The organism is Stenotrophomonas sp. yr243 (assembly GCF_900184195.1).
Classification (GTDB): Bacteria; Pseudomonadota; Gammaproteobacteria; order Xanthomonadales; family Xanthomonadaceae; genus Stenotrophomonas; species Stenotrophomonas lactitubi.
Window position 1 is genome coordinate 686,308 of record NZ_FXWT01000002.1, and the last position, 111,892, is coordinate 798,199.

The 111,892-nt window shown below is 65.1% G+C and carries 110 protein-coding genes and 1 tRNA gene (1 of these 111 cut by a window edge); 35 read left to right on the forward strand and 76 right to left on the reverse strand.

Annotation, left to right across the window (positions count from 1 at the left end):
* Nucleotides 1-24: the final stretch of an efflux transporter SmeDEF transcriptional repressor SmeT gene (gene smeT, locus QOL57_RS09780; protein ID WP_089236970.1), read on the forward strand. 636 nt of this gene lie to the left of the window's left edge; only the last 24 of its 660 coding nucleotides appear in the window; the start codon falls outside the window, past its left edge; its stop codon occupies nt 22-24.
* Nucleotides 25-171: 147 nt separating this feature from the next.
* Here smeT and QOL57_RS09785 read toward each other — a convergent pair whose 3' ends face one another.
* Nucleotides 172-1,101 carry a LysR family transcriptional regulator gene (locus QOL57_RS09785; protein WP_089236972.1) on the reverse strand — a complete coding sequence of 310 codons (930 nt, stop codon included), beginning with the start codon at nt 1,099-1,101 and terminating at the stop codon, nt 172-174.
* A gap of 116 nt (nt 1,102-1,217) precedes the next feature.
* Between QOL57_RS09785 and QOL57_RS09790 the strand changes: the two genes are divergently transcribed.
* Nucleotides 1,218-2,252: an alcohol dehydrogenase catalytic domain-containing protein gene (locus QOL57_RS09790; RefSeq protein ID WP_176429835.1), complete on the forward strand. Its 1,035-nt coding sequence runs from the start codon at nt 1,218-1,220 to the stop codon at nt 2,250-2,252.
* Between the two features lie 139 nt (nt 2,253-2,391).
* On the opposite strand, the gene hslU is transcribed toward QOL57_RS09790, so the two are convergent.
* From hslU to QOL57_RS09835, 9 genes are all read right to left on the reverse strand, one after another.
* Nucleotides 2,392-3,771, reverse strand: coding sequence for an ATP-dependent protease ATPase subunit HslU (gene hslU, locus QOL57_RS09795; protein WP_089236974.1), 1,380 nt, complete (start codon nt 3,769-3,771; stop codon nt 2,392-2,394).
* 76 nt (nt 3,772-3,847) lie between these two features.
* Entirely contained in the window at nt 3,848-4,399 is a 552-nt protein-coding gene (gene hslV / locus QOL57_RS09800) for an ATP-dependent protease subunit HslV (RefSeq protein ID WP_025877284.1), read from the reverse strand.
* A 74-nt stretch (nt 4,400-4,473) separates the two neighbouring features.
* A complete protein-coding gene (locus tag QOL57_RS09805) occupies nt 4,474-4,743 on the reverse strand; it encodes a DUF3079 domain-containing protein (RefSeq protein ID WP_244900667.1) in 270 nt (89 codons plus the stop codon).
* Nucleotides 4,744-4,849: 106 nt separating this feature from the next.
* On the reverse strand, nt 4,850-5,743 hold the full coding sequence (gene xerC / locus QOL57_RS09810) for a tyrosine recombinase XerC (protein WP_089236976.1): 894 nt from the start codon (nt 5,741-5,743) through the stop codon (nt 4,850-4,852).
* 16 nt (nt 5,744-5,759) lie between these two features.
* A complete protein-coding gene (locus QOL57_RS09815; protein WP_025877290.1) occupies nt 5,760-6,434 on the reverse strand; it encodes a DUF484 family protein in 675 nt (224 codons plus the stop codon).
* On the reverse strand, nt 6,431-7,282 hold the full coding sequence (gene dapF / locus QOL57_RS09820; protein WP_089236978.1) for a diaminopimelate epimerase: 852 nt from the start codon (nt 7,280-7,282) through the stop codon (nt 6,431-6,433). Before dapF ends, QOL57_RS09815 begins: the two co-directional genes overlap by 4 nt.
* Nucleotides 7,275-7,514: a lipoprotein gene (locus tag QOL57_RS09825; protein ID WP_089238116.1), complete on the reverse strand. Its 240-nt coding sequence runs from the start codon at nt 7,512-7,514 to the stop codon at nt 7,275-7,277. The genes dapF and QOL57_RS09825 overlap by 8 nt, the downstream gene beginning before the upstream one ends.
* Nucleotides 7,515-7,598: 84 nt before the next feature.
* The gene (locus QOL57_RS09830; protein ID WP_089236979.1) at nt 7,599-8,021 is read right to left on the reverse strand and encodes a YbaN family protein; all 423 of its coding nucleotides are present in this window, start codon (nt 8,019-8,021) and stop codon (nt 7,599-7,601) included.
* Between the two features lie 56 nt (nt 8,022-8,077).
* The gene (locus QOL57_RS09835; RefSeq protein ID WP_089236981.1) at nt 8,078-10,210 is read right to left on the reverse strand and encodes a S9 family peptidase; all 2,133 of its coding nucleotides are present in this window, start codon (nt 10,208-10,210) and stop codon (nt 8,078-8,080) included.
* A gap of 223 nt (nt 10,211-10,433) precedes the next feature.
* On the opposite strand from QOL57_RS09835, the gene QOL57_RS09840 reads away from it, so the two are divergent.
* Nucleotides 10,434-11,627, forward strand: coding sequence for a pyridoxal phosphate-dependent aminotransferase (locus QOL57_RS09840; RefSeq protein WP_089236983.1), 1,194 nt, complete (start codon nt 10,434-10,436; stop codon nt 11,625-11,627).
* A 72-nt stretch (nt 11,628-11,699) separates the two neighbouring features.
* Here the strand turns inward: QOL57_RS09840 and QOL57_RS09845 are convergent, their stop codons facing one another.
* Nucleotides 11,700-13,796: a prolyl oligopeptidase family serine peptidase gene (locus QOL57_RS09845; protein WP_089236985.1), complete on the reverse strand. Its 2,097-nt coding sequence runs from the start codon at nt 13,794-13,796 to the stop codon at nt 11,700-11,702.
* Nucleotides 13,797-13,865: 69 nt separating this feature from the next.
* Nucleotides 13,866-14,183: a hypothetical protein gene (locus QOL57_RS09850; protein WP_089236986.1), complete on the reverse strand. Its 318-nt coding sequence runs from the start codon at nt 14,181-14,183 to the stop codon at nt 13,866-13,868.
* A gap of 126 nt (nt 14,184-14,309) precedes the next feature.
* On the opposite strand from QOL57_RS09850, the gene QOL57_RS09855 reads away from it, so the two are divergent.
* Nucleotides 14,310-14,909 (forward strand): lipocalin family protein, encoded by a 600-nt coding sequence (locus QOL57_RS09855; RefSeq protein ID WP_089236988.1) that lies wholly within the window; start codon nt 14,310-14,312, stop codon nt 14,907-14,909.
* A 79-nt stretch (nt 14,910-14,988) separates the two neighbouring features.
* Here the strand turns inward: QOL57_RS09855 and QOL57_RS09860 are convergent, their stop codons facing one another.
* From QOL57_RS09860 to QOL57_RS09870, 3 genes are all read right to left on the reverse strand, one after another.
* Entirely contained in the window at nt 14,989-15,678 is a 690-nt protein-coding gene (locus tag QOL57_RS09860) for a methionine ABC transporter permease (RefSeq protein ID WP_025877307.1), read from the reverse strand.
* On the reverse strand, nt 15,675-16,682 hold the full coding sequence (locus QOL57_RS09865; RefSeq protein WP_089236990.1) for a methionine ABC transporter ATP-binding protein: 1,008 nt from the start codon (nt 16,680-16,682) through the stop codon (nt 15,675-15,677). Before QOL57_RS09865 ends, QOL57_RS09860 begins: the two co-directional genes overlap by 4 nt.
* Before the next feature lie 179 nt (nt 16,683-16,861).
* Nucleotides 16,862-17,758, reverse strand: coding sequence for a DMT family transporter (locus tag QOL57_RS09870; protein WP_089236991.1), 897 nt, complete (start codon nt 17,756-17,758; stop codon nt 16,862-16,864).
* A gap of 188 nt (nt 17,759-17,946) precedes the next feature.
* Between QOL57_RS09870 and QOL57_RS09875 the strand changes: the two genes are divergently transcribed.
* Entirely contained in the window at nt 17,947-18,429 is a 483-nt protein-coding gene (locus tag QOL57_RS09875; RefSeq protein ID WP_089236993.1) for a YajQ family cyclic di-GMP-binding protein, read from the forward strand.
* Between the two features lie 38 nt (nt 18,430-18,467).
* On the opposite strand, the gene QOL57_RS09880 is transcribed toward QOL57_RS09875, so the two are convergent.
* From QOL57_RS09880 to QOL57_RS09890, 3 genes are all read right to left on the reverse strand, one after another.
* Nucleotides 18,468-19,559 carry a helix-turn-helix domain-containing protein gene (locus QOL57_RS09880; protein ID WP_244900670.1) on the reverse strand — a complete coding sequence of 364 codons (1,092 nt, stop codon included), beginning with the start codon at nt 19,557-19,559 and terminating at the stop codon, nt 18,468-18,470.
* Nucleotides 19,560-19,981: 422 nt separating this feature from the next.
* Entirely contained in the window at nt 19,982-21,109 is a 1,128-nt protein-coding gene (locus QOL57_RS09885; protein WP_089236997.1) for an NAD(P)-dependent alcohol dehydrogenase, read from the reverse strand.
* Between the two features lie 17 nt (nt 21,110-21,126).
* Nucleotides 21,127-22,593 (reverse strand): benzaldehyde dehydrogenase, encoded by a 1,467-nt coding sequence (locus QOL57_RS09890; RefSeq protein ID WP_089236998.1) that lies wholly within the window; start codon nt 22,591-22,593, stop codon nt 21,127-21,129.
* 195 nt (nt 22,594-22,788) lie between these two features.
* Between QOL57_RS09890 and QOL57_RS09895 the strand changes: the two genes are divergently transcribed.
* Together QOL57_RS09895 and QOL57_RS09900 are read left to right on the forward strand one after the other, a co-directional pair.
* On the forward strand, nt 22,789-23,355 hold the full coding sequence (locus tag QOL57_RS09895) for a DUF1415 domain-containing protein (RefSeq protein ID WP_089237000.1): 567 nt from the start codon (nt 22,789-22,791) through the stop codon (nt 23,353-23,355).
* A complete protein-coding gene (locus QOL57_RS09900; protein WP_089237001.1) occupies nt 23,352-24,155 on the forward strand; it encodes an SDR family oxidoreductase in 804 nt (267 codons plus the stop codon). Before QOL57_RS09895 ends, QOL57_RS09900 begins: the two co-directional genes overlap by 4 nt.
* 272 nt (nt 24,156-24,427) lie before the next feature.
* Here the strand turns inward: QOL57_RS09900 and QOL57_RS09905 are convergent, their stop codons facing one another.
* A complete protein-coding gene (locus QOL57_RS09905) occupies nt 24,428-26,458 on the reverse strand; it encodes a M3 family metallopeptidase (RefSeq protein WP_089237003.1) in 2,031 nt (676 codons plus the stop codon).
* 170 nt (nt 26,459-26,628) lie between these two features.
* Between QOL57_RS09905 and QOL57_RS09910 the strand changes: the two genes are divergently transcribed.
* Nucleotides 26,629-27,033 carry a hypothetical protein gene (locus QOL57_RS09910; protein ID WP_089237005.1) on the forward strand — a complete coding sequence of 135 codons (405 nt, stop codon included), beginning with the start codon at nt 26,629-26,631 and terminating at the stop codon, nt 27,031-27,033.
* Nucleotides 27,034-27,091: 58 nt separating this feature from the next.
* On the opposite strand, the gene QOL57_RS09915 is transcribed toward QOL57_RS09910, so the two are convergent.
* Nucleotides 27,092-28,204 carry a PLP-dependent cysteine synthase family protein gene (locus QOL57_RS09915; protein ID WP_089237007.1) on the reverse strand — a complete coding sequence of 371 codons (1,113 nt, stop codon included), beginning with the start codon at nt 28,202-28,204 and terminating at the stop codon, nt 27,092-27,094.
* Between the two features lie 126 nt (nt 28,205-28,330).
* On the opposite strand from QOL57_RS09915, the gene gloA reads away from it, so the two are divergent.
* Both gloA and QOL57_RS09925 read left to right on the forward strand, forming a co-directional pair.
* Nucleotides 28,331-28,849, forward strand: coding sequence for a lactoylglutathione lyase (gene gloA / locus QOL57_RS09920; protein ID WP_089237009.1), 519 nt, complete (start codon nt 28,331-28,333; stop codon nt 28,847-28,849).
* 126 nt (nt 28,850-28,975) lie between these two features.
* Nucleotides 28,976-29,404: a VOC family protein gene (locus QOL57_RS09925; RefSeq protein WP_089237011.1), complete on the forward strand. Its 429-nt coding sequence runs from the start codon at nt 28,976-28,978 to the stop codon at nt 29,402-29,404.
* A 92-nt stretch (nt 29,405-29,496) separates the two neighbouring features.
* Here QOL57_RS09925 and QOL57_RS09930 read toward each other — a convergent pair whose 3' ends face one another.
* The 4 genes from QOL57_RS09930 to QOL57_RS09945 form a co-directional block, all read right to left on the reverse strand.
* Nucleotides 29,497-29,928, reverse strand: coding sequence for a CBS domain-containing protein (locus QOL57_RS09930; protein WP_089237013.1), 432 nt, complete (start codon nt 29,926-29,928; stop codon nt 29,497-29,499).
* Nucleotides 29,929-30,274: 346 nt separating this feature from the next.
* Nucleotides 30,275-31,864, reverse strand: a complete 1,590-nt coding sequence (locus QOL57_RS09935) for a DHA2 family efflux MFS transporter permease subunit (protein ID WP_089237015.1) — start codon at nt 31,862-31,864, stop codon at nt 30,275-30,277.
* Nucleotides 31,861-32,922: an HlyD family secretion protein gene (locus tag QOL57_RS09940; RefSeq protein WP_198512167.1), complete on the reverse strand. Its 1,062-nt coding sequence runs from the start codon at nt 32,920-32,922 to the stop codon at nt 31,861-31,863. Before QOL57_RS09940 ends, QOL57_RS09935 begins: the two co-directional genes overlap by 4 nt.
* Before the next feature lie 111 nt (nt 32,923-33,033).
* The gene (locus QOL57_RS09945) at nt 33,034-34,500 is read right to left on the reverse strand and encodes a TolC family protein (protein WP_089237019.1); all 1,467 of its coding nucleotides are present in this window, start codon (nt 34,498-34,500) and stop codon (nt 33,034-33,036) included.
* 95 nt (nt 34,501-34,595) lie between these two features.
* On the opposite strand from QOL57_RS09945, the gene QOL57_RS09950 reads away from it, so the two are divergent.
* Nucleotides 34,596-35,372: a helix-turn-helix transcriptional regulator gene (locus tag QOL57_RS09950; protein WP_089237021.1), complete on the forward strand. Its 777-nt coding sequence runs from the start codon at nt 34,596-34,598 to the stop codon at nt 35,370-35,372.
* A 313-nt stretch (nt 35,373-35,685) separates the two neighbouring features.
* Here QOL57_RS09950 and glmS read toward each other — a convergent pair whose 3' ends face one another.
* Nucleotides 35,686-37,524, reverse strand: a complete 1,839-nt coding sequence (gene glmS, locus QOL57_RS09955) for a glutamine--fructose-6-phosphate transaminase (isomerizing) (RefSeq protein WP_089237023.1) — start codon at nt 37,522-37,524, stop codon at nt 35,686-35,688.
* A 214-nt stretch (nt 37,525-37,738) separates the two neighbouring features.
* On the opposite strand from glmS, the gene QOL57_RS09960 reads away from it, so the two are divergent.
* The 7 genes from QOL57_RS09960 to QOL57_RS09990 all read left to right on the forward strand — a co-directional run bounded on the left by QOL57_RS09960 (nt 37,739) and on the right by QOL57_RS09990 (nt 45,556).
* Nucleotides 37,739-39,016: an efflux RND transporter periplasmic adaptor subunit gene (locus tag QOL57_RS09960; protein ID WP_089237025.1), complete on the forward strand. Its 1,278-nt coding sequence runs from the start codon at nt 37,739-37,741 to the stop codon at nt 39,014-39,016.
* Nucleotides 39,017-39,047: 31 nt separating this feature from the next.
* Entirely contained in the window at nt 39,048-39,770 is a 723-nt protein-coding gene (locus tag QOL57_RS09965) for an ABC transporter ATP-binding protein (protein ID WP_032976565.1), read from the forward strand.
* Nucleotides 39,771-39,780: 10 nt separating this feature from the next.
* Entirely contained in the window at nt 39,781-41,085 is a 1,305-nt protein-coding gene (locus QOL57_RS09970) for an ABC transporter permease (RefSeq protein ID WP_089237027.1), read from the forward strand.
* A 21-nt stretch (nt 41,086-41,106) separates the two neighbouring features.
* Nucleotides 41,107-42,321 (forward strand): FtsX-like permease family protein, encoded by a 1,215-nt coding sequence (locus QOL57_RS09975; protein WP_089237029.1) that lies wholly within the window; start codon nt 41,107-41,109, stop codon nt 42,319-42,321.
* Between the two features lies 1 nt (nt 42,322).
* Nucleotides 42,323-42,715: a PDZ domain-containing protein gene (locus tag QOL57_RS09980; protein WP_089237031.1), complete on the forward strand. Its 393-nt coding sequence runs from the start codon at nt 42,323-42,325 to the stop codon at nt 42,713-42,715.
* A 136-nt stretch (nt 42,716-42,851) separates the two neighbouring features.
* Nucleotides 42,852-44,198, forward strand: a complete 1,347-nt coding sequence (locus QOL57_RS09985; RefSeq protein ID WP_089237033.1) for a sigma-54 dependent transcriptional regulator — start codon at nt 42,852-42,854, stop codon at nt 44,196-44,198.
* Nucleotides 44,195-45,556 (forward strand): HAMP domain-containing sensor histidine kinase, encoded by a 1,362-nt coding sequence (locus tag QOL57_RS09990; RefSeq protein WP_089237035.1) that lies wholly within the window; start codon nt 44,195-44,197, stop codon nt 45,554-45,556. The genes QOL57_RS09985 and QOL57_RS09990 overlap by 4 nt, the downstream gene beginning before the upstream one ends.
* A gap of 96 nt (nt 45,557-45,652) precedes the next feature.
* Here QOL57_RS09990 and QOL57_RS09995 read toward each other — a convergent pair whose 3' ends face one another.
* The gene (locus QOL57_RS09995) at nt 45,653-46,195 is read right to left on the reverse strand and encodes a GNAT family N-acetyltransferase (protein WP_089237037.1); all 543 of its coding nucleotides are present in this window, start codon (nt 46,193-46,195) and stop codon (nt 45,653-45,655) included.
* Nucleotides 46,164-47,531: a bifunctional UDP-N-acetylglucosamine diphosphorylase/glucosamine-1-phosphate N-acetyltransferase GlmU gene (glmU, locus tag QOL57_RS10000; protein ID WP_089237039.1), complete on the reverse strand. Its 1,368-nt coding sequence runs from the start codon at nt 47,529-47,531 to the stop codon at nt 46,164-46,166. The genes QOL57_RS09995 and glmU overlap by 32 nt, the downstream gene beginning before the upstream one ends.
* Nucleotides 47,532-47,695: 164 nt before the next feature.
* Between glmU and QOL57_RS10005 the strand changes: the two genes are divergently transcribed.
* Complete coding sequence (locus tag QOL57_RS10005) at nt 47,696-48,079, forward strand: GtrA family protein (RefSeq protein ID WP_089237041.1); 384 nt, start codon at nt 47,696-47,698, stop codon at nt 48,077-48,079.
* Nucleotides 48,080-48,085: 6 nt separating this feature from the next.
* Here the strand turns inward: QOL57_RS10005 and QOL57_RS10010 are convergent, their stop codons facing one another.
* The 10 genes from QOL57_RS10010 to QOL57_RS10055 all read right to left on the reverse strand — a co-directional run bounded on the left by QOL57_RS10010 (nt 48,086) and on the right by QOL57_RS10055 (nt 57,570).
* Nucleotides 48,086-50,305, reverse strand: a complete 2,220-nt coding sequence (locus QOL57_RS10010) for a hypothetical protein (RefSeq protein ID WP_089237043.1) — start codon at nt 50,303-50,305, stop codon at nt 48,086-48,088.
* 99 nt (nt 50,306-50,404) lie between these two features.
* Nucleotides 50,405-50,827, reverse strand: coding sequence for a F0F1 ATP synthase subunit epsilon (locus QOL57_RS10015; RefSeq protein ID WP_025877355.1), 423 nt, complete (start codon nt 50,825-50,827; stop codon nt 50,405-50,407).
* 112 nt (nt 50,828-50,939) lie between these two features.
* Nucleotides 50,940-52,346, reverse strand: coding sequence for a F0F1 ATP synthase subunit beta (gene atpD / locus QOL57_RS10020; protein ID WP_089237045.1), 1,407 nt, complete (start codon nt 52,344-52,346; stop codon nt 50,940-50,942).
* Between the two features lie 38 nt (nt 52,347-52,384).
* On the reverse strand, nt 52,385-53,248 hold the full coding sequence (gene atpG, locus QOL57_RS10025) for a F0F1 ATP synthase subunit gamma (RefSeq protein ID WP_089237047.1): 864 nt from the start codon (nt 53,246-53,248) through the stop codon (nt 52,385-52,387).
* Between the two features lie 95 nt (nt 53,249-53,343).
* Nucleotides 53,344-54,891: a F0F1 ATP synthase subunit alpha gene (gene atpA / locus QOL57_RS10030; protein WP_089237049.1), complete on the reverse strand. Its 1,548-nt coding sequence runs from the start codon at nt 54,889-54,891 to the stop codon at nt 53,344-53,346.
* A 44-nt stretch (nt 54,892-54,935) separates the two neighbouring features.
* Nucleotides 54,936-55,463, reverse strand: coding sequence for a F0F1 ATP synthase subunit delta (locus QOL57_RS10035; protein WP_089237051.1), 528 nt, complete (start codon nt 55,461-55,463; stop codon nt 54,936-54,938).
* Between the two features lie 2 nt (nt 55,464-55,465).
* Nucleotides 55,466-55,936 (reverse strand): F0F1 ATP synthase subunit B, encoded by a 471-nt coding sequence (locus QOL57_RS10040; RefSeq protein ID WP_025877365.1) that lies wholly within the window; start codon nt 55,934-55,936, stop codon nt 55,466-55,468.
* A 114-nt stretch (nt 55,937-56,050) separates the two neighbouring features.
* Complete coding sequence (gene atpE, locus QOL57_RS10045) at nt 56,051-56,353, reverse strand: F0F1 ATP synthase subunit C (RefSeq protein WP_089237053.1); 303 nt, start codon at nt 56,351-56,353, stop codon at nt 56,051-56,053.
* 64 nt (nt 56,354-56,417) lie between these two features.
* Entirely contained in the window at nt 56,418-57,206 is a 789-nt protein-coding gene (gene atpB, locus QOL57_RS10050; RefSeq protein WP_089237055.1) for a F0F1 ATP synthase subunit A, read from the reverse strand.
* 31 nt (nt 57,207-57,237) lie between these two features.
* Nucleotides 57,238-57,570 (reverse strand): hypothetical protein, encoded by a 333-nt coding sequence (locus tag QOL57_RS10055; RefSeq protein WP_032952006.1) that lies wholly within the window; start codon nt 57,568-57,570, stop codon nt 57,238-57,240.
* 497 nt (nt 57,571-58,067) lie between these two features.
* Between QOL57_RS10055 and QOL57_RS10060 the strand changes: the two genes are divergently transcribed.
* Nucleotides 58,068-58,886, forward strand: coding sequence for a hypothetical protein (locus QOL57_RS10060; RefSeq protein WP_089237057.1), 819 nt, complete (start codon nt 58,068-58,070; stop codon nt 58,884-58,886).
* A gap of 459 nt (nt 58,887-59,345) precedes the next feature.
* On the opposite strand, the gene lpdA is transcribed toward QOL57_RS10060, so the two are convergent.
* The 3 genes from lpdA to QOL57_RS10075 all read right to left on the reverse strand — a co-directional run bounded on the left by lpdA (nt 59,346) and on the right by QOL57_RS10075 (nt 63,675).
* Nucleotides 59,346-61,154 carry a dihydrolipoyl dehydrogenase gene (lpdA, locus tag QOL57_RS10065; RefSeq protein WP_089237059.1) on the reverse strand — a complete coding sequence of 603 codons (1,809 nt, stop codon included), beginning with the start codon at nt 61,152-61,154 and terminating at the stop codon, nt 59,346-59,348.
* Nucleotides 61,155-61,261: 107 nt separating this feature from the next.
* Nucleotides 61,262-62,992 carry a dihydrolipoyllysine-residue acetyltransferase gene (gene aceF / locus QOL57_RS10070; protein ID WP_089237061.1) on the reverse strand — a complete coding sequence of 577 codons (1,731 nt, stop codon included), beginning with the start codon at nt 62,990-62,992 and terminating at the stop codon, nt 61,262-61,264.
* A 113-nt stretch (nt 62,993-63,105) separates the two neighbouring features.
* Nucleotides 63,106-63,675: a DNA-deoxyinosine glycosylase gene (locus tag QOL57_RS10075; RefSeq protein WP_089237063.1), complete on the reverse strand. Its 570-nt coding sequence runs from the start codon at nt 63,673-63,675 to the stop codon at nt 63,106-63,108.
* A 186-nt stretch (nt 63,676-63,861) separates the two neighbouring features.
* On the opposite strand from QOL57_RS10075, the gene QOL57_RS10080 reads away from it, so the two are divergent.
* From QOL57_RS10080 to glpK, 3 genes are all read left to right on the forward strand, one after another.
* Entirely contained in the window at nt 63,862-64,494 is a 633-nt protein-coding gene (locus tag QOL57_RS10080) for an OmpW family outer membrane protein (RefSeq protein WP_089237065.1), read from the forward strand.
* A gap of 185 nt (nt 64,495-64,679) precedes the next feature.
* Nucleotides 64,680-66,164, forward strand: a complete 1,485-nt coding sequence (gene glpD, locus QOL57_RS10085) for a glycerol-3-phosphate dehydrogenase (protein WP_089237067.1) — start codon at nt 64,680-64,682, stop codon at nt 66,162-66,164.
* A 61-nt stretch (nt 66,165-66,225) separates the two neighbouring features.
* Nucleotides 66,226-67,725 carry a glycerol kinase GlpK gene (gene glpK / locus QOL57_RS10090; protein WP_089237069.1) on the forward strand — a complete coding sequence of 500 codons (1,500 nt, stop codon included), beginning with the start codon at nt 66,226-66,228 and terminating at the stop codon, nt 67,723-67,725.
* A gap of 139 nt (nt 67,726-67,864) precedes the next feature.
* Here glpK and QOL57_RS10095 read toward each other — a convergent pair whose 3' ends face one another.
* The gene (locus tag QOL57_RS10095) at nt 67,865-68,659 is read right to left on the reverse strand and encodes a MetQ/NlpA family ABC transporter substrate-binding protein (protein ID WP_025877387.1); all 795 of its coding nucleotides are present in this window, start codon (nt 68,657-68,659) and stop codon (nt 67,865-67,867) included.
* 26 nt (nt 68,660-68,685) lie between these two features.
* Nucleotides 68,686-69,657: a YafY family protein gene (locus tag QOL57_RS10100; RefSeq protein WP_089237071.1), complete on the reverse strand. Its 972-nt coding sequence runs from the start codon at nt 69,655-69,657 to the stop codon at nt 68,686-68,688.
* 81 nt (nt 69,658-69,738) lie between these two features.
* Between QOL57_RS10100 and QOL57_RS10105 the strand changes: the two genes are divergently transcribed.
* Both QOL57_RS10105 and QOL57_RS10110 read left to right on the forward strand, forming a co-directional pair.
* A complete protein-coding gene (locus QOL57_RS10105) occupies nt 69,739-70,341 on the forward strand; it encodes a hypothetical protein (protein ID WP_089237073.1) in 603 nt (200 codons plus the stop codon).
* Nucleotides 70,342-70,448: 107 nt separating this feature from the next.
* On the forward strand, nt 70,449-71,225 hold the full coding sequence (locus tag QOL57_RS10110) for a DUF481 domain-containing protein (RefSeq protein ID WP_089237075.1): 777 nt from the start codon (nt 70,449-70,451) through the stop codon (nt 71,223-71,225).
* 116 nt (nt 71,226-71,341) lie between these two features.
* Here the strand turns inward: QOL57_RS10110 and hemC are convergent, their stop codons facing one another.
* The 5 genes from hemC to mdoH form a co-directional block, all read right to left on the reverse strand.
* Nucleotides 71,342-72,253 carry a hydroxymethylbilane synthase gene (gene hemC, locus QOL57_RS10115; RefSeq protein WP_089237077.1) on the reverse strand — a complete coding sequence of 304 codons (912 nt, stop codon included), beginning with the start codon at nt 72,251-72,253 and terminating at the stop codon, nt 71,342-71,344.
* A 554-nt stretch (nt 72,254-72,807) separates the two neighbouring features.
* The gene (locus tag QOL57_RS10120) at nt 72,808-73,536 is read right to left on the reverse strand and encodes a LytTR family DNA-binding domain-containing protein (protein WP_025879008.1); all 729 of its coding nucleotides are present in this window, start codon (nt 73,534-73,536) and stop codon (nt 72,808-72,810) included.
* Nucleotides 73,537-73,546: 10 nt separating this feature from the next.
* Complete coding sequence (locus QOL57_RS10125) at nt 73,547-74,590, reverse strand: sensor histidine kinase (RefSeq protein WP_176429837.1); 1,044 nt, start codon at nt 74,588-74,590, stop codon at nt 73,547-73,549.
* 3 nt (nt 74,591-74,593) lie between these two features.
* The gene (locus QOL57_RS10130; RefSeq protein WP_089237079.1) at nt 74,594-75,253 is read right to left on the reverse strand and encodes an alpha/beta hydrolase; all 660 of its coding nucleotides are present in this window, start codon (nt 75,251-75,253) and stop codon (nt 74,594-74,596) included.
* A gap of 50 nt (nt 75,254-75,303) precedes the next feature.
* Complete coding sequence (gene mdoH / locus QOL57_RS10135) at nt 75,304-77,229, reverse strand: glucans biosynthesis glucosyltransferase MdoH (protein WP_089237081.1); 1,926 nt, start codon at nt 77,227-77,229, stop codon at nt 75,304-75,306.
* 494 nt (nt 77,230-77,723) lie between these two features.
* On the opposite strand from mdoH, the gene QOL57_RS10140 reads away from it, so the two are divergent.
* A complete protein-coding gene (locus tag QOL57_RS10140; protein WP_089237083.1) occupies nt 77,724-79,760 on the forward strand; it encodes a TonB-dependent receptor in 2,037 nt (678 codons plus the stop codon).
* A 57-nt stretch (nt 79,761-79,817) separates the two neighbouring features.
* Here QOL57_RS10140 and QOL57_RS10145 read toward each other — a convergent pair whose 3' ends face one another.
* Nucleotides 79,818-79,988, reverse strand: a complete 171-nt coding sequence (locus tag QOL57_RS10145; protein WP_162887695.1) for a hypothetical protein — start codon at nt 79,986-79,988, stop codon at nt 79,818-79,820.
* 218 nt (nt 79,989-80,206) lie between these two features.
* Between QOL57_RS10145 and QOL57_RS10150 the strand changes: the two genes are divergently transcribed.
* A complete protein-coding gene (locus tag QOL57_RS10150; protein ID WP_025879013.1) occupies nt 80,207-80,593 on the forward strand; it encodes a DUF2628 domain-containing protein in 387 nt (128 codons plus the stop codon).
* A 79-nt stretch (nt 80,594-80,672) separates the two neighbouring features.
* On the opposite strand, the gene QOL57_RS10155 is transcribed toward QOL57_RS10150, so the two are convergent.
* From QOL57_RS10155 to QOL57_RS10170, 4 genes are all read right to left on the reverse strand, one after another.
* Nucleotides 80,673-83,207 (reverse strand): methyl-accepting chemotaxis protein, encoded by a 2,535-nt coding sequence (locus QOL57_RS10155; RefSeq protein ID WP_089237085.1) that lies wholly within the window; start codon nt 83,205-83,207, stop codon nt 80,673-80,675.
* 209 nt (nt 83,208-83,416) lie between these two features.
* A complete protein-coding gene (locus tag QOL57_RS10160) occupies nt 83,417-84,310 on the reverse strand; it encodes an NAD(P)-dependent oxidoreductase (RefSeq protein WP_089237087.1) in 894 nt (297 codons plus the stop codon).
* 142 nt (nt 84,311-84,452) lie between these two features.
* Complete coding sequence (locus tag QOL57_RS10165) at nt 84,453-85,226, reverse strand: response regulator (protein WP_089237089.1); 774 nt, start codon at nt 85,224-85,226, stop codon at nt 84,453-84,455.
* A complete protein-coding gene (locus QOL57_RS10170; protein WP_089237091.1) occupies nt 85,223-86,344 on the reverse strand; it encodes a histidine kinase in 1,122 nt (373 codons plus the stop codon). Before QOL57_RS10170 ends, QOL57_RS10165 begins: the two co-directional genes overlap by 4 nt.
* A 177-nt stretch (nt 86,345-86,521) precedes the next feature.
* Between QOL57_RS10170 and QOL57_RS10175 the strand changes: the two genes are divergently transcribed.
* Both QOL57_RS10175 and QOL57_RS10180 read left to right on the forward strand, forming a co-directional pair.
* The gene (locus QOL57_RS10175) at nt 86,522-86,854 is read left to right on the forward strand and encodes a hypothetical protein (RefSeq protein WP_089237093.1); all 333 of its coding nucleotides are present in this window, start codon (nt 86,522-86,524) and stop codon (nt 86,852-86,854) included.
* Between the two features lie 129 nt (nt 86,855-86,983).
* On the forward strand, nt 86,984-87,286 hold the full coding sequence (locus QOL57_RS10180) for a KGG domain-containing protein (RefSeq protein WP_089237095.1): 303 nt from the start codon (nt 86,984-86,986) through the stop codon (nt 87,284-87,286).
* Nucleotides 87,287-87,332: 46 nt separating this feature from the next.
* Here the strand turns inward: QOL57_RS10180 and QOL57_RS10185 are convergent, their stop codons facing one another.
* The 5 genes from QOL57_RS10185 to QOL57_RS10200 all read right to left on the reverse strand — a co-directional run bounded on the left by QOL57_RS10185 (nt 87,333) and on the right by QOL57_RS10200 (nt 91,015).
* Nucleotides 87,333-87,683, reverse strand: coding sequence for a VOC family protein (locus tag QOL57_RS10185; RefSeq protein ID WP_089237097.1), 351 nt, complete (start codon nt 87,681-87,683; stop codon nt 87,333-87,335).
* Between the two features lie 98 nt (nt 87,684-87,781).
* Entirely contained in the window at nt 87,782-87,982 is a 201-nt protein-coding gene (locus QOL57_RS21430; protein ID WP_089237099.1) for a hypothetical protein, read from the reverse strand.
* An 83-nt stretch (nt 87,983-88,065) separates the two neighbouring features.
* Nucleotides 88,066-88,584, reverse strand: a complete 519-nt coding sequence (locus tag QOL57_RS10190) for a Rossmann fold nucleotide-binding protein (protein ID WP_089237101.1) — start codon at nt 88,582-88,584, stop codon at nt 88,066-88,068.
* Between the two features lie 89 nt (nt 88,585-88,673).
* A complete protein-coding gene (gene cml / locus QOL57_RS10195) occupies nt 88,674-89,891 on the reverse strand; it encodes a CmlA/FloR family chloramphenicol efflux MFS transporter (protein ID WP_089237103.1) in 1,218 nt (405 codons plus the stop codon).
* 218 nt (nt 89,892-90,109) lie between these two features.
* Complete coding sequence (locus tag QOL57_RS10200; RefSeq protein ID WP_089237105.1) at nt 90,110-91,015, reverse strand: LysR substrate-binding domain-containing protein; 906 nt, start codon at nt 91,013-91,015, stop codon at nt 90,110-90,112.
* Nucleotides 91,016-91,091: 76 nt separating this feature from the next.
* On the opposite strand from QOL57_RS10200, the gene QOL57_RS10205 reads away from it, so the two are divergent.
* Nucleotides 91,092-92,588, forward strand: a complete 1,497-nt coding sequence (locus tag QOL57_RS10205) for an MFS transporter (protein ID WP_244900672.1) — start codon at nt 91,092-91,094, stop codon at nt 92,586-92,588.
* 83 nt (nt 92,589-92,671) lie between these two features.
* Here the strand turns inward: QOL57_RS10205 and QOL57_RS10210 are convergent, their stop codons facing one another.
* The 6 genes from QOL57_RS10210 to QOL57_RS10235 all read right to left on the reverse strand — a co-directional run bounded on the left by QOL57_RS10210 (nt 92,672) and on the right by QOL57_RS10235 (nt 95,565).
* Complete coding sequence (locus QOL57_RS10210; RefSeq protein ID WP_089237109.1) at nt 92,672-93,124, reverse strand: PA2169 family four-helix-bundle protein; 453 nt, start codon at nt 93,122-93,124, stop codon at nt 92,672-92,674.
* A 177-nt stretch (nt 93,125-93,301) separates the two neighbouring features.
* The gene (locus tag QOL57_RS10215; protein ID WP_089237111.1) at nt 93,302-94,366 is read right to left on the reverse strand and encodes a prolyl oligopeptidase family serine peptidase; all 1,065 of its coding nucleotides are present in this window, start codon (nt 94,364-94,366) and stop codon (nt 93,302-93,304) included.
* Between the two features lie 76 nt (nt 94,367-94,442).
* On the reverse strand, nt 94,443-94,742 hold the full coding sequence (locus tag QOL57_RS10220) for a hypothetical protein (protein WP_025879032.1): 300 nt from the start codon (nt 94,740-94,742) through the stop codon (nt 94,443-94,445).
* Nucleotides 94,730-94,945 (reverse strand): hypothetical protein, encoded by a 216-nt coding sequence (locus QOL57_RS10225; protein ID WP_089238120.1) that lies wholly within the window; start codon nt 94,943-94,945, stop codon nt 94,730-94,732. The genes QOL57_RS10220 and QOL57_RS10225 overlap by 13 nt, the downstream gene beginning before the upstream one ends.
* A 43-nt stretch (nt 94,946-94,988) precedes the next feature.
* Nucleotides 94,989-95,201 (reverse strand): hypothetical protein, encoded by a 213-nt coding sequence (locus tag QOL57_RS10230; RefSeq protein ID WP_244900673.1) that lies wholly within the window; start codon nt 95,199-95,201, stop codon nt 94,989-94,991.
* A 142-nt stretch (nt 95,202-95,343) separates the two neighbouring features.
* Entirely contained in the window at nt 95,344-95,565 is a 222-nt protein-coding gene (locus QOL57_RS10235) for a hypothetical protein (RefSeq protein ID WP_089238122.1), read from the reverse strand.
* A gap of 170 nt (nt 95,566-95,735) precedes the next feature.
* On the opposite strand from QOL57_RS10235, the gene QOL57_RS10240 reads away from it, so the two are divergent.
* Nucleotides 95,736-96,038, forward strand: a complete 303-nt coding sequence (locus QOL57_RS10240) for a hypothetical protein (RefSeq protein WP_089237115.1) — start codon at nt 95,736-95,738, stop codon at nt 96,036-96,038.
* Nucleotides 96,039-96,055: 17 nt separating this feature from the next.
* On the opposite strand, the gene QOL57_RS10245 is transcribed toward QOL57_RS10240, so the two are convergent.
* A complete protein-coding gene (locus tag QOL57_RS10245) occupies nt 96,056-96,337 on the reverse strand; it encodes a hypothetical protein (RefSeq protein ID WP_244900675.1) in 282 nt (93 codons plus the stop codon).
* Nucleotides 96,338-96,571: 234 nt separating this feature from the next.
* Here QOL57_RS10245 and QOL57_RS10250 point away from each other — a divergent pair, with 234 nt between their 5' ends.
* Both QOL57_RS10250 and QOL57_RS10255 read left to right on the forward strand, forming a co-directional pair.
* A complete protein-coding gene (locus QOL57_RS10250) occupies nt 96,572-97,213 on the forward strand; it encodes a glutathione S-transferase family protein (protein ID WP_089238126.1) in 642 nt (213 codons plus the stop codon).
* Nucleotides 97,214-97,382: 169 nt separating this feature from the next.
* Nucleotides 97,383-97,712 carry a hypothetical protein gene (locus QOL57_RS10255; RefSeq protein ID WP_089237117.1) on the forward strand — a complete coding sequence of 110 codons (330 nt, stop codon included), beginning with the start codon at nt 97,383-97,385 and terminating at the stop codon, nt 97,710-97,712.
* Nucleotides 97,713-97,771: 59 nt separating this feature from the next.
* On the opposite strand, the gene QOL57_RS10260 is transcribed toward QOL57_RS10255, so the two are convergent.
* Nucleotides 97,772-98,149: a nuclear transport factor 2 family protein gene (locus QOL57_RS10260; protein ID WP_089237119.1), complete on the reverse strand. Its 378-nt coding sequence runs from the start codon at nt 98,147-98,149 to the stop codon at nt 97,772-97,774.
* 124 nt (nt 98,150-98,273) lie between these two features.
* Between QOL57_RS10260 and QOL57_RS10265 the strand changes: the two genes are divergently transcribed.
* Nucleotides 98,274-99,188, forward strand: coding sequence for a LysR family transcriptional regulator (locus QOL57_RS10265; protein WP_089237121.1), 915 nt, complete (start codon nt 98,274-98,276; stop codon nt 99,186-99,188).
* Nucleotides 99,189-99,436: 248 nt separating this feature from the next.
* Here the strand turns inward: QOL57_RS10265 and QOL57_RS10270 are convergent, their stop codons facing one another.
* Entirely contained in the window at nt 99,437-100,246 is an 810-nt protein-coding gene (locus tag QOL57_RS10270) for a hypothetical protein (protein WP_141134219.1), read from the reverse strand.
* A gap of 213 nt (nt 100,247-100,459) precedes the next feature.
* Here QOL57_RS10270 and QOL57_RS10275 point away from each other — a divergent pair, with 213 nt between their 5' ends.
* Nucleotides 100,460-101,455, forward strand: coding sequence for a tyrosine-type recombinase/integrase (locus QOL57_RS10275; protein WP_244900677.1), 996 nt, complete (start codon nt 100,460-100,462; stop codon nt 101,453-101,455).
* A 1,122-nt stretch (nt 101,456-102,577) separates the two neighbouring features.
* On the opposite strand, the gene QOL57_RS10280 is transcribed toward QOL57_RS10275, so the two are convergent.
* The 10 genes from QOL57_RS10280 to QOL57_RS10325 form a co-directional block, all read right to left on the reverse strand.
* Entirely contained in the window at nt 102,578-103,138 is a 561-nt protein-coding gene (locus tag QOL57_RS10280) for a hypothetical protein (protein ID WP_141134220.1), read from the reverse strand.
* Entirely contained in the window at nt 103,110-103,679 is a 570-nt protein-coding gene (locus tag QOL57_RS10285) for a hypothetical protein (RefSeq protein WP_141134221.1), read from the reverse strand. The genes QOL57_RS10280 and QOL57_RS10285 overlap by 29 nt, the downstream gene beginning before the upstream one ends.
* Nucleotides 103,680-103,872: 193 nt before the next feature.
* Nucleotides 103,873-104,634 carry a hypothetical protein gene (locus QOL57_RS10290; protein ID WP_089237131.1) on the reverse strand — a complete coding sequence of 254 codons (762 nt, stop codon included), beginning with the start codon at nt 104,632-104,634 and terminating at the stop codon, nt 103,873-103,875.
* A 153-nt stretch (nt 104,635-104,787) separates the two neighbouring features.
* A tRNA-Arg gene (locus QOL57_RS10295) sits at nt 104,788-104,865 on the reverse strand.
* A gap of 437 nt (nt 104,866-105,302) precedes the next feature.
* Nucleotides 105,303-105,611 carry a hypothetical protein gene (locus QOL57_RS10300; protein WP_089237135.1) on the reverse strand — a complete coding sequence of 103 codons (309 nt, stop codon included), beginning with the start codon at nt 105,609-105,611 and terminating at the stop codon, nt 105,303-105,305.
* Entirely contained in the window at nt 105,604-105,894 is a 291-nt protein-coding gene (locus tag QOL57_RS10305) for a DUF5681 domain-containing protein (protein ID WP_089238130.1), read from the reverse strand. Before QOL57_RS10305 ends, QOL57_RS10300 begins: the two co-directional genes overlap by 8 nt.
* 366 nt (nt 105,895-106,260) lie before the next feature.
* Nucleotides 106,261-106,929, reverse strand: coding sequence for a hypothetical protein (locus QOL57_RS10310; RefSeq protein ID WP_141134222.1), 669 nt, complete (start codon nt 106,927-106,929; stop codon nt 106,261-106,263).
* 234 nt (nt 106,930-107,163) lie between these two features.
* Entirely contained in the window at nt 107,164-109,566 is a 2,403-nt protein-coding gene (locus tag QOL57_RS10315) for a hypothetical protein (RefSeq protein WP_089237139.1), read from the reverse strand.
* Nucleotides 109,567-109,569: 3 nt separating this feature from the next.
* Nucleotides 109,570-111,219 carry a lytic transglycosylase domain-containing protein gene (locus QOL57_RS10320; RefSeq protein WP_089237141.1) on the reverse strand — a complete coding sequence of 550 codons (1,650 nt, stop codon included), beginning with the start codon at nt 111,217-111,219 and terminating at the stop codon, nt 109,570-109,572.
* Nucleotides 111,220-111,417: 198 nt separating this feature from the next.
* Nucleotides 111,418-111,780, reverse strand: a complete 363-nt coding sequence (locus tag QOL57_RS10325; protein ID WP_141134223.1) for a hypothetical protein — start codon at nt 111,778-111,780, stop codon at nt 111,418-111,420.
* Between the last annotated feature and the right edge of the window lie 112 nt (nt 111,781-111,892).

Here is a 111,892-nt window from a genome sequence, read left to right on the forward strand (position 1 = left end):
CCGGAGCCGCTGCCGGAAGCGTGAGCGCGTTGGACGCCGTCGCCATCGCGGCGTGATGTCGCGCGAGGGTCTGGGCGGCAAGCGCGCTCTGCGCATCTATCCGCCATGGTGCACGCAACCACGCCCTTCTTCTGAGGGCCGTTGCACTCCATCGCACAATGCGGCGGTTGCTCAACCGTCGCGCGCGCCCGGCCCCTTCTGATGAATCAACGCGATCAGTGCACGCAGTGCTGGCGGGACGTGGCGGTGCCCCGGGTAATAGAGCGAGAGTCCCGGAAATTCGGGGCACCAATCGTACAGAAGCCGTTCCAGCCGCCCATCGGCCAGTCCTTCAGCTGCGAGGTGTTCGGGAACGAAAGCGATGCCAATGCCATCGATGGCAGCATCAACCATCAGCGGTTGATCGCTCAGCGTGATCGGTCCATCAACATTGATCCGCTCGCTGACACCGCGCTTCTCGAACTCCCATCGATAGAGGGCACCGCTCTCGAACCGGAACCGGATGCAATCATGCTGATGCAGGTCCAGAGGCAGACGCGGACGCCCGCGTCGCTCCAGATAGGCCGGTGACGCCACAGCAGCAAAGCGCATCGGTGCGGTCACCGTCACTGCGACCATGTCCTTGGGCACCGCTTCGGTGAGCCGGATACCTGCATCAAATCCCTCCGACACGATATCGCCCAATCTCCCGTCGCTGACGATATCAAGGTGGACCTGCGGATACATGCGCAGAAACCGGGCGAGCACGGGCTGCAGCACCAACCGGATCGCGCCGTCGCTGGCGTTGATCCTGATCGTTCCGCGAGGAACCCCGAGATCATCGTCAACGGCCAGGATGGCCTCCTCGATCGACGCCATCGCCGGCCGCAGCTTCCCGGCCAGGCGTTCACCCGCATCGGTCAGGGACACGCTTCGCGTGGTGCGATTGAACAGGCGCGCATTCAATCGCTGTTCCAGGGCCTTGATCGTATGGCTGATCGCAGAAGGCGTGATGTTCAGCTCGGCTGCCGCAGCCCGGAAGCTGCGTTGCCCCGCGACCGCCAGGAATGCGCTCAGCGCAGTGAGATCCACGCCACCCGATTGCTGAAATTTCTTCATCATGGAATCAAAGACTGTCTCGATTGTCTTGATAGTAGCCCCGCTCTACGCTTCCAGCCACCACAACGTCCCCACGCCGCAGCGCGGCCAGACGTCCACCCCAGACAGGATTCAAGACGATGGACACGATGAAAGCTGTTGTGATGACTGGACCGGACAAGCCGTGGGAAGTCCACGACGTTCCTGTGCCCAGAACGGAGCCGGGCCAAGTACTGGTCAAGGTTCATGCCTCGGGCATGTGCTACACCGATGTCTGGGCGACGCAGGGCTACGGGGGGGATATCTACCCCCAGACACCAGGACATGAGGTTGTCGGGGAAATCGTAGAGATCGGCGCCGGCGTACACACGCGTCGGATCGGTGACCGGATAGGCACCACCTGGGTGCAATCGTCCTGCGGCCGCTGCCCCTATTGCCGCGAGAACCGTCCCTTGACCGGCCAGACCGCAATGAACTGCGTCTCGCCGCGCACAACCGGCTTTGCCGCACAGGGTGGCCATGCCCAGTACATCGCCGTCGCGGCGGAGGGTACGGTCCTGCTGCCCGACGGCCTTTCCTACGTGGATGCCGCGCCCATGATGTGCGCGGGCTATACGACGTGGAGTGGCCTGCGGGATGCCGCACCACAGCCGGGCGAGAAGATCGCGGTGCTCGGCATCGGCGGGCTGGGCCACGTTGCGCTGCAGCTGTCCAAAGCCTGCGGCTTTGAGACCATTGCAATTACCCACTCTGCGGACAAGCGCGCGTTGGCCATCCAGTTGGGTGCCGACCATGTGGTCGGTACGGGCAAGGAACTGAAAGAGATCGGCGGTGCCGACGTCCTGCTGGTGACAACGAATGATTTCAATTCGGCCGAAGAGGCCGTGAACGGACTGCGTATCGATGGCCGCATCGTCCTGTGCGGGCTGGATTTCAGCAGGCCGTTCTCGATCTCCTCCGAGGGCGTGCCATTCCACATGATGCGCCAGCGCATCATCGGCTCGACCCATGGCGGACAGCACTACCTTGGCGAAGTGCTGGACCTCGCAGCAAAAGGCAAAGTCAGGCCGCTGGTCGAAACATTCCGCCTCGACCAGGCTACAGAAGCCTATGACCGCCTTGCCTCTGGAAAGATGCGGTTCCGCGGCGTATTCACCCCGTGGGCCATCGCATGAGCATGGTCAGCACAGCCTGTGCGTTCCAACACGATCCCTGAAAGGAGCGTCGATTGCCGGACGCCGACCCTGGCGCCCGCAGGCTTCGCTCATGGCCCACGAAAAAGGCCGCCTTTCGGCGGCCTTTGCGCATTCCCGGTTACAGGATGTAACGGCTCAGGTCCGGATCCTGCACCAGCTCACCCAGGTGCGCATCGACATAGGCACTGTCGATGGCCAGGGTTTCACCATCGCGGTCCGGTGCCTCGTAGCTGAGCGAATCCAGCAGGCGCTCCAGCACCGTGTGCAGACGGCGCGCACCGATGTTCTCCTGGCGCTCGTTCACCTGGAACGCGATCTCGGCCAGGCGGTCGATGGCATCGGTGGTGAAGCTGACCTTGACGCCTTCGGTGGCCAGCAGCGCTTCGTACTGCTTTGTCAGCGCAGCCTTCGGTTCGGTCAGGATGCGCACGAAATCCGCCTTGCTCAGCGCACCCAGCTCCACGCGGATCGGGAAGCGGCCCTGCAGCTCGGGGATCAGGTCACTGGGCTTGGCCAGGTGGAACGCGCCCGATGCGATGAACAGGATATGGTCGGTCTTGATCGTGCCGTACTTGGTGGACACGTTGGAACCTTCCACCAGCGGCAGCAGATCGCGCTGCACGCCTTCGCGCGAGACATCACCGCCAGACGAGCCTGCATCACCCCGCTTGGCGACCTTGTCGATCTCGTCGATGAACACGATGCCGTGCTGCTCGCAGGCTTCGATCGCGGCGGTGCGGATATCGTCCTCGTTGACCAGCTTGCCGGCTTCTTCTTCCTGCAGCAGCGGACGCGCGGCCTTGATGGTCAGCGTGCGCTTGTGCGCCTTGGCGCCACCGCCGAGGTTGGCGAACATCGACTTCAGCTGCTGGCCCATTTCCTCCATGCCCGGCGGGGTCATGATGTCCATGCTGACGTTGGCGGTCAGGTCGAGCTCGATCTCGCGATCATCCAGCTCACCATTGCGCAGCATCTTGCGGAACTTGATGCGGGTCTCGTTGTCCTGCGCCGACGGTTCGTTGCGCGCTGCCTCCGGGTCGAAACCGATGCCACCGCTGCGGCGCGGCAGCAGCGCATCGAGGATGCGGTCTTCGGCGCGCTCTTCGGCCTGCGTGCGCACGCGCACCTTGGCCTGCTCGCGGTACAGCTTGACGGCGGTATCGGCCAGGTCGCGGATGATCTGCTCGACGTCCTTGCCGACGTAGCCGACTTCGGTGAAGCGGGTCGCTTCGACCTTGACGAACGGCGCGTTGGCCAGCGTGGCCAGGCGGCGCGCGATCTCGGTCTTGCCGACGCCGGTCGGGCCGATCATCAGGATGTTCTTGGGCATGACCTCGTTGCGCAGCTCGGGCTGCAGCTGCATGCGGCGCCAGCGGTTGCGCAGGGCGATGGCAACCGCGCGCTTGGCGTCATGCTGCCCGACGATGTGCCGGTCCAGTTCCTGCACGATCTCGCGCGGGGTCATGGTGGCGGAGGAAACTTCGATCTTGTGCGGCATGGGTGTGCTCACGAATTCGTTGTCGGTAGCGCCGGGCCATGCCCGGCGGATCGGGAATGCCTGTGACGGTTCCCCGTCACAGCTCCTCGACCACCACGTTGCGGTTGGTGTAGATGCAGATGTCGCCGGCGATGTTGATCGCTTCACTGGCGATGGTGCGTGCGTCCAGTTCGGTGTGCGCCATCAGCGCGCGTGCAGCGGACAGTGCATACGAACCACCGGAACCGATGGCGATGATGCCGTCCTCCGGCTCGATCACATCGCCGGTGCCGCTGATGATCAGCGAGGTTTCCTTGTCGGCCACCGCCAGCAGGGCTTCAAGCTTGCCGAGGCGACGCTCGGTGCGCCAATCCTTGGCCAGCTCCACCGCAGCACGCTGCAGCTGGCCGTGCTTTTCCAGCTTGGCCTCGAACAGCTCGAACAGGGTGAAGGCATCGGCGGCGGCACCGGCGAAGCCGGCCAGCACCTGGCCATCACGGCCGAGGCGGCGGACCTTGCGTGCGTTGCCCTTCATCACCGTGTGGCCGAGGGTGACCTGGCCGTCGCCGGCAATGGCCACGTGCTCGCCGCGACGAACGCAGACGATGGTGGTGGCGTGGAAAACGGTGGGATTCTGACTGGGGTCCATGCGGCCTCCGATAGCTGTTCACGGGACATGGGGACAGCCGCCGAAGCGATCAAGCCCGTGCCGATAGCTGCCGTTCAGCGCTTGGCATGCGATGGCCGGTCCGGATTGGGTTCAATGCCCCATGCCACGTACCAGTCTTCGCCCTGGGTTTCGATGGGGTGCTGGGTGCGGCCCGAACCGTTGCCACAGGCCAGTGCGTCGGCGGCGCAGTAACGGTCGCAGCCCCAGCAGATGCGCTCGGGGTGCTTGGGACGCAGCGGAATGGGCTTTGCCATGGTCGGCATCTCTTCGTGGCTGCGGCCACGATGCGCCAGCGACCACTGCCCTGCCCTGATCCAGATCAAGCAGCGGCCGTTCCGGTAGCGCCGGGCCATGCCCGGCGGCTGTGCGATCCCTGTGTCGTGCATGCGACGCAGTCCGCGCTGCGCGCTCGCCGGGCATGGCCCGGCGCTACCCCCCCTTGTCGGGCGGGTCTTTGCGGCGTTTCGCGCGCGGGTGCGCCGCATCGTAGACCTTGGCCAGATGCTGGAAATCCAGATGCGTGTAGATCTGCGTGGTGGCGATGTCGGCATGGCCGAGCAGTTCCTGCACACCGCGCAGGTCGCCGGAGGATTCCAGGATGTGGCTGGCGAAACTGTGCCGCAGCATGTGCGGGTGCACGTGCTTGAACAGGCCTTGGCGCTGCGCCAGCTGGCGGATGCGGATCTGCACCGCGCGCTGGCTGATCGGCCCGTTGCGGCCGGGAAAAACCGGTGTGGCGGCACCACCGCCGCTTTCGCTGCGCCAGGTCAGCAGCGCCTCGCGTGCCGGCTTTCCGAAGGGAACGCGACGTTGCCGGTTGCCCTTGCCCATCACGTTGACCAGGCCACTGGCGAAATCCAGATCGCGCCAGGTCAGCGCGCAGACTTCGCTCAAGCGCAGGCCGGAAGAATAGAACAGCTCCAGCAGCGCGCGGTCACGACGACCCAGCTCGCCTTCCGGTTCCAGTTCAACCAGCTGCACGGCTTCGTCGGCATCGAGTACCTGAGGCAATCGTCTCGGTGCGCGCGGCGCCTTCAGCGTGGCTGCCGGGCTGGCCTCGATACGGCCATGCTTGAGCAGCCAGGCGTAGAAGCTGCGGCAGGCCGACAGCCTGCGCTGCAGGCTCTTGGCCGACAGGCCACGGCGGTGTTCGTCGGCAACGAACTGGCGCACCGCGTCGGTATCCAGCGCCTCCACGGCCACGCCTCGGGGCTCGGCCCACACCGACAATGCGTCCAGGTCGCGGCGGTAGGCATCGAGCGTATGCGCCGACATCCGCCGCTCCACCTGCAGGTGCTGCAGGAACGCCTGCACCGCGCTCATCGTCGTCGTTTCCCGCTCAATCCGCGAAGCGCTTGAGCCCGGTCACCAGGGCCTCGCCCATCATCCGCAGGAACAGCGTGCCCATGCCGGGATAGAAACGGTTGGGATCATGGCTGCCCACCGCGATCAGGCCAACGCCCGGCAACGGCAGCAGCGCGGTGGTCTGCACTTCCTCGCTGCGCGCGCCGTACAGCACCGCGTTCTTGTCGCTGTGCAGGCGGCCGCAGATCGGCTCGCCATCCTTCAGGCAGTCGCGGAACGGGCCCAGCTGCGCATCATCGGCAGCCAGCACCTGCAGCCACTCGGCCTGCTCCAGCCCGGCTACCGGCGCATGCACCACCAGCCGCACCAGATCGCCGGCGAAATCTTCCTGCAGCGACGCCGCCATCGCGCGCAGCGTATCGGCGGCGTTGTCCTGCTTCATCAGGGCCAGGGTGAGCTGATGCGTGCGCACCGCCAGCCGCTCGTTGACCTGCGCGGTCGCGCCCAGGTCGGCCAACCGTCGCGCCAGCTCGCGGTTCTTCTCGCGCAGCACTTCCAGCTGGTAGCTGGCCAGCGATGCGGTCGGGCCGTCATCGCGTGGCACCACCAGGGTCAGCGCCAGGTCCGGGAACTGCTTGAGGAAGCCCGGATGACGCCGCAACCAGGCGGCGACTTCATGGGCACCGAGCTTGTCGACGGTCTCAGTCATGCGATCCACTCCCCTTCGAAGACGAATGCGGTCGGGCCCGCCATCACCACCGGCTGGCCATCGCCTGGCCACTGGATGCGCAGGTCGCCACCGGGCAGGCTGATGCGCGCATCGCGCTGCAGGCGGCCGCGATGCATCAGGGTCACGGCGGCGGCGCAGGCGCCACTGCCGCAGGCCAGGGTTTCACCCACGCCGCGCTCGAACACGCGCAGGCGCACATGTTCCGGGCTCATCACCTGCGCGAAGCCCACGTTCACCGACTTCGGGAACGAGGCATGCTGCTGCAGCAGTCCGCCTACGCGCTCAACCGGTGCAGCGTCGACCAGGCCCACTTCAATCACTGCGTGCGGATTGCCCATCGACACCGCCGCGAAGCGCACGGTCTCGCCCTGCAGTGGCAGCAGATATTCCTCGCGCGGGTGGGCGAAGCCGATCAGCGGCACCTGCGCCGGCTCGAACAGCGGCACGCCCATCGCCACCGCGTACTGGTCATCGCCGAGCACATCCACGGCGTGGCTGGCCAGCGGGCTGTCGATCACGAAGCGATCGCCCTGCGCACTACCTTCGCGTACCAGCCAGGCAGCGATGCAGCGCGCGCCGTTGCCGCACTGCTCGGAATTGGAACCATCGGCGTTCCAGATGCGGTATGAGGCGACCGAGCCTTCGGCGCGCGGCGGCTCGATGGTCAGGATCTGGTCGCAGCCGACGCCGGTATGGCGGTCGGCCAGGCGCGCGGCCAGTTCCGGGGTGGGCGGCGGAGTGCCATCGCGCAGGTCGATCACTACGAAATCGTTGCCCGCGCCGTGCATCTTGCTGAAGCGCAGGCCGTTGGAACCGGCCTTACTCATTCCCGTCGTCCACCTTCTTGACCGGGTCCGGGGTTACCGACGGACTGCCGTCACCGGTGCTCTGGGTGGCCGCGGGCGTGGTGTCGGCATCAGCGGCCGGCTCGACGGTTTCTTCCACCGGTACCGGCTTCTGCGGCAACACCAGCGGGCCCTTGTTGCCGCACGCGGCGAGGAACAGCAGCGAGGCCGCTGCCAGCGGAATCAGGATGACATTGCGATGGGGGATGTTCATGCCCCGAGTATAGCCATTGACGGCTGAGCGGTTGGTGCAGGGTGCCGCGCCACGCATCCGCCGGGCATGGCCCGGCGGCAGAGATCAATCGGCCGGTGGCAGCGGCCGGGTCCACAGCCAGATCGCCACCATGGTCATGCTGCCGATGGAGAACCACTTCACCCAGGCCACCGGCACGCACCACAGCATGATGCCGGCGCACACCGCCATGGTGATCGTGGCCATCCATTTGCCGTAGCGGCTGACCGCACCATGTGCCTGCCAGTTGGCGATGGCCGGGCCGAAGCGCGGGTGCTGCAGCAGCCAGCCGTGCAGGCGCTCGGAGCCGCGCGAAGCGGCCCAGGCCGAGATCAGGATGAATACGGTGGTGGGCAGCCCCGGCACGAAGATGCCAACGATGCCGGTGCCCAGGCTGGCATAGGCCAGCAGCCACCACGCCCAACGGAACCGCACCGGCCGGGTGGGCGCTGGCAGGTCCTTGCTGGCGGGCGGTTCGGGCAGGCTCATCGCGCAAGGATACCCAGCGCAGGTGGCGGCGGCGATATCACCGCCGCCACGATGCGTCATTCCGTCGCAGCGCCGGCAGCGGGCGTTTCGATGCCCAGCTGCTGCAGCACGAACGCATACGACTCGGACAGTTCGCGGTAACGCTGGAAGCGCCCGGACTTGCCACCGTGGCCGGCTTCCATGTTGGTGCGGAACAGGATCGGGAAGTGGCCGGTGTTGTCATCACGCAGCTTGGCCACCCACTTGGCCGGCTCCCAGTACTGCACCTGCGAATCCCACAGGCCGGTACCCACGAACAGCGACGGATAGGCCTGCTTTTTCACGTTGTCGTAGGGCGAGTAGGACAGCATGTACTCGTAGTACGGCTTCTGCTCGGGGTTGCCCCACTCGTCGTACTCGTTGGTGGTCAGCGGGATGGTCGGGTCGAGCATGGTGGTGACCACGTCCACGAACGGCACCTGCGCCACCAGCACGCGGTAGTCCTGTGGCGCCTGGTTGGCGATGGCGCCCATCAGCAGGCCACCGGCACTGCCACCAGACGCGGCGACACGATCCTTCGCCGCCCAGCCCTGTGCCACCAGGCCACGGGTGACGTCGATGAAGTCGTTGAAGGTGTTCTGCTTGTGCAGCAGCTTGCCGTTCTCGTACCAGTCGCGGCCCATTTCCTGGCCACCGCGGATGTGGGCGATGGCATACACCACGCCACGGTCGAGCAGGCTCACCGCAGTCTGGTTGAAGTACGGGTCCATCGACATGCCATAGCTGCCGTAGGCGTACTGGAACAGCGCGCCGGTGCCATCCTTCTGGTAGCCCTTGCGGTAGACCAGCGACACCGGCACCTTCACCCCGTCGCGCGCGGTGATCCACACCCGGTCGGTTTCGTACTTCGAGGCGTCATAGCCGATCACCGGCTGCTGCTTCAGCTGGCGACGCTCGCCGTTGGTGGTGTTCAGTTCGTACACCGTGGTCGGCGTGGTCATCGAGGTGTAGACATAGCGCAGCCACGTAGTGTCAGCCTCGGTGTTGTCGCCCAGGCCCATCGAATAGGCCGGTTCGTCAGCCTTCACGTAGTCGTTGCGACCGTCCTTGAACAGCAGGCGGATGCGCTCCAGGCCTTCGGAACGTTCGGCGATGGCGGTGTAGGTATCGAACAGTTCGAAGCCTTCGATGAACACTGCATCGTCATGGGCGATCCAGTCCTTCCACTGCGCACGCGAGGTGGCGTCGGTCGGTGCGGTCACCAGCTTGAAGTTCTTCGCACCATCGTTGGTGCGGATCACCCAGCGGCCATCGTAATGGTCGGCGTCGTACTCCACGTCACGCTGGCGCGGGGCGAGCACGGTGAACGTGGTCGGGTCGCTGGCCGGTGCGTAGCGCTCTTCGGAGGACACGGTGCTGTGCACGCCGATGGTGATGAAGCGATCGTCGCGGGTGCGGCCGATGCCCATGTAGAAGCTGTCGTCCTTTTCTTCGTAGACGACGGTGTCGGCGCTGGCCGGGGTGCCCAGCACGTGCTTCTTCACCCGCACGGTCAGCAGGGTTTCCGGATCGTTCTCGACATACAGCACGGTGCGGTTGTCGTCGGCCCAGACCAGGTCGCCGGAGGTACCGGTGATCGTGTCCGGCAGCACCGCACCGGTGCGCAGGTCCTTGAAGCGGATGACGTACTGGCGGCGACCCACGTCATCGTCGGCCCAGGCCAGCAGCTGATTGTCCTGGCTGACCTCCATCGAGCCGACGCTGAAATAGCCCTTGCCGGCAGCCATCGTGTTGACGTTGAGCAGGACTTCCTCCGGCGCGTCCATGCTGGCCTTGCGGCGGGCATGGATGGGATAGTCCTGACCGGTTTCGTAGCGGCTGTAGTACCAGTAGCCGCGCTCGCGCGCCGGCACACTGGCATCGTCCTGCTTGATGCGGCCGACGATCTCGCCGTACAGCGCATCCTCCAGCGGCTTCAGCGGTGCCAGCAGCTGGTCGGCATAGGCATTCTCGGCCTGCAGGTAGGCCAGCATGGCCTTGTCCTCGCGCTTGTCGTCGCGCAGCCAGTAATAGTCATCGTTGCGGGTCGCGCCGAACGGCGCCTTGACCACGTGCGGACGCTTCTCAACATCCGGCGGAACGGGCGGGGTGGCGGCGGTAGCGGTGCTGGTCATCAGGCTCGCAAGCAACAGGCAGAGAGTGGATTTCATGAAATAAGGCTCCAGGCGCTTCAATGCAATGGTCTTCGACGGGGTCAGATCCCTTTTCCCGAAAAGGGATCTGACCCCAATCGCGGCGAAGCGGCAACCCTGCGGATCGTCACGGTGCGCGCCGGTAGTGCCGGCCGCTGGCCGGCAACCGCAGCAGACTGTTCATCCCGAGGTTGCCGGCCAGCGGCCGGCACTACCTGGACCGGCGGCGTACCATGTGGGCATGAGTACCCTGCCCCACACGCCGGGCTACAGCCGGCGCAGCCACGAAATCGCTCCCTTCCATGTGATGTCCCTGCTGGCCCGCGCGCAGGCGCTGGAACAGGCCGGTCACGATGTGATCCATCTGGAGATCGGCGAACCGGACTTCACCACTGCCGAGCCGGTCGTGCGTGCCGGCCAGGCGGCGCTGGCCGCCGGCCACACCCGCTACACCGCCGCACGCGGGCTACCCGCCCTGCGCCAGGCGATCAGCGGCTTCTATCGCAGCCACTACGGCCTGGATATCGACCCCGAACGCATCCTGGTCACCCCGGGCGGCTCCGGCGCGCTGCTGCTGGCCAGCAGCCTGCTGGTCGACCCGGGCCGCCACTGGCTGCTGGCCGATCCCGGCTATCCGTGCAACCGCCACTTCCTGCGACTGGTGGAAGGTGGCGCGCAGCTGGTGCCGGTGGGACCCGAAACGGCCTATCAGCTGACCCCTTCGCTGGTGCAGCAGCACTGGAACGCCGACAGCGTCGGCGCGCTGGTGGCATCACCGGCAAATCCCACCGGCACCGTGCTGTCAGCCGATGAACTGGCGGCACTGTCGGCGTCGCTGCACGCGCGCGGCGGCCACCTGGTGGTCGACGAGATCTATCACGGCCTGACCTACGGCCTGGATGCAGCGAGCGTGCTGCAGGTCGATGACAGCGCGTTCGTGCTGAACAGCTTCTCCAAGTACTTCGGCATGACCGGCTGGCGACTGGGTTGGCTGGTGGCGCCACCGGCGGCGGTACCCGACCTGGAGAAGCTGGCGCAGAACCTGTACATCAGCGCCTCGAGCATCGCCCAGCATGCGGCCCTTGCCTGTTTCAGCGAAGAGGCGATGGCGATCTTCGAACAGCGCCGCCAGGCCTTCCAGCAGCGCCGCGACTTCCTGCTGCCGGCCCTGCGCGAACTGGGCTTCCGCATCGAAGTGGAGCCGCAGGGTGCGTTCTACCTGTACGCCGACGTCAGCGCGTTCACCGATGACGCGCAGGCGTTCTGTGCGCATTTCCTGGAGACCGAGCACGTGGCATTCACCCCGGGCCTGGATTTCGGTTTCCATCGATCGAACCAGCACGTGCGCCTGGCCTATACCCAGGAAGTGCCGCGGTTGCAGGACGCGGTGGACCGTATCGCGCGTGGGTTGAAAAGCTGGGGCGGGTCGCGCTGACGGCATTGCCGGCCAGCGGCCGGCACTACCCATGAAGAAAAACGCCGCCCGAGGGCGGCGTTTTTCATTTCATCATTTACCGCCCAACCGCTCCCACAGGAAGCTGTAGGCCAGTGCCGACATGTGCGCGGCCTGCGCGTTGTTGGCGGCACCGCCATGACCCCCTTCGATGTTCTCGTAGTAGGTCACGTCCTTGCCGGCATCGATCATCTTCGCGGCCATCTTGCGGGCGTGGCCCGGATGCACGCGGTCATCGCGGGTGGAGGTGGTGAACAGCACCGGCGGGTAGCTCTTCTTCGCGTCGAACAGGTGGTACGGCGAGAAGGTCTTGATGAACTCCCAGTCGCTGGTGTCCGGGTTGCCATACTCGGCCATCCACGACGCGCCGGCCAGCAGGTGGCTGTAGCGCTTCATGTCCAGCAGCGGAACCTGCACCACCACCGCACCGAACAGCTCCGGGTACTGGGTCAGCATGTTGCCGGTGAGCAGGCCACCGTTGCTGCCGCCCTGCACGCCCAGGTGCTTGGCAGACGTGATCTTGCGGGTGACCAGATCCTGGGCAACGGCGGCCATGTCTTCATAGGCCTTGTGACGGTTCTGCTTCAGCGCCGCCTGGTGCCAGCGCGGGCCGTACTCGCCACCGCCACGGATGTTGGCGACCACGTACACGCCGCCCTTCTCCAGCCAGGCGCGGCCCATGCCACCGGAATACGACGGGGTCAGCGAGATCTCGAAGCCACCGTAGCCGTACAGCAGGGTCGGGTTGGACCCATCGAGCTTCATCGCCTTGTCGTGCACCACGAAGTACGGCACGCGGGTGCCGTCCTTGCTGGTGGCGAAGTGCTGTTCGATGACCTTGCCGTCGGCATCGAAGAACGCCGGCATGGTCTTCAGCACTTCCGGCGCCTTGCCGATGTCGGCGATGGCCAGGGTGGTCGGGGTCAGGTAGTCGGTGGCGGTCAGCCACACTGCATCGCTGTCATTGCTGTCGACCGCACTGACGCCGAGGGTGCCGAAGGCCGGCGCGCCGACGAAGCCGCTCTTCTGCCAGCCCTTGGCGGTCGGGGTCAGCACCGACAGGCGGTTCTTGACGTCGTCCAGCACGTTCAGCACCAGGTGGTTCTTGGTCCACGAGGCACTGGCCAGCGAGGTGGTCGCGGTCGGGGTGAACAGCACCTCGAAGTCGCGCTTGCCGGCCAGGAAATCATCAAGCTTGGTCACCAGCAGTGCGCCGGAGGCGTAGGTCTTGCCACCCACGGTCCACGGATCGCGCAGTTCCAGGGTCAGCCACTGCTTGTGCAGGCCCTTCTCGGCCGAGTTCGGCGCATCGATCCTGGTCAACTTGCCATCGTCGCCGCGCAGGTAGATCTCGTTGTTGTAGAAGGCCAGCGTACGGCTGACCAGGTTGCGCTCGAAGCCCGGGGTGTCATCGTGCATCGCCGCGATGTACATGTCTTCCGGCTTGCCTTCATAGACCAGGCTGGCCGTGGACATCGGCGTGCCACGCTTCCACAGCTTGGCCACGCGCGGGTAACCGGAGGTGGTCATCGAGCCGGTACCGAAATCGGTGTAGACGAACACGGTGTCGCGGTCGATCCAGCTCAGGCCGCCCTTCGATTCGGGACGGAAGAAGCCGTCCTTGATCCAGCTCTTGCTGGCCAGGTCGAACTCGCGGGTGACATCGGCGTCGGCACCGCCGCGCGACAGCGCGATCAGGCAGCGGCTGTAGTCCGGACGCAGGCAGTCGGCGCCGTGCCAGACCCAGTTTTCATTCTCGGCCTTGTTCAGCGCATCCAGATCGAGCACGGTCTCCCAGGTCGGCGAGGCCTTGCGGTACTCGGCCAGGGTGGTGCGGCGCCACAGGCCGCGCTCGTGCTGCTTGTCCTTCCAGAAGTTGTAGTAGTAATCACCGATCTTCTGCACGCCGGGAATCTTGGCGTCCGAGTCGAGCACCTCGCGGATGCTGGTCTCCATCTGCTTGAAGGCCGGGGTCTGCGCCAGGCGCGCCTCGGACTTGGCGTTCTGTTCCTTGACCCAGGACAACGGCTTGTCGCCGGTGACGTCCTCCAGCCAGGCGTAACGGTCGGTGTCTTCAGCGGCCACGGCGGTACCCACCGAGGCAGCGGTCATCATGCCGGCCAGCAGGCAGGCGGAAGCGAATCGTGACATTGCAGCTCCAGGCAGTCATTAGCCGTGGAACGCTAGCATGGATCACCGGGGCCGCCCCCGTGTCGAAGGTCAGGCCGTGGCGGTGTGCGCCTTGCGCGTACGTGGCTGGGAGCGGCGCCGGGCCTGCCCCGTGTCGCGCCGCAACCAGCGCAGCGCTGCCCGCGTGGGCAACGGGCAGCGCAGCAAGGCCCACCAGGCCGCCAACGGCATGCCGACCAGCCACAGCGGCAACCAACCCAGCCAGACACTGCTGCCGCGCGCGGCCGGCCACACCAGCACCACGGCCAGCCCGGCCAAGGCGAGCTGCGGCACCACCCGCAGCAGGCGTGGATCGCTGCGTTCGCTGACGCGTTCAGCTGGAAGGTAGTGGCGGGGACGTGTGCGCATGCGGATTCTCCGGTGGTCGATGCAGGCCAGCTTGGCTGCGGGGCTTCTCACCGGCTGCGACACCATTGACGGATGGCGTGCACACAGTGACCATGCGCGGGCAAGCCCACTGGAGCCCGCTCCCGCATGACCTCGATCCGCCCGCTCTGCGCTGTGTTGCTGGCCCTGTCCCTGGGCGGTCCGGCAGTGGCTGCCAATTCCTCACCGCCGTCCCGCAACAGCGCCGCGGAAGCCTCTGCAGACGGGGCGATCGACCTGCAGCGCTTCATGGGGACCTGGTACGTGATCGGCCGCGTGCCGAACTTCATCGAACGCGGCCACGTCGCCAGCGTCAACCAATACGAGCTGCGCGAGGACCACAAGGTCGCCATCACCTATCGCTACCGCGATGGCTTCGGCGAGCCCCTGCAGGAAATCCGCGCGCGTGCCAGTGTCGATCCCGACAGTGGCAACCACGGCTGGCGCACCTGGTTCTACCGGGTCGTGCCGACCCATTCGCGGGTGCTGGAAGTGGCGCCGGATTATTCCTGGGCGCTGATCGGCTACCCGGGGCGCGAGATGGCCTGGATCTTCGCCCGCACGCCTGACATGGACAAGGCCCTGTACAAGGACCTGGCCGAACGCCTGCGCGACGAGTACGGGGTGAACACCGACAAGCTCAAGCGCGTGCCGCAGCACGCCGATCAGGTCGGCAAGCTGGGCTACGAAGTGCCGAACGTGCGTTGAGACGCCGCCGCCGGGCATGGCCCGGCGCTGCCGCGCGAACGTTCCGGTAGCGCCGGGCCATGCCCGGCGGAAGCCCCGGTTATCTGCGGCTGTAATGCGCGACCAGGCGGTCGCCCAGCATCTGCAGCAGCTGCACCAGCACCAGCAGCAGGACCACGGTGACCAGTGCCACGTCGGTATGCGAGCGCTGGTAGCCATCGCGGAACGCCAGGTCACCGAGGCCACCGGAACCGATCGCACCGCCCATCGCCGTGAAACCGATCAGGGCCACGGTGGTCACCGTCGCACCGGCAATCAGGCCCGGCCGTGCTTCGGGCAACAGCACCCGGGTGACCAGCTGCCAGGTGGTGGCGCCCATGGCCTGGGTCGCCTCGATCACCCCGCGATCCACTTCACGCAGCGCGGTTTCCACCAGGCGTGCATAGAACGGTGCAGCGCCGATGACCAGCGGCACGATCGCGCCACGCACACCCAGCGAGGTCCCCATCATGAACAGGGTCACCGGGATCAGCACGATCATCAGGATGATGAAGGGCACCGAGCGCAGCAGGTTCACCACCAGCGCGAGCACGCCGTAGGCGACCGGCCGGCGCTTCAGCTGTGGCGCACCGAACAGGTACAGCAGCACGCCCAGCGGCAGGCCGATGGCCAGGGTCAGTGGCAGCGAACCGGCCAGCATCAGCAGAGTGTCGATGGTGGCCTGGCCGATGTCGGCCCACTTGCCTGCATCCAGGTGGCGGAAGAAGCCGCCGGCAGTGGCGATGATCATCGACGCAGTTCCTCAACGTGCACGCCGGCAGCCACGAACGCGGCCTGCGCGGCGGACTGGTCACCGCCCACCAGGGCGACGATCAGCTGGCCATACGGGGTGTCCTTGATCCGGTCGATACGGCCGGAAAGGATGTTGTAGTCGACCCCGGTCTGCCGCGCGACGCTGCCGAGCAGGGGTTCGTAGGTGTCGGCACCGAGGAAGGTCAGACGTACGACACGGCCACCGACAGCGTCGAAATCGCGGTGCAATGTGCCCTCGTCCACCTGCTCCGATTCGCTGACGAAACGGCGGGTGGTCGGGTGCTGCGGATGCAGGAACACCTTGGTCACCGGGCCGGTCTCGACCAGCTGGCCGGCATCGAGCACAGCCACGCGGTCGCAGACGCGACGGATCACGTCCATCTCGTGGGTGATCAGCACGATGGTCAGGCCCAGTTCGCGGTTGATCTTCGACAGCAGCGCCAGCACCGAGGCGGTGGTCTGCGGATCGAGCGCGCTGGTGGCCTCATCGCACAGCAGGATCTGCGGGCGGGTGGCCAGTGCCCGGGCGATGCCCACACGCTGCTTCTGCCCGCCCGACAGCTGCGCCGGGTACTTGTCCGCATGCGCCTGCAGGCCGACGGTCTGCAGCAGTTCGGCCACGCGCGCATCGATCTCGGCCCTCGGCGTTCCGGCCAGTTCCAGTGGGAAGGCGACGTTGCCGGCCACCGTGCGCGAGGACAGCAGGTTGAAGTGCTGGAAGATCATGCCGATCCGGCGGCGCAGCGCGCGCAGGCCCTCCGGCTCCAGTGCCGTGACATCTTCACCGGCGATCAGCAGACGGCCACCGCTGGGCTCTTCCAGGCGGTTGATCATGCGGATCAGCGTCGATTTGCCCGCTCCGGAATGGCCGATGATGCCGAACACCTCACCGGCCTCGATGGTCAGGTCCAGCGGCTGCAGCGCGCTGACCGCGCGGCCGGCAACGGCATAGGATTTGTGCAGGCGCTGGAACTCGATCACGGGATCAGCTCACCGGGAGGGCGATGGAAGGGGGCGTGCAGCCTACCAGCGCCGGCGCTCGCGCGCCCGCGCCATGGGCCAGAATGTTATTCCTTTTGGTTCTAAGGAGCTCGCAACGGCGTATTGCCCGGGGTCAGAGCCCCTGCGGGGATCTGACCCCATTCCCCGGCCAAACCGGTTCAGGGATGGTCCAACGGTTTCGGCGGTTCCTGCCGGTTCACCCGTTCGCGGTGCAGCAGGTACAGGCCCGAGGCGACGATGATCGCCGCGCCCGCCCAGGTGTAGCCATCCGGCAGCTGCCCCCAGAACGCCAGGTCCCAGCCGATCACCCAGACCAGGCCGCTGTACTCCAGCGGCGCGATCATCGAGGCCTCACCCAGCTGGAAAGCCTTGGTCAGCGCGATCTGGCCCAGCGCTCCGGCCAGGCCCATGCCGGCGATCAACGGCGCATGCGCCATCTGCAGCGGCACCCAGCCCGGGATTGCCAGCAGTCCGGCGCCGATGGCCATGATGACCAGGAACCAGACCACCATCGACTGCGAGGTATCGGTGCGGGTCAGCAGGCTGACGGTGATCGCGGCGATGGCATAGGCGGTGGCAGCGGCCAGCACCATCAGGCCAGGCACCGAGATGAAACCGCCCACGCCCGGCCGCAGCACCACCAGCACACCGACCAGGCCGATACCGATGGCGACCCAGCGCCGCGGGCCGACCCGCTCGCCCAGCAGCGGCACCGACAAGGCAGCAATCAGCAGCGGCGCGACAAAATAGATGGTGTAGGCGGTGGACAGCGGCAGGTCGCGCAGGGCGAACACGAAGCAGCCGATCATCGCCATGCCCAGCCCGCCGCGCAGCAGGTGCAGGCCCCACCGACGCGGGATCAGCGAGCGTGGCCCGGCACTGGCCAGTACCCAGACCAGCACGAAGGGCAGCGACGCCACACCCCGCAGGAAAGTCACCTCCAGCGAGGGATAGCTGGCCGAGAGCTGCTTCATGCCAGCGTCCATCAGCGAGAAACAGGCGACAGCCGCGACCATCCAGGCCACGGCGCGCGAAGGGGAGCGTTGCAGGTTCATGGCCCATTATCGCCGAGCTCGCCGGATTGTAGAGCCGAGCCCATGCTCGGCTGCTCTTCACAACGCAGCCGAGCATGGGCTCGGCTCTACAGAAAAGCGACAGCCACGGCATGGGCCCGGCTACAGAAAGCGGGCACCCAGGCCCACGCGATAGAATGAGCACCACTGATTTCTGCGGAGTAACGCCCATGCCTTCCTTCGACGTTGTGTCCGAAGTCGACACCCACGAACTGACCAATGCACTCGACCAGGCCAACCGCGAGCTTGCCACCCGTTTCGACTTCAAGGGCGTGGACGCCAGGTTCGAGCGCGAGGGTGAAGTGATCACCCAGTCCGCGCCGAGCGAGTTCCAGCTCAAGCAGATGAACGACATCCTGCGCGCACGCCTGGCCGCCCGCAGCATCGACGTGCTCAGCCTGGAATATGGCGACGTGGAAACCAACCTGGCCCAAGCCCGGCAGAAGATCACCGTCAAGCAGGGCATCGAGCAGAAGATCGCCAAGAAGATCGCTGCGGCGCTGAAGGAAGCCAAGCTGAAGGTGGAAACCCAGATCAACGGCGACAAGCTGCGGGTGATGGGCAAGAAGCGCGACGACCTGCAGGACGCCATCGCCGTGCTGAAGGCCGGCAAGTTCGAACTGCCGCTGCAGTTCAACAATTTCCGCGATTGATCGAGGCCGGGGTGTAGCGCCGGCCTCGGTTGCCGGCCTCACTCGCGCAGCAATTTGTACAGCGTTGTCCGCGAGATTCCGAGTTGGCGTGCAGCGAGGCTGAGGTTGCCGTCGGCGGCACGTGCGGCACGCCGCGCTGCATCGCGCTGCTGGTCACGCAGTGGCGCCGCCTGCACAGGCGCCGCGGCCATAGCCGGCGAACGCGATCGTGCGGCGCGCGGTGCCTGCAGATGCTGCAGATGGACCGCACTGCCCTCGCCCAGCCGCACCCGATGCGCAGGACCGGGCTGCAGCAGTCGGCGTCGCTGTGCGGCGCTGGCGCCGGCAAACAGCTTGTCCAGCGAAAGCAGCGGCAGCGGCCCACGCCGTGGCAGTCCGAGCAGACGCCGGGCGACGCGGTTGGCGGCAAGCAACTGGCCGTCTTCCTGCACCGCCAACAGGCCCTGCAGCGGTGATGCCAGCCAGCGCGGATCATGTTGCACCGCCAGCAGGTGCACATCGCTGAGCGTGTGCATCAAGCGGTTCTCGATGGCCAGCGCTGCCTGCCGGAAATAGCCCTGCAGCAATGCCGGATCGCGTTCCCCCAGCCCGGTGATGTCGATCGCACCGCAGACCTGCCCCTGCAGATCATGCAGCGGCTCACTCAGGCAGAACACGGGGGCGAACCGCTGCAGATAGTGTTCGTTGCCGCGTACCAAGGCGGGCAGGTCGTCGGCCAGGCTGACCGCAGGCGCGGTGGTGCCGATCTCGGCCTCGCCCAGCCGCCGTCCCACCTGGATCGGCCGCAGCAGCGGCGCATCTTCCAGGCCATGGGCGCGATGTACGATCACCATGCCCTCGCGGTTGGCGCAGAACATCGTCCATCCCCGTGCACCGAACGCAGACCACAACTGCTCCAGCTCAGGCTGCACGCAACGCGCCAGGCGGCGGTCGTCGCCGGATTCCAGGTGGTGGCCGTTGCCCTGCAATGGCGGGTAATACGGCTCCTGGCCGGGGCGCACACCGGCCGCATGCGAGCGTTGCCAGGACTGCTGAAGGGGCAAGGGCAGCATCGCCAGCGACTGCATGTCGCCCTCGGCAAACGCGGCACGCGCCGCCACCAATTGCTGCTGCCCGACTGTCGTGGCCATCATGCACACAGCGTACACCCACACACGCCACGCCCGCGTTACGTCCCGACAACGGAGCGTTTCCGTTTCCGTCAGGCGTTCATCCACGCATGGCGTGGATCTACTTCCACGACGCGCCGTTCCGTGAAAGTGCGTTTCCGTCTCCGTCAGGCATTCATGTGTCGACCAAGGTCGACACCCACCAAGAGCAGCCCATGCCATTCCGACAGATCGCGGAGATCTGTCGAAGGCGGGGTGGGTCCGGTTGCGGGGGTGTCCGCGGCATGGATGCCGCGGCCAAGCTTACAGGGACGTACTTGCAGCATCCCCCGCAACCGGACCCACCCCGCCATCCCACGGAATACCCGCTTTTGACGTTGCCGTTGACGTTGCCGTTGACGTCGATTCGGCGGGTGCAGGGCGCAGCCCTGCAAACCCTCACCTCACGCCGCGATCCGCAGAATCGGCTTCAGGGTAATGCCCCGCGTACTGTCCTCGGCCGCCTGGTTGATCTGCTCCAGCGGATAGAACTTCACCAGCCTGTCGAACGGGAAGCGCCCCTGCTGGTACAGCGTCACCAGCTGCGGAATGAACACCTGCGGCACGCTGTCGCCCTCGACGATGCCGCGGATGCTGCGACCACCCAGCAGCAGATTGTTCACATCGAAACTGGCGGTGGTACCCAGCTTCGGCGCACCGACCACGCCCATCATGCCCAGCCCGGCCAAGGCTTCGATGCCGGCCGACAGCACCTCCGGACGACCGGTGGATTCCAGCGCGAAATCGGCGCCGCCGCCGGTGATCGCACGCACGGCCTCGATCACATCGGTCTCGCGGCTGTTGACCACGTGGGTGGCACCCAGCTCCATGGCCAGCTGCAACCGCGAGGGCACCACGTCGATGGCGATGATGGTGGTGGCGCCGGCGACCTTGGCCGCCATCACCGCGCTCAGGCCGACCGCTCCAGCACCATAGCTGGCGAAGCTGCTGCCCGATCGCACCTGCAGCGAGTTGAGTACCGCACCGGCACCGGTCTGGATGCCGCAGCCCAGCGGGCCGAGCAGCTCCAGCGGCGCATCGTCAGGTACCTTGATCGCGTTGATCTCGCGCGCCAACGCAAACGTGGCAAACGACGACTGTGCGAAGAAGTGATCGTGCAGCGGTTGGCCCTGTGCATCGGTGATGGCGGTATGGCCGTGGCCATCAACGCCACCGAAGTTCAGCGCGAAGAAATCGCGGCAATACGCACCATGTCCACCACGACAGGGATTGCAGTGGCCGCATTGACCGTAGGTCAGCACGACGTGGTCGCCGGCCTTCAGTTCACGCACGTTGGGGCCGACCGCCTCGACGATGCCAGCGCCCTCATGGCCCAGCACCGCCGGCAGCGGCACCGGATAATACTGGTCACGCACGATCAGGTCGGTATGGCACAGGCCGGTCGCCACGATCTTCACCAGTACCTCGTCGTCCTGCGGGCCGCGCAGGCGCGCCTGTTCGATGACAAAGGGCTGTTCCTTGCCGCGCACCACCGCGGCGGTGATGTCACGCGATCCACTGTTGCTGCTCATCGTTGCGTTCTCCTCGATCAGATGGGATAGGCCGGGGCTTCGCCCTTGACCGTCATCCATTGCCACTGGGTAAATTCCTCCACGTTGGCCGGGCCGCCGATGCTGGTGCCGTTGCCGGACGCTCCTATCCCGCCGAAGGGATTGATGACCTCATCGTTCACGGTCTGGTCGTTGATATGCAGCAGGCCGGTACGCAGGCGCTCGCCCAGCTTCAGCGCGCGGCCGACATTGCTGGAGACGATTGCCATCGACAGGCCGTATTCGCTTTCATTGGCCAGGCGCACGGCTTCGTCGTCGTCATCGAACGGCACCACCACCGCTACCGGTGCGAAGATTTCTTCGTTGAACGCCGGATTGTCCGCGCTGACGTTGCCGAGCACGGTCGGTGCGAAGAACAGGTCCTGGTAGGTGCCGCCGGTTTCGAGGGACGCACCGGCCTTCACTGCGTCGTCGACCACACGCGCCGCATGGTCGCGCTGCGCGGCATTGATCAGTGGCCCCAGCGCCACGTCCTCGCGTGCCGGGTCACCCACCTTCAGCGACTTCGCCTTGGCCACCAGCTTCTGCAGGAACGCCTGATGGATGCTTCGCTGTACCAGCACACGGCCGGTGGCCATGCAGATCTGGCCCTGGTGCAGGTACACGCCCCAAGCAGTGTTGGCCACGGCCAGGTCCAGATCGGCATCGTCAAGGATGATCAGCGCGTTCTTGCCGCCCAGCTCCAGTGACACTTTTTTCAGATGTTTGCCGGCGGCTTCGCCGACCTTGCGCCCGGCAGCAGTGGAACCGGTGAACTGGATCATCGCCACGTGCGGATCACTGGTCAGCGCGGCACCGGCGGCGCCGTCGCCGGGCAACATGTGCAGCACACCCTGCGGAAGACCGGCCTGCTCGAACAGGCGTGCGATCACCGCACCACCGCACACCGCCGTGCGCGGGTCGGGCTTGAGCACCACGGCATTGCCGAGAGCGATGGCCGGGGCCACCGCGCGCATCGCCAGGTACAGCGGGAAATTGAACGGTGAAATCACCCCCACCACGCCGAGGGGACGACGCCGCGCCAGATTCAGCCGCCCGGGCTCGGACGGCAGGATCTCACCCACGCTGCGTGAGGGCAGTGCGGCGGCCTCATGCAGCGCCTTGATGGTCACCTTGGCCTCGAAGCCGGCCTTCAGGCGGGTGGAGCCGCTTTCGCGGACCAGCCAGTCGACCAGCGTGTCGATGTTTTCCTCGGCCAGGCGCGCCGCCTTGCGCAGCACCTCGGCGCGCTGTTCGTACGGCGCCGCCGCCCATGCCTGTTGCGCCTGCGCCGCAGCGGCAGCCGAACGCGCGACCTGCGCCGCGTCGGCCAGGCCGATCTCACCAAGCGACTGCCCGGTGGCGGGCTCGGTCACCGGCTGGCGCTGCGCGGCAGCGCTCCATTGACCATCGAAGAAGGCGCCTGACCAGAGTGTGTCCGGCAGCCATGGGGAAGATGCAGTCATGTGAAGTCCTCCTGTGTCGTGCCGCCATTGCACGCCTGGCCCGCAGCGCCGGCAATCGGCCATTGGCGTGATATCGGCAAGGGATTGAATCGATGGGAATTTCCAGCATCGCCGTTGTCCAGTTCCTGCACAGTGAACGGCACCCCCGCACCGGCACGCCTACAATGGCCACCCACGCCAGCCGATGCGCCCGCCATGACCGACACCACCCTGCCCACCGATGACCCGATCGCCGCCACCCGCCTGTGGCTGGAGCGCATCGTCATCGGCCTGAACCTGTGCCCGTTCGCCAAGGCGGTGTACGTGAAGGACCAGGTCCGCATCGTGCTGAGCGACGCGACCACACCAGAAGCTTTGGTGGAAGAACTGGCCGAAGAACTGGTGCTGCTGCGCGACACACCGGCCGAGCAGATCGATACCACCCTGATCGTGCACCCGCAGGTGCTGACCGACTTCCTCGACTACAACGACTTCCTCGACAACGCCGATGCGGCGATCGAGGCGCTGGACCTGCAGGGCATCCTGCAGGTGGCCAGCTTCCATCCGGACTACCAGTTCGATGGTGTCGCCGCCGATGACGCCAGCAACTACACCAACCGCGCGCCCTACCCCACCCTGCACCTGTTGCGCGAAGACAGCGTGGAACGCGCGGTGGATGTCTACCCGGACCCGGACGTGATCGTCGAGCGCAACATCCAGACCCTGGACCGGATCGGTGTTGAGGGCTGGCACCGTCGCCTGCGCGGTGACGACCTGTCATGAGCACGGTGCCGCCGATTGCTGCCTGGCCGGTTGCGCCGCTGCACGACAGGGTCGTGCTGGTCACCGGTGGCGCCAACGGCATCGGCCGCGGCATCGCCCAGGCGGTGCTTGGGGCCGGCGGCCGCGTGCTGATCGGCGATCTGGATGTGGAAGCGGGCCAGGCCTGCCTCGCCGAATGGCAGCGCGGTGAGGATGCCGCGTTCCAGCGGCTGGACATCACCGACGAAACCAGTGTGCGCGACTTCATCGCGGTGGCCCTGCAACGCTTCGGCCGCATCGACGGGCTGGTCAACAATGCGGGCATCGCCGGGCCGCACGGCACCCTGCTGCAGGACATGGACTGGCAAGAATGGCAGCGCCGGCTTTCGTCGCTGCATGGTGCGTTCCTGTGCAGCAAGCATGCATTGCCGGCGCTGTCGGCCAGTAGCGCCGGCGCGATCATCAACATCGCCTCGACGCGCGCCTGGCAGTCCGAGCCACACAGCGAAGCCTACGCAGCGGCCAAGGGCGGGCTGGTGGCCTTCACCCATGCACTGGCAATCAGTGCCGGACCGGCGGTGCGGGTGAACAGCATCAGCCCCGGCTGGATCAGCACCGATGCCTGGCAGGCGCCGTCGCGGCGGCACGTGCCGCAGTATTCGGCCATCGACCATGCCCAGCATCCGGTGGGCCAGGTCGGGCAACCGGAGGATATCGGCGCGCTGGCGGTATACCTGCTGTCCTCAATGTCCAGCTTCAGCACCGGCCAGGATTTCATCGTCGACGGCGGCATGACCCGGAAGATGATCTACGCCGAATGATCCCGGGCCAGGACACACGGTAGATGCAAACCTTGGTTGGCATGGATCCCGTGCCAACCAAGGTTGGCACCTACCAAAGCAGCTCAGGATTTCATCGTCGACGGCGGCATGACCCGGAAGATGATCTACGCCGAATGATCCCGGGCCAGGACACACGGTAGATGCAAACCTTGGTTGGCATGGATCCTGTGCCAACCAAGGTTGGCACCTACCAGGGCATCAAGCATCGATTTCCAGTAGATCCACGCCATGCGTGGATGGCGGTAGCGTGCTTACGCCATGCCGGAATGGCGCAGCAGCGCGTCGATCTGCGGCGCGCGGCCGCGGAAGGCCTTGAAGTTTTCGGCGGCCGGACGACTGCCGCCGCGTGACAACACCTCGTCGCGGAAACGCGCGCCGGTTGCGGCCAGCGCCTGCGGCGCCTCCTCGAACGCGGCGTACGCATCGGCACTCAGCACTTCGGCCCACTTGTAGCTGTAGTAACCGGCGGCATAGCCACCGGCGAAGATGTGGCTGAACTGGTGCGGGAAGCGATTCCAGCTCGGCGGATGGTTCACCGCCACTTCCGCACGCACGCGCTCAAGCAGTGTCAGCACGCTGTCCTGCGCGGCTTCGAACTCGCTATGCAGCAGCATGTCGAACAGGCCGAATTCGAGCTGGCGCACGGTCGCCATGCCGCTGTGGAAATTGCGTGCGGCCAGCATGCGCTCGTACAGCGCGCGCGGCAACGGCTCGCCGCTGTCCACATGCGCGGTCATGCCCTGCAGGTGCTCCCATTCCCAACAGAAGTTCTCCATGAACTGGCTGGGCAGTTCCACCGCATCCCACTCCACGCCGTTGATGCCGGCCACGCCCAGCTCGCCGATACGGGTCAGCAGCTGATGCAGGCCGTGGCCCATTTCATGGAACAGCGTGGTCACTTCGTTATGGCTGAAGGTCGCCGGCTTACCGTCGGCACCACGGCCGAAGTTGCACACCAGGTACACCAACGGCGTCTGCACGCTGCCATCGGCGCGCTCGCGGCGGTTGCGGCAGTCATCCATCCACGCGCCGCCACGCTTGCCTTCGCGGGCGTACAGGTCCAGGTAGAACTGGCCCACCAGGTTGCCCTGCGCATCCACCAGGCGGAAGAAACGCACGTCCTCATGCCAGACCGGCGCGCTGTCTTCCTGCACGCGCAGGCCATACAGCTGTTCGATCACCGAGAACAGGCCACCCAGCACTTTCGGCTCAGTGAAGTACTGCTTCACTTCCTGCTCGGAGTAGCTGTAACGCGCCTGCTTCAGGCGGTCGGCGGCGAACGCCAGATCCCAGGCCTGCAGGCTGTCGATACCGAGATGCTCGCGGGCGAACTGCTCCAGCTCGGCACGATCGTTGGCCGCGAACGGCTTGGCGCGGGCAGCAAGGTCGCGCAGGAAACCCAGCACTTCGGCGGGGTCCTTGGCCATCTTGGTGGCTACCGAATAGTCGGCGTAGGAATCAAAGCCCAGCAGCGCGGCCAACTCGGCACGCAGTGCAAGGATGCGATCGATATTGCCGCCGTTGTCCAGCGCATCGTCGCCGAACTCGGACGCGCGCTGTGCACTGGCGCGGTACAGGATCTCGCGCAGGTCGCGGTCTTCGCCCCAGGTCTGCACCGGCAGGTAGCACGGCATCTGCAGGGTCAGTTTCCAGCCCGTCGTGCCGTCCTGCTCGGCGGCAGCGTGTGCCGCAGCCTTCACGTCGTCCGGCACGCCGGCCAGGCGCGCCGGGTCTTCGACGATCAGCGACCACGCATCGGTGGCGTCGAGCACGTTCTGCGAGAACTTCGCCGACAGCGCTGACAGTTCTTCCTTGATGGCGGCGAAACGCTGCTGCGCGTCCGCATCCAGCTCGGCACCGCCCAGGCGGAAATCACGCAGGGTGTTTTCCAGCACCTTGCGGCGCGCCTCATCAAAACCGGCCGCTTCGGTGCTGGCAGCCAGCGCTTGGTACTGGCGGTACAAGGCCAGGTTCTGGTCCAGAACACTGGCAAAGCGGGTCACCCGCGGCAGGTTGCTGTTGTACGCCTCGCGCAGCTCGGGCGTGTTGACCACACCCTGCAGATGGCCGACCAGGCCCCAGGCACGCCACAGGCGCTCGGTGGCATCGTCCAGCGGGATAACGAAGGTCTGCCAGGTGACCGGCTGCACCTGCTCGGCAGCGCTGACCGCCGCCTCGGCCTGCGCCAGCAGCACGTCCAGCGCCGGCGCCACATGCTCGGGGCGGATCGCCTCGAAGCGCGGCAGGCCGGAAAAATCGAGCAGGGGGTTGGCAACGGTCACGGCAGGTCTCCAGAGTACGGGCCCGGCAGCGCGGGCAGCCAGATCGATATGGCGCTTGCCGGGCTGGCAGACAAGGGGCGGCGGGCCATTGTTCACGTCGGCCTTACGGCCGTCGGCTGAAGCTTGCGGCGCGGGGGAGACCGCAGCGGAACGTGTCGAGGAGGCCCCACATGGAAGGTCTGGCTCCAGCTCCATCCGCAGTACGTTCACCACCGCTGGCGCTTTCGGCCAGCCCGACCGAACTGGCCTGGATCGCCGCGCTGTGCGATGCAGGCGATGATGCGCCGCGCCACCTGCAGCAGCTGCAGGCACTGCAGCACCAGGGCGGCAGGTTCAGCGACGAGCAGGAATGGTATCCGTTCGAGGTGATCGAACGCGGTGCCAGCCAGGTACGGCTGGGCCACGAGCGCGAGTTCGTCATCTGCGTGCTGCTGTGGCTGCAGGCCCTGGCTCAGGGCCGGGCCAGCAGCCTGGACCCGCGCCTGCACCTGGACGACCGCGCCGTGGAGATCGAGGCTCTGCCCGATGCCCTGCGCGATGTGGTGCTGGATGCGTTCACTGCGGCCGGATATTGATCGGGGTGTGACTCACCGCTGCGCTCGCCGGGCATGGCCCGGCGGAAATGCGGGCCGGCTACAGCGCTTCCAGGCTGCACCACGGCAAGCCAGGCAGGCCCTGCCCGGCCGCTGCCGCTGCTACCTGTGCGTCGGCGGTGTCCACATCGATCCCCTGCCGCACATACCAGGCGGGGTCGTAATAGCTGTGCGCGTAGCGATCGCCGCTGTCGCACAGGATGCTGACGATGCTGCCCTGGCGGCCAGCCTCGCGCATCCACTGCGCGGCCTGCAGCACGCCGATGAAATTGGTACCGGTGGAGCCGCCGACGCGGCGCCCCAGCTGGCGGCTGACGTGGCGCATCGCGGCCAGGCTCAAAGCGTCGGGCACCTTCACCATGGCGTCGACACTGGTCGGGATGAAGCTCGACTCCACCCGCGGCCGGCCAATGCCTTCCACCCGCGAACCGCCGTTGCAGGTCATGCCGCGCCACTCGTTGCCACCGGCCAGGGCGGCCTGGTAGCCGTCGAAGAACACCGACACTTCCGGGTCCGCACACAGGATGCGGGTGTCGTGCCGGCGATAGCTGACGTAGCGCCCGAGCGTTGCGGCCGTACCGCCGGTGCCGGGGCTGCACACGATCCAGTCCGGAATCGGGCTGGGCTCCTCGGCCATCTGCTTGAAGATGGATTCGGCGATGTTGTTGTTGGCACGCCAGTCGGTGGCGCGCTCGGCATAGGTGAACTGGTCCATGAAGTGGCCGCCGGTTTCGCGGGCCAGCTTTTCCGAATCGCAGTTGAGGTCGCAGGCGCGCTCGACCAGATGGCAGCGGCCACCGTGGAACTCGATCGCCGCGATCTTCTCCGGCGACGTCGTGGCCGGCATCACCGCGATGAACGGCAGGCCCAGCAGGCGCGCGAAGTAGGCCTCGGACACGGCGGTGGAGCCGCTGGAAGCCTCGATCACCGGCCGCCCTTCGCGCAGCCAGCCGTTGGCCAGCGCATACAGGAACAGCGAGCGCGCCAGCCGATGCTTGAGGCTGCCGGTGGGATGGCTCGATTCATCCTTCAGGTACACCTCGATGCCATCGAACCCGGGCAAGGCCAGCGGGATCAGGTGGGTATCGGCGGAACGATTGAAATCGGCTTCGATCTTGCGGATGGCGGCGGCCACCCATTCACGCTGCGACATGGCGGGCAATGGTCATCAGGACGGAACGGTGCGATCCGGCCATTGTACGTCGCGGTGCCGTCAGCTGCCGACCCGTAGAATGACGCCCATCCGGCCGGCAACGGCCCTGTCTGAAGGACCTCCCCCATGACCATTCCCGCCCTGCGCGATGTCCCCGGCGTCGCCGCCCAGGCCCCGGCCGAAACCACCGGCTTCGTCTTCAACCACACCATGCTGCGGGTCAAGGACGCCACCGCCTCGCTGGACTTCTACACCCGCGTGCTCGGCTACCAGCTGATCGACAAGCGCGACTTCGCCGAAGCCCAGTTCAGCCTGTACTTCCTGGCCTACGTTCCGGCTGGCACCGTGGTGCCGGAAGATGACGACACCCGCCGCCTGTGGATGGCCGGCCTGCCGGGCGTGCTGGAACTGACCCACAACCACGGCACCGAGACCCAGGATGGCCCGGTCTACCACGACGGCAACAGCGACCCGCGCGGCTTTGGCCACATCTGCGTGTCGGTGCCGGACATCGAAGCGGCCTGCCAGCGCTTCGAAGACCTGGGCGTGACCTTCCAGAAGCGCCTGACCGACGGCCGCATGAAGAACCTTGCCTTCATCAAGGACCCGGACGGCTACTGGGTCGAGATCATCTCCAACGCCTGACCCAGAAAGGGGCACAATTCCGGTAGCGCCGGGCCATGCCCGGCGGCCTTGAGCAGGCCGCGCTGCGCGCTCGCCGGGCACAGCCCGGCGCTACCGACTCCGTCCCCCTTTTTTTGCGAGGTTCGTATGGAAACGATGGAACTGCACCGCGGGCGATTGATCGACCACATCCAGCTGGTCGTACGCGATCTGGCCGCCAGCCGCCGCTTCTATCAGGCGGTGTTCGACACGATCGGCATCCCGGTGGCCGGTGAAGGCGATGACTACTTCTGGGCCGACGAACTGTTCATTTCCAGCGCCAGCAGCGAGGCCGCCGCCGGCCAGTTGACCGGCCGCCACCACCTGGCGTTCCAGGCCCGCGATACCGCCACCGTCGATGCCTTCCACACCGCTGCGCTGGCTGCTGGCGGCAAGGACAACGGCGCGCCCGGCGAGCGCCCTTACCATCCCGGCTACTACGGCGCCTTCGTGCTCGATCCGGATGGCAACAACATCGAGGTCGTCTACCACGGCCCGGCGAACTACAGCGCCGATTCGGTCAAGGTCAGTTTCTGATTCCTGCGCTACGCGCTCGCCGGGCATGGCCCGGCGCTACCAACGAAGAAGCCGGGCAATGCCCGGCTTCGTCTCATCGCACTGCGCAGGCCTCAGTGGGCCGCCATGTAGATGTCCTGCAGCACGGCCTTTTCCAGCTCCAGCTCGCCCAGCAGGTTCTTCACGATGTCACCCAGGCTGAGGATGCCGACCAGCGTGGCACCATCGGTGACCATCAGATGGCGGCGACGCGAGTAGGTCATCAGGGACATGGCCTGCTTCAACGTGGCGTCCGGCGCAATGCCTTCCAGGCCGGTGGACGGCAGGCTGGAAATCACCCGTCGGCCGGCCTGCGGACCATCATCGGCCAGGCTGCGGACGATGTCCTTTTCGGAAATGATGCCGACCGGGGCATCATCCTTCATCACTACCAGTGCAGCGATCCTGTTCGCGCTCATCTTGTGCGCGGCGGCACCGATCGTGTCTTCCGTGTCGATGGTGATGACAGCTTCTTTCTTGGATTGCAGGAGCTCGCGGACGTTCATTCTTGTTTCCTGGTGCAGGTCACTCAAGTCAAAAAAGTGTGCTCTGCCGATTCGCCCCCTCCCCGGGAACAGACCCTTCAGCGCACGTCTGGCGCACTTTGCCGGATCTGGCATTTCGCCAGCAGGCGGGCTAGGTGCTGCAACGCGAACGAGGTGGGTTCAACGACTCAACCCGGATCTCGGTCAACTTGATTCTACGACTGCGTCCATCGGTCACTAGCGGCATCGATGGGACAGATTGTCGTGGGAACCGGCCAACGATCCAGAGAATGGCACCGTGGGTGAAACCGCCGCTGAATGCTGCTTGCAAGGAGCCCTAAAGTTTGCCGATTGCCAACACCGGCCTTCACCCTGGACGGACATGCTTCTTGCCACGAAGCATCAAACTGCCAGCCGCACAGGCAAGCATGGCAATGCCTGCCACAAGGAACGCATCGCTGTAGGCCAACAGCAATGCCTCACGATGAACGATCCTGTCGAGGATCGCGAACGCCTGCTGCCGTTCCAGTGCATGTCCATTGCCGAACAGAGCGGTGGCGCTGTCCATGGGGGCTTTGGCCAGCATCCTGACCAGCTCGACCACGCGCGCCTGGGTCGCTGGCGCGAAGGACGTCACCGATTCCCCGATGTGCAACGCATGCAGTCGCTCCCGGGTCACGATGAACTGACTGGCCACGGCGATGCCGATCGCGCCCCCCACATTGCGCACCATCGAGAACACGCCTGCCGCCGAGCCGAGCTCAGTGCGTTCCAGCCCTTCCACGGCCATCACACTGAGTGCGACCACGATCAGCGATTGGCCGATGCCACGCACGATCAACGACGGCACGATGACGTTGCTTGCCGCGTTGGCATCCAGGTGAATGTTCATCAGGCAGCCCACCGCCATGATGACGAAGCCCAGCACGATGACGGTCCGCACGCTGGTGCGCTTCATCAGCGGCGGCGTGGCGAAAGACATGATGAACTGCACGATGCCGTACGGAATCATGGTCAACCCGATCTGGCGCGCGTTGTAACCATGTACGTCGGCAAAGTAATTGGGAATGAGGAACACCACACCGAACACCACCGCGCCGAAGGTGAACTGCATCAGGCTGGCCAAACCGAAGTTGTAGCGGGAAAGCAGCCGAAGGTTGAGGAACGGCTCGCTGCGGCGCAGCTCGATGATCACGAACGCCACCAGGCCCACTGCAGCAATGAGCGTTGCCTCGATGATGAACGTCGAAGAGAACCAGTCTTTGCGACCGCCCTCCTCCAGCATGATCTGCAGCGCGGACAAGCCCAGGGCCATGGCGATGATGCCGCCCCAGTCGCCGGTCCGGAACCTGTGCAGCGCCATCGGCTGCGGCCGGATCGACCAGCCGATGGCAGCCAGCAGCAGCAGGCCGGGCGGCACCTGCAGATAGAAGATCGCCCGCCACGAATAGACATCGGTCAACCAACCCCCAAGCGATGGCCCCGCCGCCTGCGCCACGTTGTTGGCAATGGCGAACAACGCCATGCCAAACGGGTGTTTTGATGATGGCAGCTCGGTCACGATGAGCTGGAACGAGAGCGGGATCAGCACGCCGCCGAAGGCGCCCTGCAGCGTGCGCGCCAGGATCATCGCGTTGATGTTGGGTGCGATCGAGCAGGCCATCGAGAAGAGCACGAAGCCTGCGGCCCCCACCATCAGCACGCGGCGCACGGTGAAAACCGATGCCAGCCAGGCCGCCAACGGAATGACGATGATCTCCGCGACGAGATAGGCCGTGGTGATCCACGACCCTTCCTCGAAAGTGGCGCCCAACGATCCGCGCACATCCGGCAGCGACGCATTGGTGACGTGCACGTTCATGCCCGCCATGAAGCAGCCAACCACGCCACCGATCACCGCGACCCACGCACGCAGTGATACTGCATCCTCGGCAGGGGTTGCCATGGTGGCGCTCATGGCGCGCGATCCGTGCGCGTGTCGATGGCCGCCACCACTGACATCCCCGGCCGCAGGTACGACAGCTTCGCCTGGCCGGCATCCACGGTGATACGCACCGACATGCGCTGTACGATCTTGGTGAAGTTCCCGGTCGCGTTGTCGGGCGGCAACAGCGCGAACTGTGCGCCGGAGGCAGGGGCGAAGCTTTCCACGCGTCCCTTCAAAGCACGTCCGCCGAGTGCATCGACCTCGATCTCCACAGGCTGACCCGGCGCCACGCGTTCCAGCTGCACCTCTTTGTAGTTCGCGACGATGTAGATCTGGTCCGGCACGATCGCCATCAGCGGTGCGCCGGCACCCACGTAATCCCCCATCCGCAAGCTGCGTTGACCAATCGTTCCGGCCTGCGGTGCACGGATCACCGTGTGTTCCAGGTCAAGGGTGGCAAGGGCCAGACCTGCCTGGGCCTGCACCAATGCTCCCTGCGCCTGGTCAAGTGCTGCGCTCGCGCGCTCACGCTCGGTCACCAGTACCCTGGTGTAAGCCGTGCTCGCAGCCACCGCAGCGCGCGCAGCATCGGTGTTCGCTGCAGTACGCTGTGCGCTGGCATCTGCGGCCTCCAGGTGCTTCGCATCCGATGCCTGCTGGTCGGCAAGCAGCCGTTCCCGGCGGTAGGCCTGGGCGGCCTGACGGAGATCTGCCTGGTGCGCCCGCAGATCTGCGGCAGCGGCGGCAATCACGCTCTGCTGCCGCGTGCTCTGCGCGTCGAGGTTGGCGATGGCAGCCTGCTGCGCCCTTACCTGCGCCGTCGCCACTGCGACCGCGCCTTCGGCCTGGACCAAGCGCGAGCGATAGTCCCGATCGTCCAGCGTGGCCAGAATCTCACCCTCGGCCACGTGCTGGTTGTCGCGTACCCGGACCGTAGCGATGTAGCCAGCGATTCGTGGATTGACCGTTACGATGTCGGCCCTGACGTAGGCGTTGTCGGTGCTGACCTGGAAGCGGCCTACTGTCCACCAGCGCAGGCCGGCACCGCTGCCGGCCAGGACGAGCAGCACGATTGCGCCGATGACCATGGGCCTGCGCTTCATCCGCAGGAGGGAGCGGGGCGAACGAACGGGTGCGCCGCGTGGATTGTCTGTGTCTGTCATGTCGTCTGTCGGGGGAGTGCGGGGGAAAAGGGTGGATCAGCGCGCGGCGTCATCGCTGCGGGTGATGGTGGGGAGATGTACGGCAGGCGCCTGCTCCCAGCCGCCACCAAGCGACCGGAACAACGCAATCTGGTCGGAGGCGATCTCCGCCTCGGCGGAGGCGGCCATGGCCTGTGTCTCGACATCGCGGCGCTCCGTCTCGAGCACGTCCAGCTCGCTCGCCGCACCGGCGCGTCGGCCCACCTGCGCCAGCCGAAGCACCTCACCGCTCTGCACGGCAGCTGTCTTCAGCGCAGCGTGCTGACGCAGTGCCGCCTGGTAGGTCGCCAGCGCCTGTTTCACGTCCTTCAAGGCGGTCAGGATCACCGCATCGAAACGCGCAAGCGCGGCGTGTTCCTGCGCTTCGGCATCGGCGATCTGCGCGCGCGCCGCGCTGCTGTTCGGGAAGCGCCAGGACAAGGCCGGGCCCAGGTTCCAGGCGATCGACCCGTGATCGGTCAACCCGCCGGGCGTCGGCGCCGAACTGGCCACGGTGCCCAGAATGGAAACCGTGGGATACAGGCTCGCGGTAGCCACGCCGATCCGCGCGGTGCTGGCTTCCAGCCGGCGCTGTGCCTCCCGGATGTCCGGCCGTCGCTGCAGCAGCGTGGTGACATCACCGATCGGAAGCGGTGCATCAAGCTGCGGAACCGCGGCGCAGCTGGTTGCGTCTGCGGGCAGGTCGTCCGGCGTCCTCCCGGTAAGCACGGCCAGTGCATACAAGGCATTCTGTCGACCGGCCTCCAGCGCGGGAATGGCAGCGCGGGTCTGCTCGACCAGCGCAGCGGCACGCGCGACATCCAGTGATGTCGCATCCCCCGCATCACGCTGGGCCGTCTTCAGTTCCAGGCTGCGACTGACCAGGGCAAGCGAGCGGTGGGCAATGTCGGCGCGCGAGGCGTAGCCACAACTGTCCACGTAGGCCCGCGTGGTTTCAGCGGCAACGACGACCCGCACGCTGTCTTCGGTGGCCTGGATCGCCTCGGCATCTGCCCGCGCCGCCTGGATGGATCGGGCAATCCGGCCAAACAGATCCAGGCTCCAACCGGTTGCGAATCCCGCGCCGTAACGTTGCCCGGTGCGGACTTCGGTCTGCTCCAGTGCGGCCGCGATCTGGTCGCTCATCGTGCTGCCATAGCCGACATCGCTGGACACCGTAGTGGTCGGCAGCCGATCACCCTGGCGTTCGCGGAGCACCGCGTAGGCAGACTGCAGGTTGGCCGACGCAACCCGCAGATCGCGATTGTTTTCCAGAGCCTGGATGACCAGTGCATCCAGCGTGGCATCGCCATACAGGCGCCACCATCGGGGCACGGCGGGCGCGCCCGTGATCGCGTCGTTGTCGACGACAGTCATCGGCGGCGGGGCAAGGGTGGAACGCGGCGAACTGCCGGGACCGACCGCGCATCCACACAGTGCGGAAGAGACCAGAAAAGACAACAGCAAAGGACGGAAGACAATCATTGACGGGGTACTTGGGGTGGCGTGTGCCCAGGACACACATCACATCACCCACCACGCTGTCCTTCTCCCGCCCGCCGGACTATCATCGTCTAGATATGGACAGAAAACGCACTGTCAGGGCGTGCCACGCAACCGAGCGCCCCGTTGCGGCATTGGCCACCCGGCATCCCCACGGCGAACACATTACCGCGCACCGCCATGCGCGCGCGCAGTTGATCCACGCGCTGTCCGGGGTGTTGACGGTCATCAGCGCGGAGGGAAGCTGGGTCGTGCCATCCGGCAGGGCCGTGTGGATGCCAGAGGACGTGGAGCATCGGATCCGCATTGCCGGAGAGGTCGCGATGCGGACCATCTACGTTGCACCTGGGATACGGCCGGATCTTCCCACCGGCTGCGAGGTCATCGAGGTCTCCGCGCTGCTGCGCGAGGCCATCATCGCCGCTACCGGCATACCGCTGGACTATCGCGATGGTGGGCGGGACCACCGCATCATGGAACTCATCCTGGACGAAATCGAAGTGGCGCCGCGGCTTGGGCTGCACGTTCCACTACCGCGCAACGCACATCTGCTGCGTCTGTGCGAATGGATGATCGCCGAGCCTGCCGAGCCTGTAACGCTGGACGATCTGGCCGCACGGATGCACGTCAGCGGACGGACGGTGGCACGGCTGTTCCACCGCGAGGTCGGGATGAGTTTCGGCGACTGGCGGCGGCGGATGTGCCTCCTGCTCAGCCTGCCCCGCCTGGCCTCGGGGGCATCCATCCTGGAAGTGTCGCTGGAGCACGGCTATCTGAGCCCCAGCGCCTTCTCGGCGATGTTCCGCCGCTCGCTTGGGGTGTCGCCCACCGAGTACCTGGTTTCCAAGGCATGAACCGCGCAGACTGATTCGACGCATTCCCTGCGGTGCGCGCCGCCGAAGCGTCTGCTCTTGCCGGTGGCGTCCAGTCTGGCCGGTGTGGATGATGCGGGCCGCCGCCGTCTGCTCCAGTCGCCAGCGGTCCGGATTGCCAAGGCGATATCGAACCACTGCAGAAATGCAGAAGGGCGAGAGCAACCGCGCCCTCGCCCCTCGTTCTTGATCAGCATGTCCTGGAACACACCGTCGTTCAGGCGGCCTGAAGCTTGCCCACTCCATGGAGCGAACACATGGCGGACAGCACATCACCCGCCAGCCACGTCCGGCCTTATTCCACCGTCACGCTCTTGGCCAGGTTACGCGGTTTGTCCACGTCGGTGCCGCGCGCCAGCGCGGTGTGGTAAGCCAGCAGCTGCACCGGGATGGTGTGCACCACCGGGCTGAGCACGCCGGCATGGCGCGGGGTGCGGATCACGTGCACACCTTCGGACTCGTTGAAGTTGCTGTCCTGGTCGGCGAACACGAACAGCTCACCGCCACGCGCACGCACTTCCTGCATGTTGGATTTGACCTTCTCCAGCAGGCTGTCGTTGGGCGCGATCACCACCACCGGCATGTCCTCGTCCACCAGCGCCAGCGGCCCGTGCTTGAGCTCACCGGCCGGGTAGGCCTCGGCGTGGATGTACGAGATTTCCTTCAGCTTGAGCGCGCCTTCCAGGGCGATCGGATAGTGCAGGCCACGGCCCAGGAACAGCGCACTGCTCTTGCGTGCGAAGCGCTCGGCCCATGCGGCGATCTGCGGTTCCATGTTCAATGCGTGCTGCACGCTGCCCGGCAGGAAACGCAGCTGCTCCAGGTAGTCCGCTTCCTGTGCGGCATCAACGCGGCCATGCAGCTTGCCCAGCACCACGGTCAGCTGGAACAGCGCGGCCAGCTGGGTGGTGAAGGCCTTGGTCGACGCCACGCCGATCTCGGCGCCGGCGCGGGTGTAGCAGACCAGTTCGCTGGCGCGCGGAATCGCGCTTTCCGGCACGTTGCAGATCGACAGCGTGTGCTTGTGGCCCAGCGACTTGGCGTACTTCAGCGCTTCCATCGTATCCAGCGTTTCGCCGGACTGGGAGATGGTCACGATCAGGTGCTTGGGATTGGCATACGCGGCGCGATAGCGGTACTCGCTGGCGATCTCCACGCTGCACGGCAGGCCGGCGATGGCCTCGATCCAGTAGCGCGCGGTCAGGCCCGAGTAGTAACTGGTACCGCAGGCCAGGATCTGCACGCCCTCGATGCCCGACAGCACCGCTTCGGCATTCTTGCCGAACAGTTCAGCCGGGAAGCCACCGGCGTCGATCGCCGCTTCGATGGTATCGCCCAGTGCACGCGGCTGCTCGTGGATTTCCTTCTGCATGAAGTGGCGGTACGGGCCAAGTTCCAGCGAGGCCAGCGAGACATCGGAGAGATGTACATCGCGCTCGATCGGCTGATCATTGCCGTCGAAGATGCTCACCCCATCACGGCGGATCTCGGCGGTGTCGCCCTCTTCCAGGAAGATCACCTTGCGCGTGGCCGACAGTACGGCCGACACATCGGACGCCACGAAGTTCTCGCCCTCGCCCAGACCGACCAGCAGCGGGCAGCCCATGCGGGCGCAGACGAAACGTTCCGGCTCGGCACGGCTGACCACGGCCAGCGCATAGGCACCGGTCAGTTCCTTCACCGTGTGCTGCAGCGCGACCAGCAGGTCATCGCCATTCTTCAGATGGTGGTGGATCAGATGGGCGATCACTTCGGTGTCGGTCTGCGACTCGAAGGTGTAGCCCAGCGCACGCAGCTTCTCGCGCTGTTCTTCATGGTTTTCGATGATGCCGTTGTGCACCAGCGCCACGCCATGGCTGATGTGCGGATGCGCGTTCGCCTCGGTGACACCGCCATGGGTAGCCCAACGCGTGTGGCCGATGCCGAGGCTGGCAGTAAAGCCTTCGGCCTCGGCAGCGGTGGCCATTTCAGAAACGCGGCCGGTGCGGCGCACGCGGCGCACGTCAGCGCGCTCGGCATGGTCGATCACGGCGATACCGGAGGAATCGTAACCACGGTATTCCAGTCGCTTCAGTCCTTCGATCAGGACCGGCACCACATCACGTTGGGCGATCGCACCTACGATTCCACACATGTCACGCATTTCCTTGAAGACGGTCGCCGCATTCTAGCCTGCGTGTCCGCCAACCCCCTCCTGTCCGCTTAATGAAAGTGTCCGGAAAGGTGTCCGCGGACACCCGGACAGCAGAGAAAATTTTACAAGTTATTGATTTTCAAATAAATAAAGTTGGCACACTGTGTGCTTTGCATAGGGCACCACTCTGGCACCACCGACAGGCACGAACCCGATGATCCGCGACACCTCCGCCCAGGACCAGATCGTTTCCTCCGCTTCGGCCAGTGCTCCCAAGGCCGCATGGCACCGCTACCGCTGGCCGGCCCTGGCCGGCATCGCCCTGCTCGCCGGCATCGGCTGGGCCGTGCATGCCTGGTCCAACGCCAGCCGCTCGTTCGACAGCAGCCGGGTGCGCGTGGCCGAAGTGCAGCGCGGCGACCTGGTGCGCGACATCGCCGCCGACGGCCGCGTGATCGCCGCCAACAGCCCGGTGCTGTATGCGATCTCCGCCGGCACCGTCGACCTGAAGGTGGTCGCCGGCGATGTGGTCAAGAAGGGCCAGGAGCTGGCGATCATCGACAGCCCCGAGCTGCGCAGCAAGCTCGCCCAGGAGGAGGCCACCCTGGCCGGCCTGGAAGCCGAGGCCAGCCGCGCCAACCTGGATGCCACCCTGGCCCGGGCCAAGTCGCGCAAGGAAACCGACCAGGCCAGCATCGAGCGGCAGGCCGCCGACCGCGACCTGCAGCGCTACCAGCGCGGCTTCGATGGCGGTGCGGTGCCGCAGATCGATCTGGCCAAGGCCCAGGACACCCTGAAGAAGGCCGACATCAGCCTGGCCAATGCCACCACCGATGCGCGCCTGCAGAGCCAGGGCGCGGATCTGGACGCACGCAACAAGCGCTTGCTGGCCGACCGCCAGAAGGCCGTGGTGGCCGAAGTGCAGCGCCAGGTCGACGCGCTGACCCTGCGCGCACCGTTCGATGGCCAGGTCGGTCAGGTGCAGGCCACCCAGGCCACCAACCTGGCCGCCAACGCGCCGGTGCTGGGCGTGGTCGACCTGTCCAAGTTCGAGGTCGAGATCAAGGTGCCGGAAAGCTTCGCGCGCGATCTGGCGATCGGCATGCCGGCGCAGTTGACCGGTGGCAATGGCCAGCCGTTCCCGGGCGAGATCAGCGCGGTGTCGCCGGAAGTGGTCAATGGCGAGGTCAACGCGCGCGTCCGCTTTGCCGCGGCCCAGCCGGAAGGCCTGCGCCAGAGCCAGCGGATGTCGGTGCGGGTGCTGCTGGATACCCGCAGGAATGTCATGAAGGTCGAGCGTGGCCCGTTCGTGGAACAGGGCAACGGCGTGGCGTACGTGATGGATGGCCGCACCGCGGTGCGCCGTCCGATCGAACTGGGCGTCAGCAGCCTGGGCGAAGTGGAAATCAAGTCGGGTGTGCAGCCGGGGGACCGCATCGTGGTCTCGGGCAGCGACCTGTTCAAGGACGCCGAACGCGTCTCCGTCAACTGACAACTCATACATCCTGGAGAGAGGACACCCCATGTACATGCTCGAAATGCGTTCGGTCGCCAAGGTCTTCCGTACCGAACAGGTGGAAACCCACGCGCTGCGTTCACTGGAACTGCAGGTCAAGGAAGGCGAGTTCGTCGCGGTCACCGGTCCGTCCGGCTCCGGCAAGACCACCTTCCTCAACATCGCCGGCCTGCTGGAAACCTTCACCAGTGGCACCTACATGCTCGATGGCCAGGACGTCAGCAAGCTTGGCGATGATGCGCGCAGCCGCCTGCGCAACCAGAAGATCGGCTTCATCTTCCAGGGCTTCAACCTGATTCCGGACCTCAACCTGTTCGACAACGTGGACGTGCCGCTGCGCTACCGCAAGATGAGCGCCGGCGAGCGCCGCGAGCGCATCGAGAAGGCACTGAGCCAGGTCGGTCTGGGCTCGCGCATGAAGCACTACCCGAACGAACTCTCCGGCGGCCAGCAGCAGCGCGCGGCGATAGCCCGTGCCCTGGCCGGCAGCCCGCGCCTGCTGCTGGCCGACGAACCGACCGGCAACCTGGACACGCAGATGGCGCGCGGGGTGATGGAACTGCTGGAGGAGATCAACGCCGCCGGCACCACCATCGTGATGGTCACCCACGACCCGGAACTGGCCGCACGCGCACAGCGCAACGTACACATCGTCGACGGCCAGGTCACCGACCTGGTGCGCGAGCCGGTGCTGGCCACCCCGCGTCGCATCGTCGCCGTCAACGAGTGAGGGCACGACCATGTTCGCCTACTACGCCCGACTGGCGGTGCGCAGCTTCCGCCGCAACAAGGTACTGACCGCGCTGATGGTGGTGGCCATCGCGCTGGGCATCGGTGCTTCGATGACTACCCTGACCGTGTTCCATGTGCTGTCCGGCGATCCGATCCCCGACAAGAGCGACCGCCTGTTCTACGTGCAGGTCGATCCGCGCCCGCGCTCGGGTTACCTGACCGGCGAAGAGCCGGAGACCCAGATGACCCGTTTCGATGCCGAGACGCTGCTGCGCGAGAAGCGTGGCGAGCGACAGGCGATGATGAGTGCCGGCGCTGTGACCGTCGAGCCGGAAGGCAGCACGTTGAAGCCGTTCAACATCGATACGCGCTGGACCTCGGCCGATTTCTTCCCGATGTTCAACGTGCCGATGCTGTACGGCCGTGCCTGGACGGCCAGCGACGATGACGGCCGTGCCCGCGTGGTGGTGCTGTCCAAGGTGATCAACGACAAGCTGTTCCAGGGTGCCGACAGTGTCGGCCGCCAGGTCCGGGTCGATGGCCATTCGCTGCGGGTGATCGGCGTGATGGACACCTGGAATCCGGAACCTCACTTCTTCGACCTGACCGTGGGCAACTACGGCCGCGAAGAGGATCTGATGATGCCGCTGTCCACCGCGATGGACCTGAAGTTCGGCAGCAACGGCAACATGAACTGCTTCCGCGACGGCGCCCCCGACGACGACAGCAATTCGATCAACGCACCGTGCACCTGGATCCAGTACTGGGTGGAGCTTGACCCGTCCAAGGCCGAAGACTACCGCCGCTACCTGGTCAACTATTCGGACCAGCAGCGGGCTGCCGGTCGTTTCGAGCGTCCGGCCAACGTGCGCCTGCGCACCGTGATGGAATGGCTGACCTTCAACAACGCGGTGCCCAGCGACGTGCGCCTGCAGATGTGGCTGGCGCTGGGTTTCCTCGGTGTGTGCCTGGTCAACACCGTCGGCCTGCTGCTGGCCAAGTTCCTGCGCCGCAGCGGTGAAATCGGTGTTCGTCGCGCACTGGGCGCCAGCCGCGGGCAGATCTTCCTGCAGTGCCTGGTCGAAGCGGGCGCGGTGGGCGTGGTCGGTGGCGTGCTCGGTATCGGGCTGGCGCTGCTGGGCCTGTACGCGGTGCGCCAGCAACCGGTGGACTACGCCAAGCTGGCCCACCTGGACGGCAGCATGCTGCTGCTCTCGCTCGGCCTGACCCTGCTCGCCAGCATCGCTGCCGGTTTCCTGCCCGCCTGGCGCGCGATGCAGGTCACCCCGGCCATCCAGCTCAAGTCGCAGTAAGCACGAGAACGAGGACTTCCCATGGACATCCGCCCCATCCTCAGCACCCTGCGCCGGCACAAGACCGCAGCCGCATTGATCGTGCTGGAAATCGCCCTGACCTGCGCCATCGTCTGCAATGCCCTGTTCCTGGTCACCCAGCGCGTGGAGAAGATCAGCCAGCCCAGCGGCCTGGCCGAGAACGAACTGGTCATGGTCCGGGTCAGCGGCATCGGCAAGCAGACCAACGCCATGGCCCGCACCAACGAAGACCTCGCGTCGCTGCGCGCGATCCCCGGCGTGACCAGCGTGGCCAAGGTCAACCAGCTGCCGTTCCGCCGCAACTCGAGCAACACCAGCATCTCGCGCGAGCGGGAGCAGGAACGCCCGACGGCCTTCGTGTCGCAGTACATGGTGGGTGAGAACGCTCTGTCCACGCTGGGCCTGCAACTGGTCGCCGGGCGAGACTTCCTGCCCAGCGAGTACATCGACCTGGAAGAAGCGCAGAAGAACCCGAAGCCTGACCGCGCCGCGCCGGTAATCATCAACCAGCAGGTCGCTGCAAAGATGTATCCGGACCAGAGCGCGCTGGGCAAGACGTTCTACATGGGCAACCAGGCGCTGCATGTGGTCGGCGTGGTCGCCCACCTGGCCACTCCGACCGACTACAACGACAACAGCACCTTGTCGATGATCCTGCCGGTACGTACCGACTTCACCCGCGGCCCGTACATGCTGCGGACCTCGCCGGAGCGCCGTGATGAAGTGTTGAAGGGCGCGCTGGCCGCGCTGGAGCACAACGACCCCAACCGCCTGGTGCGTGAGAAACTGACCTACCAGGAACAGCGCGCCGACTACTTCAAGAACGACCGCTCCATGGTCGGCCTGCTGGTCACCGTGTGCATCGCGCTGCTGGTGGTCACCGCACTGGGCATCGTCGGCCTGGCCAGCTTCTGGGTGCAGCAGCGCAGCAAGCAGATCGGCATCCGCCGCGCATTGGGCGCCACCCGTGGGCAGATCCTGCGCTACTTCCAGACCGAGAACTTCCTGCTGGCTACGTTGGGCATCGTGCTGGGCATGCTGGCGGCCTACGCCATCAACCTGGCGCTGATGAACATGTACGAGCTGCCGCGCATGCCGCTGCTGTACCTGCCGCTGGGCGCGGTACTGCTGTGGATGCTGGGCCAGATCGCGGTGTTCGGCCCGGCCCGCCGCGCCGCTGCCGTGCCGCCGGCCGTCGCCACGCGGGGGGCGTGAGATGCGCGCCGGCCTGCTGCTGGTGTTGTTGGCCCTGCCGCTGCCGGTACTCGCCGGCAGCAGCAGCGCGCAGACGCTGGAGTGGCGCCAGGACGATGCGCGGCTGGCGCTGCGCTCGACCGAGGGCGTGGTGCGGGTGGATGTGGCCAGCCCGGAAGCCCGCTTCGGTGTGCGCAGCGGCGACCGCATCCTGCGCGTGAACGATTCGCCGGTGCGGCAGATCGAGCAGCTCGCCAATGCCGTGCATGCGGCATCGACAGCCACCGTCTACCTGCTGCTGCGGCGCGATGGGCGGATGCTCACCGTGCCGGTGAGCGCGTCCCAGTGGCGCCCCGCGCTGGCGCCACCACCGCCCCCTCCGGCTCCACCGCCGCCGCCCCTGCCACAACGCTGAGGCCGGGCGGCCCCTGCGCCGCCATCGGTTTGGCTATGCTTGGTGGGTGGCGCCGAAAGCTCCGGCGCCATCCACCCTTTCCCGTGCGCGGCGCCGACGCTTGCCGGCGCTTCCCCGCCCTCCCAGAAGCCGCCGAATGCCTGCGATCCTGATCATCGACGACAACGCCAGCGTGGGAACCGCGCTGGACGTGCTGTTCTCCCTGCACGACATCGACACCCTGCTGGCGCAGAGCCCGGCCGAAGGGCTGGCGCTGCTGGAGTCACAGACGGTCGACCTGGTGATCCAGGACATGAACTTCAGCGAGGACACCACCTCCGGCGAGGAAGGCGAGGCACTGTTCGCGCAGATCCGCGAACGCCACCCCGATCTGCCGGTGATCCTGCTGACTGCCTGGACCCACCTGAGCAGCGCGGTGGACCTGGTCAAGGCCGGTGCCGCCGACTATCTGGCCAAGCCGTGGGATGACCGCAAGCTGCTGACCACGGTCAACAACCTGCTGGAACTGTCCGAAGCGCGGCGCGAACTGGACCAGCGACGCCAGCGCGAGCAACGCCAGCGCCATGCACTGGAAGACAAATACGCATTGTGCGGCGCGGTGTTTGCCGACCCCGCCAGCGAGCGGGTGATCGCCCTGGCCTGCCAGGTCGCGCGCTCGGAACTGCCGGTGCTGATCACCGGCCCCAATGGCGCGGGCAAGGAGAAGATCGCGCAGATCATCCAGGCCAACTCGCTGGTGGCCAAGGGCCCGTTCGTTGCGGTGAACTGCGGCGCCCTGCCCTCCGAACTGATCGAGGCCGAACTGTTCGGTGCCGAGGCCGGCGCCTATACCGGCGCCAACAAGGCGCGCGAAGGCAAGTTCGAGGCGGCCGACGGCGGCACACTGTTCCTGGATGAAATCGGCAACCTGTCGCTGGGCGGGCAGATGAAGCTGCTGCGCGTGCTGGAGACAGGACGTTTCGAACGCCTGGGCTCCAACCGCGAACGCCAGGTCAAGGTGCGCGTGGTCAGTGCGACCAATGCCGATCTGCCGGCGATGATCCGCGAAGGTACGTTCCGCGAAGACCTTTACTACCGGCTCAACACGGTGGAACTGACGCTGCCGCCGCTGGCCGACCGCCCCGGCGACATCGTGCCGTTGGCCGAGCATTTCCTCAGCATCGGCAAGCCGCTGTCCAGCGCGGCGGCCACTGCGCTGCAACGGCACCTGTGGCCGGGCAACGTGCGCGAGCTGCGCAACGTGATCCAGCGTGCCGAACTGCTGGCCACAGGCAACCGCATCGACGTGGCCGATCTCAACCTGCCGCGTGCGCCTGCTGCACCCCGCCCGACGCCGAGCGCCGGCAATGATCCCGACCGCGCACGCATCGAAGAAGTGCTGGCGCGCAATCACGGAGTCATCGCGCAGGCGGCCAACGAGCTTGGACTGAGCCGGCAGGCGCTGTACCGGCGCATGGACCGTCACGGCATCCCGCGCGAATGAAACGACGCTCCTTCACCTTCCGCCTGTTCCTGCGCCTGCTGCCGGTGCTGGCGCTGGCTGCCGCGCTGCCGTGGCTGCTGGCCTACTGGATGGACCATGGCTGGGTGGTGACCACCGTCTCCACGGTCGTCCTGCTGTCATTGATGTGGTGGACGCTTCGCCGCGCCACCGCACCGGTGCGCTCGTTGATGCGCGCACTGTCAGGGACCACCAGCAGTTACCGCGACGGTGAGTACAACTTCGGCATCTACTGGCCCGGCAATGACGAACTGGGTGACCTGGTGCAGGCACACCGCGAACTGGGCGAGGTGCTGCGCGCACAGCGTCAGGGCCTGGTGCAGCGCGAACTGCTGCTGGACACCATGGTGCAGAACACACCAGTGGCGATGCTGCTGATCGCAGCCGGTGGCGATGGCATTTCCCGCGTGGTGTTCTCCAACCTGGCCGCACGCAAGCTGCTGCACGGCGGCTGGAAGCTGGAAGGGCAGCGCATGGAAGACGTGCTCGAGCAGCTGCCGGTGGAACTGCGCGATGCCATCGGCCGCGGCGGCGACAGCCTGTTCGCGGTGAAGTCGGAACACGAAGACGGCGTGGAGGGAGACGAGGACGACGAACAGGTCTATCACCTCTCGCGGCGCGCGTTCCAGCTCAACGGCCGCCCGCACGACCTGCTGCTGGTACGCCAGTTGACGGCTGAACTGCGCCGGCAGGAAGTACAGACCTGGAAGAAGGTGATCCGGGTGATCAGCCACGAGCTCAACAACTCGCTGGCACCCATCGCCTCGCTGGCGCACTCCGGTGGCGAACTGGTCAAGCGCGAACGCTTCGACCGGCTGCCGGAGATCTTCACCACCATTGAAGACCGCGCACGGCATCTGGAAGGCTTCATCCGGGGCTACGCGCGTTTCGCCAAGCTGCCGCAGCCGCAACTGCAGACCGTCCAGTGGGCGCCATTCCTGTCCAGCCTGTGCCAGCAGATTCCGTTCACGATGGAGCGTGAACTCGACGAAGAACTGAGCAGCCGGATCGACATCGCCCAGTTCGGCCAGGCCCTGCTCAACCTTCTGAAGAACGCGCACGAGGCCTGCGCCGAAGCAGATCCGCCGAACGACGACGTGCAGGTGCAGCTGACCCGGCTGCCGCAGTGGTTGCGGCTGGATGTGCTGGACCGGGGCAAGGGCATGAACGAGCAGGTGCTGCAGAATGCGCTGATGCCGTTCTATTCGACCAAGCGCAATGGCACCGGCCTGGGGCTGGCTCTCACCCGCGAGATCGTCGAGGCGCACGGCGGCAGGGTATCGCTGCAGAACCGCACCGACGGCGGGCTGTGTGTGTCGATCCTGTTGCCGGTGGGCTGAGCGTTCCTTCTTCGATTGATTGCTTCAAGGCGGCCCCAAGGTCAAAGGCCAGTAGATCCACGCCATGCGTGGATGCTTTTGCTTTGCTTCCAGAATTCACCCTGAAGAAAGCACTCGCCGCATCGCCACCCGCAGGTGCATCGGAAATCCCAGCGCGGCTTCCTCGACCATCAACACTCTCAGGCCCGCGCCCCACCCTGCCTCCGTCAGCACCTTGAATCCCTCGCTGACGTAGAAGGGCGCGTTCCAAGGCACATCTGACAGCGTGGTCAGCACTGCGGCACCGTAGCCACGCATCTGGGCCTCGGCCAGCGCATGGCGGAGCAGCGCGCGTCCGTAGCCACGCCGCGCGTGGCCGGGATCCACATCCATCTGCAGCACATGGAAATCACCGTCGAGCGCACCGCCCAGCAGGTAGCCGGCGACGCCGCCATCGGCGCCGTCGATGACCCACAACTGGTCACGCTGCAGTCCAGCCTGCAACACGGGGAGGTCCAGTCCATGGCCGGCGAACACCGGGTACGCCTCGTGCCCGCGCAGCAGTTCGCCCGCACGCTGTTCGATGCGGGGCAACGCGTCGAGTTCGCCGACGCGCGGCGGCCTCGGCTCAGCTTTTCCTGATGGGGCGTTGCCAGCCATCGATCGTTTCCTGGCGCGCACGAGCCACGGTCAGCTTGCCGTCCGGCGCGGTGCGGGTGATGACCGAACCTGCAGCAATCGTCGCCCCTTCACCGATCAGCACCGGCGCCACCAGCGAACTGTTGGAGCCGATGAAGGCGTTGTCGCCGATGGTGGTGGTCGACTTGTTCACACCGTCGTAGTTGCAGGTGATGGTGCCCGCACCGATGTTGACCTTGCTGCCGATCACCGCATCACCCAGGTAGGTCAGGTGATTGGCCTTGCTGCCTACCCCCAGGGTGACTTTCTTGGTTTCCACGAAGTTGCCCACGTGCACGCCGTCGGCCAGCACCGTACCCGGGCGCAGGCGCGCGAACGGGCCGATCTGGGCAGCGCCCTCGCTGACGACGCCTTCGACATCGCAGTGCGCGCGCACTTCAGTACCCGCGCCGAGGGTGACGTCCTTCAGCCGGGTGAACGGGCCGATGGTCACGCCATCGCCGAGCACCACCTTGCCTTCCAGGATCACATCGACATCGATCATCACGTCGCTGCCGACGATCACTTCACCACGGATATCGACCCGCGCCGGATCCCGCACGCGCGCGCCCTGGATGCACAGCGCGCGCACTGCGCGGCGTTGCCAGGCGCGTTCCAGCTGCGAGAGCTGCCAGGGATCGTTCGCGCCTTCCGCGTCCTGCGCATCGGCCACCAGGGCCATCTCCGCCGGAGTGAACTCGCGGGCGGCGAAGGCGAACACATCGGTCAGGTAATACTCGCCCTGTGCGTTGCTGTTGGACAGCTGTGACAGCCAACGGCGCAGCGCGGTCGACTCGGCGGTGATGATGCCGGTGTTGATGATGCGCACCCGGCGCTGTTCTTCATCGGCGTCCTTCTGTTCGACGATCGCCCCCACCTTGCCTTCAGCATCGCGCAGCACGCGACCATAGCCGGTGGGATCCTCGACATCGGCCACCAGCACGGCCAGCCGGCCCGGCTGGGCCAGCAGGTCGCGCAGGGTCTGCGCACGGATCAACGGCACATCGCCATACAGCACCAGCACCTGTGCGGCGTCGGGCACCTCCGGCATGGCCTGGGCCACGGCGTGGCCAGTACCCAGCTGCTGCACTTGTTCCGCCCACAACAGGTCCGGCTGGTCAGCGAAGTAGTGCCGCACCTGGTCCCCGCCGTGGCCGTACACCACGTGGATGGCAGCCGGCTGCAGTTCGCGCGCCGTGGCGATCACATGCGCCAGCATCGGCTTGCCGGCGATCGGCTGCAGTACCTTGGGCAGCACCGATTTCATGCGCTTGCCGGCGCCAGCGGCGAGGATGATGACGTGCAGGGGTTGGGTCATGGAGAGAGGGGCCACGCAGCGGCGGCAATCTGAGGACTGACTGATAGGATAGCCGAGCTCTTTACCCGCCTGACGTGAACCGTGCGCTCCCTGAAGGAACGAATCCTCGATCTACTGCCCTGGATGGGCCCGCTGCTGCTCGACGGCATCGGGAAACCACGGCAATGACCCTCGTCCGCCAGGGCAGCTCATACATCGTCATCGGCCTGGTGCAGCTGCTGCTGGACTGGCTGGTGTTCGTGGGCAGCACCGCGCTCGGGCTGCCCGTTGCCCCTGCCAACATCCTCGGCCGTCTGGCCGGCATGCTGCTCGGCTTCTGGCTCAACGGCCGCTATACCTTTGCTGCCGCCGGCCAACAGCGTCTGGGCTGGAAGCGCTTCGCACGCTTCCTCCTGCTTTGGACGCTGCTCACAGCGGCCAGCACGCTGCTGGTGACGGCAGCCGACCATGCGCTGGGGCTGCAGTACGCATGGCTTGCCAAGCCGCTGGTGGAAGGCTGCCTGGCGCTGGTGTCGTTCATTCTGCTGCGGCACGTGGTGTACCGCTGACCGGATTCATTGAAGGCCAGCGTCGCCGGCCAGACGCTTGCTCAATCCCTCGCGCCACAACTGCAACGGGCTGTAGCGCAACTGCACCCGATGGCGGCCTGCCGGCACGCACAGCGTATGGAACAGGCCATTGCCACGCAGCACTGGCAGTACGGTGCCATCTTCCAGGCGGGCCTGCCAGCCACGGGCGGTCACCTCGTTGACCACGACCCACGCGGCGCGGTCGGCGTCCACCATGAGCTCGATCCGGCCAGGCTGATAGTGCTGCACCCGGATGTCGGCCTCACCGGCATCCTGCTCCGGGCATGCGGCGCTGGCCATGGTTGGCAACCAGAACTGCCGGCTGAAATCGGTCTGGTTGAATTCAACCGCCGGGGGCAGACGCGCATCATGGCGTCGAACGTTTCGAGGATTGAGCACGCGCGGCAGCACGCTGTCGCGTCGTGCGAGCTCCACCTGGTCACCCTGCCCGCCGGAACCCGGGAACGGATCCTGAGCCAACAGCCAGCGCACACCCAGCAGATCGTACAAAGGTGCTGTCGTGTCCGGGGCCCAGGCCGTCGGCAGCTTCTGCTGGAACGTGTCCACCGGCTCACCCGGCATGCCGGTCATCTGCAGGTAGTCGTTGGCCAGCAGCGGGTTGTAACCGTTTGCCAATGCGATCGCATGGACCGCAGCCCCGTTGGTGAGTCCACCGATACCGAAGACCACGGCGCGCTCGGGCAATCCGGGTTGCCGCTCGGCCGCGAGCAGCGCGTAAGCGCGCTGCGCAGGTCCAGCACGGTCCGCAGTCAGTACCGACTTGGTGCCGCTGCCAGCGTTGAAGCTGGTTCCCACGTTGAACATCAGCAGGTCGAACAGCACCAACGCGAACAGCCAGCGCACAGGTGCCCGGTAGCGGCGCAGCAGCAGCACCGCCGCGCTCCCCAGCGCCGCGCTGATGCCGAGCCAGGCAAAGGCCAGCAGATGACCGTGTTCGATCGCCATCCATGAACTGGAGGCAGTCAGCAACACGACGGCAGCCACTGACGTCCACGGCAACCGCAACGGGCCTCGCTGCAATGCAACCTGCAAGGCGTTGGCACCCAGCCAAGCTGCTGCGGGAAGGGTGAGGAACAACGCATCTGCAGGCCGCCGGAACAGATCCAGGCCGGGCAGCCAGGTGAACAACCACGCGAACAGTGGCGTCGCCCCACCCAGCGCGATCAGGACTGTCAGGATCACCACTCCCAGCGCGATGCGGGTCGCAGCGGGTTTGCGCCGCAGCACTTCACCGCCCCATCCCAGCCAGAGCGCCATCGGCACCGCGCCCAGATAGAGGTAATCGGCGCTGATGTCACCAAAGGCCCAGCTGTCACCGCGCCCCTGCGAGAACACGTTGCCGGACAGAAGCGTGGCCAGGGTCTGCCAGTGGATGGCCCCCGGCAATGCAGCCTCCAATGACAGACCATCGCGATTGGTCTCGCCCAGCCACGCCAGCGTGGACAACCACTGCGGCGCACTGATCGCGCCCGCGAGCAAGGCGACAAGGCCGAACCGCAGCAGCATTCGCACGTGCTGGCCCTTCGCCAGCACAACCGCACCCACGGCATGGATCGCGCAGGCGAGGATGATGAAATAGGTGACCTGGGTCAGCTGCAGCGCACACAGACCGCCGGCGACGCCCGCCAGCGCGACGTCACGCGCCCGTCCATGGCGGCGGACCTGCTCCATGCCCAGCCAGAGCCATGGCAGCAGGCTGTAACTGACGATCATCGGTGTGTGCTGGAGGCGCGATGCGGCCACCCCTCCGAACATCAACACCAGGGCGAACAGCAGCTGCGCCGGTGGCGGCATCCCCTGCGCGCGCCCCAGCCGCAATGCACCAAAGCCACCTGCCAGCACATGCAGCAGCACGACCACCGTGAACAGGTGCAACGAGGTCGGTGCCAGCAGCATCGGCAGCAGCATGCTCGGCTGCAACGTCATCATCTGCGGATCCGCCAGCTGCGGATAGCCGCCGTACAGATACGGATTCCACCACGGCGCCTGCAGATGACGCAGTTGTTCAGCGCTGAAACTGACCGCGGGGAAGAACTGCTGCACGGCATCGAACGGAATGGTCTTGATGCCCATCAGCCATGGCAGGCAGAGCACGATCCAGGCAGTCAGGAACATGCCTTCCGGTGTGCGCCAGCGGCGTTGCCAGCTGCCCATGTCCTGCGACGCTGTCGATGACTGCTGCATTCCCTGCCTCCGTGGAAAACAAACAAAAACGCCGGCATGGTAGCCGGCGTTCCTGCACTCACCCATGCCTTGCAGGCAGAGGTGTCACCTCGGCACGGTTCAGTGCTTGAGGGTCTTGCGCAGGCGCTCCAGCGCCTGCAGCTGGACAACGGCTTCGGCCAGCTTCTGCTGGGCTTCGGCCACTTCCATCGCTTCGCCGCGGTTGGCCAGGATGCGCTCGGCTTCTTCCTTGGCCTTGCGGACCGAGGCTTCGTCGATGTCCTGTGCGCGGATCGCGGTGTCGGCCAGCACGGTCACCACCTGCGGCTGCACTTCCAGGATGCCGCCGGAAATGGCGAAATCCAGCTGCTCGCCACTCGGCGTGGTCACTACCACCTTGCCCGGCTTCAGGCGGGTGATCAGCGGTGCGTGCTTGGGCGCGATGCCCAGTTCGCCCAGCTCACCGGTGGCCACGACCAGGGTCGCTTCGCCACGGAAGATTTCCTGCTCGGCGCTGACGATGTCGCAACGGATGGTGCTCATGTAACTCTCTTCGCTAGGGGGCGGGTCGAACCCACCGCAGGGATTCCGCAGCGGTGGGCGCAGGCCCACCCCGTGTCACGGTCGGGACGGGCATGTGCCCGTCCCCGCCGCATCAGGCCTTCTCGGCCATCTTCTTGGCCTTCTCGACCGCTTCTTCGATGCTGCCGACCATGTAGAACGCCTGCTCCGGCAGGTGGTCGTACTCGCCATCGACGATGGCCTTGAAGCCACGGATCGTGTCCTTCAGCGACACGTACTTGCCCGGCGAGCCGGTGAACACCTCGGCCACGTGGAACGGCTGGCTGAAGAAGCGCTCGATCTTGCGGGCGCGCGACACGGCCTGCTTGTCTTCTTCGGACAGTTCGTCCATGCCCAGGATGGCGATGATGTCCTTCAGTTCCTTGTACTTCTGCAGGGTCTGCTGGACGCGCTGGGCGGTGTCGTAGTGCTCGTGGCCGATGACCAGCGGGTCCATCTGGCGGCTGGTGGAATCCAGCGGATCGACCGCCGGGTAGATACCCAGCGAAGCGATCGAACGCGACAGGGTCACGGTCGAGTCAAGGTGGGCGAAGGTGGTCGCCGGCGACGGATCGGTCAAGTCATCGGCCGGCACGTAGACGGCCTGGATCGAGGTGATCGAACCATTCTTGGTCGAGGTGATGCGCTCCTGCAGGACGCCCATTTCCTCCGCCAGGGTCGGCTGATAGCCCACTGCCGACGGCATACGACCCAGCAGTGCCGACACTTCGGTACCGGCCAGGGTGTAGCGGTAGATGTTGTCGACGAACAGCAGCACGTCCTTGCCCTTGCCGTTCTCGTCCTTCTCGTCGCGGAAGTACTCGGCCATGGTCAGGCCGGTCAGGGCGACGCGCAGACGGTTGCCCGGCGGCTCGTTCATCTGGCCGTACACCATCGCGACCTTGTCCAGGACGTTGGAGTCCTTCATCTCGTGGTAGAAGTCGTTGCCCTCACGGGTACGCTCACCCACGCCGGCGAACACGGACAGACCGCTGTGCGCCTTGGCGATGTTGTTGATCAGTTCCATCATGTTGACGGTCTTGCCGACGCCGGCGCCGCCGAACAGGCCGACCTTGCCGCCCTTGGCGAACGGGCACATCAGGTCGATGACCTTGATGCCGGTTTCCAGCAGCTCGGTGGCCGGGGACTGGTCTTCGTACGACGGAGCAGCGCGGTGGATTTCCCAGGTGTCGCTGGCGGCGACCGGACCGGCTTCGTCGATCGGACGGCCGAGCACGTCCATGATGCGACCCAGGGTGCCAGCGCCGACCGGCACGGAAATGCCGCGCTCGGTGTTGGTGGCCACCAGGTTGCGCTTCAGGCCATCGGTGGAGCCCAGCGCGATGCAGCGGACCACGCCGTCACCGAGCTGCTGCTGCACTTCCAGGGTGATTTCGGTGTTGTCCACCTTCAGCGCGTGGTACACCTTCGGCACCGACTCGCGGGGGAATTCGACGTCGACGACGGCGCCGATGATCTGAACGATCTTGCCCTGACTCATTGCTGCATCCTCTAAATGTGTGCTTTTAACGAACGCGGTCAGACTGCTGCCGCGCCGCCGACGATTTCGGAGATTTCCTGGGTGATCGCTGCCTGGCGGGCCTTGTTGTAGACCAGCTGCAGGGTTCCGATCAGCTTGTTGGCGTTGTCACTGGCCGACTTCATCGCCACCATGCGCGCGGCATGCTCGGAAGCGACGTTTTCCAGCAGCGCCTGGTACACCAGCGACTCGATGTAACGCGTCATCACGTGCTCAAGCACGGTCGCGGCATCGGGTTCGTACAGGTAGTCCCAGTCGTGGTGCGCAACCTGCTTCTCGGCGGCCGGCAGCGGCAGCAGCTGATCGAAGCTGGCCTTCTGCACCATCGTGTTGACGAAGCGGTTGTAGACCAGATACACGCGGTCGACCTTGCCTTCGGTGAAGGCGTCGAGCATGACCTTGATCACACCGATCAGCGATTCCAGCTTCGGCGTATCGCCGATGTGGGTCACCGTGCCGACCATGTTCACCTTGACCCGGCGGAAGAAGGTCGATGCCTTCTGGCCGATGGTCACCAGGTCCACTTCGGCGCCCTTGTCCTGCCAGGCCTTGGCTTCGCCAAGCATCTTGCGGAACAGGTTGTTGTTGAGGCCGCCGGCCAGACCGCGATCGGAGGAGATCACGATGAAACCGACCCGCTTGACCTGCTCACGCTCGACCAGGAACGGATGCTGGTAGTCGGTGCTGGCCTGCGCCAGGTGGCCGATCACCTGCTTCATCGCCTGCGCGTACGGACGCGAGGTCTTCATCCGATCCTGCGCCTTGCGGATCTTGGAGGCCGAGACCATTTCCAGGGCGCGCGTCACCTTGCGGGTGTTCTGCACGCTCTTGATCTTGGTTTTGATTTCGCGTCCGCTTGCCATCTTTTATTCCCGTGGCGCGGGGCCTGGGCCCCGCGTTGTTCAACCGTTTGATCGTCTGGTCCAGCGGAGCATCGCTCCGCTCTACAGGACCTCGATTACCAGCTGCCGGTGGTCTTGAACTCGACGATGCCCTTCTTGAAGGCACCTTCGATGTCGTTGTCCCAACCGCCGGTGGCGTTGACCTTGCCGATCAGCTCGCCCTGGGTGTTGGCGAAGTGCGCGTGCAGGCCTTCTTCGAACGCCAGCAGCTTGCTGACCGGCACGTCGTCGAGGTAACCCTCGTTGACGGCGTAGATCGACAGCGCCTGGTTGGCGATCGACATCGGCGCGTACTGCTTCTGCTTCATCAGCTCGGTGACGCGCTGACCGCGCTCCAGCTGCTTGCGGGTGGCTTCGTCCAGGTCCGAGGCGAACTGCGCGAACGCAGCCAGCTCGCGGTACTGGGCCAGCGAGATACGGATACCGCCAGACAGCTTCTTGATGATCTTGGTCTGCGCCGAACCACCGACGCGCGACACCGAGATACCGGCGTTCACGGCCGGGCGGATGCCCGCATTGAACAGATCGGTTTCCAGGAAGATCTGGCCGTCGGTGATCGAGATCACGTTGGTCGGAACGAACGCGGAGACGTCGCCGGCCTGGGTTTCGATGATCGGCAGCGCGGTCAGCGAGCCGGTCTTGCCGGTGACCTTGCCTTCGGTGAACTTCTCGACATATTCCTCGGACACGCGGGCAGCGCGCTCGAGCAGACGGGAGTGCAGGTAGAACACGTCACCCGGGTAGGCTTCACGGCCCGGCGGGCGCTTCAGCAGCAGCGAGATCTGGCGGTAGGCCACGGCCTGCTTGGACAGATCGTCGTACACGATCAGCGCGTCTTCGCCGCGGTCCATGAAGTACTCGCCCATGGTGCAGCCCGAGTAGGCGCTGATGTACTGCATCGCGGCCGATTCGGACGCAGTGGCAGCCACCACGATGGTGTGCGCCAGGGCGCCGTTCTCTTCCAGCTTGCGCACGATGTTGGCAACGGTCGAGGCCTTCTGGCCGATCGCTACGTACACGCACTTGATGCCGGTGCCCTTCTGGTTGATCACCGCATCGATGGCCAGCGCGGTCTTGCCGGTCTGGCGGTCACCGATGACCAGCTCGCGCTGGCCACGGCCGATCGGGATCATCGAGTCGACCGACTTGTAACCGGTCTGCACCGGCTGGTCGACCGACTTGCGCCAGATCACGCCCGGAGCAACGCGCTCCACCGGAGCGGTCAGGTCGGTGCCCAGCGGGCCCTTGCCGTCGATCGGCTCGCCGAGTGCGTTGACGACGCGGCCCAGCAGTTCCGGACCGACCGGCACTTCCAGGATGCGGCCGGTGGTCTTGGCGACGTCACCTTCGCGCACTTTCTCGTAGCCACCCAGGACCACGGCGCCGACCGAGTCGCGCTCCAGGTTCAGGGCCAGGGCGAAGGTGTTGTTCGGCAGTTCGATCATTTCGCCCTGCATCACGTCGGCCAGACCGAAGATGCGCACGATGCCGTCGGACACGCTGGTCACGGTGCCTTCGTTGCGCGATTCCGCGGCCAGCTTGACCTTCTCGATGCGGTTCTTGATCAGTTCGCTGATTTCGGAGGGGTTGAGCGTGGTTGCCATCGTCAAGTCCTAGTGCCGGCAGCGGGGCCGGACGTTAAATGAATTCAGTTAGCGAGCGCGGTCTGCAGACGGGCCAGCTTGCCCTTCAGCGAACCATCGATGACCACGTCGCCGGCGTCGATCACAGCGCCGCCGATCAGCGAGGCGTCGACCGCAGTAGCCACTTCGACCTCGCGGTTGAAGCGCTTGCGCAGCGCGGCCTTGATCGCGTCCAGCTCGGCAACCGACAGCTCGGCCGCGGAGGTCACCGTGGCCTTGACCACGTGCTCGGCCTCGGCGCGCAGCGCGTCGAACATGCCAGCGATTTCCGGCAGCAGCGGCAGACGATGCGATTCGGCAAGCACAGCCAGGAAGCGCGAGTAGGTCTCGCCGCGGGACTCCGGCGCCAGCAGGGCGACGGCGTCATCGCGACCCAGCTCCGGGTTGGCGAGCAGGGCCGCCACGCGCGGGTCGGCGGCGACGTGGGCGGAGAACGCCAAAGCGTCCGACCACGGCGCGAACGCGCCTTCGTCACGCGCGGTCGCGAAGGCGGCGCGGGCGTACGGGCGGGCAAGCGTGAGGGCCTGGCTCATCCTTAAATCTCCGAGGCCAGCTCGTCGAGCAGCGCCTTGTGGGCGTTGGCGTCGATTTCGCGCTTGAGCAGCTTTTCGGCACCGGTCACGGCCAGCGCGGACACCTGCTTGCGCAGATCTTCACGGGCACGGTTGGCGGCGGCGTCGATTTCGGCCTGGGCCAGGTCCTTCTGACGGGTGGCTTCGGCAACAGCTTCGTTGCGGGCCGCGTCGACGATCTGGTTGGCACGCGCGTGGGCCTGGTCGATGATCTCGTTGGCCTTGGTGCGGGCTTCCTTCAGCGCTTCATTGACCTTGTCCTGCGCCTGGGCCAGATCTTTCTGGCTGCGGTCGGCAGCAGCGAGGCCTTCAGCGATCTTCTGCTGGCGCTCTTCGATCGCGTTCATCAGCGGCGGCCAGATCTTGGTCGCGATGAGCCAGATCAGGGCGGCAAAGGCCAGGGCCTGGGCGATGAGGGTAAAACCGATATCCATGGGGTTCGCTCAGTCGGTTGTGACGGGATGGATGCGCCGCCACACGGGCGGCGCCTCCGAACCTTCATCCGCGACCAGGCGCCTGCGGCGCCCGGTCGTTTCGCTTTCGCTGGATCAGCCAGCGATTGCCGGCAGGCGCGAGACGAACTCGCCGACCATCGGGTTGGCGAAGGCGAACAGCAGGCCAACGGCGACCGAGATGATGAAGGCGGCGTCGATCAGGCCGGCGGTGATGAACATGCGGACCTGCAGGACCGGGATCAGTTCCGGCTGGCGCGCGGCCGACTCCAGGAACTTACCGGCCATGATGGCCAGACCCAGACCGGCGCCCAGCGCGGCCAGGCCGATCATGATGCCGACGGCGAGGACGGTGGAGCTCTGAACTTGGGCGAGATTGGTCAGGACGGCGAAGTACATGGTTTTCTCCAGGAACTTGATTGCTAAGGGTTTAGAAACAAACGGATGAAGGGTGAAGCGAAACTCAGTGAGCGTCTTCCGACAGGCTCAGGTACACGATGGACAGCATCATGAAGATGAAGGCCTGCAGCGGAATCACCAGAAGGTGGAACAGCATCCAGCCGAAGCCGGCGAACGCGCCTGCAAACATGCCGGCGATACCTGCACCGCCCAGCACCCAGATCAGCAGGAACACGATTTCACCGCCGAACATGTTGCCGAACAGTCGCATCGCCAGCGAGATCGGCTTGCTCAGCCACTCGACGATGTTCAGGATCAGGTTGAACGGCATCATCCACTTGCCAAACGGTGCGGTCAGGAATTCCTTGGCGAAACCGCCAAAGCCCTTAGCGCGCAGCGCGAAGAACAGCATCAGGAAGAACACGCTGATCGACATGCCCAAGGTGGCATTGACGTCAGCGGTGGGGACCGGCTTCCAGTACGGCACGCCCATCAGTTCGAGCGGCTTGGCGATGAAGTCGGCCGGGATCATCTTGATGAGGTTCATCAGGAGGATCCAGAAGAAGATCGTGATCGCGATCGGGGTCACCAGCTTGCTGGTGCCGTGGTAGGTGTCCTTGGCCTGGCGGTCAACGAACTCCAGGCAGATCTCGACGAACGCCTGCCACTTGCCCGGCACGCCGGAGGTGGCCTTGCGGGTGCCGAGCCAGAAGGCGACGACCATCACCAGGCCCATCAGCAGCGAGGTCACCAGCGTGTCCACGTGGATTGCCCACGGAGAGCCATGACCTGCCGTCAGATTGTGCAGGTGATGCTGGATGTAGGAGGTGGGTGTAAGCGCCTCGCCTGCCATGTGTCCGGAACCTTAAGTTAAATGAATTCGATTAGCGCCTGGCCATGGCCAGGACCTGGAACATCAGCCCGACGGCGATACCGGCCAACAGCGCCAATGCAGGCAGCTTGAAGACCAGGAACCCCACCATCAGGACACCAAAAACGAGCGCCCACTTGGCCACGATCGCAACGATCAGGCGCGCCATGGCCGAACCGGCCCCCAGCGCACCACCACCCAATGCCATCCGTGCCGCCACCCAACCACCGGCCGAAACCGCCACGCCGGATGCCAGGGCACCAAGGGCATATTTCGGCCCTACCAGCAGGAAGGCCAGAGCCAGGACAGCCACTGCGGCCAGCGGATAGACCGCGGCGCGCAGCATCAGTCGCCGACCCGCTTCTACGGAGTTCAGCACAGGACGTCCCGCGTGGTTACAAGTGGATGGCTGAGGCGACTACAGCAGGGGGGCCTCATCGAGCCGCCAAATTATAGCAATGGGACAATTTGCGAGACAACCGGTCCCTGTTCATATCGGAACAGCGCAAGTTGCGGTAAGGGCTGCGGATTTGCAGCCCACCACGGGGACAATGACATCTGCGCAATGTTGCGGCGCAGCGTATTCAACTTTGGTCGCAGGCGATGGAACTTTCCGCCGACGGCGATGGTCCGATCCTGCGACCTGCCTGCAGCTACCTCGTCGACGCTTCGCCTGCAGGTCCCCATGATGGCCCCGAAGCGCCGCTCCGGGGCCATCTTTTTCGCACGGCAGCGACAGCGCTGAACCGTCCACACCGCGTGGACCATACGTTCACGCATGGTGGACAGCGACGTCCGGCAAAGTGGCCTTCATTCCGATGAACCACTGCAAGGACTCTTTCGATGCGCTCCGTCCCCACCCTGCTCGCCCTCTCGCTTCTCGCCGCCGGCGCGTCGTTCGCCTCCGCCGCCCATGCCGCCGAAGGCGATGACCGCTTCGCCCTGCGCCTGGGTGCGATGAACATCGACTCGGACAACACTCTGCGCGGCAATACCAATGTCGCCGGCCAGGACATCGGCTTCTCCGAGGACTTCAAGCTGGGTGGCAAGGAATGGGAGCCGCGTATCGACGGCATGTTCCGCATCAGCAACCGCCAGCGCCTGCTGTTCAACTACTTCAAGTACGACAAGGACCGCCGCGAGACGCTCGGCCAGGATATTTCCTTCGGCAACGTCAACGTGCCGGCCGACAGCTTCGTCAAGGCCGAGCTGAAATACCAGGTGGCCAGCCTGGTGTATGACTACTCGGTGGTGGACACCGAGAAGTTCGACCTCGGCCTGCAGCTGGGTGCCGAGTACGCGAAGGTCAGCACCAAGGGCTACGCTGACCTGGGCACGGTGTACGAAGGCCAGTTCCTGGACGAGAAGACCGACGGTGTTGCGCCGGTGGTCGGTGCACGCCTGAGCTTCACCCCGTCCGAAAAGTGGATGATCACGCTGCAGGGCCAGTACCTCAACACGCGCTGGGGCAGCTTCGACGACTACAAGGGTGACCTCAGCCGCGCCAACGCGATCGTCGATTATCGCTTCACCGACAACTTCGGCGTGTTCGCCGGCTACGACTGGTTCAAGCTGGATGCGGACAAGAAGGGCAGCGACGGCACCATCGGCCTGAAGCAGGAATTCAAGGGCCCGGTGGCCGGTATCAGCGTCACCTTCTAAGCCCTGCGCCTCTTCCACAACGCTCTCTCCTGACGCGGCCTCCGGAACATCGGGGGCCGCGTTTTTTGTGCTGTTGTTCCGTGCAGGGGCAAGAGCAGGTTGGTCGAGCGCTGGAGGGAGAGGGGGCTGGGTGCGAATGTCCCCCGGCGCCGGCCTGCGGCCGTCACCTCCTCCTTTACTTCGCACCCAGTCCCCTCTCCCTCCGCGTGTCAGGCATCCACGCGGCCGTTGCCGTGGCAGCGGCTGTGGCTCCTCTTTCCGCAAGCCGAGCCGCTGCGCGGGCGGCAGGCGTTTCGACAAAGTAAAGGAGGAGGCGACCGCCGCAGGCGGACGACGGGGGACACCGTCGAAATGCCTGCCGCCCGCGCAGCGGCCCTACAGCTCGCAAAAATCCGGAACGGAGAAACAAAAAAACCCCGGCAGATGCCGGGGTTTTTTGTTCGGAAAGGCGCAGGCGCCTTATTTCTTCTTCGGCATGTACAGATCGGTGATCGTGCCGTCGTAGATTTCCGAGGCCATCGCCACCGATTCGCTCAGCGTCGGGTGCGCGTGGATGGTGTGGCCGATGTCCTCGGCTTCGGCACCCATTTCGATGGCCAGGCCGATCTCGGCCAGCAGATCACCAGCATGCACGCCGACGATGGCACCACCGATGACGCGATGGCTGTCTTCGTCGAAGATCAGCTTGGTGAAGCCCTCGGTACGACCGATGCCGATCGCGCGGCCGCTGGCGGCCCACGGGAACTTGGCCACGCCGACCTTCAGGCCCTTGGCCTTGGCTTCGGTCTCGGTCACGCCGACCCAGGCGATTTCCGGGTTGGTGTAGGCCACCGACGGAATCACGCGGGCCACCCACTCCTTCTTGTGCCCGGCAGCCACTTCGGCCGCCAGCTTGCCCTCATGCGTGGCCTTGTGGGCCAGCATCGGGTTGCCGACGATATCGCCGATGGCAAAGATGTGCGGCACGTTGGTGCGCATCTGCCGGTCGACCGGAATGAAGCCGCGGTCGGTGACCTGCACGCCGGCCTTGTCCGCGTCGATCTTCTTGCCGTTCGGCGAGCGGCCTACGGCCACCAGCACGCGATCGAAGGTACCCTGCGCCAATGCCGGCGTCTGCCCTTCCTCGGCGGCTTCGAAGGTCACGGTGATGCCCTTGGCATCGGCGGTCACGCCGGAGGCCTTGGTCTTCAGGTGAACCTCGATGCCCTGCTTCTTCAGGCGGTCGGCCAGCGGCTTGACCAGGTCCTTGTCGGCGCCCGGCATCAGCTGGTCCATGAACTCGACCACGGTGACCTTGCTGCCCAGCGCGCCATACACGGTGGCCATTTCCAGGCCGATGATGCCGCCGCCGACGACCAGCAGCGAACCCGGCACTTCAGCCAGTTCCAGCGCGTCGGTGGAGTCCATCACGCGCTTGTCGTCCCACGGGAAGTTCGGCAGCTTCACCGCCTGCGAACCGGCGGCGATGATGCACTTCTGGAAGCGCAGCAGCTGGGTGCTGCCGTCTTCAGCCGTGATCAGCAGTTCATTGGCCGACACGAACGTGCCAACGCCCTGCACGTTGCGGACCTTGCGCTGCTTGGCCATGCCGGCCAGGCCCTTGGTCAGCTGGTTGACGACCTTTTCCTTGTACTGGCGCAGCTTGTCCAGGGTGATGGTCGGCTTGCCGAACTCGACGCCGAAATCACCGGCGTGGGCGACTTCGTCGATCACCGCTGCGGCATGCAGCAGTGCCTTGGACGGAATGCAGCCCACGTTGAGGCAGACGCCGCCGAGGCTGGCATAGCGCTCGACCAGCACCGTATCCAGGCCGACGTCGGCGGCGCGGAAGGCGGCGGTGTAGCCGCCCGGGCCCGAGCCCAGCACGACCATTTCGCATTCGATGTCGGCGGCCTTGCCACTGGCCAGCGCCGGCTTCGGTGCTGCCGGCTCGGCCGGGGCGCGGTGCGACGGGGTCACCGGCGGCTTGCTGGCCGGAGCGGCTGCAGCCGGGGCCGGGGCAGCAGCCTTGGCCGGCGCTTCAGCGGCGCCCTCGGTCTCCAGCAGCACGACGACCGCGCCTTCGGACAGGCTGTCGCCCAGCTTGACCTTGATTTCCTTGACCACGCCGGCAGCCGAGGACGGCACTTCCAGGGTGGCCTTGTCCGACTCCAGGGTCACCAGACCCTGGTCTTTCTTCACCGTATCGCCAACGGCGACCAGCACTTCGATCACCGGTACATCGCTGTAATCGCCGATGTCGGGAACCTTGATTTCAATCGTGGCCATGGTGGGTTTTCCTCGTGCCCGACCGGCGTGGCCGGTGGGCTGTCACTGCGTTTCGACAGGCGGCCGCGCCAGGGGCAGCGGCCGCACGGTGGGGGCGAAGCGGTGCCTTACAGCAGCACGCGGCGCATGTCGGCCAGCACCTGCGAGAGGTACGTGGTGAAGCGTGCGGCCAGGGCGCCATCGATGACGCGGTGGTCGTAGCTCAGCGACAGCGGCAGCATCAGCTTCGGTGCGAACTCCTTGCCGTTCCAGACCGGCTGGATGGACGACTTGGAGACGCCGAGGATGGCCACTTCCGGTGCATTGACGATCGGGGTGAACGCGGTGCCGCCGATGCCGCCCAGCGAGCTGATCGAGAAGCAGCCGCCGCTCATGTCGGCCGGGCCCAGCTTGCCGTCGCGTGCCTTCTTGGCCAGCTCGCCGGTTTCCTGCGCGATCTGCACCACGCCCTTCTTGTCGACATCGCGGATGACCGGAACGACCAGGCCGTTCGGGGTATCGGCCGCGAAACCGATGTTGAAGTACTTCTTCAGGGTCAGGTTCTCGCCGCTGGCATCCAGCGAAGCGTTGAACTCCGGGAACTGCTTCAGCGCCGCAGCGCTGGCCTTGATCAGGAAGGCGAGCATGGTCAGCTTGATGCCGGCCTTCTCGTTCTCCTTGTTCAGCGCCACGCGCAGGCCTTCCAGGTCGGTGATGTCGGCCTGCTCGAACTGGGTGACGTGCGGGATCATCGCCCAGTTGCGGGCCAGGTTCGCACCGGAGATCTTCTTGATGCGCGACAGCGGCTGCACTTCAACATCGCCGAACTTGCTGAAATCGACCTTCGGCCACGGCAGCAGGTTGAGGCCACCGCCGGCGGCCACGGTGCCACCGGCAGCCGCCGGAGCGCCGCCGCTGAGCGCGGCCTTGACGAATTTCTGCACGTCGGCCTTGGTGATGCGGCCGCCCTTCTCGCTGCCGCTTACCTGCAGCAGGTCGACACCCAGCTCACGGGCGAACACGCGTACCACCGGCGATGCGTAGGGCACCTTGGCCGGCAGCACGCCATCGGCGTTGAACTGCACCGGCGGGCTGCTCGGCGCGCCGGCCGAGGGCGCGCTGGCGATGTCGCGGGCGGCCAGCTTGTCCGGCTGTGCCGGCACGGCGACCGGCTCGACCTTGGTGGCCGTCTCGGCGGCGGCCGGGGCGGCAGCGGCGGCGGCCTTGCTCGGGGCCGGGGCGGCAGCGCCTTCGGCTTCGATGATGGCGACCACGTTGCCCTGCGACAGATTGTCGCCGACCTTGACCTTGATCTCCTTGACCACGCCGGCGACCGACGACGGCACTTCCATGGTGGCCTTGTCGCTTTCCAGCGTGACCAGGCCCTGGTCCTTCTTCACCGTATCGCCCACGGCGACCAGCACTTCGATGACCGGAATGCCGCTGTAGTCGCCGATATCCGGCACCAGCGCTTCAACCGCGCCGCCGCTGGCAGCGGGGGCGGCAGCGGCCGGAGCCGGAGCGGCAGCGGGAGCTGCCTGGGTGGCAGCGGCAGGAGCAGCGGCCTTGGCCGGCGCCGGCGCAGCGGCAGCAGCGGCCGGCTGGGCAGCCTCGCCGTCGGCCATTTCGATCAGCGCCACGACCTTGCCTTCGGACAGGCTGTCGCCCAGCTTGACCTTGATTTCCTTGACCACGCCGGCCACCGAGGACGGCACCTCCATGGTCGCTTTATCGCTTTCCAGCGTGACCAGGCCCTGGTCCTTCTTCACCGTATCGCCGACGGCAACAAGCACCTCGATTACCGGGATATCGCTGTAGTCACCGATATCGGGGACACGTGCTTCCTTGATTTCGGCCATGGGGAGAACTCCGGCAATCTGGTGTAGGGAAACGTCTATTGTGCGGCCAGCGGGAGCCAGCGCCAACCGTTACAGGTGTTTTCAGTACGCACGCAGCCGGGACACGCTGTTGCTCATGGCTCGCCGGCGCCTCCAGTCGGTAGCGTATTGTCCTGCCGATGTCCGCTTGATGTCGCCAGTGCGACGGCCACCGGCTGCCAGGCCTGGCGCAGGCGCGGCAACGACCATGCTGCATTGGCCGGGCTGGTGGACGGTAGCGCCAGCACTGTTGGCGAGGCGGCCAGCAGCGGCAGCACCCAGCGCTGGAAGGCCTGCATCGCTGCACCGCCATTGCAGCCGATCAGCTGCAGGTCAGGCAACGCGGCGATCAGTGCGGGAAGCGCATTGGCCACTTCCGTGCCACGCACGATGTCCGCATCCAGGCTGCCGCGTCGCTCGCAGCGGCCGATCACATCCCACAGGCCGACCCCATTGGCTGCCAGTGCCTGCAGTCGCTGCGCGTACGGCAACGACGGATCGAAGCCGCACAGATCGCCGAGCAAGGGCCAGAAGCGATTGCGTGGGTGCGCGTAGTAATGCTGTGCCTGCAACGAAGCGATACCGGGCATTGAACCCAGCAGCAACACCCGGCAATCCGTGTTCACCTGCGCAGACAGGCCAATGCACAACGTTGCGGCGCTCACATCTTCTCCAACTGCATGAATATTCCTGGATGGCAGAAACCGCGTGAAAACAAGCGTTTCGCGCTGTTCGCTGAACAATGCGAACTAATTTTTAACGCGCGTCGGATTCGATTCATGTTGGGGCGACTACGGTGTGCTCGCCCCGCAACCGGGGGCCCAAAACAAGAAACATTAGGAGATTCCCCCATGCGCTCCATCCGTATCCTGAGCCTCGCCCTGCTGACCTCCGCCGTGTTCGCACCGGCTGCCTTCGCGCAGGACAGCAGCACTGACACCGCCTCCGGCAAGCATTTTGCCGTGGTTGGCGGCGTCTCGCTGCTGCAGCCGAAGAATGACCCGATCGACGGCATCAAGAAGGTCGATGGCGGCCCGGCACCGACCGTCAGCTTCAGCTACTACATCAACGACAACTGGGCCGTTGAACTGTGGGGCGCTGCAGACAAGTTCGACCACAAGGTGAAGGGCCCGGGCAATGCCCGCCTCGGCAGCGTCGAGCAGCAGCCGGTCGCACTGAGCGGCCAGTACCACTTCGGCCAGGCCGACAACGTGTTCCGTCCGTTCGTGGGCGTGGGCTACTTCCAGTCGGCTTTCAGCAATGAAACCCTGGCAGACGGCAGCGACTCCGACATCCGCCTGAAGGATGCCAAGGGCGTGATCGGCACCGTCGGTGTGGACATGAACATCAACTCGACCTGGTTCGCCCGTGCCGACGCCCGCTACATGCGCTCGCGTCCGGACGTGAAGGTTGGCGGCGAGAAGATCGGCGAAGCGAAGATGGATCCGTGGACCGTCGGCTTCGGCATCGGCGCCCGCTTCTAAGCGCTTCTGCGTCATTGTTGTACCGCGACGGGCCCTTCGGGGCCCGTCGTCGTTTCCGTCACCGGGCTCCGCCTGTAGAGCCGAGCCCATGCTCGGCTGCTTTTTTGTAGAGTCGAGCTTGCCCGGCCACCCGGAAAGCAGCCGAGCATGGGCTCGGCTCTACATAAACAAGATGCGGAGGCGCGATGGACGAGGTCGACCTGCTGGTGATCGGCGGTGGCATCAACGGTGCCGGCATCGCCCGTGATGCCAGTGGCCGTTGCCTGAAGGTGCTGCTCTGCGAACAGCACGATCTGGCAGCGCACACTTCCAGCGCCAGCAGCAAGCTGATCCATGGTGGCCTGCGCTACCTGGAGCAGAGCGAGTTCGGCCTGGTGCGCAAGGCGCTGGGCGAGCGCGAGGTGGTGCGCCGGCAGGCGCCGTTCCTGGTGCGGCCGCTGTGTTTCGTGCTTCCGTGGCAACCCCACCTGCGTCCACGCTGGATGCTGCGCCTCGGCCTCTGGCTGTACGACCACCTGGGCCGGCGCAGCCCCGCCTTCCCTGCGTCGCGCGGCGTGGATCTGCACGACGATCCGCTCGGCGCGCTGATCTCGCCGCAGCTGCGGCAGGCTTTCAGCTACGCCGATGCGCAGGTGGATGATGCGCGGTTGGTCATCCTCAACGCGCTCGACGCTGCGCGACGGGGTGCACGCATCCTGACCGGCACGCGCTGCGTGGATCTGCGGCGCGAGCACGGGCGCTGGCGCGTCGTACTGGAAGACACCTCAGGCCATCAGCAGACCGTGCAGGCGCGGGCGGTGGCCAACGCCGCAGGCCCCTGGGCTGGCGGCCTGCTGGAGCGCATGCACGCCCGCAGCGGCGGACCTGCGCTGCGCCTGGTACAGGGCAGCCACATCGTGCTGCGCCGCCTCTGGCCAAACGACAGGGCCTGCCTGCTGCAGCAGCCCGACGGCCGCGTGGTGTTCCTGCTGCCCTTCCACGACCATCTGCTCGTCGGCACCACCGACACCGACTATCGCGGCGATCCCGCACGCTGCAGTGTGCTGCCCTCGGAAGTGGACTACCTGTGCAGCGCGGCCAACGGCTACCTGCGCGACCCGATCGCACCTGCCGAGGTGGTCTGGCAGTTTGCCGGCGTGCGACCGTTGCTGGCCGACCCGGACCCGCGCGCGGCGAAACTGAGCCGCGACTATCGACTGCAACTGGACGCCGACGGTGCGCCCGCGCTGCACGTGCTGGGCGGCAAGCTGACCACGTACCGGGTGCTGGCCGAGGAAGCACTGGATCTGCTGCGCCCCTGTCTGCCGCACGCAGGCCCAGCCTGGACGGCGGCAGGCGACCCGCTGCCCGGCAGCGACTGGGGCGATGCCGGGCAGGCACGGCAGCAACTGCAGCAGCAGGCCCCGTGGCTGCCGGAAGCCACACGGCGACGCTGGGCAAGCGCCTATGGCAGCCGCAGCCTGGATCTGCTGCACGGCGCACACAGCCTGCTCGATCTGGGCGAGGACTTTGGCGCGGGCCTGCACGCACGCGAGGTGGCGTTCCTGTGCGACCACGAGTGGGCCCGCACCGCCGAGGATGTACTGTGGCGACGGAGCAAGCTGGGGCTGCAGATGGATGCGGCGCAGGCGGCACGGCTGCAGGCATGGATGGATTCACATTGCCGGTAGTGCCGCGCGGCCCGGCGCCGCCGATGCATTACGATTCCAACATCGCCACTGGAGACGCTGCATGACGCCCCGCTACGTGCTGGCCATCGACCAGGGAACCACCAGTTCGCGCGCGATCCTGTTCGATCGTAGCGGCGACATCGTCGGCAGCGCGCAGCGCGAGTTCGCCCAGTTGTTTCCACAGCCGGGCTGGGTCGAGCATGACCCGCGCGAGATCCTGACCAGCGTCTACGCCACGATCACCGAACTGCTCAGCCGCGAGCAGATCGATCCCCGCCACATCGCAGCACTGGGCATCACCAACCAGCGCGAAACCACCGTGGTCTGGGACCGTGCCAGCGGCCAGCCGATCCACAACGCCATCGTCTGGCAGTCGCGGCAGAGCCAGGCGATCTGCGAGCGGTTGAAGTCCGGCGGCCACGAAGCGCTGATCCGCGAGCGCACCGGTCTGCTGATCGACGCCTATTTCTCGGCCACCAAGATCCGCTGGATCCTCGATCACGTCGAAGGCGCGCAGCAGCGTGCCGAACGCGGCGAGCTGCTGTTCGGCACCATCGACAGCTGGCTGGTGTGGAATCTCAGCGGCGGCCAGGCGCACGTGACCGACTACAGCAACGCCGCGCGCACGCTGCTGTTCAACATCCATACCCTGGAATGGGACGATGACCTGCTGGCACTGCTGGACATTCCGCGCGCGATGCTGCCGCAGGTGCGTGATTCCAGTTCGGTGTATGCGCACACGCGCCCGCAGTTCTTCTTCGACCACCCGATCCCGATCGCCGGCATTGCCGGTGACCAGCAGGCTGCGCTGTTCGGCCAGGCCTGCTTCCAGCCGGGCATGGTCAAGAACACCTATGGCACCGGCTGCTTCATGCTGATGCACACCGGCACGCAGGCCGTACGCTCGCGCAATGGCCTGCTGACCACCATTGCCTGGGGCTTGGATGGAAAGGTGGAGTACGCGCTGGAAGGATCGATCTTCGTCGCCGGCTCGGTGGTGCAGTGGCTGCGCGATGGCCTGCGCATGATCGATCGCGCCGCCGACAGCCAGGCCTTGGCCGCACAGGTGCCGGACAGCGCGGGGGTGTATCTGGTGCCGGCCTTCGTCGGCCTGGGTGCACCGTACTGGCGCAGCGATGTGCGCGGCGCGATGTTCGGCCTGACCCGTGGCACCCGCAAGGCGCACTTCGTGCGGGCGGCGCTGGAGGCGATGGCCTACCAGACCCGCGACGTACTGGACGCGATGCAGTCCGACGCGGGCATCTCGCTCAGTGAACTGCGCGCCGATGGGGGTGCGATCGGCAACGACTTCCTCGCCGGCTTCCAGGCCGACATCCTCGGCGTGCCGCTGCTGCGCCCGCGGCTGACCGAGACGACCGCCCTGGGCGCGGCCTACCTGGCAGGGCTGGCTGTCGGCTTCTGGGAAAGCCGCGAACAGATCGCGGCACAGTGGGGGCTGGATCGCCGCTTCGAACCGCAGATGGCGGTGGCCCGGCGCGAGAAACTGTACGCCGGGTGGCAGCAGGCCGTGGCCGCCACCCTCGCCTTCCACGTCGATTGACATTGTAGAGCCGAGCCATGCTCGGCTGCCGTTGGTGGAATGCCGAAAACAGCAGAGCCGAGCGTGGGCTCGGCTCTACAGGAAGGGCAGTGTCGACCAAGGTCGACATCTACCATTCAAATCAACAGATCAGCCGCAGTCAGAACGCCGGCAGCACCGCGCCCTTGTACTTGGTCTCGATGAAGGTCTTCACCTGCGGGCTGGTCAGCGCCTTGGCCAGCTTCTGCACGCGGGCGTCGTCCTTGTTGTCCGGGCGGGCAACCAGGAAGTTCACGTACGGCGAGTCCTTGCTCTCGATCGCCAGCGCGTCCTTGGTCGGGTTCAGGCCAGCATCCAGCGCATAGTTGGTGTTGATCAGGGCCAGATCGACCTGGTCCAGCACGCGCGGCAGCATGGCCGAATCCAGCTCGCGGAACTTCAGGTTCTTCGGGTTGGACACGATGTCGCGCTGGGTGGCCAGCGCATTGGTCGGGTCCTTCAGCTCGATCACGCCGGCCTTGTGCAGCAGGATCAGCGCACGGCTGTTGTTGCTCGGGTCGTTGGGGATCACCACATCGGCCCCTTCACGCAGCTCGGCCAGCGACTTGATCTTGCGCGAGTAAGCACCGAACGGCTCGATGTGCACGCCCACCACCTTGGTCAGGTCGGTCTTGCGATCGCGGTTGTAGGCGTCCAGGTACGGCTCGGTCTGGAAGTAGTTGGCATCCACCTGCTTCTGCACCAGCTGGTCGTTGGGCTGCACGTAGTCGTTGAACACGCGCACGTCCAGCTCCACGCCTTCCTGCTTGAGGATCGGCTTGACCACTTCCAGGATCTCGGCGTGCGGCACGGCGGTGGCGGCCACCACCAGCTTCTGCGAAGGCTCGCCGGACTTGCCGCAGGCGGTCAGTGCCAGCGCAGCGGCGAACAGGGGCAGCAACAGGGTCTTCTTCATGGGCGCAATCGATCTCGGGGGAGGTGTCAGGATTTTTCGTAGTTGGTCAGGGCCAGTTCCAGCAACGCCTTGGCCTGCTCGCGCAGCATCATCGGTTCGACGATCTCGGCATCGGACCCGTAATGCAACACGTCCATCAACAGTTCGCGCGACACGCTGTAAGGCACTTTCAGTTCGTAACGGCCATCGGCGAGGAAGCGGCCCTGCTGCTTGGAGTGCCAGTGCTCATCGGCCACCCAGCGTGCGGCCTTGGCACTGAACAGGATGGTCGCCCAGCCTTTCGGTGCACCGGAGAAGATGCCGTAGCTGGCACCCAGCTGCTCGTCCAGCTCGCTGTCGGCGACATCGCGGGCGGTGCTGTCGATCACCCGCGCCTTGTAGATGCGGTCCACCGCGAAGCTGCGCAGGGCCTCGCGATCATGGTCCCAGCCGTCCAGATACCAGTTGTCGCGGTAATGCGTCAGCCGCTGCGGCGATACGGTGCGCTTGGTCGCTTCGTCGGTCGAGCGGGCACGGTATTCAAAGCCCAGCTGCTTGCGCTCCAGCACTGCCGAGGCCACCGAACGGAAGCTGGCTTCATCGAACTTGCGGCCACGGTGCGGAATCACCCGGACCCGGTCCACCGGCCAGCTGGAAACACCTGCCTGGGCGGCCAGCAGGCTCTCGATGCGCTGCTGCAGCGGCGCCAGCACCGAAGACAGCACGCCGCCGCCGGTACGGGCCAGCAGGTGCTGCGAGGCCAGCAGGGCGTGCAGCTCCTCCGAGCTCAGCCACAGCCCGGGCAGCTCGAAGCGGTCGCTCTCGTCGGCCATGTAGCGGAAGCCGGCCTCGCCATCGCCCTCGATCGGCGCCATCAGCGCATCGCGCAGGAACGCCAGGTCGCGGTAGACGGTGGCCCGGGAGCAACCGAGCTTGTCCTGCAGGGTCGCCACCGTCACCGGATAGCGTGCGGACTTGAGCAGACGATGCAGGGCGGTGATGCGTTCGTATCGGTCCATGCCCCCGATTATGTCCGAGTCTCGGGCGTTGTGGCGGACGATTGGGCTATCGTGGGCGCCCCCTGCCCTGCGGAGCGCCCGATGCGCCGGTTGTCTGTCCTGCCCCTGCTGGCCTGCCTGCTGCTGGCCGCCTGCGACCGCGCACCGGCGCCCACCGGTACTGCGACGCCTGTCCCCGCTGCCGATCCGGCACAGGCAGTGCTGTCTGCCAGCCAGCGGTTTGCGGCCCTGCGCAGCTTCCACGCCGAGCTGGAGGTGCTGGGCGCGCAGCAACCGGTGCGTACCGCGATGGACTTCGTCGCCCCGGATCGCTTCCGGGTGCAGACCCCGGCCGGGCCGCAGGTGATCATCGGCGACACCATGTTCCTGCAGGCCGACGATGCGATCCGCCAGGTGCCGACCCCGCCGGGGTTGCTGGAGCAATGGCGCAGCCCGCTGCCCGCCGATATTCCCGCCCAGGCCCTGCAGGCCGAAGACCTGGGCGAGCAGACGCTGGATGGCGTCAGCACGCGCCACTACCGCCTGCGTGGCGCCACCGCTGGTGAACGCCTGGAGTACTGGGTGGATGCGCAGGGCCTGCCCCGGCAGATCGTGCGCAGTGGCCACAACAACGGCAAACCGTTCCAGCTGCGGCTGCGCTACTCGCGCTTCAACGATCCGGCCCTGCAGGTCGATCTGCCCTGAATGGGGCGCACCGGCAACGCCTGCTGAAGCAGGCGGGACGGGCGATTCGGACGGTCATCACGCTTCCAGTATCATCACCGGCTGCCAATCGCTTCGGAGAAGCCTCGATGTCCCTGCGCGTGTCCCTGCTGGTCCCCTTGCTGCTCTGCGCCCCGCTGGCGTATGCGCAGGATGCCTCCGAACTGGCGGCGATGTCCTCGCCGTGGAGTGGCAGTGGTGGCGAACTCGGCTTCGCGTCGGCCCGTGGCAACAGCAGCACCGAGAGCTTCAACGGCCGCCTGCGCCTGCGCTACACCGATGGCGACTGGGTGCACAGCATGGACCTGTTCGGCCTGCGCTCCAGCTCCAAGGTGATCGAGACCAGCGACGACGGCACCACCACCCGCCGCAACAACACCACTGCCAACCGCTACACCGGCAGTGCAGGCAGCGCGCTGCAGCTGGGCGAACATCGCCAGCTGACCGCCACGGTACGTACCGAGCGTGATGATTTCGCCACCTACGATCGGCAGAGCTCGTTCGGTCTGGGTTACGGCACCCGGTTGTGGAACACCGAGCGCTTCTCGTTCGACGCGCAGATCGGCCCCGGTGTGCGCCGCACACACAGCACCGAGGACGACCGCACCCGCACCGGCCTGATCGGTCGTGGCCTGTTCGACCTGAAGTACTCGCTGACCGACAACACCGACCTGATCAACACCCTGCTGGTCGAATCGGGTTCGTACAACACCTTCGGCCAGAACGATTTCGGTGTCTCGGTGAGCATGAACGAGCACCTGGCGCTGAAGGCCGGATGGCAGGCGCGGTACAACAGCGACGTCGCCGTGGACAAGCGCAAGACCGATACGCTGACCACGATGAACGTGGTCTACAAGTTCAAATAAGGGAAACGGGCGCCAGGCGCCCGTTTTCTTTTCCGGTAGTGCCGGCCGCTGGCCGGCAACCTCATGATCCCGATTGAATGCAGTTGCCGGCCAGCGGCCGGCACTACCGGGAATGCTCAAACGTTCAACAGTTCGCCGGCGCCCGCCTCCAGCAGCATCGTCGCCACGCGCTGGCCCAGCGCTTCCGGGTCGCTGGCCGGGCCCACGGCGTCGGCACGCACCGCGCGGCCGTCGCTGGCACTGCCGACCAGACCCTGCAGGTGCAGATCCTGCCCCTGCCACTGCGCGATCGCCGCCACCGGCACATGGCAGCTGCCGTGCAGCGCGCGGTTCATCGCCCGCTCCGCTTCCACACAGGCGCGCGTGGCGGCGTCATCCAGGCCTGCAAACAGCGCCATCAGCGCCGCGTTGTCGCCATCGCACTCCACCGCAACCGCGCCCTGCGCCGGTGCCGGCAACCACTGCGGCGGCTGCAGGCGGGCGACGATGCGCCCCCCCAGGCCCAACCGCTCCAGCCCAGCCACGGCCAGCACGATGGCGTCGTAGCCACCGTTGTCGAGCTTGGCCAAGCGGGTGTTGACGTTGCCGCGCAGGTCCAGCAGTTCCAGGTCCGGGCGCAGCGCGCGCAGCTGGGCCTGGCGGCGCAGTGACGAGGTACCGACGCGCGCACCGATCGGCAGCGCATCCAGCGAGGCATACAGGTTGGAGACAAAGCCATCGGCCGGATCATGCCGGGTCAGCATCGCCGGCAGCGCGAACGGCGCATCCAGTTCCATCGGCACGTCCTTCAGCGAATGCACCGCGCAATCGGCCTCGCCCCGCAGCATGGCCAGTTCCAGTTCCTTCAGGAACAGGCCCTTGCCACCGATGGCCGCCAGCGAGCGATCCAGCACTTCATCGCCGCGGGTGCTCATCGGCACCAGTTCCACGTGCAGATCGGGATGTGCCTGGCGCAGGCGGTCGGCGACGTGTTCGCTCTGCCAGAGGGCGAGCGGGCTCTTGCGGGTGGCGATGCGTACGGTTTCCATCCGGTCATTATCGCGCCTATCGGCGGGATACGGCCAACGGCGGAGCCCCTCGTGGCTTGAAGCAGCAGCTGGGCTTGGCCGGGCGAGGTGGGCTGCGCAGGGGTCGCTGCAAGTACGTCCATGTAAGCTCGGTCGCCGCATCCATGCGGCTCACGCCCCTGCGCAGCCCACCCCGCCCGGCCTCTGACAGTTTCCGTGTGCGTCAGCCACGGAAGATCAAAAGAAAAAAGCAGAAGCAGAAGCAGAAGCAACAGCCGACGGCTTCCGGGGTCAGATCCCTTTTCCGCAGGAAAAGGGATCTGACCCCTCTTTCCCGCCCGATAACAACAATGCCTTTGCCGTCCGTCACCGGGAAATTCGCGAGGGTGAGGCGGGATGGGCGGGCGGGACCGTTGGCGCCATGGATGGCGCCATCGAGCCCCCATGGATGGGTTTACGGCGTGTCCCGCCCGCCCATCCCGCCTCACCCAACACGCAACAGCACAGAGCCGACAACCCGCTGTTGCTGTTGATGTTGATGTCGAAGCAGTCGCGGCCGCAGGCCGCGCGGAACCTCACAGATGCCGCAATTCCTGCTTCAGCGTCGCCACGCAGCGCCGACTCACTTCCAGCGGCTGCTTGCCATGGCGCAGCACGGCCTGCACCTGGCCACCGCTGCCACGACGCAGTTCCACCAGCTCATGGCGCGCCACCAGGCAATTGCGATGGATGCGCACGAAGCGGCTGGCGAACTCTTCCTCCAGCGACTTCAACGATTCCTCGATCAGGTCCTCGCCACGGGCGTGATGCACCACCACGTACTTTTCTTCGGCCTGCAGGTAGTGGATGTCATCCAGCGGAATCAATCGCAGGCTGCCACGCAGGCGGGCACACAGCATGCTGCGGGCCTGGCCGCCGGTGTGCTGGGGTTGGCCGTCACGGCCGGCCAGGAAAGTGCGTGCGCGTGCGATCGCCGCCGCCAGCCGCTCAGCGCGCACCGGCTTCATCAGGTAATCGATGGCCGCTGCCTCGAACGCCGACAGCGCGTGCGCATCGTAGGCGGTGCAGAACACCACGGCCGGCCTCGGCTCGAAACTGGCCAGATGGCGGGCCGCTTCCAGCCCGTCCAGGCCGGGCATGGCAATGTCCAGCAGGACCAGGTCCGGCTGCAGTTCGGCGCACGCGTGCAGGGCCTGCTCGCCGTTGCCGGCCTCGGCCACCACGTCCACCCCTTCCTGCGCGGCCAACAGGCTGCGCAGGCGCTCGCGCGCCAGCGGTTCGTCATCGGCGATGACTACCCTCACGATCGTCCCCTCACTGGATCGGCACTGTCACCTGGCAGGCATAGTAGCCCTCGCTCCAGCCAGCCGTCATCCGCGCGGCGCGGCCAAAGCGCCAGGTCAGGCGATGGCCGATGCTGTGCTGGGCATGGCCCGCTCCCTGCGCCAGGGCCAACCCGGGCACCTGCGGATCGGGCGCGGGATTGCGTACGCGGATCTGCAGCTCGCTGCCCACACAGGCCAGATGCAGTTCGATGGTGCCGCCTTCGGGCAGGCGCGAGATGCCATGCAGCACCGCGTTTTCCACCAGCGGCTGCAGCACCAGCCGCGGCATCGGCAGATCCCAGGGCAGGGGTTCGTCGCGCTGCCAGTGCACCCGCAGGCGGTCGCCCAGACGCAGCGATTCAATCGACAGATAGCGTTCGGCCAGTTCGCACTCATCGCGCAGGGTCGAATCGCCCTCGCCCGCCCCCAGCGCGGCGCGGAACAGATCGGACAGGTCGAGCACGGCACGCTCGGCCACCGCTGGGTCGCGATGCAGCAGGCTGGCGATCAGGTTCATGCTGTTGAACAGGAAATGCGGGCGGATGCGCGCCTGCAGGGCGTCGGCCTGCGCGCGGGCATTGGCCTGCACCTGCGCCGCCCAGCGGTCGCTGACATAGAAGTAGCGCAGCGCCAGCGCGGTGATCAGGGCCGTAGTGGCCGCGCTGCCCAGGGTGAAGCGCCAGAAGCCGATACCGCGCGCGAAGTTGTCGCCCAGCACGGCATACAGGGCATGGATGATGCCCGCGCACAGGATGGCGATCAGCGCGGCCAGGCCGACAGCGGCGACGGCACCCAGCAGTTCCGGCAGCTTCGACAGCGCCTGCCGCAGCAGGCACAGGCTGGCGGTGACCGCCAGCGCCAGCCACAGTGCGAAGCCGCTGGCCGAGGCCAGTTCACCCATCGTCCAATGGCGGCTGCCATCGGGCGCCAGCGCCAGCACCACCACCACCAGTTCGGCCAGGCCGAGCATCGCCGCCAGCCGCGGCAGGCGGCACAGTTCCGGCATCCACGGGGTGGCAGCGCTCGCGGCCATGGCTCAGGAGACGCCCAGGCGTGCCTGCAGCCAGTCGCCCAGCGCGTCGATTTCCTCGGCGCAGACCTGGTGGGCCATCGGGTAGCTGTGCCACTGCACGTCCAGCCCAAGCGTGCGCAGCTTCTCGGCGCTGTGCGCGGCCACCGGCTGCGGGATCACCGGGTCGCTGCTGCCGTGGGCCATGAACACCGGCACGTCCACCGCGCCATCGACGCGCGACGCGCTTTCGGCATCCGGCAGGTAGGTCGACAGCGCGATCAGGCCGGCCAACGGTGCAGTGCGTGCCAGCGCGGCACTGAGGATCACCGCCCCGCCCTGCGAGAAGCCGGCCAGGAAGATGTGATCGGCGGCGACACCGCGTTCGATCTCGCGGGCGATCAGGGCATCCAGCTGCACCACCGACTCCTGCACGCCGGTCATGTCGGCGCGCGAGCGGAAGTCCATGCCGACGATGTCGTACCAGCCACGCATCGGCACGCCGTTGTTGATCGTGATCGGCCGCACCGGTGCGTGCGGGAACACGAAGCGCAGCGCCGGCCAGTGCGGGCGCACCAGTTCGGGCACGATCGGCGCGAAATCATGGCCGTCGGCACCGAGGCCGTGCAGCCAGATCACCGACCACTGCGGCGAGGCGCCGGTTTCCTGTTCCACCGTTTGCAGCATGTTGCGGCTCCTGTACGTTCGAGCCGCATTATGCCGCTGGCACGGTGCGATCAGTACAGCGGCGGTTGCTCTGCGGCTTCCCGGCGCAGTTGTGCGGCGCGCACCAGCACCGGCGGCGGGATGTTCTCTTCGGGGATATCGAGCAGGCCAAGCCGATGCAGGAAGGCACCCGGTCCGCGCAACGAGGTCAGTGCCACCACCGGCACCGCCAGCACCATGCCGATCACCACCGGCGCCATCCAGGCGGCCAGCGACGGCGACACCGCCCACGCCAGCACGCCCATGAAGGCGCCAAACACGCCCAGGCCGCCGTAGCCGCGCACCAGCGAAATCCACGAGATGCCACCGTCATCGCGCTGCTGTGCGTCCCAGCCCGAGTCACGCCCGGACAGCACCTCGGCCACGCCGCGCGACTGCACGTACATCACCACCGGCGCCATCAGCGCGGCCAGCACGGTTTCCACCAGCATCGACAGGAATGCGCGGATCGCGCCACCACAGCCACGGCGTTCGACCGGGTCGAGCAGCATCGCCAGGTACCCCAGCACCTTGGGCATCAGCAGTACCGCCATGGTGGCGGCGAACAGGCGCACCACCTGCTCTTCATCCTGCGCACGCCAGTACACGCTGGGCGACAGATGCAGCAGCGCATTGAAATCGATGCCTTCCTGGAACAACGGGATGGCGATGCCGATCAGCATCAGCATCGCCCACATCGGTGCGGTGAAGTAATGGCCGATGCCGATCAGCATGTGTACGCGGCTGATCCAGTGCAGGCCACGGCTGCCCACCACTTTGCCGTGCTGCAGGTTGCCCTGGCACCAGCGGCGATCGCGCACCAGCAGGTCGGTCAACGTCGGCGGGCCTTCCTCGTAGCTGCCGCCCAGGTAGGGCACCATGTGCGCTGCCCAGCCACCACGGCGCATCAGCGCTGCTTCCACGAAATCATGGCTGAGCACGTGGCCGCCGAACGGCTTGCGCCCCGGCAGCTCCGGCAGGCCGGCGTGGTCGGCGAAGGCACGGGTGCGGATGATCGCGTTGTGCCCCCAGTAATTGCTTTCGGCACCGTGCCACCAGGCCACGCCGCGGGCGATCACCGGGCCGTACACGCGCCCGCCGAACTGCTGCATGCGCGAGAACAGGGTGCGGCCGCCGATGACCGATGGCAGGGTCTGGATCAGGCCGACGTCGGCGTTGTGCTCCATGCCGGCCACCAGGCGCACGATGCTGTCACCGGTCATCAGGCTGTCGGCATCCAGGATCAGCATCTGCGGGTAGGCACCGCCGAAGCGGCGTACCCAGTCGGCGATGTTGCCGGCCTTGCGCGCGCTGTTGTCACCACGGCGGCGATAGAACAGCCGCGCCTGGCCATCGGGCACCAGTTCGCGCAGCTCGGCGAACACCTGCTCTTCGGCACGCGCGATGTCCTCGCGACGGGTATCGCTGAGCACGAAGAAATCGAAACGCTGCAGCTGGCCAGTGGCCGCCACCGATTCGTAGATCGCGCGCAGGCCGGCCAGCAGCCGGCGCGGGTCTTCGTTGTAGGTAGGCATCAGCAGCGCGGTGCGGCTGTGCACGGTCGGCAACGGCTTGTCCGGATCGATGCCCAGGCGGTAGCCCCGGTCGAACACGGCCGTCAGGAAGCCGGCCACGGCACTGGCAAAGGACAACGCGATCCACGCGAACAGGCCGACGAACAGCACCAGCAGGCAGGCCTCCAGCACGCTGATGCCGTTGCCGGACAGCACCCGCCACATCATCCGGGTGGCCACGGCGGTCATCGCCACCGTGCCGCCGAGGATGTACAGGCGGCGCAGCCCGATCATGCGCGGCGAGGTGCGATGGCGCCGGACTTTCAGCGTGCCCTCGCGCAGCGTCTGTTCGGGCATCACCAGCGGTGCTTCGGCAGGCAGCAGGGCCCAGCCCGCGTCAGGACCGGCCGTGACCGGTTCCGCGTCGATGGTTTCACTCCCCATGGCCGCCTACTCCCTGCAGGCCGCAGGACCGGCCGTCCCGGCCGGGCTGCATGCACCAAGGTTCCTGGCACGCATTCCCGGCGTCCGCACTTGTCCTGTCTGCCACGGCGTCATGCCGCGCAGTCGATGTCTGTCACTACCGGAACCCACACGATCTCCAACGGGGCGGAATCGAAAAATGCGGCTCAGTCTATGGCCCCGAATGTAAGCCGGGTGCGAAGGTCTACGCCGGGAAATCTCCCCATTCAGCAATCAGCAGGCGAACCGCAGCACGCGGCCGAGGAATGTCGATCCATCCCGGAAAGTACTGGATCGTAACAAACGAGAACGGTTATCATTCCGTTAACCAGGCAGGTCGCCGCGCTCCGCGCACCGGACCCACCCAGCTGCGCCGGACCTTCCGCGCGCCCGACGACCCAGGGAAGGGGTGGCTGCCTGCTGTCTGCGTGCGCCCGCTGCTTCCACCGGGTCTCTCCTCTCCCTTGGAAGCCGTCATGTCCCCTCTTCGTTCCGCGCGCCCGTCGCGCACCCGTCTGGCCAGCGCCCTGGCCGCCGCCTGCCTGCTGACCCTGCCCGCCCTCGCCGCCGCTGAAGCCAGCGCCGATGCCTCGACCAAGGACCTGGATACCGTGGTGGTCACCGCCTCGGGCAACCAGCAGTGGATCAAGGATGCCCCGGCCAGCATCAGCGTGATCAGCCGCGAAGACATCGAACGCCAGCCGGTGCACGACCTGGCCACCCTGCTCAGCCGCATTCCGGGCGTGACCGGTGGACTCAGCGCCGCCGGTGAGCAGTCCAAGATCAAGCTGCGCGGCATGCCGTCCAACTACACGCTGGTGCTGGTGGACGGCAAGCGCATGGGCAGCTCGGCCTCGACCAACTATCGTCCCGACCTGGGCCGCCAGGACCTGAACTGGATTTCTCCCGACCAGATCGAGCGCATCGAAGTGGTACGCGGCCCGATGTCTTCGCTGTATGGCTCGGACGCGATGGGCGGGGTGATCAACATCATCACCAAGCGCATCGGTGACAGCTGGAACGGCAGCGCCACCCACAGCTACACCCGGCCGCAGGATGGCGACCGTGGCGACACCCAGCAGATCGGCGCGACCTTCTCCGGCCCGCTGGGCGAGCGCTTCGGCCTGCGCATCGGTGCCAACAGCATGCGCCGCGACTCGGACCGCTCCAACGGCGGCGTGTATGGCAACGCCTACGCCGGCGAAAAGGACCGCAATGTCGACGCGCTGCTGCAGTGGAAGCTGAGCGAGGCACAGGAGGTGTCGCTGGAAGCGGGCCACGGCGTGCAGCAGGCCTTCATCGCCCAGGCGCTGGAAAAGCAGGACGAGGGCGCATGGGGTGCCAGTGAGCTCAAGCGCAGTTCGCTGGCGTTGAACCACGACGGCAAGTGGGATTTCGGCACCTCCAAGCTCAGCGCGTACTGGACCGAGTACAAGAACGACATCGGCGCCACCGGTCGCTCCGAGGCAACCGATACGATCATCGAAGGCAGCCTGAGCACGCCCTTCACCCTGGGCGTGGACCACCAGTTCGCGGTGGGCGGTCAATGGAAGCGCCAGGAGCTGACCAACACCGACACCATCGGCCAGGCACCGATCGACTACACCGGCAAACCGGTGGTCGGCTCCAGCCTGGAAGTGGACACCTGGGCGCTGTTCGTCGAAGACGAACTGAAGCTGCACCGCACCCTGGCCCTGACCCTGGGCGCGCGCCTGGACCACCATGAACAGTTCGGCAGCCATGTCAGTCCACGTGCCTACCTGGTCTGGCACCCGAGCGAGCAGTGGACGATCCGTGGCGGCGTCTCCAAGGGCTTCCGCGCGCCGAGCCTGACCGAGAATTCGCCCAGCGCGGCGACCCAGTCCGGCGGCCGCGGCTGCACCTCGCTGATCCCGCTGGGCTATACCCGCGGCGGCTGCTACATGGCCGGCAACCCCGACCTCGACCCGGAAACCAGCACCAACCGCGAGATCGGCGTCAGCTTCGACAACGATCTGGTCGACGCCGGCCTGACCTACTTCCATACCGACTTCAGGAACAAGATCGAGTATGAAGCGCTGGGCAAGTTCAACGGCTACTGGTGGACGCGCATGAGCAACGTGCAGCGCGCGCGCACCAGCGGCATGGAAGGCAACCTCAACTTCCGCTTCGGCGATCACTGGCGCTGGCGCACCTCGGCAACCTGGATGAAGGAAGCCAAGAACCTGACCACCGGCCGCAACCTGATCGACACCCCGGAGTTCTCAGGCTATTCGTCGCTGGACTGGACGCCGAACACGGTGTTCTCCAGCAGCCTGTCGGCGCAGTACACCGGCAAGCAGACCGGCGTGGTCAATACCTTCCTGAAGGCCTACACGCTGTACGACCTGACCGCTGCCTGGAACGTCAACGAGGTGCTGACCCTGCGTGGTGGCGTCAGCAACCTGGCCGACAAGAAGCTGTACGCCGACGGCTCCACCGACTACTTCGTCGCCGGCCGCAGCTACTTCCTCAGCATGACCGCGCGCTTCTGATGCGCACTGCGATCGCGCTGGCAACAGGCCAGCGCGATCGTGGGGACTTTTTCAGGCTCAGTCGTTTTCCAGCACAGCCGGTGCAGCGTCGCGGCTGGCCGCGATGCGTGCACGGTCCATCGCCACCGCCAGTTGCTGGCGGGCGAGCAGTTGTTGTGCCTGCACCACTTCGGGTGTCGGCAGGAGCACCGGTCCGGGTGCGTTTTCCGGTGTAGCAGGTGTGGTCATGCAACCTCCATGGACATACCGCTGCTACCCGTGAAGTGCCGGGGTGGCAGCGGAACTGCGCACCCTATCCTAAAAACAAGGCGGATGGGTGACGGTGCGGCACCGGGACGCAAGCCCTTTGCCGTAGGAACGTCACATTTTTGACGCTCCAAGCTGGTTTGCTGAATGTGACTCACTTATCATGAAAACGTTTTCCTAACAGGGAAGTCCCTACTCACATGAATACCGTCGACCTGACCCGCTTCAGCCCGAAGTGGCAGTTCCGCTTCAACTTCTTCCAGCAGCACGGCGCCCCCAAGGAGCCCGGCTTCAAGCAGGCGTGGAAGGCGCTGTCCTTCGGCGACCGCCTGAAGATCAACCTCAACTTCTTCGCCTTCTTCTTCGGCGCGATCTATCTGTTCATCCTGGGCATGTGGCGCAAGGCGCTGGTGGTGATCGGCATCAACATCGTGCTGATCGCGGTCAGCCTGGTGCTGCCGGACATCGTGGCCCGTGCACTGTTCATCGCGATGAACTTCCTGGTGGCGTCGAGCACCAACTACAGCTATTACCTGGAACAGGTGAAGGGCAACACCAGCTGGAACCCCTTCGAAGGCATGTTCTAAGTTCTAAGCCCCAGCGCACGACAGTGCAGCAGTACATGGACGCCCGGCCTTGGCCGGGCGTCTTCGTTCACGGCCCCGGTCAGGCGGCGCGCAACGTGGCCGTCGGCCGGCTGTCGGCCTGCAGGCGGAAGCGTGACACCGCCACCGCCAGCTGCTCGGCCTGCTCTTCCATCGCCCGTGCCGCTGCCGTGGCTTCTTCCACCAGCGCGGCATTCTGCTGGGTGGTCTCGTCCATCTGCACCACGGTCTGGTTGACCTGTTCGATACCGGCCGACTGTTCGCGCGAGGCGGCCGAGATCTCGGCCATGATCTCGTTGACCCGGCCGACCTGGCCGACGATCTCCTGCATCGTGCGGCCAGCGCCATGCACCAGCTGCGCACCGGCACCGACATGGCCGACCGAGGCGTCGATCAGCTCCTTGATCTCCTTTGCAGCGCCCGCCGAGCGCTGCGCCAGTGCGCGCACTTCGCTGGCAACCACCGCGAAACCGCGGCCCTGCTCGCCCGCGCGCGCCGCTTCTACCGCCGCGTTCAATGCCAGGATGTTGGTCTGGAAGGCGATGCCATCGATCACCGAGATGATCTCGGCGATGCGCTGCGAAGAGGTCTCGATCTGCTCCATGGTCTGCACCACCTGGCTGACCACCTGCCCGCCTTCGCTGGCAACGCCCGCGGCCGAGGCCGCCAGCTTGTTGGCCTGCAGGGCGTGATCGGCGTTCTGGCGCACGGTGGAGGTGAGTTCCTCCATGGACGCGGCGGTTTCTTCCAGGTTGGCCGCCTGCTGCTCGGTGCGGCGTGACAGGTCGCTGTTGCCCGACGCGATCTCACCTGCGGCCAGGCGGATGCTGGATGCAGACTGCTGGATCTGGCCGACGATCTGGGTCAACTGCTGCACGGTGCTGTTGGCATCATCGCGCATCACCGCGAACACCCCGTGGAAGTCCCCCTCCATCCGAGTACTCAGGTCACCGGCGGCGATGGCGCGCAGCAGCGTCGACAGCGCGGCCAGGTTGTGATCACTGACCTGCATCATGGTGTTGAGAGTTTCCACCATGCGGCGGAAGTCATGCTCGAAGCGCTGGGCATCGCCGCGCACCGCGAAATCGCCTGCCGCCGCCGCTGCGGCCAACTGCTGGATCTGCTCGTTGATCGCCGCCAGGTTGGTCTTGGTGGTTGCCATGGCCGCGGTGAATACCGTCTTTTCGCCCGGCAGTGCTTCCATGTCCACGCTCAGGTCGCCCACCGCGTAGCGCTGCATCACTTCGACCAGGCGTTGGGTGACCGCGTTGCTGTCGGCCACCAGCTGGTTGCTGTCGGCCACCATGCGGCCGTATTCGCCCGGGAATACCGAGGCATCCATGCGGTAGCTGATTTCACCGGCATCATGGCGGCGCGCCATCTCCGCCTGTGCGGCCATCACCGCCTGCAGCTGCCCGCGCATGCCCTGCATCGCGTCCAGCAATCGGCCCACTTCATCATTGCCCAGCGCCGGCATGGCGGTATCCAGCTTGCCCGCAGCCACGTCGCCGGCGATACGCACCGCCTGAGCGAGAGGTCGCACGGCCAGTCGCTGCAGCAGCAGGTAGACACCGCCGCTGAGGACCAGCGCGGCCACCACACCCACCAGCAGGATCATCCACAGCAGCTCACGGGCCTGCGCGATGATCACCGCGTGCGGCACCACCACGCCCAGCGCGAAACGCTGCGGCGCGTCGCCCACCTGCAACGGCACGTACAGGCGCACGTTGCCGGCAGCGTCGGGCTCGAACGCTTCGTACGTCTTGTCGGCGGCGATCTGCGCCAGCATGCCGAGGGTGGCAGCATCGGTACGCGGCTTGCCGATCTCGGCAGCATCGGCCGAGGCCAGCACCACGCCCTTCGGCGACAGCAGTTCGACACGGCCGGCGCCCATTGGCGTCAACGTGGCCAGGTGTTTCTGCAGCGCGTCCAGCGAGAAGTCGACGGTGAAGACACCGAGGAAGGTACCGTTCTCGACGATCGGCGTGCTCAGGGTGCTCATCAGCACCTGCTTGCCGCCGATATCGTAGGCATACGGCTCGCTGACCATCGGCAGTTTGTCGCGGCTGGGCACCATGTACCAGTTGCCCGAGCCGCTGGGGGTCTCGGTGTAGTCGGTCATCGTGGACTGCTGCGGCTTGCCGTCCTGCCAGGCCCAGTAGCTCATGTAACGGCCGGTGGCGTCGTGCGCCTCGCTGTTGATGAACTCGGCATCCTTGCCGTCGAAGGCATTGGCCTCCCACATGGTGCTCTTGCCCAGCCATTCCGGGTGCGCGTGCAGCTGCTCGCCGATGACGTTGGCCAGGCTGGCGCGATCAGGCGCATCACCGCGCGCACGCTGGGCGAGCACGGTTTCCACCATCGCATCGTTGCTGGCGAAGGCCGTACCCAGGTCGGCAGCCACCTGGCGCGCCTCGGCACGGGCTTCGCTGGCCATGGTCTGCCGCGAGGACGACACCAGCGCCGAACTGGCCTGGTGATAGATCAGGAACGCGGTCGCGCCGAAGCACAGCAACGCGATCACCGCGGTGCCCAGCATCAGCTTGTGGGCGATGCTGCCGGGGCGACGGGCAGCGACGGAACGGGAAGAAGACATGGGAGGATCCGCAGGCAGTTCAGGTCGACCGGTGCCACCAGGGCACCGCGCAGATGCGCGATCCATCGCGCGGGCCGCCTGCCCTGCCGGATCAGAACCCGGCGCAGGAAAGCGCGCACCGGGTTAGCGGCCAGGGCCGGGCGAGGTTGAGCCTCAGCGCACGCACAAACCTGAACCTGCTCAGCTGCGGCCGTCGACAGCGGCCCGTGCTACTCGGCCACGCGGTCGCGGATCCACTCCGCGCGGGGCAGGACCTCGATGCTGCCCGCGGCGTACTGCTGCAGGACGTCCTCTGGACCGAAACGCGGCTGCCAGCCCAGCGCTGCGCGCATCCGGCTGCTGTCATATACCCGGTCGATGCTGAGCGGCAGCGGCCAGCCACGGCGCTCGAACTCGGCCAGCAGCTGCGGTGCGCGGCGCGCCAGCACCTGGCGCGGATCGGCCGCCAGCTGCAGGCAGTCCTCGCGCCGGAACGGCGTCGGCGCACAGGCGAGGTAGCGCTGGAAGGGCGCGCCTTCATCGTGAAGCAGCGCGGCATGCGCGCTGGCCACGTCGCGTGCGTCGATACCACGGTGCAGGCGGAACATCGCCATACGGTCGGGCGGCTCGGGGAAGCAGCGTGCCATCCGCAGCACGCGCACGGTGAACGTTGCGCTGGCCGCCGCTTCGGCAGCGGCCTCGGCCTGCAGCTTGGTGCGATGGTAGATGGTGCGTGGCAGCGGCTCGGTGTCCTCGTCGATCCAACGGCAGCCGCCGGACACCACGGCATGGCCGTACAACGCCGTGGTGCTGGTCAGCACGAAGCGCTGCACGCCAGCCTCGCGCGCAAGCTGCAGCAGGTTCGCGGTGGCCTCCACGTTGATCTGCTGGAACACCGCGTCAGGCACCAGGCCCACGTGCGGCGCGTGCAGTGCCGCGGTATGGATCACGGCGTCGACGCCCTGCACAGCGCGTTCCAGCGCCCGGCGATCGGTGACATCGGCAATCACCCGCGTGGTGGCGAAGGGACTGCGATCCAGCCCCACCACTTCATTGGCTCCCGCCAGCGCACCGAAGATCGCGCGCCCTATCCGCCCGGAACTTCCGGTCAACAGAATCTTCATTGAATCCATTCACTCGACAGCGCCCGGGACCTACCGGGATGCCTCGATTCTAGGCAAGCCCGATGGCATCGGCGATAGGAACCGATGACATTCTGCATGCCATCGCCGTCGGGTCGGCCGCGCTTGGCCCGGCAGCAGGCACTCACGCCTCCGAGCGGGCCGACACCAGCCGCAGGAAGGCGTCGTGCTGGTAGCGGCTCATGCGCAGCTGCTGGCCGTTCTCCAGAGTGAGTACGTGATGGCCGTTGAACCAGGGGTGGATCGTCCTGACCCGCGCGATGTTGACGATGGCCGAGCGATGCACCCGGGCGAAATGCCTGGGATCAAGCCGTTCAGCCAGGTTGTTCATCGTTTCGCGAAGCTCATGCACGCGATCGGCCAGGTGCAGCTGCACCGTATTGCGATTGGCGCGGATCCAGAGGATGTCCTGCACCGCCAGCAGCAGCATCGCCTCGCCATCACGTACGGCGATCCGCTGCAGATGATCCTCGCGCCTGCGCAGCACATCCAGCGCCTGCAGCAGGCGCGTGTTGTCGGCGGCATTGGCGGCCTGGGCCAGCCGGGACTTCGCGCGCAGCAAGGTGGCTGCGAAACGCTCGCGACTGAAGGGCTTGACGAGGTAATCCAGTGCATTGGCCTCGAATGCGCGTACCGCATACTGCTCGTAGGCGGTGACCAATACCGTGGCCGGCATCTGCGCGGCGCCGATGGTGGCCAGCACGTCCAGACCGGTGATGCCAGGCATCTGCACATCCAGGAACACCAGGTCCGGCGACTGCGCGCGGATGGCTGCCACGGCAGACACTCCGTCACCGCACTCGGCTACCTGGTCGATGTCTGCATCGCCGTGCAGCAGGCGCGTCACCGCGCGCCGGGCGATCGGCTCGTCGTCCACCACCAGCACGCTCAGCCTCATGCGGCACTACCGTGCAAGACAAACTCGGGAGCGTCATCGGCATCGTCCAGCATCCGCAGTGGCAACCGGACCCTGCAGGCCACACCCTGCGGCCAGAGCAGGTCCAGGCGCACCTCGGCCGCATCGCCGTACAGCTCGCGCAGGCGCAGCCGCGTATTGGACAGGCCGATGCCATGACCACCTGGCGCCCCGGGCTGCTGCAGCGTGCTGTTCTGGTTGCGCACCTCGATACACAGCATGTCACCGTCGCGGCGGCCCTCGATCTCGATGGTGTCCTCGCCAAGGTTGCGGCCGATGCCATGGCGCAGCGCGTTTTCCACCAGCGGCTGCAGGATCAGGCTTGGAACAGCGCCATCCAGCAGATCCGGTGCAACATAGATGCGGCTGTGCAGCCGATCCTTGAAGCGCATGCGCTGGATGCCGAGGTACAGCTCGATCAACTCCAGTTCCTGGCGCAGGCTGATTTCCTGGCCGTCGTAGTCTTCCAGAAAAGCGCGGAGCAGCTCACTCAGACGCAGCAGCATGTCTTCGGCACTGGCCTTGTCTTCGTCCAGCAGGGTGATGATGGCGTGCAGCGTATTGAACAGGAAGTGCGGCTGCAGCTGCGACTTCAACGCCAGCAACCGCGACTGCGCCAGCTCGGTCGCCAGCCTGCTTGCCTCAACCTCGCGGCGCACCTTTTCCTGCTGGAAATGCAGCGCCTGCTGGATCGCGAAAAGTGCCCAGTAGGTCAGCAGGCCCAGCGCGAAATGCTGGGCAATGAAATACCACAGCTGCTCGCCAAAACTGCTGGGCTCGAACCAGGTGGATACCAGGGCACCCACCACCATCGCCAGCCCGGTCACCCCCACGCTGGCCAGCAGCTGCACCCCCAGACCGGCCAGCCTTCGCTCCGGCCGCAGCGGATAGCGTTCGCCCAGGGCGAACACCAGCGGCGCCAGTGCCGCCCAGGTGAACCACTGGATCATCGACCAGCGCAGGTAGACCTCAAACGGGAATGACTGGCCCTGCAGGCTGTGGCTCAAGACCTTCTGCAGGGTGAAGGCGAACGCAACCGCCAGCCACAGCAGCAGGTATCGCAGCACGTCGATCTGGGTATGGCCAAGGCGGATCTTCATCGCGTGCGTCCCGGTGCCCGGAGCGGGCCAGCGCCATCTTAGGCACAGCGTGGCCGGCAATGAAGCGCGGCGAGGGCCGATTGCGAATGGTCCCGCTGTCGCGACGATTCGTCCCGGATCGATTGCGGGCGCGGAGCCTCCACCGCCAGATGGCGATGTCCCCAATGGAGATACCGCATGTACCTGCCCCGCGTCCTGCTCGCTGCCAGCCTGTTCTGCATTGCCGCCAGCGCGCCTGCTGCGCCGCTGCACTACCTGACCCTGATCAACCGTGCCCATGCACCTGCCACGTCTGTGGAAGTTGCGGCGAGTGAAACCGACGCATTCCATGCCTTGGCATTGGCCGGGCCCATCGCAGGAGGTGGCGGCCAGGCGACCGTGGCACTGCGCGGGACAGGCTGCCGCGTCGATCTGCGCATCACCTTCAACGATGGGCGCCGCATCCTGTACAGCAACACCGATGTCTGCCGCGGTGACCGGCTGCTGATCTCGGCGCTCCCTGCGCGGTAACCGGTTGTCAAACGCATGCGCAGGGCATGTGAGTCCAATGTGGCCGACGTCCACCTGCCGTTAGCCCCTGATGTGGAGCATGAAGCCGTCGCTGATGGCGGCATCCCATTTCACATCCGGAGACCGGCAATGGCCAACTCACGCACTGGCACCAGCAACCGTGGTTTTGCCTCGATGGACGAGGACAAACAGCGCGCGATCGCGTCGAAAGGGGGGCGCGCCGCCCACGCATCCGGCAATGCGCACCAGTTCAGCCCGGATGAGGCGCGGGTGGCGGGCCGCAAGGGCGGTGAAGCGATCAGCCAGGATCGCCAGCACATGGCCGCGATCGGGCGTGAAGGTGGGCATGCACGGCATGCCGCCACCCGTCAGCAACAGCAGCAGCAGCAGCAGGATATGCCCGGCAATCCTGACGGCAGCCAACAGGGTTGAGCGATCAATGTCAGCGTCGAAGGGCGGTTGAGCCGCAGTCTTCCAGTCAGCGGTGGGCGAGGATGTTCAACAGGCGACCGAACGGGTCGCGCACGTAGAAGCGACGCACGCCCCATGGTTCTTCGGCCGGGCCATATTCAAGAGCGATGTTCGCGTGTCGCAGGCGTTCGAGCACGCCATCCAGGTCGTCCACTTCGATCGAAAGATCCGGCACCGGCGTACCCGATCCACCTTCACTGGCAATGCTGAGCTGTGCCAGCGCAGTGCCGTCCCCGCCATAGGTAACGATCCAGCCGTGGTCCATCACGATGTCCATGCCAAGGATGTCGCCGTAGAACGCAGCCGCCTGCGCAGGATCGGCACTGGCGATGTTGGCGACGACGCGTTTTACAGCCATGTGGTGGCTCCAGGCGATCAAGACCGCGCACCGCGTGCTGCGGCCAAATGGAAAGGGGCCCATGGATCGGGCCCCCCAATGCGAACGGTATGCAGACCTCAGATGGCGCCGCACCTGTCCATGACACAGCGATCGTATTCGAACTGGCATTCCATGGCATCAGCGCCGCCGGCCACGCAGGCCTGGTAGGCCTTCCAGCACGGCAGGTCACACGGCTGGACCGGACCGGCCACCGCCACTGAGCCGGTACACGCAAGTGCAAACACTGCAGCAACGATCACTTTCCTGATGGCTCGCATCGATATCACTCCCTGATAGGCCTGGTGACTCCAGGCCGCATCACCCTACCCGCGTGTGCGGGAGAGGAAGTGAAAGCGCCGGTTCAGCCTGCCAGTAGCTGCAGATGGCGCAGCTGCGCGCGCAGCTCCGCGATGTCGTGCCACGGCAGTATCGGTGAGTTCCCGCGCTCATCGGGAGGGTTGCCGGGAAGACCATCCGACCAGCCACCCGCGCCCACCAGCGGCAGCAACGGCCGCTTGTGCAGCCAGGCCAGACACACCTCGGAAATCGTGCCTGCGCGCCCGCCGATGACGATGCAGGCATCGCCGGCCAGGGCCATGATGAGGTTGCGGGCATCGCCCATACCGCAGGGCACGACCACCGTTGCCGGCCAGTCCGCTGCAGGCATGCTGCCTTCCGGAATCACACTCAGCACCGTGCCACCGGCTGCGACTGCATGCTCGGCTGCCACCCGCGTGGCCGGGCTGCCGCAGCCGCTGACCAGGGTGATTCCACTTTCGGCGAGGAACCTCCCCGCCTGTGCAGCGAGGTCGAACGCCGGTGAGCCGGGATCGGCACTACCAAGGATCGCGATCTGGGGCTTGCGGAAGAATGGTGTCATGGAGCGACCTGGGCAATGGCAAGGAGTGCAGGGAGGCAGAGTGGATCCACACAGCGCGCTCGATTGCCCGAGGCGGGACAGTATCACGCTCATCCATCCCTTTCTGATGCTGGCTGCTCACTCCACGACCGTCGCAGCATCGCCAAGCCAACCAGGCTCAGCGAAGGCAGCAGCAGTCCATAGGCCACCAGCGGCCAGACCGTATCGCCCGGCAGCAGCAGCGTCGCGAGCGTGCCAAGCGTGGCCACGATCAGGCTCTGCACGGCGTAGTACAGCGCCACCGCCGTACCGGAGGCATCGGCAAAATCGCGCAATGCACCGTTGGCGGCCACCGCCACCACCATCACGATGCCGATGGCGACCAGCCACATCGGCAGCACGACACTGGCAAATATCGGCGGCAGCATCGCCGCCATCGCCATGACCAGCACGCCGCCGATGATCACCATCAATCCACGCAGGAAGCTGCCACCAATGCCCCATCGCCCGATGAACCACGCAGCGAAGCGGGAGGTGACGATCATCACCAGCGCAACCGTCGCGAAAGCCAGGCTGAAGCCCATCGGCGAATAGCCTGCGCGCCCCATCAGCACACGCGGGGCAATCGAGAAGAACACGAAGAACGTGCCCATCGCCGCACTGAATCCCAGTGCGTGGACCCAGAACCCGGCATTGCCGAGGATGCGCGCGAAGGCTGGCGATGCGTGGCCGTGCTGCGGTGGCCGCGTCTCCTGCCAGGCCCGACATGCACGCACACCCGCCAGCAGCCCCAGCACACCCAGCGCGACGAAGATGGCCCGCCAGCCCAGTGCGTAGGCGATCAACGCGCCGAGGGTCGGGCCGAGTGCTGGCACGAATGCCAGCATCGAGGCGAACAGACCATAGAGCGTGGCACCCTCGGCCGTATCGGCATACACGTCGCGCACCGTCGCGAAGGTGGCGACCAAGGCCGCCGACGCACCGATCGCCTGCACGCCGCGCCAGGCCAGGAACGCCGCGCCACCACTACACGCGGCCAGCGCGAACGACGCCAGCGCGAACAGCAACGCGCCCATCAGCAGCACAGGCCGTCGCCCGATCCGGTCCGACAGTGGGCCGAAGATCAGCTGGCCCAGCCCGAGTACGAGCATGTACAGACTCAGCGTCAACTGGATGATGGCAGGCGATGTGCCGAGTGCATCCGGCATGGCCGATACAACAGGCAGGTAGATATCCATGGCCAGTGAGGCCAGGAGGTCGAAGGGAGCCATCAACGCGATGGCGGCCGGCAGGGAATGGGCCCAGCGAAGGGCTTTTCGATCAGACATGAAGAAACATCCGCTCAGGAGGGAATCCGGCGGTGATCAACCCAGTGCGTGGAAATCGCAGGAAAAGACCACCGCAACAACGTGCGTACCGTTGTTGCGGCTCAGCGGACTGTCTGCGGACCGTTCCCGTTGTTCATCTGATGATCCGGTGGAAGATCGAATGCGGCCAGTGTAGCAAGGCAACTACGGGGTAACCGGCAACGGCGTCCGGCACGGCGTCAGGGCAAGGGCAGCATGTCGAAGCGCCGGGAGGGCGTGCACCGCACCTGCTCGATGAGCCGGCGGACCACCGGCGACGTTTCCTGTTCACGGTACAGCGCAGCGATGGTCGAGGCGATGACCGGCCCCGCGATCGGCAGGTACACCACGCCCGGCAGCAGCAGCGTCCGCTGCAGCACCGACGGCACGATCGCCAGCGCGCCATCGCCCACCGCAACCTGCGCGAGTACGGCGGCAAGATGACCGGGACGGGAGCGGATGTCCGGCACGAATCCGCCACGGCGGGCAACCTCCAGCGTGCCTGCGGGCTGCTCCGGCATGATGAACGCCTCCTTCGCCAACAACGCCGGCTGCACCGGCAACGCCGCGCGGGCCAGCGCGTGCGATGCCGGCAACGCTACGCAGAACTGGTCTTCGATCAGGATGTGCGAACCGAGCGCATCGGGAATTTCCATAGGAAGCCTGCAGAACACCACATCGATGCGACCGTCCAGCAGCAGGTCCGGCAGGTCGGCCATCGGCCATTCGCCGACCTGCAGAACCACATCGGGCGAGGCGCTGCGGAACCGCTGCAACTGCTCCTGCAGCGCGCCCGCATGGACCGCCGAACCTACATAGCCGATCTCGATCCTGCCGATCTCGCCGCGACCGGCGCGGCGGCCCACGGCCTCTGCCTGCTCGAACTGGCGCAGCACGTTGCGCGCTTCGGCCAGGAAGATCGCGCCGGCCGAGGTCAGCGTGACCTCGCGTCGACTGCGATCGAACAAGGGCGTACCCAAACGACGCTCGATCTCCTGGATCTGCACGCTCAGCGTCGGCGTAGCGATACCCAGGCGCAGCGCGGCGCGTCCGAAATGCAGCTCCTCGGCCAGTGCGACGTAGTACTGCAGATGTCGACGGTCCATGCGCGCCAGGTCGTTAGCTTTGACCTAACGTACTTCAAGAACACGGGCAATGAAACAAACAATCGAAGCTGCTTGAATGGGCATTCTTCTCCCACCCGAGTACCTGGTGCCCCTCTCCCCTCCCCGCCGCAGGCCGCCCAACTGGATCCTGATCATCGCCTCGCTCGGCTGCACGATGACAGTGCTGGAAACCAACGCAGTGGCCGTTGCGCTACCGACCATCGCGCGGGATCTGCAGGCTGAGTTCGCCGACATCGAATGGGTGATCAGCTGCTACATCCTGTCCTTCACCTCACTGCTTCTCCCCGCCGGTGCCATCGCCGATCGCCATGGTCGCAGGCGGGTGCTGCTGATCGGCATCGCACTGTTCGCCATCTCATCGCTCACCTGTGCGTTGGCACCCACGGCCAGCGCGCTGTATCTGGCCCGCGCGTTCCAGGGCGTGGGTGCAGCCTTCCTGCTGGCGCCATCACTGTCGGTGATCGGCCACGAGTTCCACGAGGGCAAGCAACGCGACGATGCCTGGGCCTTCTGGGGCACGGCAATGGGCATGATGATGGTGCTCTCGCCACTGATCGGCGGACTGTTGTCCTCGCTGTGGGGATGGCGTTCGGTGTTCATCGCGATCCTGCCCTTCCTCGCCTTCCTGGCCTGCGGTGCTGTCCGCTGGGTACCCGACTCCGCCGACACGGTACGCCCGCTCGATCCGCCCGGCATCATCACCTTCAGCATGGCGATCTTCGGCATCGTGTTCTTCCTCGTGGAAGGGCTCGCGCAGGGATGGACATCGGTGGTAGCGCTGGCCGGCCTGGGCTTGGGCGTCGCGATGGGTGCGCTGTTTGCCTGCATCGAACTCAAGCGCCGGCATCCGATGGTCGACCTACGGCTGTTGGCCAGCCCGCGTTTCGTCGGTGCACTGATCGCCATGATCGGCTACGCGGTCAGCGCCCAGGTGATGGCCTCGATGCTGCCGCAGTACCTGCAGAACGGCGTCGGCCTGAGTGCCTTGGCCACGGGCGCAGGCATGCTGCCATTCGCCGCGGCGATGCTGCTGTTCCCAAGCGTTGGCAGGCGCCTGGGCCGTCGGTTCTCGAGTGAGATGGTGCTGGCCATCGGCCTATCGGTCACTGCCGCTGGCAACGCGCTGGCCGGTATCGGCGCGTGGCACCACATGCCGGCGTTGGCCCTGCTGGCGATGATCATCATCGGCGCGGGCGGTGGCATCCTCAACGGCGAAACCTCCAAGGCCATCATCGGCTCGGCACCTCGTGACCGCGCAGGCATGGCCTCGGGCATCAGTGCCACGACGCGCTTCGTCGGCATCCTGCTGGGCTTCACGGTGCTCTCCAGTGCCTTGACCGTCGGCATCCGCGCAGGAGTTTCAGCACGTGTTCCCGCAGACGACGTCATGCGCCTGGCCGACAGCATCGCCACGGGTGCGCTGACCAAGGGAGCCCCGGTCGATCTCGCACGGGCGATCTACAGCCAAGGGTTTGCCGCATCCCTGTGGACCGCCGCCGTTGCAGCGACGCTGGCCAGCCTGGCCGTTGCCCTGCTCAGGAAACGCGCCTGAGCGCAGATGACAGGTGCAGAAACGGCCAGGGCAGCGCGAAGCTGCCCTGGCCGTGGCGATGTGGGGGAGATCGCCAGATGCGATCAGGCAGCCTTCATCGCATGCTTGCGAGCGCGCATCACCGAATGACATTCCTGCACTTCCGGCAGCCACTGGGTCACTTCCTGGCGCACCGCCGGCGGCAGGTCGTTGTCCTTCAGCACGTCGTTGAACGCGCCCAGCAGACGATCCTCGGATTCTTCAAGTTCGGCCACGTAACCGTAGTTGGTGTCACCGAAGGCAGCGCGCACCTTACCGTAGAACTGCTGCATGGAACCAACCATGGTGCCGTGCTCGGCCGGCTTGCCGCCGGTGGCGGCCACCGAGCTGCTCAGGGAGGACACGATGCGGCCCTTCACCCCGGCGATGCGGACGAACAATGCCGACAGCTCGGCGTCCTTCACCTTGGTTGCGGCTTCCTCGTAGAAGGACTTGCCATCACGTGCGATCTCGATCAGGTCGTTGAGGCGATGCTCGATGGTGGACTGGGTGCTCATGTGTAGTCTCCTCGTTGGGGAAAGGACAACAGTGGTATCCGTTGCCTGCCAAACCAGATTGGCCGAACGCGCGTGGTTCGCGGGTGAGTACCGATTGATGCGGCGATCATGCTGCCGAACGGAAACCCACCGGCTCACGCGGGCGACGCGGCGTCTTCACTGCATCTGAACCAGTACTCAGCCGTCCTTGCCCATCATCCAACGAATGGCCTGCGGAAACGACGTCTTCCAGTCGTCCGGATAGAAATGGCCACCGCCATGCGTACGCGAACGTAGTTCGTTACCATCGCTGAACAGCGCGCGGAAATCTGCACTCATCTTCTGGTTGGCCGGCCCTTCCTGTTCGCCGTTGATGACGAACACCCGCTTGCCACGTGCACTGCTCTGCGTAGGCACCGGCTGGCGCCAACCGCCCGGCGACACCAGCAATGCACCGGCGTAGTCATCCGGGTGCTGCGCCAGCAGCGCACCGGCATGCTGCGAGCCCTGCGAGAAACCCATCAGGTACACCTGCTTGCGGTCGATGCACTGGCGCGCGGCCAGTTGCTCCAGCCCCGCCTGCACCACCTTGTGCGTGCCCTCATACGGGCCGGTCCAGCTGAAGTTGTCGAACGACTCGCGCATCTCCGTACCGTTGATGCCCAGCAACACCACACCAGCATCGGCCAGCGGCTGCTCGCTGCTGTCCAGGTGGCCGTTGATGCCGTAGCCGTGCAGCCACACCAGCACCGGCGCACAGGCCGGCATCGCAACACTCTTGGAAGGTTGCAGTACCGAGATGGCGCCCACCTTGCCTGCAGATACCTGCGCATAGCGCGCCTGCGTGTTGCCCAGCACCCGCTTGAAGAATGACGTCGCGCGCAGGTGGTCGAAGTCATCGTTGTCGGCCAGCGCGGGCGCGAACCACATGCCACGCTCATCGGCTTGGCGCAGATAGCGCTCGGCCAGCGCATCGTCACCGCGGCGTGCGAACAATGCCGCTGCGTGGTACGGCGCCTGCGCCAACGTGGGGTCTTCGCGGGTTGCGGCCAGATAGAGCGCCAGCGACTGCAGCAGCGTGGCGTCGTCTTCCTCGGCCCGCTCCATCAGGTCCTGCGCATCGTCGGCATTGATCAGGGCATTCAGCACCGGGCTGATCGACTTGAACGCGATGGTCGAGGCGCTGTCCTGTTCCTCGGCCTGTGCGGTTGGCGCGCAGACAGCGAGCGCCAGGAAAACAGCGAGAGCAGACAGCTTGGGCATGGAGATCTTCCGTGATTGCGGCGACGCGCGGGGCGCGCAGTCTAGCAACCTCGGGGCCGATCAGATCAACGTGCGCTCAACCGTAGGCAGGATGGCTGCCGGTAAGCACGCCCATCGAGAACGCGTAGCCCGCTTCTTCCAGCAACAGCCGCATGCGCAGCTCAGCGCGGCGCGGAACGCAGAGCCCGCTGGGTGCGTACAACGCATAGACGAAGCCGGCACCCTCTACATGCTCGCGCCGGACCGAACAGTTGTTGGTCTCGGCAGCATCGGACCACACGGCCCGCAGCTTCTCCGGACCGATGGACTGGCCGTTGCGCAGGCGAAATGTCAGCCAGCGCACGCCCAGCGGCGGATGGTAGGTCAGGTTAGCCATTGCGCACCTTCAATGCGGCAGCGGAGGCGGTTCAGGACGTCAGGTTGCAGATCGGGATGCTCGTTGCGCGTCGAGACCGGCAGGTCGATGCGGACAGCGCCGTTGACCACTGCAGGAGTGTCCGAATGCAGGTCGATCCACCATCCATCGGGAAGGCGAAGCCCGCGACCGTTCCTGTCATAGAGGTTGATCTGAAAAGACATGACGCTCGCTCCCATCGGAATTCGAGCATACGCCTGCGCAATGTCACTCCAGACTGCGACCCGCCAGTGCGGTCTCCTCGATCCGTTTCACGCAGACGAAGACGAACGCCTCGTCCTGCTGCACCTTCAGGAACGAATCCAGCCAACGCGCAGCGGCGCCGCGGTTGCCGATCACGCCGCCCAGTTCTTCGGTGAGGCAACGGGCACACTCCATGCCACCCGGACTGGGTGCCTGGCAGGCGCGGCATCGCGCCATCGTCGTCGTCCTTGCCGGTCGGCACTGGTACATGATCTTCGTCATCAGGCTTACCGCACGGGCATGGGATGGCATCAGCGCTCTTCCAGAACGTTGGACACAGGAAAGCCGCGCAACGCGCGGCCTTTTCTTTGCTTACTGCTCAGCGGCGAGTGTCACGGCCCTGATCGCTCTTCTGTTCCTGTCCGGACTTCTGCGGGCCGCTCGGTTGCCCATCCTGCTGCTCCTGCTGGCCCGGCGTGCCATCCTGCTTCTGCTCGCCGCCCATTTCATTGCCATCGGTCTGTCCTTGCTGGGCAGCCTGCCGGGTATCGGCCGAAGCGTTGTTGCGGTCGGTCTGGCCTTGCGGCGTATTGTTGTTCATGTCTTGCTCCACCGCAGCGATCTGCTGCAACGCCACTGTGTGCGTCGGCCGGTTACGCAGCTGCATCGGATCGCGCCAATAATGAACAGCCGCCATGAACGGACCGGCAGCACCAACACAGGGTGCTGACACGCGGAGGTATACGTTGGCGTTCCAACAGGAGAAGTCTCATGGAACGCATCACCAACAAGGACTTCGTTGACGTCGAGCGCGAGCTGCAGCACTGGCAGGCCGCGTTCCAGACCGGCGATCTGCCCGCCATCAACTTCCGCCACGAGGTCGCACCGGTCATCCGCCTGGCGTGCGACATCTACGTCCGCAACCCACACGGCACGCGCACGGCGTGGCTCACCGACCTGCAGTCACGGCTCGCACTGCGCACCAGCCTGCGTGGCCACCCGGGCTCGGCGGAAATGGCGATGGGCTGCTGGGCCCGCCTGTCCGGCCCGGCATTGGTCCCGCAAGCAGGCTGACACGCCCTGCGGACAGCTCACTCCTCGCCTGCGTGCAGGTTGCCTTCCTGCATCAGCTGATCGTTCAAGCGGTTCACCAGCGCAATCACAGCATCGGCCAGGGCACGCGCATCGGCGATGGAGCCATGGAAGGCGATGCGGGTGCCCTCCACCTTCACTTCCGCCAATGAAAGCTGCGACGCCAGCGTGGCGCTTTGCTGCAGGAAGCGATCAGTCCACTGCTCATCGGGCGCCTGGTCCAGCAGCGCAGTGATCGCTTCATCGGCAGCCGCATCCACCTGCTGGTGAAGCCGAGGCACGTCGAATCCAACGATCCGCGGCAGTCTGGACGTGCTCACGTACTTCCCCAAGGGTGTGCAGAAGGGCAGTATCGCGTCACCACGGATCCCATGCGAACCGTCCGACGTGAACCGTTCATCCTGCCGGCCCAAGCTCGCGCGCTCGGCGAGCACCTGTGTCGATTCCAGGGTTCCTCGCACGTCGATGAAAGGAAGGCCGGCCAGCGAGGTCGGCTATCGCCGATGGAGATCCCGATGACCCCGATCCTGACCGCATTCAAGCATTCACCGGACCGTGGCCAAGGCCTGGCCCGCGACATGCGCGTGCGCTGGGCGCTGGAAGAACTGGGCGTGGGGTACGACGTCCATCTGCTCTCCTTCGAGGAGATGAAGCAGCCGGCGCACCTGAGACGGCATCCTTTCGGGCAGATTCCCACCTACGAGGATGGCGAGCTTGTGCTGTTTGAGTCAGGCGCGATTGTCCTGCACCTGGCCGAACAGCACCCCGGGTTGCTGCCCGCCGATGCGAGCGCGCGCATGCGTGCGATCACCTGGATGTTCGCCGCACTGAACACCGTCGAGCCGCCGATCGTCGAACGCTCCATGGCGTGGGTGCTGGAACGCGAGCAGCCCTGGTATGCGCAACGGCTGGTGATGCTTGAGGAGCGCGTGCGCAGGCGCCTGGGTGAGCTGTCCGCGCGGCTGGGCGATGCACCGTGGCTGGACGGCGACTTCAGCGCCGGCGACCTGTTGATGGTGTCAGTGCTGCTGCGGTTGCACAGCAGCGGCATCGTCGATGAGTATCCGATGCTGACTGCGTACCTCGCGCGTGCGACGCAGCGGCCCGCCTACCAGCGCGCATTTGCCGCGCAGCTGGCGGTGTTCCAGAACCAGTAGCTCCTCGTCGCCTCCAGTAGCTCCACGACATGCGTGGAGAACGCCATCTGCACGCTGCAACCATTCCCCAGCGAATGGTGAACACCCAGTAAAACGTGCATCCCGCAGCATATCCATCGCCACGCACCATCGCCTACGCTCCGGTTTCGCCACTGCCCGGAACCGGATCATGCCCCTGATTGCCGTCGCACTTGCCTCCGCGCTCTCTGCCCTGCCCCACATCGCCTGGGAACGCGAGCGAGCCGAAGATGCGCATCAGCTCACGCTGTGCCAGATCCACCGCGATCAACTGATGGATCGAGTGGATCGAGCAGAGAGCATGGACACGCACCAGCAGGCCAAAGCAGTCTGCGATCTGCTGGCACGCGAATACAGGCAGAAGTGGGACTTCGACGCGCACGATGCGCTCGCCGCACAGGCGGTGGATATCGACGAGCTGGTGCGGCGCGGAGATGCGGTCGAGGTGCCCCCGGGTAAAGCGGATTACGTTTTTGATTGATGCTGCAGGCACCGCCTGCATCGTTTGTAGGCACCACCAGCACCAACACCGGCCAATGCTTATTCCTTGAAGAGGCCTGCAAAGGTCTGGATCACGATCTTGCCATCGCGGACGATGAGCGTATCGGTCGCCATGATCGCGTTCTTCGCGCGCCAGCGGATGTAGGCGGTCTCACCATGGACCGCCAGCTCATCGATGGTGATGTTGCGCGTGCCGTCCGGGAAATAGTCGCGGTAGACCTGCACGAAGGTCTCGTGGATTTCCGCGTGTCCTTTGATCACAGACCCTGTTCCATTGATGATGATCGCGTCCGTCGCGTAGTCCACCAAGGTCCGGTCCACATCTCCCAGACGGAAGGCCTCCAGATGCCGGTCCAGCACCATGCGGGTTTGTGACGACTGCTCGGTGAGATTCTGCGGAAGCGTTTGCGTGGTCATGGCATATCCAGAATGGGGAGAGGCGCCGCCTGTCTGGCGGCACGGCTAGGATCGGGGCGCCTGCCGTTTCCCGGTAGTCCTCAATCGGTTGAATCACTTGTGATGATTGATTGAGAATGCGTCCATGGAGACTTTGTCCAACCTTGAGTGTTTTGCCCGCGCAGCGGTCACTGGAAGCTTCTCCTCGGCCGCAAAGCAGCTGGGGCTGACGCCTTCAGCGGTCAGTCGCAATGTCGCGATGCTGGAGCGGAATCTTGCGGTCCGGCTCTTTCACCGGACCACCCGCAAGCTGACACTGACCGAAGCCGGGGAGCGCTTGGCGGACTCGATCCGGTCCAACCTCGAGGGCCTGCAGGATGCGATTGCCGAAGCCTCGAACCAGCAGCAGGAGCCCTCAGGTGTCCTCAAGGTCAGCATGGCGAGCGTGTTCGGCATGGATTACGTCCTGCCCCTCCTGCCTGGCTTCCTGGCGGCATACCCGAAGATCAGGATCGACTGGCAGCTGGACAACCGGCATGTCGACCTTGTTGCCGAAGGTTACGACGCGGCGATAGGGCGAGGATCTGAACTTACCCCGGGCACCATCTCCAGGACGCTCGCCCGCGTGCGCATCGTGGCAGTCGCATCGCCCGCCTACATGAAGGCACGGCGCCCTCCCGCGTCGCCACAGGACCTCGCCGGACTCGACCTGATCGACATGCGCTCGACGCGCACAGGGCGACTTGTGCAATGGATGCTGCGGGACGAACACGGCAACGAAGCCGTGTCCCCTGTTGGTGAGCGCATCATCTTCGATGACCCCGGCTGCCTGTGCAAAGCAGCCGCTCTCGGCCTTGGCGCTGCCTTTGTGGCGACCTCGCATGCCCTGCCCTACCTGCAGCGCGGGGAGCTGATTCAACTGCTGCCGAACTGGTCAGCCGACGGCGGCCCGATCTCCATCTACTACGCCAATCGCCGCTACCTGCCGCCGAAGACACGTGTTTTTGTCGACTACGTTGCCGACGCATTCCGGGATCAGGATCTGGCGGGAAGGTTCTGAGGGTTTTGTGTGGAAATTTTGAAACTGCTGCGGGCACTCGCCATGGAGGCCGGTTCTCATGCAGCATGAAGCAGCTGGACTGTCCGGAATGCACACGGATATTCATGTGGTGGCCCACCAGCAACCGCAAAGATATATCAAGTCAATGTTTTTAAAGAATTATTCTCAATGCACTCACCCTAATGACTCGCAAAACGACTCGCTTTGGGTCGGGGCTAGGGTGCAAGAGGCAGTGAACCATGTCACAACTACGGGGAGATCCCTTCCGACAGACCAGAATCCCGCTGTTCTTGGGCGAGTCGCTGCTCACGGATCATGGCAACGGTTTCCCGGGAGATCGCTCCTAAAGAGGTCGCGAAGCCTTGCACGGTCTGGTAGTGCTCCATCGATTCCTTGAAGGTCGGGAGGGAATCTGACAGCAGCGAGAAGATTCCAGGGGAAGCGACCAGTTCAATCTCGGATCCTGGTGGTGCCTTGAATCGACTTTGCCGGTTTTCCCAGACCACCACTTTCTGCAGCTCCTCGAGCAATAATGGCTTCAGGATCAATACGCACTTCAGGATCTGATCGTAGACGTCAGAACAGTATCCCATCGCCGCCTCGGGATTGGGCACTACGGCCTTGTGTACATACTCATTTCGCCGCTCTGTCAATTTTTTCGAAGGTACGAACGCGGTTCCAGTAAGAATTGCGTACTGGGACATGAATGCCCCCAACTGTCGCTCAGATTGACGAGACATTTCCTTGAACTGAAGCTCGATTAGCTCTTCTTTCAGTCCAGCCTTCAAAAGCATCGCCTTCAACATGCATTCGTAAAAGCGTTCCGTTGCGGCACTGAACGTGGTGCACGCCTCTAGCGTGAATCCCGCAAAGAGTGCCTCGGCGCCCGATGCCATCAGAACTTGAAACTTTGGCCCTTGAATTACGGCATACCGCTCATGACCATTGCGGCACTTGTAGGTCCCTCCAAGAGTATCGAAGTACTCGACCGTGATAGGGGCGATATCAAAGTCTTCCTTACCTTGGGAACATGCAGGGCAAGAGGAGTGGTATTTCATGGGACGGAGTGTATTTCAGAGCGACGTGGATACATTACCCGTTCATTCCTGTCACTTCCAGCGACAGGCCCTTGGTGATTTTCTACAGAGAAGGCCCACGCCCTATGGCCTAAAGCCTCGCGTCATTCTGCCGCATAGAATTTCGTTGGGTGTAGACCTTCGGGGCAACAAGCTCTACGAGAAATCGGCCCTCTATCAGGCAATCTACAGCGCATGAAAATGGTCAAGGTCACAATCTACTGGCGGGACGGGGTCGCCTACCTCAACTGGCGCGACGGCGGCAAGAGATTCCGACCGTCCATCGGTCGCGTCGGCGCTCGCGAAGCTGAGGAGATTCGATCAGCGCGCGAAGCGGAGCTGAGGCACGGCGTCCGGATCATCTCCCGGGCGCCACTGCTGCGCGACTTCTTACGCGTCTGGCTGGATTGGTACAAGGCTGAGCATCCAACCACGCATGGCAAGGCCAAGAGCGAGCTGCGGATCATCCTGCAGAATCTCGGCCATAGGCCCATCGACACCTTGCGCCCTATCGAGCTGGAGGCCTACAAGACCCAGCGCCTAGTCAAGGACAAGATGGCGCCTGAAACGGTTGGGAAGGAGGTTCGGCGCCTGCAGGCCGCGTTGAGGTGCGGAGTGCAGTGGAAGGAATTGGATGCGAACCCGTTTGAGGGAATCCAGGCGCCAAGAGGGGTGCGGAGCGTTGCCGTCCGGTTCTATACGAAGGCCGCGATGCAGCGGCTCTATGCGGCCAATGAGGCTCGGGCGAACCTATGGCGATTCATGGCTCACACCGGGATTCGGCGCGGCGAGTTGATGCACCTGAGCCATGAGAACGTAGTGGCCGGGCGCCTGCTGGTTGAAAGTGACCCTGACGAGGATGGCGACGGCCGGACCAAATCCGGCAAGTGGCGGGAGGTTCCGCTGAACAAGCATGCTGCTGCTGCACTTACTGAGCTGCCTGATCCACTGGTCAGCGTCCATAAGGACACCGTGAGCGACTGGTTCTCAACCGATGCCAAGGCGGCAGGAATTGGCGGGAGCCTTCACCGACTGAGGCACACGTTCTGCGCTCACATGGTCATGGCCGGGGTTCCGCTTCGCCGGGTTCAGATCCTGGCCGGGCATGCCGACTACGCCACTACAGAGAAGTACTACGCGCATCTGACCACGGAAGGAGATGCTGCAGCCGTGGCTACGTTGACGTTCTGAATTCAATCATTCACAGAGCGGCCCACCCCGTTGTTCGCAAGGAGTTGCTGCGATGGAATCAGGCAATAAGTTACTGACCCTAGCGCAGGCTGCGGAACTTTCAGCCTGTTCCACAAAGACTCTCCGCAGAGCCATTGATGCCGGGGAGCTTGCCACCGTACGGCTGGGACAAAGCGCGAAATCGGATCGAATTCATGCCGCCGATCTAGATGCTTGGTGGCAGCGGTCGCGGTACGTGCCCCCGCCCATGCCGGTGTTCCCGAAAGCACCTTTCATGGGACCGCTCGTTTCTGATGTTGATGAGCGACTCCAAAAGCTACTGGCAACGAAGCGAACCAAGTCCGCTGCCAGGACCGCGACTGTGCACCGAAGGAAGTAGTCCGCTAGGTGGAGATGTCCGGGAGGCGGACTAGTCCGTCTGAAGCCACTCTTGCCGTTGCTGCTCGGCCTTACTCGCTAGCTCCCCCGGACGGCTGCTGCGCCGAAGTTCTCCGTCTACGCGCTCGTGCCCCGTAACGATGGCTATCTCGCCACTTCAGTACCTCCCCGGCCACCCAAGTGGCTGGGCGCATCGATACCCTGACAGGGAAGTCAGGTCGGCACGCGACAGTCTCAAGCACGCTTCTGCGTGTTAGCCCAAGCAGTTCGCCTACGACGTCCGCATTTATCGCCCTGAGTTCAAATGGCACTAGGCTGTCGTTCTCGTTCATGACCGCGCCCTTGGATGAGGTGGCGCCTCTCAGCCTAGCTCAGGATTTTGCCCCTGTCGCCCGCCAAAAAAATAGGATTCGAACACCCTTGTGCTGCATCGATCTTGGAGCCCCTGGCGTAAAGGCAAGCCCAGATTCTTCTACGCCCGGCGCACGATGCGCAATGCTGTGAAGGACGGAATCCTAGGCCAGGACGAGCGGTTTGGCCCTCACAGTTTGAAGCACCGCGGCGTAACGGATACTCAAGGTGGTAGAAAGCTGGCAAGTGGCCACAAGACAAATGCAATGATGCACATCTATGACCATTCATTACCAGTAGTTAACGAATCACAACACAGGCAGGAGCGCGAGCTGGAAGAGAATTCGCGGCCAACCGAACGTAAAGGCAATCAAGAGTGAGAGGTGCAGGACGTTAGCCCGCCCCTCTCATTGCGACTTTGTAAGGATTAGATTTCCGAGCCTCAGAAAGTGCCCTTGCAAACTTCGGGTCAAACTTTGTTTGATCCAGCTCGTTGCTCTTAAGCGCCTGATCTACTTCGAAAGCAACTCTTCCCCTTGCTACCACTGTCGGATCTTTAACGCCGACGCGGCGAGCGCACTCCAAGGTCATGCCAACAAGTCGTCGCAGCGTGACTTGCTTCACGCTGACATGATTCTTGTCGACATTGGCGATTTTTGTAGTGCCCCCACCGTCGAGATTCACCTCAAGCCCGAGAGCTTGAAGCTGACCATCATCCACGACACAGTAGGCGACGTCATCGAGCTTTTGGGTGCCAACCGTGACCGCCATCGCAATGCGCTCCAACCCGAGGGGCTGATCGCCTGACCCCATCGAATAAAAGGAGATAGCACCATACTTCTGATGAACTTCAAAATTTCGAACAGCAGATCCACAAAGTGAATCCTCGTTGAGCTCACCCTCTATAACCTGCCGAAAGCAAATCTCACGGCGCAGTATTCTTAGCAACTCCATGTGCGCTCTCAATTGTTTGCACAGCACGCTCAATTTCTGCTCGGAGGCGATCCGATTTCATTCTTGACTTAGACGCCTCAAGAGAAGAAACGACCCCGTAATCACCAACTTCCTCTAACGATCGAATTGCTGCCAATCGCTGCTCGTCGTTGTCGCTATCCAGCAGAGAAACGAAAAGATTGTTTCTGGACGACAACGAAACGGGCACGTTGGGTAACGCCAAGTAGCGCACAACGGCCGCCCGGACCTCATCTGTCAAAGACTCCGTCGACGTGTGCAATGCGCGCGCCACTGCCCCCCCCAAGGAAAGTCCATCGTTCAAATGATGATCGATGACTTCCGCGACAACATCTAAGCGATATCCACTATCAAGGTCGTCATCCTTCAGCGCACTCATCGCGACAAAAATCTCACGTGTCGCTTGAACGACAGCATCAGCCTCGGAATACTGGCAAGCCGTATAGGAAGAATTGTACAGAATGCTTACGGGACGATGATTCCCCGTCGCTTCCCATGGCGAACGAAGAGCAGCTCGAAGCATGCGAGCAGCCATAGAATAAGCTTTTGATCCGGCCGCGCTTGGCTTCGCTGAACTGGCGCCCGTGGAGACTGCCGGATCTTGAATGATGAATGACCAAGTAGCAGGGTCGTTCCGCCCGTCTCGGGTAACGACCGGCAGGGCCTCCTTTTGAGCGGAACTCGTAGACAAACGCTTTGTGGGCGCGCTTAAGCTGCTACTGAGAGATCTTTCCATTGACAAGCGTCTCCGTCGCTTCTTTCGCAAGATTCCGGATCAATTCGACTGCATCGGCAGATTTAAGGGGAACAGTTCGCTCAGCAGACGAGTTGAAATCCAACTGAGAGGTAACCGAAAAGCTCTCTGCAATCTTGGGGCCCGGATGAGGGATGCCACCAACTACATTCAATTGGTTCACGAAGTTGTGGATGGTTGCCCAGCGAGAGATACGGTTACATCTAATATTCTCGCCATCAACCTCAAGGGTGAACCACCGATTTATTTGGAAAATCACCTCTCCAGATGACTTCGGATCTAGATTAACTTCAGGCAACAATTCATTCATTTGAGTGTATGCAGAGTCTCTGTCGCTGGCAGGTAGCAGCGCATGTACGCCAACGGCTACACGAGTCACATCGCTCTGCTGAGACAACCAGCCGCATACAGGATCCAAGAAGATCGCCAGGGCGCTCTTGAGATCGCCTAAGCTCTGGCTTTGCAGCGGCGCCTCCTCTTCTTCGACCTTCCAGACGAAATCCGCCCGACCTGGGGCCGTCGCGACAGTGATCTTGCCGACACCCAGCGACCCTAGCTGCTGAGTCTCGCCAAGAGGCTTTCGGATTTCCTTCGACTCCACTTCTACGTCGGGATAGACCTCGTCCAACTCAGGTTCTGCTCGCCCCTCCCCCGCCGCACTCGGCGCGAAGAACGCGGTGGCGCGAATCACTTGGGGGAGCCACTGGCTCAGTTCCACGGGCATAAACGAAGTCCTAATATTCAGATCAAAGGCAGACCCTGCCTACTGTATCGTAGCCTAAAGATGAATGCCCTTGCGAGTGGGGCCTCAGAATTTGCCATTTCAGGAAGGATTTCGGGAGCCCGTCCACAAAATGCCTCAAACCATTGATTCCAATGGCGCGCCCGACAGGAATCGAACCTGTAACCGCCGGCTTAGAAGGCCGGTGCCTAATCCAGCCATCGGGAAGCCCGCTCAGTAGCTGCGCTACGGTTGCTGCAACTTGCTCACCTGCAGTGCAACCTACCTAAGCCCTGCATTCGTCAGACGTGGCCAATGCCGAGTTGCGGGTGCTGGTAGGCTACCCCTAAACGCCAAGGATCCGGCCATGCGTAGACTGCGGCTCATCTTCCTGCCCTGCCTTGTCTTGCTTGGGGGATGCTCCAGGCAGTCCGAAACATGGACCGCCTTCGTCTACCCGCCAGGGAGGTCCTTGGCGGCCGAAGACGCCTCCAAGGCGATCTTCGGCCGCTACGAGTCCTTCGAGCAGTGCCAAGCCGCCTCTATTGGCGCTCTGCGGCAATTGGCCTCCCAGCATCAAACCGAGGACTTCGGGAGCTACGAATGTGGCGTCGGCTGCCGGTACGAAAAGGAGTGGGATATGTACGTCTGCAAGGAGACCCGGAAGTAGCTTAGTTCAGCGAGTGCTGGTCTATGACTGAGTGAAACACATCCACCTCAGCCACCCACCGGCCATTGCTGAAACAGCTAATCAGGCCACATTGGCAGTGTCCGCCCGTCCAGGCAGGACAGCGACCGTCGTGCAGGTCGTAGGCCTTCCAGGGCTCGCCGATTGCTTCTTTTGCCACCTCTGCCCTGCCCTCGAAGTCCTCCGGCAGGCATTGCCGCTCAGCGGCAAACACCACGTAGGTGACCCCGTCCCAAACCTCGGGCGGTCCATCCCCCTCTAAAGTAGAAATTGAGGTCTGCTCCTCAGCCATGACTGCCATCCTCCCTAGTTGCCTCAGGGGAGACAAAGTGGACCGTGATGCCTTGGACGGGCACCGAATCAGGGTCTACCCCTACCGACTGGACTGGCTTGCCGTAGCCCCGATCCAGCAGCGCCTCGCTGGCCGCCTTAGCCAGAGCAGGGTTGTCGCCTCGCATGATAGCCACGAGCTTCTCAATAGCCTCCTCGCCGTACTTTCGCGCCAACTGACGCACCTCAAAATCCACCTTGGGCCGGCCGCTCGGGTTGCCCGATTGTCCTGGCTTGAATGCCATAGCGTTCACCTATTGTTTTCAGTTGTTACCAATGCGAGCCCATGCCTACGGAAGGCCTTGTCCGCAACATCCAAGCCCACCTCCTCGACATGTCGCTGGAGGAAGCTCGCGGCCATCTCGGTGATGTCTAGGCCGCCCAGGTAGACACGTTGTCCCGCATTGGCTCGGAGCATCACTGCAGCGATGCCCTTCACGGCCGCAGGGGATAGAGACGACGACATAGCTACTCCCTCAGTTCGGCGACCCACGCGGCATAGGAAATGCACTCATCGGACGGCGAGTTCTTCTCTGGACCCACGACCCACCCGCTCAGCGTCTTGATGACCACGATCTCTTTCTGATTCAGCCAAGTTGGCATCTGCTCTCCTACACAGGGTTTGTCGTGATGAAACTGCGCTTGTAGTTCGCTGCATTACCCCCAGCGAACCGGCCGCCCATGATTCCGGGCATGCTCGAACCGAACGACTGGCCGCCGCCTCGGGAACCACCGCCAGACCCGCCGCCCAGGAAATTGCCTACGTTGTTGCCGAGCGCCAGGTTCGATCCTGTAGGAGCTGCTACTTGCTGCCCCCATGCGCTCTGTGGGCTCCACTGGCCAACGCTTGCCATTCCGTTGCCGAACTGGGTATTGCCGAAGTTGTTAACCGAGCCTTGACCCTGCAGGAATCCGTTCCACATGCCGCCCGGAGACTGGGACGGGAAGCCGAGGTTCGGGGTGGCACTGGGCGGCGCTGCGACGAAAGCGGATTGAGCAGACGGCGGGGCTCCGTAGATCGGGACAGACTCGGGCTGCACCCTACTGATTCCATAGTCCGCTCCACGAGTCACCCAGCCGCTCAGCCCTCTGTCTGCCAGCTGTGCGGCAGGCGCCCCGCCGAACAGGCCAGCGGCGAACTTCAGCGCAGTTGCGACGGCTGCCCGTCCACCGTTGCCCATGTAGTTGCTGCGACTGTCGAAGACGTTTCCCGGGATGGCACCATTGGCGATGCGCCTACCTGCCCCCTTAAAAAAGGCCGTAGCCCTTGAATCAGTCATACGCTCTCCTGGGGCGCGGATACCGCCCCCTTCATGTGGTTTTGTGAGATCCCAGACGACCGGCCAGGTGTATGCTGACCCGGCCCTCCTGAGGATGGACTTCGATGGATGCTTGGAAGAAGACCCGCTACTCCCTCCCCAAGTCCTGGGAAGAAAGTCAGCAAATGGATGATCGAAAGGACGGCCGTTACGGGCTGGCCTTCGTCTCGCTGCTTATTGCGGCCCCTGTTCTGCTTATCGCGCTGGTAGTGCTTGCCTACTCTGGCTTTGCGGCCGCTTCGTAGCTTCAAGCTGATCCGCAAACTCCGCTACGTCGTCGTTTCCTTCCGAGTCGGCAATACGACGCAGCGTTTGAGCCTGAGAGATCAGCTCCCCGACCGGCTTCTCTCCGTTCTGGGCCACCCAGCGCACAAAGCCCGGACTGGTCATCAAGCGACCGAGGCTGTTAAACGCTGCGGCCAGCGAGGCGGAACTGGTGACGATCCCCGCCGCAAGCAGCGGACTCCCTGCCGCCAGTGCACTCGCTGCGCTGCTCGCTGTACCTGCCGACTGGGTGATGAGCGAAATCAGCCGCCCCGAGCCAGACGGGTTGCGGAACACCGCGCTCCCCTGCCGGATTCTGTCAGTCATGCGAGCGATCTTTTCCATATCCTGACGGAAGCCCATCCCATGGCGGTCGAACAACACCCGCTTAGCCTCCGGGCTCATGTTCGCCCAGTTGGTCAGAAACGTTTCCATGCTGAAGACGTCGCTATCGGCGTTCTGCTGGCTGCCCGTCGCCCGCCCCATTCGGCGAATGAAGGAAGCTGACATCTCTCGCTGCGCATCTTTCGGAAGGGACTGCATCACTGCATGTAGCGTCGTGGCCCCTTCTTTCGTGTTGCCAAACGCGGCCTTGTAGACGGCCTCTGGGCCGCCACTCTTGTCTACCACGTGGGCGATGGAATCGATACGGTTGCTCCTGGCCGCGTAGTAGGCATTTGCACGCCTCCAGGCTTGCTGCGCCTCCGGAGTCGTAGCGGCCGCCTCCATATCCCGCGTGAGGGCTCCGTAGAGCGTCTTCCACTTGTCTCGTGGCACGCTATCCGCCAAGGAGTAGTTGTCTAATTCCTTGCCCACGAGCGTACGCAGTTTGGTCAAAGCTTCGTACGGAATCTGGTTGTCCGCCATCCCTGCGATTGCCGTCTTGACCTGCTCGTCAATCTGCCGAGGACTCGCGACGGGTTGCGAGGCACGCATTCCCAATGTCTGGAGACGCATGTTCTCCGCCCGCGCCTGATCCGCTTGCGCGTTGAGCTGCTGCCTAAGCGTGTCCGCCTGTTGGCGGACATCCGGGCGCTGCAGGGCGGCCTCCGCCCCCCCGATATCCTTAGCTAGCGCAGACTGAATGCCTTGGATTCGCGCATTCTGGAAGAGCTTGGCAACGTTTGGCGCCCCCTCAATGGAAGCATTGAGATCAGACAGTGCCTGCTTGGTGTTCTCGACTTGAACCCGCGTACCCGGCGCAACTTGCTGGGATACCCGGTCATATAGCTCATCAGCCTTCTTCGCTGTCTTTGGAACGAACGCCACCGGACTCTTGCCCTCAACGCCCTCCAGGACAGCTCTACCGGCCTGTTCGGGACTCATAGGCCGCCCGCGTGGGGAGAGCTGTTCCGCATAACGCTCAATGGCCTGACCAGTAGCACTGGATTGCTTGGCCCCCAGCCGTGCAATCGGGCCGGCGCCACCGGGCACATTGCCAAGCATCGTCTCCATAGCTTGGGAGAGCCGACCACCAGTCGCCTGCCCAACACTCGGTGTGGTCCCTGCAGCGGCGAAATCAGTGATTGCTCGGTCGATGTCTTGGGCAGTCACTCGATCACCGGCAGCGTTACGCCCTCTGAGAGCTCCCCGTGTCATATCTGCAACCGTCTGCGGAACGAACCCGCTACGCATACCGGGAAGTGCCGGGATAGTGCCCGGCGCGAAACCGCCAACAACACCTGCTGCGATTTGGGCAGCGGTCCCGCCACCAGCCTCTCGGACGGCGGAACTAGCCCCGGTGCCCGATACGGTGGCTGCAGTCTGTAGGACCGGGTTGGCAGCGAAGAACTCGCCAGCAGCCTGCGTGAGGCCGCGACCGCCACTCGCGGCGGTGCCCGCTCCCAGCGTCAAAGCAGTGCCGGTCAAGCCCTCGCCGATGTCAGAGACGATCCGCTGAGCCTTGGTCTGGGGCCGCTGCATGCCAAGGTCATCCGCAATCTGTTCGCCGATCTGACGGTAGGATGCCGTAGGAACGAAGCCATCACGACCGGCTGCAATGTCTACTTCAGTCGGCACATGGAACCGTCGCCGAATCGGATCTACGACGTAGTGATTGAACGCATCGCCGCCAATGGCGCCCAGCAGCCCACCGACACCCTGCAGTACCTGCCGCCCTCCGTATTCGCCCAGCGACCGACCGACTGCAGTGCCCGGCTGGTCAGCAGTACTCTCCCAGCTGGAGGTCACATCGCCGAAGTCGGGTCGCACCGCCTGCACAGTTGGGAGCGTCACAATGTCATCGGGTTGATCAAACTGGTCAAAGGCGTTCTGACCAGGGCTAGCTAGATCTTGCACGGGGCCATCGAACTGATCGAATGGATTTTTCGTCATTGGTTACCTCAGGTAGTCGTCAGCGCTGACGCCATACTTCTGCTCGAAGGCCGCGCGCATGTTCGGGTTCTTTCGGAGGAAGTCCACAGCTGCCGGAGGCACTTGGCCTTCCTTGCGAGACGACGAGCCCCTGCCCACGATGCGCTCTGGCGAGTAGTTGTATTCCTTTGCCAATCCGGAGTACTGCTCCCGGTACGCGTCAATCTGCTGCTGGGCCTGGTCTCGCAACCCCCTTGCGGAGCTGACGAAGCCCGTTCGCTGCTCGGGGTTCAACCGTTCACCGTTGATTGCCTTGTTGTAGGCATTTCGGATCTGATCCGGCACACCGGCTGCGTTCTGTGCCGTGGCGAATTCCCCCTCCCGAACCACAGACGCGGGATCAAGCATGCGCATGTAAGAAAAGATCAATGCCAGGTCATTCTGCGCAGAGGGGTTGGTGGCTGCCTGTTCGATCTGCCGGTACGAGTTAACAACTGTCTGCGGAGTTTTGATCTGCGAGGAGTACTCCTTTCGCAGCGCTTGCTCAGCTTGCGCCAAGTCGCCAGGGGCGGGGTTGTTCTTTCGATCTGCAGGACCGCCAGGAATTGGCGCAAGACTTCCGCCATCGGCGGTGTACCGATATCCAGAGGGTGCCTGTCGCTCTGTCTGGTTCGGCTCCTTTGTCGGGCGAAAGCCGATCTGAGGTGCCGCCGCAGTTTGCGTGCCAGAGCGCTGAAGAACCTTGGGCACATACGCGCGGGTCTCTGCCGGGGCATTGGCAAGCACCGCGTCCACGTTGCCGCCGTGCGCCTGCATGGCGCGATCCACGTTACCCGGACCCCAGTTGTAGGCAGCCAGGGCCAAGCGCGGGTCGCCATATTGGCGAAGCATCGCCTGCAGGTAGTCCTTCCCCACCCGTTCCATCTCAGCCGGGGACTGATCGCGGGCAGCAGTGACGCCATAGCCCGGATCTCGCAGGGTGCCAGGCATCGTCTGCATGGTGCCCATAGCGCCCTTGGACGACACGGCAGCCGGATTGCCGCCCGACTCGACCTGCATCACAGCCTGTTCAAGGCCCGGCAGCACATCGGCGCCCAGTAGCCCAGCCTTCGGCATCTGTGGCTGTACTGCATCGGGGGCCAGCAGACCACTGCTGATCGGGTTGTTCTGCAGGTCTCGAACCTCGCGAGTGTCCTTGTTAACCCACACGTCCAGCAGGCCATCCCTACCCGTCTTGGGATCTCGGTAACCAATCTGTGTAGGTTCCCATTTCGCCCTTGGGCTCGCCTTCTGGCGAAATTCTTGTGCACCCACCGGATCGACACTCGCCCACTGACTCCATGAGTCCTCATTGAGTGATCCATCAGGATTCAGCACGCCTTTCTGAGCCTGCTCGATGGCCGCGTTACGCTCCATCCCCTGACGAGTACGAGCCAGGATGTCGTTCTTGTACCGGGCATTCTCGGTATCGATGACACCCTCGTTAACAGCAAGGAGGCCAGATTTGAGGCCGTCTGCGAGGGACGCCCCGAAGTTCCCACCGTTCCGGGCGCTGAGCAGTGCCAAGCCGGAGGCTAGCAGGCCCTGCCGAGCTATCGCACTTCGGTCTTGGTCGTTTAGGTTCTGCCAACCGGGCGTGACTCGGCCCAGAAAGTTCTGCAGTTTGAAGGTCATTGGGTTGTCCTGTACTCAAGGCGTCTATCGCGCCATAGGGGGAGAGGCGGCGCCACCGAAGTGGTCGCCGCCAGGAGCCCGCCCTTGGGTAGTAGAGCCCCTATTACTTAAGGCGTCTGGCGGGTGTAAATCGCTCCCGTGCGATCAAGTCGTTGAGCAAGAACCCAGCAGAAAGGGTTGGCTTTTTTCTCCCGCCTCTCACATCGATAGATCGAGCGCTTTCCCCTCGCCGACTTCCCACCCACTGCTCTCGCCCAACTCCTCCAGTAGCGCGTAGCAGGCTCGCTCCAGCCAGTCCCAGAGGATGGCCTGCACGTTGGACACCAGCTCTCGATACGTGGACTCTCGCATTCGGAACGAACGCGCACCATCTCTATAGCTTCGAGCTTCCCTAGGCTTCAGAAGCTTGGCCGCCGCCTCTCGCGCTACTTCCGGCCTGTGCCCCATGGCAGACAGGTACATCTCAACCTTGGGCCAGAACTCCATCCGTTGAGTGGCGTAGACCATCAGCCAAGCTTCGAGCGGGCCATCAAGTGATGCCTCGGAAAGCGCCAGCAGCACAGGGCGTACCGGCCTCACAGCAGGGATGACTACGGTGCCCGCAAACTTGTGGTTATCCCAACGTCGCACCCGTCGTACACGCGTGGCGCACGCGTCGGCACGCATGTTCGCC

Bases quoted from the DNA above. Each gene is read 5' to 3' on its own strand.
- QOL57_RS09785 (WP_089236972.1), bottom strand. From the start codon at position 1,101: ATGATGAAGAAATTTCAGCAATCGGGTGGCGTGGATCTCACTGCGCTG.
- QOL57_RS09790 (WP_176429835.1), top strand. From the start codon at position 1,218: ATGGACACGATGAAAGCTGTTGTGATGACTGGACCGGACAAGCCGTGG.
- hslU (WP_089236974.1), bottom strand. From the start codon at position 3,771: ATGCCGCACAAGATCGAAGTTTCCTCCGCCACCATGACCCCGCGCGAG.
- hslV (WP_025877284.1), bottom strand. From the start codon at position 4,399: ATGGACCCCAGTCAGAATCCCACCGTTTTCCACGCCACCACCATCGTC.
- xerC (WP_089236976.1), bottom strand. From the start codon at position 5,743: ATGAGCGCGGTGCAGGCGTTCCTGCAGCACCTGCAGGTGGAGCGGCGG.
- QOL57_RS09815 (WP_025877290.1), bottom strand. From the start codon at position 6,434: ATGACTGAGACCGTCGACAAGCTCGGTGCCCATGAAGTCGCCGCCTGG.
- dapF (WP_089236978.1), bottom strand. From the start codon at position 7,282: ATGAGTAAGGCCGGTTCCAACGGCCTGCGCTTCAGCAAGATGCACGGC.
- QOL57_RS09825 (WP_089238116.1), bottom strand. From the start codon at position 7,514: ATGAACATCCCCCATCGCAATGTCATCCTGATTCCGCTGGCAGCGGCC.
- QOL57_RS09830 (WP_089236979.1), bottom strand. From the start codon at position 8,021: ATGAGCCTGCCCGAACCGCCCGCCAGCAAGGACCTGCCAGCGCCCACC.
- QOL57_RS09835 (WP_089236981.1), bottom strand. From the start codon at position 10,210: ATGAAATCCACTCTCTGCCTGTTGCTTGCGAGCCTGATGACCAGCACC.
- QOL57_RS09840 (WP_089236983.1), top strand. From the start codon at position 10,434: ATGAGTACCCTGCCCCACACGCCGGGCTACAGCCGGCGCAGCCACGAA.
- QOL57_RS09845 (WP_089236985.1), bottom strand. From the start codon at position 13,796: ATGTCACGATTCGCTTCCGCCTGCCTGCTGGCCGGCATGATGACCGCT.
- QOL57_RS09850 (WP_089236986.1), bottom strand. From the start codon at position 14,183: ATGCGCACACGTCCCCGCCACTACCTTCCAGCTGAACGCGTCAGCGAA.
- QOL57_RS09855 (WP_089236988.1), top strand. From the start codon at position 14,310: ATGACCTCGATCCGCCCGCTCTGCGCTGTGTTGCTGGCCCTGTCCCTG.
- QOL57_RS09860 (WP_025877307.1), bottom strand. From the start codon at position 15,678: ATGATCATCGCCACTGCCGGCGGCTTCTTCCGCCACCTGGATGCAGGC.
- QOL57_RS09870 (WP_089236991.1), bottom strand. From the start codon at position 17,758: ATGAACCTGCAACGCTCCCCTTCGCGCGCCGTGGCCTGGATGGTCGCG.
- QOL57_RS09875 (WP_089236993.1), top strand. From the start codon at position 17,947: ATGCCTTCCTTCGACGTTGTGTCCGAAGTCGACACCCACGAACTGACC.
- QOL57_RS09880 (WP_244900670.1), bottom strand. From the start codon at position 19,559: ATGGCCACGACAGTCGGGCAGCAGCAATTGGTGGCGGCGCGTGCCGCG.
- QOL57_RS09885 (WP_089236997.1), bottom strand. From the start codon at position 21,109: ATGAGCAGCAACAGTGGATCGCGTGACATCACCGCCGCGGTGGTGCGC.
- QOL57_RS09890 (WP_089236998.1), bottom strand. From the start codon at position 22,593: ATGACTGCATCTTCCCCATGGCTGCCGGACACACTCTGGTCAGGCGCC.
- QOL57_RS09895 (WP_089237000.1), top strand. From the start codon at position 22,789: ATGACCGACACCACCCTGCCCACCGATGACCCGATCGCCGCCACCCGC.
- QOL57_RS09900 (WP_089237001.1), top strand. From the start codon at position 23,352: ATGAGCACGGTGCCGCCGATTGCTGCCTGGCCGGTTGCGCCGCTGCAC.
- QOL57_RS09910 (WP_089237005.1), top strand. From the start codon at position 26,629: ATGGAAGGTCTGGCTCCAGCTCCATCCGCAGTACGTTCACCACCGCTG.
- QOL57_RS09915 (WP_089237007.1), bottom strand. From the start codon at position 28,204: ATGTCGCAGCGTGAATGGGTGGCCGCCGCCATCCGCAAGATCGAAGCC.
- gloA (WP_089237009.1), top strand. From the start codon at position 28,331: ATGACCATTCCCGCCCTGCGCGATGTCCCCGGCGTCGCCGCCCAGGCC.
- QOL57_RS09925 (WP_089237011.1), top strand. From the start codon at position 28,976: ATGGAAACGATGGAACTGCACCGCGGGCGATTGATCGACCACATCCAG.
- QOL57_RS09930 (WP_089237013.1), bottom strand. From the start codon at position 29,928: ATGAACGTCCGCGAGCTCCTGCAATCCAAGAAAGAAGCTGTCATCACC.
- QOL57_RS09935 (WP_089237015.1), bottom strand. From the start codon at position 31,864: ATGAGCGCCACCATGGCAACCCCTGCCGAGGATGCAGTATCACTGCGT.
- QOL57_RS09940 (WP_198512167.1), bottom strand. From the start codon at position 32,922: ATGGTCATCGGCGCAATCGTGCTGCTCGTCCTGGCCGGCAGCGGTGCC.
- QOL57_RS09945 (WP_089237019.1), bottom strand. From the start codon at position 34,500: ATGATTGTCTTCCGTCCTTTGCTGTTGTCTTTTCTGGTCTCTTCCGCA.
- QOL57_RS09950 (WP_089237021.1), top strand. From the start codon at position 34,596: ATGGACAGAAAACGCACTGTCAGGGCGTGCCACGCAACCGAGCGCCCC.
- glmS (WP_089237023.1), bottom strand. From the start codon at position 37,524: ATGTGTGGAATCGTAGGTGCGATCGCCCAACGTGATGTGGTGCCGGTC.
- QOL57_RS09960 (WP_089237025.1), top strand. From the start codon at position 37,739: ATGATCCGCGACACCTCCGCCCAGGACCAGATCGTTTCCTCCGCTTCG.
- QOL57_RS09965 (WP_032976565.1), top strand. From the start codon at position 39,048: ATGTACATGCTCGAAATGCGTTCGGTCGCCAAGGTCTTCCGTACCGAA.
- QOL57_RS09970 (WP_089237027.1), top strand. From the start codon at position 39,781: ATGTTCGCCTACTACGCCCGACTGGCGGTGCGCAGCTTCCGCCGCAAC.
- QOL57_RS09975 (WP_089237029.1), top strand. From the start codon at position 41,107: ATGGACATCCGCCCCATCCTCAGCACCCTGCGCCGGCACAAGACCGCA.
- QOL57_RS09980 (WP_089237031.1), top strand. From the start codon at position 42,323: ATGCGCGCCGGCCTGCTGCTGGTGTTGTTGGCCCTGCCGCTGCCGGTA.
- QOL57_RS09985 (WP_089237033.1), top strand. From the start codon at position 42,852: ATGCCTGCGATCCTGATCATCGACGACAACGCCAGCGTGGGAACCGCG.
- QOL57_RS09990 (WP_089237035.1), top strand. From the start codon at position 44,195: ATGAAACGACGCTCCTTCACCTTCCGCCTGTTCCTGCGCCTGCTGCCG.
- QOL57_RS09995 (WP_089237037.1), bottom strand. From the start codon at position 46,195: ATGGCTGGCAACGCCCCATCAGGAAAAGCTGAGCCGAGGCCGCCGCGC.
- glmU (WP_089237039.1), bottom strand. From the start codon at position 47,531: ATGACCCAACCCCTGCACGTCATCATCCTCGCCGCTGGCGCCGGCAAG.
- QOL57_RS10005 (WP_089237041.1), top strand. From the start codon at position 47,696: ATGACCCTCGTCCGCCAGGGCAGCTCATACATCGTCATCGGCCTGGTG.
- QOL57_RS10010 (WP_089237043.1), bottom strand. From the start codon at position 50,305: ATGCAGCAGTCATCGACAGCGTCGCAGGACATGGGCAGCTGGCAACGC.
- QOL57_RS10015 (WP_025877355.1), bottom strand. From the start codon at position 50,827: ATGAGCACCATCCGTTGCGACATCGTCAGCGCCGAGCAGGAAATCTTC.
- atpD (WP_089237045.1), bottom strand. From the start codon at position 52,346: ATGAGTCAGGGCAAGATCGTTCAGATCATCGGCGCCGTCGTCGACGTC.
- atpG (WP_089237047.1), bottom strand. From the start codon at position 53,248: ATGGCAAGCGGACGCGAAATCAAAACCAAGATCAAGAGCGTGCAGAAC.
- atpA (WP_089237049.1), bottom strand. From the start codon at position 54,891: ATGGCAACCACGCTCAACCCCTCCGAAATCAGCGAACTGATCAAGAAC.
- QOL57_RS10035 (WP_089237051.1), bottom strand. From the start codon at position 55,463: ATGAGCCAGGCCCTCACGCTTGCCCGCCCGTACGCCCGCGCCGCCTTC.
- QOL57_RS10040 (WP_025877365.1), bottom strand. From the start codon at position 55,936: ATGGATATCGGTTTTACCCTCATCGCCCAGGCCCTGGCCTTTGCCGCC.
- atpE (WP_089237053.1), bottom strand. From the start codon at position 56,353: ATGTACTTCGCCGTCCTGACCAATCTCGCCCAAGTTCAGAGCTCCACC.
- atpB (WP_089237055.1), bottom strand. From the start codon at position 57,206: ATGGCAGGCGAGGCGCTTACACCCACCTCCTACATCCAGCATCACCTG.
- QOL57_RS10055 (WP_032952006.1), bottom strand. From the start codon at position 57,570: ATGCTGCGCGCCGCGGTCTATCCGCTGGCCGCAGTGGCTGTCCTGGCT.
- QOL57_RS10060 (WP_089237057.1), top strand. From the start codon at position 58,068: ATGCGCTCCGTCCCCACCCTGCTCGCCCTCTCGCTTCTCGCCGCCGGC.
- lpdA (WP_089237059.1), bottom strand. From the start codon at position 61,154: ATGGCCACGATTGAAATCAAGGTTCCCGACATCGGCGATTACAGCGAT.
- aceF (WP_089237061.1), bottom strand. From the start codon at position 62,992: ATGGCCGAAATCAAGGAAGCACGTGTCCCCGATATCGGTGACTACAGC.
- QOL57_RS10080 (WP_089237065.1), top strand. From the start codon at position 63,862: ATGCGCTCCATCCGTATCCTGAGCCTCGCCCTGCTGACCTCCGCCGTG.
- glpD (WP_089237067.1), top strand. From the start codon at position 64,680: ATGGACGAGGTCGACCTGCTGGTGATCGGCGGTGGCATCAACGGTGCC.
- glpK (WP_089237069.1), top strand. From the start codon at position 66,226: ATGACGCCCCGCTACGTGCTGGCCATCGACCAGGGAACCACCAGTTCG.
- QOL57_RS10095 (WP_025877387.1), bottom strand. From the start codon at position 68,659: ATGAAGAAGACCCTGTTGCTGCCCCTGTTCGCCGCTGCGCTGGCACTG.
- QOL57_RS10100 (WP_089237071.1), bottom strand. From the start codon at position 69,657: ATGGACCGATACGAACGCATCACCGCCCTGCATCGTCTGCTCAAGTCC.
- QOL57_RS10105 (WP_089237073.1), top strand. From the start codon at position 69,739: ATGCGCCGGTTGTCTGTCCTGCCCCTGCTGGCCTGCCTGCTGCTGGCC.
- QOL57_RS10110 (WP_089237075.1), top strand. From the start codon at position 70,449: ATGTCCCTGCGCGTGTCCCTGCTGGTCCCCTTGCTGCTCTGCGCCCCG.
- hemC (WP_089237077.1), bottom strand. From the start codon at position 72,253: ATGGAAACCGTACGCATCGCCACCCGCAAGAGCCCGCTCGCCCTCTGG.
- QOL57_RS10125 (WP_176429837.1), bottom strand. From the start codon at position 74,590: ATGGCCGCGAGCGCTGCCACCCCGTGGATGCCGGAACTGTGCCGCCTG.
- QOL57_RS10130 (WP_089237079.1), bottom strand. From the start codon at position 75,253: ATGCTGCAAACGGTGGAACAGGAAACCGGCGCCTCGCCGCAGTGGTCG.
- mdoH (WP_089237081.1), bottom strand. From the start codon at position 77,229: ATGGGGAGTGAAACCATCGACGCGGAACCGGTCACGGCCGGTCCTGAC.
- QOL57_RS10140 (WP_089237083.1), top strand. From the start codon at position 77,724: ATGTCCCCTCTTCGTTCCGCGCGCCCGTCGCGCACCCGTCTGGCCAGC.
- QOL57_RS10145 (WP_162887695.1), bottom strand. From the start codon at position 79,988: ATGACCACACCTGCTACACCGGAAAACGCACCCGGACCGGTGCTCCTG.
- QOL57_RS10150 (WP_025879013.1), top strand. From the start codon at position 80,207: ATGAATACCGTCGACCTGACCCGCTTCAGCCCGAAGTGGCAGTTCCGC.
- QOL57_RS10155 (WP_089237085.1), bottom strand. From the start codon at position 83,207: ATGTCTTCTTCCCGTTCCGTCGCTGCCCGTCGCCCCGGCAGCATCGCC.
- QOL57_RS10160 (WP_089237087.1), bottom strand. From the start codon at position 84,310: ATGAAGATTCTGTTGACCGGAAGTTCCGGGCGGATAGGGCGCGCGATC.
- QOL57_RS10165 (WP_089237089.1), bottom strand. From the start codon at position 85,226: ATGAGGCTGAGCGTGCTGGTGGTGGACGACGAGCCGATCGCCCGGCGC.
- QOL57_RS10170 (WP_089237091.1), bottom strand. From the start codon at position 86,344: ATGAAGATCCGCCTTGGCCATACCCAGATCGACGTGCTGCGATACCTG.
- QOL57_RS10175 (WP_089237093.1), top strand. From the start codon at position 86,522: ATGTACCTGCCCCGCGTCCTGCTCGCTGCCAGCCTGTTCTGCATTGCC.
- QOL57_RS10180 (WP_089237095.1), top strand. From the start codon at position 86,984: ATGGCCAACTCACGCACTGGCACCAGCAACCGTGGTTTTGCCTCGATG.
- QOL57_RS10185 (WP_089237097.1), bottom strand. From the start codon at position 87,683: ATGGCTGTAAAACGCGTCGTCGCCAACATCGCCAGTGCCGATCCTGCG.
- QOL57_RS21430 (WP_089237099.1), bottom strand. From the start codon at position 87,982: ATGCGAGCCATCAGGAAAGTGATCGTTGCTGCAGTGTTTGCACTTGCG.
- QOL57_RS10190 (WP_089237101.1), bottom strand. From the start codon at position 88,584: ATGACACCATTCTTCCGCAAGCCCCAGATCGCGATCCTTGGTAGTGCC.
- cml (WP_089237103.1), bottom strand. From the start codon at position 89,891: ATGTCTGATCGAAAAGCCCTTCGCTGGGCCCATTCCCTGCCGGCCGCC.
- QOL57_RS10200 (WP_089237105.1), bottom strand. From the start codon at position 91,015: ATGGACCGTCGACATCTGCAGTACTACGTCGCACTGGCCGAGGAGCTG.
- QOL57_RS10205 (WP_244900672.1), top strand. From the start codon at position 91,092: ATGGGCATTCTTCTCCCACCCGAGTACCTGGTGCCCCTCTCCCCTCCC.
- QOL57_RS10210 (WP_089237109.1), bottom strand. From the start codon at position 93,124: ATGAGCACCCAGTCCACCATCGAGCATCGCCTCAACGACCTGATCGAG.
- QOL57_RS10215 (WP_089237111.1), bottom strand. From the start codon at position 94,366: ATGCCCAAGCTGTCTGCTCTCGCTGTTTTCCTGGCGCTCGCTGTCTGC.
- QOL57_RS10220 (WP_025879032.1), bottom strand. From the start codon at position 94,742: ATGGCTAACCTGACCTACCATCCGCCGCTGGGCGTGCGCTGGCTGACA.
- QOL57_RS10225 (WP_089238120.1), bottom strand. From the start codon at position 94,945: ATGTCTTTTCAGATCAACCTCTATGACAGGAACGGTCGCGGGCTTCGC.
- QOL57_RS10230 (WP_244900673.1), bottom strand. From the start codon at position 95,201: ATGGCGCGATGCCGCGCCTGCCAGGCACCCAGTCCGGGTGGCATGGAG.
- QOL57_RS10235 (WP_089238122.1), bottom strand. From the start codon at position 95,565: ATGAACAACAATACGCCGCAAGGCCAGACCGACCGCAACAACGCTTCG.
- QOL57_RS10240 (WP_089237115.1), top strand. From the start codon at position 95,736: ATGGAACGCATCACCAACAAGGACTTCGTTGACGTCGAGCGCGAGCTG.
- QOL57_RS10250 (WP_089238126.1), top strand. From the start codon at position 96,572: ATGACCCCGATCCTGACCGCATTCAAGCATTCACCGGACCGTGGCCAA.
- QOL57_RS10255 (WP_089237117.1), top strand. From the start codon at position 97,383: ATGCCCCTGATTGCCGTCGCACTTGCCTCCGCGCTCTCTGCCCTGCCC.
- QOL57_RS10260 (WP_089237119.1), bottom strand. From the start codon at position 98,149: ATGACCACGCAAACGCTTCCGCAGAATCTCACCGAGCAGTCGTCACAA.
- QOL57_RS10265 (WP_089237121.1), top strand. From the start codon at position 98,274: ATGGAGACTTTGTCCAACCTTGAGTGTTTTGCCCGCGCAGCGGTCACT.
- QOL57_RS10270 (WP_141134219.1), bottom strand. From the start codon at position 100,246: ATGAAATACCACTCCTCTTGCCCTGCATGTTCCCAAGGTAAGGAAGAC.
- QOL57_RS10275 (WP_244900677.1), top strand. From the start codon at position 100,460: ATGAAAATGGTCAAGGTCACAATCTACTGGCGGGACGGGGTCGCCTAC.
- QOL57_RS10280 (WP_141134220.1), bottom strand. From the start codon at position 103,138: ATGGAGTTGCTAAGAATACTGCGCCGTGAGATTTGCTTTCGGCAGGTT.
- QOL57_RS10285 (WP_141134221.1), bottom strand. From the start codon at position 103,679: ATGCTTCGAGCTGCTCTTCGTTCGCCATGGGAAGCGACGGGGAATCAT.
- QOL57_RS10290 (WP_089237131.1), bottom strand. From the start codon at position 104,634: ATGCCCGTGGAACTGAGCCAGTGGCTCCCCCAAGTGATTCGCGCCACC.
- QOL57_RS10300 (WP_089237135.1), bottom strand. From the start codon at position 105,611: ATGGCTGAGGAGCAGACCTCAATTTCTACTTTAGAGGGGGATGGACCG.
- QOL57_RS10305 (WP_089238130.1), bottom strand. From the start codon at position 105,894: ATGGCATTCAAGCCAGGACAATCGGGCAACCCGAGCGGCCGGCCCAAG.
- QOL57_RS10310 (WP_141134222.1), bottom strand. From the start codon at position 106,929: ATGACTGATTCAAGGGCTACGGCCTTTTTTAAGGGGGCAGGTAGGCGC.
- QOL57_RS10315 (WP_089237139.1), bottom strand. From the start codon at position 109,566: ATGACGAAAAATCCATTCGATCAGTTCGATGGCCCCGTGCAAGATCTA.
- QOL57_RS10320 (WP_089237141.1), bottom strand. From the start codon at position 111,219: ATGACCTTCAAACTGCAGAACTTTCTGGGCCGAGTCACGCCCGGTTGG.